Raw genomic sequence first — 110,755 nt, 5'->3', positions numbered from 1 at the left:
CAAGGCCAGCGTGCCGCGCGCGTTCGACCTGCGTGGCGTGCGCCTGGTGCTGGATTGCGCACACGGCGCCACCTACCAGATCGCACCGCTGCTGTTCCGCGAACTGGGGGCCGAGGTGATCGGCATCGGTGCCGAGCCCAACGGCGTCAACATCAACGCCGGTGTGGGTTCCACCCATATCGACAACCTGGCGGCCAAAGTCCGCGAGACCCGTGCCGATCTCGGCATCGCGTTCGATGGTGATGGCGACCGTGTGCTGATGGCCGACGACCAGGGCAACCCGGTCGACGGTGACGACCTGCTGTACATCCTGGCCCGCGCCTGGAAGGACGAAGGCCGCCTGCGCGGCCCGGTGGTCGGCACGCTGATGAGCAACTACGGCGTGGAGAAAGCTTTCGCCGATCTGCAGATACCGTTCGTGCGCAGCAACGTTGGTGACCGCTACGTGCACCAGGCATTGGTCGAAGGCGGCGGTGTACTCGGTGCTGAAGCGTCGGGCCATCTGCTGTGCCTGGACCGGGCCACCACCGGTGATGGCATCGTCAGCGCTCTGCAGGTGCTGGTCGCGCTGCGCAACAGTGGGCAGACCCTGCGCCAGGCGCTGAAGGGCCTGGTGCGGGTGCCGCAGAAGACCGTCAACGTGCGTCTGGGCAATGTCTCGGCCAAGGCCACGGTGCAGTCTGAAAGCGTGCAGTCCGCGCTGGCTGTGGCGCAGCAGGCCGTAGCCGGCCGTGGCCGCGCGTTCCTGCGGCCGTCCGGTACCGAGCCGGTGGTTCGGGTCACCGTGGAAGCCGATGACGCCACGCTGATGCAGCAGACGCTGGACCGCTTGTCCGCTGCGGTGCGTGAAGCCGCCAGCTGAGGCGACTGCGCATCCGTACAAAGAAAGCGCCCCGGAATTCCGGGGCGTTTTCTTTTGCGGCGGCCCGGGAGGATGGCGTGCTCAGGGCCCCGGCACCATCTTCTTCTGGCGTGCCTTGAACCCATTGAACAGCGGCGCGATCAGCGGGTTGTAACTCAGGCGGATGCGCTTGCGCAGCCAGTTGGCCGGGCGGTTGCGGATCGCGAAACGATAGATGCGTTCCGGGTCGCCACCGATCACGTTGCGGCCGAACGGGTGGGTAGTGTGCAGGTAGCGGAAGCCCTGCTCGCGCGCCACTTCGATGTGATCCTGGTCGAAATCACCGTACGGCCAGCACAAGGTATCGGACACGTCGCCAAGCTTGTCCTGCAGGACTTCGCGCGAGATCGCCAGATCCCGGCTCAGGCCCGCGCGGCGCTGCGCACGGTCCAGATCGTCACGGCGCAGCCAGCGGGTGTGGGTATGGGTGTGGCAATGCACTTCGAAGGTGCCGGCGGCGATGGCCGCACGTGCTTCGCTCCAGCGCATCATCACATCGTCACTGCGGTCCTGCTCGTAGATCGCCGCTTCGCAGCCGCGATGGTCCGGCGTCGAAGGTAGCGTCGCTCCGGCAATGCCGGCATGCGGACGTTCCGGGCCTTCGCCCATCCAGCCGGTGACCACGAACACCACGGCATGCATGCCGTACTTCTGCAGGATCGGATGGGCATACACCCAGTTGTCCAGGTAGCCATCGTCGAAGGTGATGACGATCGACTTGCGCGGCACCGGCTTGCCGGCCAGGAAGCCGGCGTACTGGTCCAGCGTCAGTGAGGTCCAGCCATTGCCTGCCAGCCACGCGATCTGGCTTTCGAAGTTTTCCGGCGACACGGTGATCATGCCCGGCGAAGGGCTGACATGGTGGTGCATCAGCACCGGAACGGTTCGCGCATCAGCCATGTCCCAGCTCCTTCAGCCACTGGTGGTAGTAGTGTTCGGTGGCTTCACCGTGGCCGTCCGGCGTGAAGCGGTGCGCGCCGTGCATCCAGTCCCAGCCAGCGCGGCCCATCTGCCGCCGCCGTTCCGGGTCGTCCACCAGCAGGCGCAAGGCACCTGTCAGGGCGGCATTGTCTCCCAAACGGGTGAGGATCGCATTGCTGCCATCGACCACCATCTCCGGCACGCCACCCACCCGCGTGGCTACGATCGGTACGCCCACATAAGCCGCTTCCAGGAACACGGTGCCGGCCGCTTCCTTGTGCGAGGCCAGCGCGAAGATGTCGAAGCCGGCCATCAGCCGGCAGGCTCCATCGCGGTAGCCGAGCAGGTGCACCTGGCGCTGCAGGCCGTGCTCGGCGCACATCGCCTGCAGTCGTTCCGTCACGGCCTGGCCATCACCGACGATCACCAGGTGCAGGTCCGGGTTGGCCTTGCACAACGGGATCATCGCCTGCAGCAGGTCGGCATGGCCCTTGGGCTCGCGCAGTACCGCCACGCAGCCGACCACGATGTCCTGTTCGCCGAAACCGAGCTCGGCACGCACCTGCGCGCGCGCGTCCTGCAGGCACTGCCAGGGATCGGCCTTGCGGATCTCGCTCCAGCGCGGCGGAACCGCAATCGGCGGCACGATGCCGATGCGCTCGGCCGGAATGCCACGGTCGGCCAGCAGCTGCTTGACGAAACTGCTGACGGTCAAAACCCGGTGCGGAAGCCCGGTATAGGTCAGCAGCGAATTGACCGGGCTCATCAGGTGGCGCGAGCGCACCACCAGCGGCGTGCCGCCCAGGCGTGCACCGGCGGCGGCGATCAGCGCATCGCGGCGGCTGGTGGTGTTGACCACGTCGTAGCGTTCGCGACGCACCAGTCGCGATACCGACCACACGCCGCGCAGCAGGCGCGCCAGGCCTCCCATGCGCAGCGTATGCACGGTGAAACCGTCGTCGCGTGCCAGTGTGGCCAGGCGCGCATCGGGCTGGCACAGCAACGACACTTCATGGCCACGCGCGCGCATCACCTGCATGTGCCGGAAGATGTAGATCTCCTGCCCGCCCATTCCCTTGGCGGCTTCGGTATGCAGGATGCGCAGCGGACGGTTCATGCAGGATCGGTCCTTGAAGTTCAGCGGTTGCGGAAGCGGGTCAGCGCTTCCCATGCGGAGCGGATGGCGGCGGCGTCCGGCGCCTGCTGCGGCAGCGGACGGTAGTGCCGGTCGAGCGCGGTGGCGTTGCCGAACTTGTCGAACACGTAGATGGCATCGCCATGGCGTACCGCGCGCTGCGACCAGCTCTCCACCACCAGCGCACGTTCGCTGGTGGTGGGCGCGGCCAGCAGGTCCTGGCCAGTACTGAAGTCGCTCAGGGCGTTCTCGCAGCCCAGTGCGTGGCGCATCAACGTCGGCACCCAGTCCTCATGCGAACTGGTGCGCATCTCATGGCCGCTGGCCTGGCCTGGCCAGTGCAGCACGAACGGCACCTGCAGCTGGTAGTCGGAGAAGTTGCCGTTGTGGCCCCAGTAGTTCAGCTTGAGGTCGTTGAACTCTTCGGCATGGTCACCGGTGACCAGCACGATGGTGTTCTCGGCCAGGCCTTGTGCGCGAAGGTCGTCCAGCAGCGAGCCGACCAGGCTGTCGGCGTAGTGCACGGCGGTGCGGTAGCGGTTGAGCTCCGGCGTCGGGTCGTGGTCCGGGCCGAAGGACAGGAAGTCGATCTCCTTGGCCATCGGCGTGGCCACCGGCGGGTAGCTGGCGGGCAGGTGGTAGCCGGCGTGGGTGGAGTCGAGGAACACGAAGCCGAACCACGGGTGCTGCGCGGCCTGGCTGGTGCGGATGTCGTTCTGCAGCGCGGTGACGATGGCTGCGTCACGCTTGTCGGGTGTCAGGGCGGAGGGGCCCTGGTGCAGCTGGTCGCGTACGTCGGCGAAGGCGGTGCGGTCGAACTCCGGGCTGTACAGCGGCGCGCTGCCGTACAGGTGCAGGTCGTAGCCCTGCTGGCCCAGCACCTGGAACAGCTGCGAGCCGCGCTGTTCGTCCAGCATGCTCTGCCAGTAGCCGCCGGGCAGGCCGTAGAGCAGGCCGAACAGGCCGTAGCGGGTGGCATTGCCGGTGCTGAAATGCTGGTCGTACACGCGCGAAACCTGTGCCAGTGCCGTCGTATTGGGCATCAGCTGCGGCGTCATGGCGTCCTGGCGCAGCGACTCCAGCACCACCATCAGCACATTTGGCCGATGTGGGTTCTGGCAGCGCAGGGGCTGCAGCGGATACAGCAGCTGCGCATGGCGCGGGTCAGGCAGGCCAGCCTGCTGTTCGCTGACAACGCCCAGTTTGCGCATGAAGCTCTTGGCGGTGATCGGCTGCGCCCAGGGAAGGTAGTTCCACTGCGCGATGACGTCGCGGTCGCCGCGGGCATCGTAGTAGGCGGTGGCGACCTGGCCCCCCCCATCAGCAGAGCGACCACCGCCCAGGCCTGCAGGACCCGGCGGCGGCGGGGCAGGGCGGGCAACAGCTTCCAGCATGCCCAGGCCAGCAGGCCTTCGGCGGCGAAGATGGCGGCGACCAGCAGTCCGGCCTGCAGCCAGGTTTTCCAGGACAACGCGACCTGGTCCTGCAGCGCGCCGCCGAACACCATGTTCACCACCATGGCATTGAGGTGGAACCGATACAGAGTGAAAACCTTCGCATCAACCAGCAGCAGGCACAGCCACAGGCCCTGCAGCAGCACGGCGCTGATGCTCAGCGTGCGCGCGCTGCGCGGCCACAGGCCCAGCAGCAGCGGCAGCAGGCCTGCGAGGGCACCAAAGGCGAGCAGATGCCCCGGCAGAGCGACGGACAGGTAAACCAGGCCGATTGCGCCACCGGGGTTGTCGGCCAGCGGTACGTTGCCGAGCGTGATCGCCATCGCCAGCAGCGCGTTGCCGGCCACGAACAGCGACCACCAGGCCAATCGGCGCCAGTGACGTGCCGGGCCGGAGGGCAGGGAGGTGTTGGCAGAAGGAGCAGCAGGGCGCATGAAGGACGGAGGCGGCAGGTGGAGCAGGGGCGGGAGTCCCGGTTGTGACGGAATCGTTAATCCGCGCGCGGGTTGCGCATTGTATCGGTTTGTTTCTTCGTATCGAGTGGCGTCCCCCGGGCGATCTGTCACAATGTTCAGGTGGGCCATGAATGCGCTGGCCCTTCCAGACCCAACGACAAGCCAGGAACCGCTGTGAGCCAGATCCCCACCCTCGACATCACCCGTTTCGACAGCGACCGCGAGGCCTTCGTGGCCGAGCTGGGCGCGGCCTACCGCCAATGGGGATTCGCGGGCATCCGCAACCACGGCATCCCGCAGGCCGACATCGACGCGGCCTACGATGCCTTCAAGGCCTTCTTCGCCCTGCCGGAGGAGGTCAAGCGCAAGTACCACGTGGCCGGCAGCGGCGGCGCCCGCGGCTACACCCCGTTCGGCGTGGAGACCGCCAAGGGCTCCAAGCATTTCGACCTGAAGGAGTTCTGGCACATCGGTCGCGAGATCGCCGACGACTCCAAGTACCGTGACGTGATGGCGCCGAACCTGTGGCCGACCGAGGTCGAGGGCTTCCGCGAGCGGGGTTACGGCCTGTACCAGGCGCTGGACAACCTGGGGTCGCGCGTACTGTCGGCGCTGGCCCTGCACATCGGCCTGCCGGAAGACTTCTTCGCCGACAAGACCAACTTCGGCAACTCGATCCTGCGCCCGATCCACTACCCGCCGATCACCACCGACGACATCCCGAACGTGCGCGCCGGCGCGCATGGCGACATCAACTTCATCACCCTGCTGGTCGGCGCCAGCGCCGCGGGCCTGGAAGTGCAGTCGCACGAGGGCGAGTGGGTGCCGTTCACCTCGGACGCGGACACCATCGTGGTCAACATCGGCGACATGCTGCAGCGCCTGACCAACCACGTGTATCCGTCGACCATCCACCGCGTGGTCAACCCCCCGGGCGAGCTGGCGCGCCAGCCGCGCTACTCGGTGCCGTTCTTCCTGCACCCGAACCCGGACTATCTGATCGACGTGCTGCCGTCCTGCATCACCCCGGAGAACCCGAGCCGGTACCCGGAGGCGATCACCGCCCATGGCTTCCTCGAGGAACGCCTGCGCGAGATCAAGCTGAAGTAATGAGAAGTGAGGCCGCCGAAAGGCGGCCTTTTTCTTTAGCAGGGCTGCGCCCCGCACCCGCGGTAGTGCCGGCCGCTGGCCGGCAAGTCCAAAGCCAAAGCGGCTCTGGGCTTCTGCTGGTTGGGCGGGGCGGTGTGGGTTGGCAGGACACGCCGTAAACCCGTCCCTGGGGGCTCGATGGCGCCATCCATGGCGCCAACGGTCCTGCCAACCCACACCGCCCCACCCCCGACAGTTTCCCGGTGACGGTGGGTAAATCGCGATTCCCGGTAGGTGTCGACCTTGGTCGACACGGTAGATCCACGCCATGCGTGGATGAGATCTGTCAGATCGAAGTGGGGTAGGGGTACCTGGAATGTCGCTTTTGCTTTTGCTCTTCTTATTTCTTTCCGTGGCGGGCGGAACCGCCGGAATGTGTCAGAGGCCGGGTGGGTGGGGATGGCGGGGGGGGGGGCTGATCTGGCCCCCGCCACGAGGGGCTGCGCCGTTGGCTGAAAATCCATGTAACCGCTTACACGGAAACGGATTTTTGCCGTAACGGGTATCATGACCGGCTGACTTCACACAGGAGCCACCCGCTCATGCGCCGCAAGATCGTCGCCGGAAACTGGAAGCTGCATGGCAGCCGTCAATTCGCCAATGAACTGCTGGGGCAGGTCGCCGCCGGGCTGCCGCTGGAGGGGGTGGACGTGGTGATCCTGCCGCCGCTGCCGTACCTGGGGGAGCTGGTCGAGGACTTCGGCGAGACCGGCCTGGCCTTTGGCGCGCAGGACGTGAGCAGCAACGAGAAGGGCGCCTACACCGGCGAGGTCTGCGCCGCCATGCTGGTCGAGGTCGGCGCCCGCTATGGCCTGGTCGGCCATTCCGAGCGCCGCCAGTACCACCACGAAAGCAGCGAGCTGGTCGCACGCAAGTTCGCCGCCGCCCAGCACGCCGGCCTGGTGCCGGTGCTGTGCGTGGGCGAGACCCTGGAGCAGCGCGAGGCCGGGCAGACCGAAGCGGTCATCGCCGGCCAGCTGGCGCCGGTGCTGGAGCTGGTCGGCGCGGCCGGTTTCGCCAAGGCCGTGGTCGCCTACGAGCCGGTCTGGGCCATCGGTACCGGCCGTACCGCTACCAAGGAGCAGGCGCAGCAGGTGCACGCGTTCATCCGTGGCGAAGTCGCGCGTATCGATGCTAGAATCGCTGATTCACTGCCCATTGTTTACGGCGGTAGCGTGAAGCCCGACAATGCCGGGGAACTGTTCGCGCAGCCGGATGTCGATGGTGGGCTGGTCGGCGGCGCCTCCCTGGTAGCCGCGGACTTCCTGGCCATCGCACGGGCGGCGGCCGCGAACTAATCCTAGAAGTTTTGTCCGAGGGCGGTTTCCAATGCTGATGTTGATCCTCAATGTCGTCTACGTGCTGGTCGCTGTGGCCATGATCGCGCTGATCCTGATGCAGCGTGGCTCGGGTGCGGCGGCGGGTTCGGGCTTTGGTGCCGGTGCCTCGGGTACGGTGTTCGGTGCGCGCGGCGCCTCGAACTTCCTGTCCAAGTCGACCAAGTGGCTGGCTGTCGTGTTCTTCGGTATCAGCCTCTTCATGGCCTGGTATGCCGGTCATGGCAGCCGCCCGGCGGCCGACCAGGATCTGGGCCTGATGTCCGCCCCGGCGGCAGTCGCTCCGGCGGCTCCGGCGGGCGAACTGCCGGCCGTTCCGAAGGCCGATGCGGTCCCGGCCGCCCCGGTTCCGGCCGCGAATGTGCCGGCTCAGGCGGAATCTTCGGTTTCTGGTGAAGAAAAGCCTTCGGAAGGCTCCCAGAAAGACTGAAGCCGGTTACAATACGCGGCGCATCGGGAAGATAGTCTGATGTGATCGTTTGCCCAGGTGGCGGAATTGGTAGACGCACTACCTTGAGGTGGTAGCGACGCAAGTCGTAGGGGTTCGAGTCCCCTCTTGGGCACCATTTGTAAGTAAAGCGGGTTCGTCTGGCGCGCAAGGCGCCAGGCAGATTCCCGTCCACTCCCCCATGCCAAAGCGCCTGCAGGCGCGGCGGCAGAGGCAAGAGAGAATCGCTGTGCTGGCCGAATATTTGCCGTCTCTGCTGTTTCTGATCGTTGCCACCGGTATCGGCATTACGCTGATGCTGGTTGGTCGATTCCTCGGTCCCCGCCGCCCCGATCTGGAAAAGCTGTCGCCGTACGAGTGCGGCTTCGAGGCCTTCGAAGACGCGCGCATGAAGTTCGACGTGCGCTACTACCTGATCGCGATCCAGTTCATCGTCTTCGACCTGGAAATCATCTTCATCGTGCCGTGGACCCAGGTCTTCATGGAGCTGGGTGCCCGTTCGCTCATCACCATGGGCCTGTTCGTCGGCATGCTGTTCCTCGGTTTCATTTACGTCTGGAAGAAGGGAGCGCTGGAATGGGAGTGATTCAGACTCTCGATGGCCTCATGAACAACCCCACGCCGGAAGGCCGGGTTGATGACATCCTGCGGCCGGAAGGCGACAACCCGCTGCTGGAAAAGGGCTTCGTCACCACCAGCGTCGATGCACTGCTGAACTGGGCGCGCACCGGCTCGATGTGGCCGATGACCTTCGGTCTGGCCTGCTGCGCGGTCGAGATGATGCATGCCGGCGCCGCGCGCCTGGACCTTGACCGCTACGGCGTGGTGTTCCGCCCGTCGCCGCGTCAGTCCGACGTGATGATCGTGGCCGGTACCCTGGTCAACAAGATGGCCCCGGCGCTGCGCAAGGTCTACGACCAGATGCCGGACCCGAAGTGGGTCATCTCGATGGGTAGCTGCGCCAATGGTGGCGGCTATTACCACTACTCCTATTCTGTGGTGCGCGGCTGTGATCGCGTGGTGCCGGTGGACGTCTACGTCCCGGGCTGCCCGCCGACCGCCGAGGCGCTGGTGTACGGGATCCTGCAGCTGCAGAAGAAGATCTGGCGTACACAGACCATCGCCCGCTGACCCCTTCACCTGACAAGAGCGCGCCAAGCCCCCATGGCAGAGCAAGCATCCTTCATCGACCGACTCTCCGCACGTTTCGCAGGTGCGAAGGTCATCGTGGTCGAACCCCGCGGCGAAGTGACGCTGGAAGTGCCTGCCGCCGAGTGGCACGCCACCGCCCTGGCGCTGCGTGACGAGTTTGGTTTCGAGCAGGCCGTGGATCTCTGCGGCGTCGACTACCTCGGTTATGGCTCCGACGAATGGGACACCGCCGACGTGTCCTCGCAGGGCTTCAGCCGTGGCGTCGAAGGCAAGGCCCAGGGCCGTTTCGCGTGGGGCGAGTTCCCCACCGAGGAAAACGGCGCCGACGGTGCCCGCCCGCAGCACATGCCGACCCAGCGTTTCGCCGTGGTCGCCCAGCTGCGTTCGTACCAGCACAACCTGATGATGCACCTGCGCTGCTTCGCCCCTGACGAAGCGCTGCCGGTGGTGTCCTCGCTGACCGGCATCTGGCCGGGCCTGAACTGGTTCGAGCGCGAAGCGTTCGACCTGTACGGCGTGATCTTCGAAGGCCACCCGGACCTGCGCCGGATCCTGACCGACTACGGTTTCGTCGGCCATCCGTTCCGCAAGGACTTCCCGCTGATCGGCAATGTCGAAGTCCGCTACGACGAAGAAAAGAAGCGCGTGATCTACGAACCGGTCACCTCGGTGGAGCCGCGTGTCGGCGTGCCGCGCGTGATCCGCGACGACGCCCGTCTGCAGACCGCAGAAGGTGAGCGCGCGCAGGAGGCAGTGAAGTGAGCCACGTACACCAGGCCGGCGAAGCCTTCGCCAGCAACGCCGCCGAAAGCCGGCAGGAAATCCGCAACTACACCATGAACTTCGGCCCGCAGCATCCGGCCGCGCACGGTGTGCTGCGCCTGATCCTGGAAATGGACGGCGAAACCATCATGCGCGCCGACCCGCACGTGGGTCTGCTGCACCGTGGTACCGAAAAGCTGGCCGAGTCCAAGCCGTTCAACCAGTCGATCGGCTACATGGATCGCCTGGATTACGTGTCGATGATGTGCAACGAGCACGCCTACGTGCGCGCGATCGAGACCCTGATGGGCATCGAAGCGCCGGAGCGTGCGCAGTACATCCGCACCATGTACGACGAAATCACCCGCATCCTCAACCACCTGATGTGGCTGGGCTCCAACGCGCTCGACCTGGGTGCGATGGCGGTGATGCTGTATGCCTTCCGCGAGCGCGAAGAGCTGATGGACTGCTATGAAGCGGTCTCCGGCGCGCGCATGCACGCGGCGTACTACCGTCCGGGCGGTGTCTACCGCGACCTGCCGGACCACATGCCGAAGTACAAGGAATCGCGCTGGCACAAGGGCAAGGCGCTGAAGCAGCTCAATGCTTCGCGCGAAGGCTCGCTGCTGGACTTCCTGGAGAACTTCACCGTCGAGTTCCCCAAGCGCATCGACGAATACGAAACCCTGCTGACCGACAACCGTATCTGGAAGCAGCGTACCGTCGGCATCGGCGTGGTCACTCCGGAACTGGCCCACCAGTGGGGCATGACCGGCGTGATGCTGCGCGGTTCGGGCATCGCCTGGGACCTGCGCAAGAAGCGTCCGTACGCCAAGTACGATGCCGTCGATTTCGACATCCCGCTGGGCAAGGAAGGCGACTGCTACGACCGCTACCTGGTCCGCGTTGCCGAAATGCGCGAGTCCAACCGCATCATCAAGCAGTGCGTGGCGTGGCTGAAGGCCAACCCCGGCCCGGTCATGGTCAAGAACTTCAAGGTCGCTCCGCCCAGGCGCGAGGACATGAAGGACGACATGGAAGCGCTGATCCACCACTTCAAGCTGTTCAGCGAGGGCTACTGCGTGCCGGCCGGCGAGACCTACTCGGCGGTGGAAGCCCCGAAGGGCGAATTCGGCTGCTACCTGGTCTCCGATGGCGCCAACAAGCCGTTCCGCGTGCACCTGCGTGCGCCGGGCTTCGCCCACCTGTCCTCGATCGATTCGGTCGTGCGCGGCCACATGCTGGCCGACGTGGTGGCGATGATCGGTACCTACGACCTGGTGTTCGGCGAGGTTGACCGGTAATGCCGTCCGCCACGCCAACGCCCGCTGCAGGCAGCCGGCGCAAGCCGGCGCCGCAGTTTCTGGAATTTCACGTTATGCATTTCGCTGAGGTCGGCCGATGAAGGCGACAGGTAATTTCGAGGCGGCGCGCGACGTCGACCCGATGGTGGTGCTGAGCGACAAGACCCGCGCTCACATCGATCACTGGCTGTCCAAGTTCCCGCCGGACCGCAAGCGCTCTGCAGTGCTGCAGGGCCTGCATGCGGCCCAGGAGCAGAACGAGGGCTGGCTGACCGACGAACTGATCGCCGGCGTGGCCAAGTACCTCGACCTGCCGCCGGTGTGGGCCTACGAGGTCGCCAGCTTCTACTCGATGTTCGAGACCGAGAAGGTGGGCCGCAACAACGTGGCCATCTGCACCAACATCAGCTGCTGGCTCAATGGCGCCGAGGACATCGTCCGCCATTGCGAGAAGAAGCTGGGCATCAAGCACGGTGAATCGACCCCGGACGGCCGCGTCTACCTCAAGCGCGAGGAAGAGTGCCTGGCCGGCTGCGGTGGCGCGCCGATGATGGTCATCAACGGTCACTACCATGAGCGTCTGACCCTGGAAAAGGTCGACGAGCTGCTGGACGGGCTGGAGTAAGGGCATGGCACATCACCACGAATCCAAGGGTCCGGTCGGCCCCGCGCCGCTGCCGCACCAGGTGGTCTACACCACCCTGCATTACGACACCCCGTGGTCGTACGAAAGCTACCTGAAGACCGGTGGCTACGCCGCCCTGCGCAAGATCCTCGAAGAGAAGATCCCGCCGGAGCAGGTCATCGAGATGGTCAAGGCCTCGGGCCTGCGCGGCCGCGGTGGCGCTGGCTTCCCGACCGGCCTGAAGTGGTCCTTCATGCCCAAGGGCAACATGCAGAAGTACATCCTCTGCAACTCGGACGAATCCGAGCCGGGCACCTGCAAGGACCGCGACATCCTGCGCTACAACCCGCATTCGGTGGTGGAAGGCATGGCGATCGCCTGCTACGCCACCGGTTCGACCGTGGGTTACAACTACCTGCGCGGTGAGTTCCACCACGAGCCGTTCGAGCACTTCGAACAGGCCCTGGCCGACGCCTATGCAAATGGCTGGCTGGGCAAGAACGTGATGGGCTCGGGCGTGGACATCGACATCTACGGTGCACTGGGCGCCGGCGCGTACATCTGCGGCGAAGAAACCGCGCTGATGGAATCGCTGGAAGGCAAGAAGGGCCAGCCGCGCTACAAGCCGCCGTTCCCGGCCAACTTCGGCCTGTACGGCAAGCCGTCGACGATCAACAACACCGAAACCTACGGTTCGGTGCCGGCGATCATCCGCAACGGTCCGGAGTGGTTCAAGGGCCTGAGCCTGACCGCCAACGGCGGTCCGAAGTGCTTCTCGGTGTCCGGCTGCGTGCAGAACGGCGGCAACTTTGAAGTGCCGCTCGGCACCAAGTTCCACGACCTGCTGGAAATGGCCGGTGGCCTGCGTCCGGGCCGCACCCTCAAGGGCGCGATCCCGGGCGGCGTGTCGATGCCGGTGCTGACCGCGGCCGAGCTGAAGGATCTGCCGATGGACTACGACACCATCCGTGCGCTGGGCTCCGGCCTGGGTTCGGGTGCGATCGTGGTGCTCGACGACAGCGTCTGCTGCGTCAAGTTCGCCTGCCGCATCAGCCAGTTCTTCCACAAGGAATCGTGCGGCCAGTGCACCCCGTGCCGTGAAGGCACCGGCTGGATGCACCGCGTGCTGGAGCGCATCGTCGCCGGCAAGGCCACGATGGAAGACCTGCACCAGCTGAAGGCGGTGGCCGGCCAGATCGAAGGCCACACCATCTGTGCGTTCGGTGAAGCGGCTGCATGGCCCATCCAGGGCTTCCTGCGCCAGTTCTGGGACGAATTCGAGTACTACATCGTCAACGGTCATTCGATGGTTGACGGCAAGAAGGTGGAGGCAGCCGCCGCATGAGCGCGCAACCCGTAAACCCGAACGTGCCACCGGACCACGTGACCATCGAAATCGATGGCAAGTCGCTGGTCGTGCCCAAGGGTTCGATGATCATCCAGGCGGCCGACAAGGCCGGCATTTCGATTCCGCGCTTCTGCTACCACGAGAAGCTGCCGATCGCCGCCAACTGCCGCATGTGCCTGGTGGACGTGGAGAAGTCGCCGAAGCCGGCGCCGGCCTGCGCCACCCCGGTGATGGACGGCATGAAGGTCGCCACCCGCAGCGAAAAGGCACTGAAGTTCCAGCGCTCGGTGATGGAGTTCCTGCTCATCAACCACCCGCTGGACTGCCCGATCTGCGATCAGGGCGGCGAGTGCGAGCTGCAGGACGTGTCGCTGGGCTATGGCCGTTCGGTCAGCCGCTTCAACGAGCGCAAGCGCGTGGTGCCGGACGAGGACATGGGCCCGCTGGTCGCCACCGAGATGACCCGCTGCATCCAGTGCACCCGCTGCGTCCGCTTCACCGCCGACGTTGCCGGTACCTATGAACTGGGTGGCATGTACCGCGGTGAGAACCTGCAGATCGGTACCTTCGACGGCAAGCCGCTGACCACCGAGCTGTCCGGCAACGTCGTCGACGTCTGCCCGGTCGGCGCGCTGACCAACAAGGTGTTCCAGTTCCGCGCCCGCCCGTGGGAACTGACCGCGCGCGAATCGCTGGGCTACCACGACGCGATGGGGTCGAACCTGTTCCTGCACGTGCGTCGCGGCGAAGTGCTGCGCACCGTGCCGCGCGACAACGAAGCCGTGAACGAGTGCTGGCTGTCCGACCGTGACCGCTACTCGCACCAGGGCCTGTACAGCGAAGACCGTGCGGTCAAGCCGCTGCGCAAGGTCAATGGCGAGTGGAAGGAAGTGAGCTGGGCCGAAGGCCTGGCCGCGGCCGCCGAGATCCTCAAGGCCAACCAGGGCGACAACCTGGGCGTGCTGGTGCACCCGTCCACCTCGAACGAGGAAGGCGCGCTGCTGGCCCGCCTGGCCAAGGGCCTGGGCTCGAGCAACATCGACCACCGCATCAACAACCGCGATTTCTCCGACGCCGCAACCGCCGAAGTGTTCGGCCTGCCGCTCGCCGAGATCGAAGGCGCCGACCGCATCGTCGTTCTGGGCAGCAACATCCGCCACGAACTGCCGCTGCTACACGCCCGCCTGCGCAAGGCGCAGACCACCAACGGCGCGAAGATCCACGTCGTCAACCCGGTGGACTTCGACTTCGCCTTCAGCATCGCCGGCAAGCAGATCGTCGCGCCGTCGAAGTTCGTCGACGCGCTGGCCAACGCCGAGCTGCGTTCGGCAGTGCAGGGCGGCAACAACACCGTGCTGATCGTCGGTGGCATCGCCGAAAACCACCCGCAGGCTGCCGCGATCCGCGCCGCCGCGCGTGACTTCGCCGCTGCGACCGGTGCCAAGCTGTGCCGCATCCCGCAGGGTGCCAACGCCGTTGGCCTGACCCGCGCAGGCGTGCTGCCGGCCGGCAAGGACGTCGCCGCAATGCTGGCGCAGCCGCGCCAGGCCTACGTGGTGTACGGCCTGGAGCCGGGTCTGGACTTCGCCGACGCTCCCGCCGCGCGCAAGGCGCTGGTCGGCGCCAAGGTGGTGGCCTTCAGCCAGTTCGCCTGCGTCTCCACCCGCGACGTTGCCGACGTGATCCTGCCGATCGGTGCGCTGCCGGAAATCGACGCCACCCTGACCAACCTCGATGGTCGCGAGCAGTCGGCGCGTGCCGGCGGCAAGCTGCCGGGCGAGGCCCGTGAGGGCTGGCGTGTGCTGCGCGCCCTGGGCGGTGAGCTGGCGGTAGCCGGTTTCGACTTCACCGACCTGGCCGGCCTGCGCGCCAGCCTGGCCCCGGTGTCGGTCGCCGTTGCCGCCTCGGCACAGCCGGTGGTTGCCGGCGAAGGCCTGGAAGTGGCTTCGACCGCCGCGATCTACCGCACCGATGCGGTGGTCCGTCGCGCCCCGGCGCTGCAGTCGCATCCGCTCAACAACGCCCCGCGCATCGTGCTGAACGCTGAAGATGCCGCTCGCCTGCAGCTGCAGGAAGGGCAGATGGCCAAGGTCGGCACCGATGCCGGCAAGGCCACCCTGCCGGTGGTGATCGACGCCCGCGTCGCTGCGGGTTCGGTCTGGATTGAATCGGGCCACGGCGCGACCGCGCCGCTGGGTGCCGCTCGCGTAACGGTGGTGGCTGCATGAACGAATTGCTGTTGAACGCGGTCGATCCGCTGCACCAGTGGCTGCTTGGCCTTGGTGACATCGGCGCGCTGATCTGGATCATCCTGAAGATCCTGGTGATCACCGTTCCGGTGATCATCTCGGTGGCCTTCTACGTGGTCTGGGAACGCAAGCTGATCGGCTGGATGCACGTCCGCCACGGCCCGATGTACGTGGGCATGGGCATCTTCCAGGCCTTCGCCGACGTCTTCAAGCTGCTGTTCAAGGAAGTGGTCCAGCCGAGCAGCGCCAACAAGGCGATCTACCTGCTGGCCCCGCTGATCACCCTGGCTCCGGCCTTCGCGGCCTGGTCGGTGGTCCCCTTCGATTCGCAGATCGTGCTGTCCAACGCCAACGCCGGCCTGCTGTACCTGCTGGCGATGACCTCGCTGGGCATCTACGGCATCATCCTGGCCGGTTGGGCATCCAACTCGAAGTATGCGTTCCTGGGTGCGATGCGCGCCTCGGCGCAGATGATCAGCTACGAAATCGCCATGGGCTTCGCCCTGGTCGGCGTGATGATCGCGTCGGGCAGCCTGAACCTGAGCAACATCGTGATGGCGCAGGCCGGCAATTCCGGTTTCTTCGACTGGTTCCTGCTGCCGCTGTTCCCGCTGTTCGTCATCTACTGGGTGTCGGGCGTTGCCGAAACCAACCGCGCGCCGTTCGACGTGGTGGAAGGTGAATCGGAAATCGTCGCTGGCCACATGGTCGAGTACTCGGGCGGTGCGTTCGCGCTGTTCTTCCTGGCCGAATACGCCAACATGATCCTGATCAGCTTCCTGATCTCGATCTTCTTCCTCGGCGGCTGGCTGAGCCCCATCCAGGGCTGGGTCAACTTCGGCGACGTCTCGCCGCTGGTCGACTGGATCTGGAAGGGCGGTGCACCGTGGCTGTTCGTCAAGGTGTTCTTCTTCGCCAGTGCCTACATCTGGTTCCGTGCCAGCTTCCCGCGCTTCCGCTATGACCAGATCATGCGCCTGGGCTGGAAGGTCTTCATCCCGCTGGCCATTCTGTGGATCGCGGTTACCGCCGTCATGGTGTTCTTCGGCGTGATTCAAAAGGGCGTCTAAGTGATGAACAGGATTACCCATTACTTCAAGAGCCTGCTGCTGCTCGAACTGCTGGGCGGCCTTTGGCTGACGCTGAAGTACAGCTTCAAGCCCAAGTACACGATGATGTACCCGATGGAGAAGTTCCCGCAGTCGCCGCGCTTCCGTGGCCTGCACGCCCTGCGCCGTTACCCCAACGGTGAAGAGCGCTGCATCGCCTGCAAGCTGTGCGAAGCGGTGTGCCCTGCATTGGCCATCACCATCGACTCGGCCAAGCGCGAAGACGGCACCCGCCGTACCACGCGCTATGACATCGATCTGTTCAAGTGCATCTTCTGCGGCTTCTGCGAAGAAAGCTGCCCGGTGGACTCGATCGTCGAAACCCACATCCTCGAGTATCACTTCGAGAATCGTGGCGAAAACATCGTTACCAAGCCGCAGCTGCTGGCCCTGGGCGACCGTCTCGAGTCCGAGATCGCCGAGCGTCGCGCCGCCGATGCCGCTTACCGCTGAGGTCGAGAGATGGATTGGGTAAATATCGCTTTCTGGGTGTTCGCCATCGCGGCAACGGTTTCGGCCGGTGCGGTGATCAGCGTGCGCAACCCGGTTCACGCCGTGCTCTGCCTGGTGCTGACCTTCTTCTCCATTGCCTGCGTGTGGCTGCTGGTCGGCGCCGAGTTCCTCGGCGTGGCGCTGGTGCTGGTCTACGTCGGCGCGGTGATGGTGCTGTTCCTGTTCGTGGTTATGATGCTCGACATCGACCCCACCAAGCTGCGTGAGGGCTGGGTCCGCTACCTGCCGGTCGGTCTCATTGTTGCCGTGGCGATGCTGGTGCAGATGCTGATCCTGATCGGCGTGAAGGGCAGGGCGGTCAACCCGTTCCCGGCCGACAACGCCGCCGCGGTCGCTGCCGACAGCTCCAACGTCACCTGGCTGGCGCGTACGCTGTTCACCGAGTACCTGCTGCCGTTCGAGTTCGCCGCCGTCATCCTGACCGTGGCCGTGGTTGCCGCCGTGATGCTGACCCTGCGCCGCCGTACCGGCGTGAAGAGCCAGAACCCGGGTGAGCAGACCATGGTCAAGGCCGGCCAGCGCCTGCGCATGGTCAAGATGGGCGCCGAAGCGCCGGTCGTGCACAGCAACAGCAAGCCGGCCGCCGGCGAGGAGACCCAGCCGTGATTACCCTTGGCCACATCCTTGCGCTGGGCGCGGTGCTGTTCGCCATCAGCCTGGCCGGCATCTTCCTCAACCGGAAGAACGTCATCGTCCTGCTGATGTCGATCGAACTGATGCTGCTGTCGGTGAACATCAACTTCGTCGGCTTCTCGCGTCAGCTGGGCGATCCGTCCGGCCAGCTGTTCGTGTTCTTCATCCTGACCGTCGCCGCCGCGGAAGCCGCCATCGGCCTGGCGATCCTGGTGACCCTGTTCCGTACCCGCCGCACGATCAATGTCGGCGAAGTCGATTCGTTGAAGGGCTGATCCACAGATGGAAATCACTCTCTCCAAGAGTCTGTTGATCGCAGTGGTGCTTGCACCGCTGTTCGGCAGCATCATCGCCGGCCTGTTCGGTCGCCAGGTCAAGCGCTTCGGCGCGCAGACCATCACCATCCTCGGCGTCGCGGTTGCCTGCGGCCTGTCGATGTACACGCTCTACCAGTTGCTGTGGGGCGGTGCGCAGCCGTTCAACCAGAACATCTACACGTTCTTCGAAGTCGGCCAGTACTCGGCCCACGTCGGTTTCATGGTCGACAAGCTGACCGCGATGATGATGGTGGTGGTGACCTTCGTGTCGCTGCTGGTCCACATCTACACGATCGGCTACATGCAGGACGATCCGGGCTACCAGCGGTTCTTCAGTTACATCTCGCTGTTCACCTTCTCGATGCTCACCCTGGTGATGAGCAACAACTTCCTGCAGCTGTTCTTCGGCTGGGAAGCGGTGGGCCTGGTGTCGTACCTGCTGATCGGCTTCTGGTTCAAGCGCCCGACTGCGATCTTCGCCAACATGAAGGCGTTCCTGGTCAATCGCGTTGGTGACTTCGGCTTCCTGCTCGGTATCGCCGGCGTGCTGTGGGTGTTCGGCACCCTGGACTATTCGCAGGTGTTCTCGCAGGCCGGCATGCTGGCTGACCCGCGCGCCCAGCTGCAGATCTGGGACGGCACGATCCTGGGCATGCAGCTGCTGAACGAGCCGGTGATCTGGTCGATCGCCACCGTCATCTGCATCTGCCTGTTCATCGGCGCCATGGGCAAGTCGGCCCAGGTCCCGCTGCACGTGTGGCTGCCGGACTCGATGGAAGGCCCGACCCCGATCTCGGCACTGATCCACGCCGCGACGATGGTGACCGCCGGTATCTTCATGGTCACCCGCATGTCGCCGCTGTTCGAGCTGTCGCAGACGGCGCTGAACTTCGTGCTGTTCATCGGTGCCACCACCGCGTTCTTCACCGGCCTGATCGGCATCGTGCAGAACGACATCAAGCGCGTCGTCGCGTACTCCACGCTGTCGCAGCTGGGCTACATGACCGTCGCCCTGGGCGTGTCGGCCTACTCGGCCGCCGTGTTCCACCTGATGACCCACGCCTTCTTCAAGGCCCTGCTGTTCCTGGGCGCCGGCTCGGTCATCATCGCGATGCACCACGAGCAGGACATGCGCAAGATGGGCGGCCTGCGCAAGTACATGCCGATCACCTTCGTCACCATGTGGATCGGTACCCTGGCCCTGGTCGGTACGCCGTTCTTCTCCGGCTTCTACTCGAAGGACACCATCATCGAGGCGGCCGAGATCCACGCCCACATGCAGAACAGCTGGGTGGCCACCTATGGCTACTGGGCAGTGCTGGGTGGCGTGCTGGTGACCAGCTTCTACAGCTTCCGCCTGCTGTTCCTGACCTTCCATGGCAAGGAACGCTTCCGCGACGCGCATCATGACGATCATGGCCATGGCCATGATGATCACCACGCTGCCGACGCCCACCATGCTGATGCCCACCACGGCGATGCCCATGACGACCACGGCCATGGCCACGGTCCGCATGAGCCGCACGAAACCCCGTGGGTGGTGACCCTGCCGCTGATCCTGCTGGCCATCCCGTCGATCGCCATCGGTTTCTTCAGCATCGGTCCGATGCTGCACGGCACCGACTGGGCCGGCCACCATGCGCACGACGCAATCAAGGGCCAGGTCAACACGTTCTTCACCGGCATCGTCGATTTCTACGATCCGGCCAAGAACACCGTCGCGTTCCTGGGTGAAGAGTTCCATGGCCCGGTCGCGTTCGCGCTGCACGGCATGATGCTGCCGCCGTTCTGGCTGACCCTGGCGGGCTTCCTGCTGGCTGCACTGTTCTACCTGTGGAAGCCGGACCTGTCGGGCAAGGCGCGCAAGACCTTCGCTCCGCTGGTGTCGGTGCTGGAAAACAAGTACGGCTTCGACAAGCTGTGGATCGATGGCTTTGCCGGTGGCAGCGTCAAGCTGGGCAAGGTCGCACGCTGGATCGACAGCAACATCGTCGACGGCGTGGTCAATCTTTCGGCACGTGTTGTGGACGTCGCAGCCGGCGTGCTGCGTCGTACCCAATCCGGTTTCCTCTATCACTACGCCTTCGCGATGATCATCGGCCTGATTGCCCTTCTGGGCGTGCTGATGCATTACCTGCGTTGATGACCTGTACGGAATAAGAAGACGTGTCGAACTGGCCTCTACTCAGTGTCCTCATCTGGCTGCCGATCATCGGTGGTGCCCTGATCCTTGCGATCCGTGATGCGCAGACCGCCCGCTGGGCGTCGCTGGGCGTAGCGGTGCTGACGTTCGTGGCGAGCCTCTCGCTGCTGAGCGGCTACAACGCGGGCATCGACGGTCTGCAGTTCGTCGAGACCCATGCCTGGATCCCGGCGTACAAGATCGGCTACAACCTGGGCGTGGACGGCATCGCCGTGGCGCTGATCCTGCTGACTACCCTGGTCAGCGTGCTTGCCCTGATCGGCGCCTGGAGCGCCATCGACAAGCGCGTCAACCAGTACGTGGCCGCCTTCCTGATCCTGGAAGGCGTCACCGTCGGCATCTTCGCCGCGACGGACGCGATGCTGTTCTACGTGTTCTTCGAGGCGATGCTGATCCCGATGTTCCTGATCATCGGTGTCTGGGGTGGCCCGCGCCGCATCTACGCAGCATTGAAGTTCTTCCTGTACACCTTCCTCGGCTCGGTGCTGATGCTGGTGGCGCTGATCTACCTGTACATGAAGGGCGGCAGCTTCCAGCTGGCCGACCTGTACGCGCTGCCGCTGTCGGCCAAGGAACAGACCTGGATCTTCTTTGCCTTCCTGATCGCCTTCGCGGTCAAGGTGCCGATGTTCCCGGTCCACACCTGGCTGCCGGACGCCCACGTGGAAGCGCCGACCGCCGGTTCGGTGATCCTGGCCGCCATCGCCCTGAAGATCGGTGGCTACGGCTTCCTGCGCTTCAACCTGCCGATCGTCCCGGACGCGTCGCAGGAATGGGCGTGGCTGGTGATCGCGCTGTCGCTGATCGCGGTGATCTACGTCGGCCTCGTCGCCCTGGTGCAGGACGACATGAAGAAGCTGATCGCCTATTCGTCGATCGCGCACATGGGCTTCGTCACCCTGGGCACCTTCATCGCGTTGTGGCTGGTGCGTGAAGCCGGCAACGCCGATGCCGCCCGCCTGGGCCTGCAGGGCGCCATGGTGCAGATGATCTCGCACGGCTTCGTGTCCGGCGCAATGTTCTCCAGCGTTGGCGTGCTGTACGACCGCATGCACAGCCGCCGCATCGCCGATTACGGCGGCGTGGTCAACGTGATGCCCTGGTTTGCGACCTTCGCCATGCTGTTCTTCATGGCCAATGCAGGCCTGCCGGGCACCAGCGGTTTCGTCGGCGAGTTCATGGTCATCCTCGCGGCCTTCCAGCGTAATCCGTGGATCGCGCTGGGCGCGGCCACCACCCTGATCATCGGCGCCGCCTACACCCTGTGGCTGTACAAGCGCATCTTCTTCGGCGAAGTGGCCAACAGCCACGTTGCCGAACTGAAGGACATCAACGGCCGCGAATGGCTGGTGCTGGGCGTGTTCGCCATCGGCGTGCTGGCCTTGGGCATCTACCCCAAGCCGCTGACCGACCTGATGGAGCCCTCGATCGCGAAGCTGGCGATGCAGATCGCATCCAGCAAGCTGCTGTAATTCCAGGATTTGATGATGACCACCTCGCCGCTGCTGCCATTGACCGCCGCTGACCTGCCACCGCTCGCTCCCGAGCTGGTGCTGATCGGCAGCGCCTTCGCCCTGATGATCCTCGACCTGTTCGTCAGCAACCGGAACAAGATCGTCACCCACCTGTTCTCGCTCGCTGCGCTGGCCGTGGTGCTGTTCATGCTGGCCACCGGCGTGGGCGGGCAGGGGGAGGTCTTCCATGGCATGTTCGTGCGCGATACCGCCGCGGACGTGATGAAGACCGGGATCGTGCTGCTCAGCGGCCTGACCCTGGTCTACGGCTGGCGCTACCTGCGCGACCGCAACCTGTTCCAGGGCGAGATCCCGGTGCTGATCCTGTTCGGCACCGCCGGCATGATGATCCTGGTCTCGGCGGGCAGCCTGCTGATGGTCTACCTGGGCCTGGAACTGCTGGCGCTGTGCTCCTACGCGCTGGTTGCCAGCAACCGTGAGAACGGCCTGGCCTCGGAAGCGGCGATGAAGTACATCGTGCTGGGTTCGCTGGCTTCTGGCCTGCTGCTGTACGGCATGTCGCTGATCTACGGCGCCACCGGCAGCCTGCACCTGGACGTCATCCGTGACGCCATCCCGCACTCGGAAGAGCGCGTGCTGCTGATCACCGGTGCGGTGTTCATGATCGCCGGCGTCGCCTTCAAGCTGGGCGCCGCACCGTTCCACATGTGGCTGCCGGACGTGTACCAGGGTGCCCCGGCACCGATCGCACTGTTCATCAGCTCGGCGCCGAAGCTGGCCGCCTTTGGCATGGCCTACCGCCTGCTGGAAATGGGCGTGGGTCCGCTGTCGACTGAACTGCAGCTGCTGATCGCTGGCCTGGCCGCGGTCTCGCTGGTCATCGGCAACCTGATGGCCATCGCGCAGAGCAACCTCAAGCGCATGCTGGCGTTCTCCACCGTCTCGCACATCGGCTTCCTGCTGATGGGCATCGCCGGTGGTGGCGCGCAGGGCTACGCCGCCGCGCTGTTCTACGCACTGGCCTACGCCATCATGTCCACCGCCGCCTTCGGCGCGATCATCGCGCTGTCGCGTGCCGGTTTCGAAGCCGAGAACATCGAGGACTTCAAGGGCCTCAATGCCCGCAACCCGTGGATGGCCGGCCTGGTGCTGTGCATCATGGCGTCGCTGGCCGGCATTCCGCCGTTCCTGGGCTTCTGGACCAAGCTGGCGGTGCTGGGCGCGGCCGTCAACGGGGGCCTGCTGTGGCTGGCCATCCTCGGCGTGCTGTGTGCCGTGGTCGGCTGCTTCTACTACCTGCGCGTCATCAAGGTCATGTACTTCGATGAGCCGGTGGGCGAGGCCATGCCGCGCAGCAACGACCGCGTGCTGGGCCTGGTGCTGGGCGTGAACGCGCTGGCGCTGCTGGCGCTGGGCCTGGCCTGGAACCCGATCATGGTCTGGTGCCAGCAGGCATTTGCGCATCTTGCATAAAAGTTGACACAAAGCTGCGCGATTCGTGTAATATGCGCAGCCTGAGTTGTCACTGCAGCGGTTCAGCCAGAACATCGTTGCGGTAGCCCTCCTCGAAAAGAGAGTAGGGCAGCAGTTCAAACACTTCCGGTGCGGGGTGGAGCAGTCTGGCAGCTCGTCGGGCTCATAACCCGAAGGTCGCAGGTTCAAATCCTGCCCCCGCTACCAACTTCAGATCGGCGCCAACCGGTTTGATGAATGAGGGAAAGCTTGCATTTTTTGGAGCCAAAGCTCATAATTCCGCTTCTGATGCGGGGTGGAGCAGTCTGGCAGCTCGTCGGGCTCATAACCCGAAGGTCGCAGGTTCAAATCCTGCCCCCGCTACCAAGTAAAGAGATCGCCTTCGAAGTCCTGCTTCGAAGGCGTTTTTCTTTGGGTGGCTGCGTCGTTTCTGCGTGATCGGGGTCAGATCCCTTTTCCGCGGGAAAGGGAGCTGACCCCAGGTCCGCACCTTGCACCAGCGCGGTGCAGCCGCTATCATCAGCGGCCTAGCAGTACCCCTGAAGGCGGCCTCCCGGCGGGAGTCCGGACCCGGAAGGAGGGCCGCAACCGGCAGGCACTGCAGGTTGCAACCGGAATCCAGTCACCGGAGTCTTTCCGGAAAAGGGGCCCAGCGGGCCCTTTGTCGTTTCCGGGGCGTCATGTTTTCACGCCGGCCAAGGCCGGCACCCAACCAAGAGATCAAGGCAGGCTGTGAGCGACAAGGCAACCGACATCGCGAATCTGCTCGCCCCGACCGTTGTGTCGCTGGGCCTGGAGCTGCTGGGCGTTGAGTATCTGCCGGCCCCCGGCGGTGCGACCCTGCGCCTTTACATCGACGTGCCGCTGGCTGAACAGCCCGAGCGCATCATCAATGTCGACGACTGCGAGCGGGTCAGCCGCGAAGTGTCGGCGCAGCTGGACGTCGAAGACCCGATCAGCGGCAATTACACGCTGGAAGTGTCCTCGCCGGGCGTGGATCGCCCGCTGTTCAACCTGGAGCAGTTCGCTCGCCACCAGGGTGAATCGGCCAAGGTCACGCTGAAGCTGCCGCAGGACAACCGTCGTCGCCTGCAGGGCCGTATCGAGGCAACCGACGAGGCCGCAGGCACCATCACCTTCATCGTCGACAAGACCGAAGTGGTGGTGTCGGCCGACAACATCGACAAGGCACGGATCATGCCCGACTGGGTGGCGCTGGGGCTGGCCCCGAGCAAGCCGACCGGTCCGGCGCCGAAGCGTCCGAAGCCGAACACGAATTCTTCTTCCAACGAGCCGGCGGCAAAGAAGCCGCGCGCGGAGTGAGCCAATGAGCAAGGAACTGTTGCTGGTAGTCGACGCGGTCGCCAACGAGAAGGGCGTGCCGCGTGAAGTGATCTTCGATGCCATCGAGGCCGCCCTGGCCTCGGCAGCGAAGAAGCGCTATCCCGACGAGGAAGTGCTGACCCGCGTGGTCATCGACCACAAGGATGGCAGCTACGAAACCTTCCGCCGCTGGGAAGTGGTGGCCGACGACGTGGTCATGGAATCGCCGGACCGCCAGATCCGCCTGATGGACGCCGTCGACGAAGCCGAAGGCGTGGACGTCGGCGACTACATCGAAGAGCAGATCGAGAACCCGGACTTCGGCCGCATCGCCGCCCAGGCCGCCAAGCAGGTCATCGTCCAGCGCGTGCGCGAAGCCGAGCGCCAGCAGGTCGTGGATGCGTGGAAGGATCGCGTCGGCGAACTGATCACCGGTGTGGTCAAGCGCGCCGAGCGCGGCAACATCTATGTCGACCTCGGTGGCAATGCCGAAGGCTTCATTCCGAAGGACAAGGGCATTCCGCGCGACGTGCTGCGCGCCGGTGACCGCGTGCGCGGCTACCTGGCCGAAGTCCGTTCGGAACCCCGTGGCCCGCAGCTGTTCATCAGCCGCGCCGCCCCGGAATTCATGATCGAGCTGTTCAAGCTGGAAGTGCCGGAAGTCGGCCAGGGCCTGGTGGAAATCAAGGCCTGCGCCCGTGATCCGGGCGACCGCGCCAAGATCGCCGTGCTCGCCCACGACCAGCGCACCGATCCGATCGGTGCCTGCATCGGCATGCGCGGTTCGCGCGTGCAGGCCGTGTCCAACGAGCTCAATGGCGAGCGCGTGGACATCGTGCTGTGGAACGACAACCCGGCCAACTTCGTCATCAACGCGATGGCGCCGGCCGAAGTGCAGTCGATCATCGTCGATGAAGACAAGCACTCGATGGACCTGGCCGTTGCCGAAGACCGCCTGGCCCAGGCGATCGGCAAGGGCGGCCAGAACGTGCGCCTGGCCAGCCGCCTGACCGGCTGGCAGCTCAACGTGATGACCCAGGACCAGGTCACCGCCAAGTCGGAGGCCGAGCAGGCTTCGGCCCGCCAGCTGTTCATGGACAAGCTGGAAGTGGACGAGGAAATCGCCGGCATCCTGGTCAGCGAAGGCTTCGGCACCGTCGAGGAAATCGCGTATGTCCCGGTCGGCGAACTGCTGGCCGTGGAAGGTTTCGACGAAGACATCGTCGAAGAGCTGCGCGCTCGTGCCCGCGATGCGCTGCTCAATGAGGCCCTGGCAGTCGAAGAAGGCCTTGAAGACGGCCAGCCGGCGCAGGACCTGCTGTCCCTGAAGGGCATGGACGAAGCCACCGCATATGCGCTGGCCGGCCACGGCGTGCGTACCAGCGAGGACCTGTCCGACCTGGCCGCCGACGAGGTCATGGACTTCGGCATCGAAGGACTGGATCAGGCGCGCGCCGCTGCGCTGATCCTGGCCGCCCGTGCCGAAGAGATCGCCCGACTGGAACGCGGCGAATGAGCCGGCAATGAACAGGGCCCTGAGCCGCTCAGGGCGTAGAATCCGCGCCGCCTCCAGATGCGGGGGGGCGCCCACAAGATCATAGGATCCGAATGTCGCAGCAAACCACCATCCGCAAGCTTGCCGAACTGGTCAACACGCCGGTCGAAAAACTGCTGGAACAGCTGGCCGGTGCCGGCATGAAGTTCAGCGGTCCCGACCAGGTCGTGACCAGCACCGAGAAGGTGAAGCTCCTGGGCTTCCTTCGTCGTTCGCACGGCAAGCCCGAGCAGGCCCCGGAAGAGAGCGATCAGTCTGCAAAGAAGATCACGCTCAACCGCCGGAAGCAGCAGGAAGTGACGGTCAATTCCGGTCGCAGCAAGACGACCGTGAATGTCGAGGTGCGCCAGAAGCGCACCTACGTCAAGGATGGTGCGCGCGCCATGACGCCGGACGAAGAGCGCGCCGACATCCTGCGCAAGCTGGAAGAGTCGCGCGCCCGCAACCTCGCCGAACAGCAGGCCCTGGCCGAGAAGGATCGTCTGCGCGACGAAGCCATCGTCCGTGCCCGTGAGGAAGAGATTGCGGCCAAGGAACGCGCAGAGGCCGAGAAGAAGGCTGCCGAGGAAGCTGCGGCCGCCGCCAAGGCTGCCGAGGCACTGGCTGCCACCAAGCCCAAGCGCGCTCCGATCGATGAAACCGCGCCGCGTCCGCCGCGCACGCCGGCCGCCGCTCCGGCTGCGCCGCGCAGTGCGCCGCCGCCGCCGCGCAACGACGACCGCAACAACCGCAGCGCGCCGCGCAACGAGCGTGGCCCGGGCGACCGTTTCGCCGGCCAGATGCACCTGTCGGCTGCCGACCGTGCGCGTCGTGGCAACAGCAACAACAGCAACACCCGTGGTCGGCCGGGTGGCCGTAACCAGGCCGGTGGCCGTCGCGACATGTCGCGCGGTGGCAACAATGCCGGCCCGCACGCCTTCGAGCGTCCGACCGCGCCGGTGGTGCGTGAAGTGGCGATCGGCGACACGATCACCGTGGCCGACCTGGCGCAGAAGCTCGCGCTGAAGGGCGGCGAGGTGGTCAAGGCGCTGTTCAAGATGGGCGTGATGGCCACCATCACCCAGTCCATCGACCACGACACCGCCGCGCTGGTGACCGAAGAACTCGGCCACAAGGCGATCCGTGCCAACGACAACGACGCCGAAGACGCACTGCTGGCCTCGACCGGTGAAAACCAGGGCGAAGCCACCCAGCGTCCGCCGGTGGTCACCATCATGGGCCACGTCGATCACGGCAAGACCTCGCTGCTGGATTACATCCGCCGCACCAAGGTCGCCACCGGCGAAGCCGGCGGCATCACCCAGCACATCGGTGCCTACCACGTGGATACGCCGAAGGGCGTGATCAGCTTCCTGGATACCCCGGGCCATGCTGCCTTCACCTCGATGCGTGCCCGCGGCGCCAAGCTGACCGATATCGTGGTGCTGGTCGTGGCCGCCGATGACGGCGTCATGCCGCAGACCAAGGAAGCGATCCAGCACGCCCGTTCGGCGGGTGTGCCGCTGATCGTGGCGATCAACAAGATCGACAAGTCCGACGCCGACCCGATGCGGGTCAAGAACGAACTGCTGTCCGAGCAGGTCGTGGCCGAAGATTTCGGTGGTGACACCCAGATGGTGGAGATCTCGGCCAAGACCGGCCTGGGCATCGACGATCTGCTGGACGCCATCTCGATCCAGGCCGAACTGCTGGAACTGAAGGCCGTCGACGAAGGCCGCGCCTCGGGCGTGGTGATCGAATCGTCGCTGGACAAGGGCCGCGGCCCGGTCGCTACCGTGCTGGTGCAGCAGGGCCGCCTGAAGAAGGGCGACTACCTGGTGTGCGGCATCCAGTACGGCCGCGTGCGTGCGCTGTTCGACGAAACCGGCAAGCAGCCGGAATTCGCCGGCCCTTCCATCCCGGTGCAGGTCCTGGGTCTGTCCGGCGTGCCGGAAGCCGGTGACGACTTCGTGGTGGTCGAGGACGAGCGTCTGGCCAAGGACGTTGCCCAGCAACGTGAGACCAAGCGCCGTGAATCGCGCCTGGTCGCCACCGCCGGCAGCCGCATGGAAGACATCATGGCGACCCTGGGCAAGGGCGAAGGCCAGCAGGTCCTCAACCTGGTCATCAAGGCCGACGTGCAGGGTTCGGTGCAGGCCCTCAGCCAGGCGCTGGTGGCGCTGTCCAACGAAGACATCCGCATCAACGTGATCCACTCCGGCGTGGGCGGCATCACCGAATCGGACGCCAACTCGGCGGCCGCTTCGAAGGCCACCGTCATCGGCTTCAACGTGCGTGCGGACGCTTCGGCCCGTCGCATCATCGAATCCAACGGCGTCGATCTGCGTTACTTCTCGATCATCTATGACGTGATCGATCAGGTGAAACAGGTGGCTTCCGGTCTGCTGGGCGTGGAGATCCGCGAAGAGATCATCGGTATCGCCGAGGTCCGCGACGTCTTCCGCAGCTCCAAGCTGGGCGCCGTGGCCGGCTCGATGGTCATCGAGGGCGTGGTCAAGCGCAACAAGCCGATCCGCGTGCTGCGCGACAGCGTGGTGATCTTCGAGGGCGAGCTGGAATCGCTGCGTCGCTTCAAGGAGAACGTCGAGGAAGTCCGCAACGGTACCGAGTGCGGTATCGCGGTGAAGGCCTACAACGACGTCAAGCCGGGTGACCAGATCGAGTGCTTCGAGCGTATCGAAGTGCCGCGCACCCTGTAATTGCTGCAACGGACCAGCCCTCACGGGCCGGTCCACCCCCTGGTGGGGCCCGATCAAGGTCGGGCCGCTCCTCCTGGTAGGACCCGACCTTGGTCGGGTCACATTTGAATCGAGAGCCCGACCGCGTGCCCAAGACTTTCCATCGAACCGACCGTGTCTCCGCCCAGCTGCGCCGTGAACTCGGCACCCTGGTGCACAACGCTGTGCGCGAGCACGGGTTGCCCTCGGTGAGCGTGTCCGACGTGGAAATCACCCGCGACATGGCCCATGCCAAGGTGTTCGTCACCGCGCTGATGCCGGAACGTTCGGCCGAAGCCGTGGCCGGCCTGAAGGAGCTGGGCTACCGCCTGCGCATGGACCTGGCACGCGCGATGAAGCTGCGCCACGTGCCGGAGCTGCATTTCCACTACGACGACTCGGTCGACCGTGGTGAGCACATCGACAACATCCTGCGCGATCTGCCTGATACGTTGGCCGCCGAGAAGCGTCGCGAGAGCGACGAAGAATAACCGCGCGACGCCGGGCATGCCCGGCGTCGTTGCATTCCGGCTGCGCGATGTCTGATGCAGACCGCGCTGCAGCAGTCGAGCATGGCTCGACTCTACAAAATCCTGTCATGACCCGAATTCAGTTCCGCCGCCTGGATGGCATCCTGCTGCTCGACAAGTCGACCGGCATGAGCTCCAACGCCGCCCTGCAGGTGGCCCGTCGCCTGTTCCGTGCCGAAAAGGGTGGCCATACCGGCAGCCTTGACCCGCTGGCCACCGGCCTGCTTCCGCTGTGCTTCGGCGAGGCAACCAAGATCGCCGGCCTGCTGCTCGGCTCGGGCAAGGCCTACGACGCCGAGATCGTGCTGGGCCAGACCACCGATACCGACGATGCCGAAGGCCAGGTGCTGCTGCAGCGCCCGGTGCCGGCCATCAGTGCCGAAGCGCTGCAGGCCGCACTGGCGGCGCTGACCGGCAACATCCGCCAGCGTGCCCCGATCTATTCGGCGCTGAAGCAGGGCGGTGAGCCGCTGTATGTGAAGGCCCGCCGCGGCGATGTCATCGAAGCGCCCGAACGCGAGGTGCAGGTACATGCCATCGAGGTGCTGGAGCAGCAGCCGGAACGGTTGCGGCTGCGCGTCACCTGCGGCTCCGGCACCTACATCCGCAGCCTGGCCCGCGACCTGGGCGAGGCGCTGGGCTGTGGTGCCCACATCAGCGCACTGCGTCGGCTCTGGGTCGAGCCGTTCCGTGAGCCGGTGATGGTCACCCTGGACCAGCTGCGGGCGATGGTCGAGGCGGGTGACGAGGCGGGCATGGACGCGCTGCTGCTGCCGCTGGCGGCCGGCCTGGCCGAGTACCCGCGGGTCGACCTGGATGCCGACCAGGCCCACCGCTTCTGCGTCGGCCAGCGCCAGCGCGATCTGTCCTGGCCGCGTGGCCTGGTGGCGGTGTTTGGTCCGGACGACGCTGTCCAGGGCCTGGGCCAGGTCGACGAAAGCGGCCTGCTGGCCCCGCAGCGTCGTTTCAACCTCTGACCGGGCCCGGGCGGTTCAGCCCCGGTCCTTGTCCCGGAAGCCCCCGACCGTTACAATTTCGCGGCCGTTTTCCGGCAGCCTGCCTGGCGCAGGTTTCATCCTCGTAGTCCACGGCGAGCCTGGCGGTGCGCGAAGCGCGTTCCTGCCGGCCACGCATCACAGAGAAAATGAAATGTCGATCGACACCCAGAAGGTCATTGAAGACAACAAGCGCAGCTCGGCTGACACCGGCTCCCCGGAAGTCCAGGTTGCGCTGCTGACCGCCCGCATCGAACTGCTGACCGGCCACTTCAAGACCCACAAGAAGGATCACCACAGCCGCCGCGGCCTGCTGCAGATGGTCAACCGCCGTCGCAGCCTGCTCGACTACCTGAAGAAGAAGGACGTCGAGCGCTACAAGGCCCTGATCGAGAAGCTTGGCCTGCGTCGCTAAGCAACGAATCCCCCGCGGCGCAGCGATGCGCCGCGGTTTTGTTTTGTAGTACCGCAATCCCCGATTCGGGCCGGAACGATCCGGCCACCCGCTGGCGGCAAGGGTCGCCGACGGTCCAAATTCGCAGACAGCATCCCCAAGGACACCCTCCGTGGCAAAAATCACCAAAACCTTCCAGTACGGCAAGCACACCGTCACGCTTGAGACCGGCGAAGTCGCCCGTCAGGCCAGCGGCGCCGTCATCGTCAAGATGGACGACACCGTACTGCTGGTCACCGCCGTCGCCGCCAAGAGCGCGCGCGAAGGCCAGGACTTCTTCCCGCTGACCGTCGATTATCAGGAAAAGTTCTACGCCGGCGGCCGTATCCCGGGTGGTTTCTTCAAGCGTGAAGGCCGTGCGACCGAGAAGGAAACCCTGATCTCGCGTCTGATCGACCGTCCGATCCGTCCGCTGTTCCCGGAAGACTACAAGAACGAAGTGCAGATCATCGCCACGGTCATGTCGTTGAACCCGGACGTGGACGGCGACATCCCGGCCCTGATCGGTGCCTCCGCTGCCCTGGCCCTGGCCGGTACCCCGTTCATGGGTCCGATCGGCGCTGCCAAGGTCGGTTACAAGAACGGCGAGTACATCCTGAACCCGACCGTCAGCGAACTGGCTGACTCGCAGCTGGAACTGGTCGTCGCCGGTACCTCCAACGCCGTGCTGATGGTTGAATCCGAAGCCGCGCTGCTGTCCGAAGAAGTGATGCTGGGCGCCGTGACCTTCGGTCACCGCGAAATGCAGAAGGTCATCAACGCGATCAACGAGCTGACCGTCGAAGCCGGCACCAAGCCGTCGACCTGGGAAGCCCCGGCCAAGAACGACGCGCTGATCTCCGCCCTGAAGGAAGCCATCGGCCCGCGCCTGGGCGAAGCCTTCCAGGTGCGTGACAAGCTGCAGCGCCGCGACGCCATCTCGGCAATCAAGAAGGACGTGTTCGAAACCCTGGCTGGCCGCGTGGCCGCCGAAGGCTGGAACCCGGCCGAGCTGTCGAAGGAATTCGGCGAGCTGGAATACCGCACCATGCGTGACTCGGTGCTGGACACCAAGGTCCGTATCGACGGCCGTGCGCTGGACACCGTCCGCCCGATCGCCGTGAAGACCGGCGTGCTGCCGCGTACCCACGGTTCCTCGCTGTTCACCCGTGGCGAAACCCAGGCCATCGTGACCATCACCCTGGGCACCGCCCGTGACGGCCAGGTCATCGACGCCGTTGCCGGTGAGTACAAGGAAAACTTCCTGTTCCACTACAACTTCCCCCCGTTCTCGGTGGGTGAGTGCGGCCGCATGATGGGCCCGAAGCGCCGCGAAATCGGCCACGGTCGCCTGGCCAAGCGCGGCGTGCTGGCTGTCATGCCGTCGCTGGAAGCCTTCCCGTACACCATCCGCGTCGTCTCGGAAATCACCGAGTCGAACGGTTCCTCGTCGATGGCATCGGTCTGCGGTTCGTCGCTGGCCCTGATGGACGCCGGCGTGCCGGTGAAGGCGCCGGTTGCCGGTATCGCCATGGGTCTGGTCAAGGAAGGCGAGCGTTTCGTCGTCCTGTCCGACATCCTGGGTGACGAAGATCACCTGGGCGACATGGACTTCAAGGTGGCCGGTACCGCTGAGGGCATCTCCGCCCTGCAGATGGACATCAAGATCGAAGGCATCACCGAAGAGATCATGAAGCAGGCCCTGCAGCAGGCCAAGGCTGGCCGTCTGCACATCCTGGGCGAAATGGCCCACGGCCTGACCGCTCCGCGTGAAGAGCTGTCGGACTACGCGCCGCGCCTGCTGACCATCAAGATCCACCCGGACAAGATCCGCGAAGTGATCGGCAAGGGTGGCTCGACCATCCAGGCCATCACCAAGGAAACCGGCACCCAGATCGACATCCAGGACGACGGCACCATCGTCATCGCTTCGGTCAATGCCATCGCTGCCCAGGCCGCCAAGGCCCGCATCGAGCAGATCACCTCGGACGTCGAGCCGGGCCGCATCTACGAAGGCAAGGTCGCCAAGATCATGGACTTCGGTGCGTTCGTCACGATCCTGCCGGGCAAGGACGGTCTGGTCCACGTGTCGCAGATCTCCAGCGATCGCGTCGAGAAGGTCGGCGACGTGCTGAAGGAAGGCGATGTGGTCAAGGTCAAGGTGCTGGAAGTCGACAAGCAGGGCCGTATCCGCCTGTCGATGAAGGCCGTTGAAGAAGGCGAAGCCGCCAGCGCCGAATAATCGACCTCCGGTCGATTACGGTAGGTGTCAACCTTGGTTGACACGCTCCTGGAATCGCTGAAATGAAAAAGCGGGCTTCGGCCCGCTTTTTCTTTGCCTGGAATCCTGTGGATGAGGACCGTTGGTCCTTGCACTTACGCGTCTTCTTCGTCCTCCCCCAGCCACCAGACCTGGCCTGGCTCCGGGTCGCTCATCGGGTGCTCGCGCTGTTCGATGGCCTCCAGCACCCGGCCGGGGGCTGCAGCGACCCACACCGCCATGAGCTTTTCCACCGCAGCCCGGCCCTGTGCGGCCACGCCGAGGTCACGTTCGCGTCTCCATTGGTCTTCATCTGGCGCCTCATCACCATGCTGGTGCGGCGTGCCGTAGCTGCAGCGGCGGCACAGCCGGCGCACGGTAGCCGTCCAGTCCTCGACCATGCCGATGCCGGGCAGGGTGATTGCCTCCAGCGCAGCGATGTCATCGGCCGAATCGCACTGCACGAACACGGTGAAGGTCGCCATGTCCGATGCCTGCAGGCGCTGCATCGCGTTGAACACCGGCACCTGGCGCTCGCCGTAGGTGCGATGGCCGGTTGATGCGCCGTCGTGCAGCACGATGTCGCCGAAGCGGAAGCCGCTTTCGGGCAGCGGTACGTTGTCGATGCGTGCACGCACCGGATCAATGCGGCTCATGTACACCACCTCGGCGTCGGACCATGGCGCCAGGCGCACGCAGGCCACGCCGAAGTGGCCCTCGATCGGGCCCTCGCCTTCGGGCAGGGTGATGCCACAGCGGGCCCACTGGCGCCGTGCTTCGGCCCAGTTGCCCATGCCGGTGGCCGCGATGCCGGCATTCCAGGCGGTGGCGACATCGAATTCCCCACGCAGCTGCTCCGATTGCAGGTTGTCCTGCAGTGAGGCAGCCCAGTCGCGCAGGTACTTGTGCGCCAATCCGCGCATGTAATGCAGGTACGGCACTTCGGGGGCGAGTGCGATCAGCTCGCCGAACAGCGCCACCGCCTGCTGCAGGTCGCCCTCTCGGAAGGCGGCGTAGGCGCGTGCCTCCAGGGCCTGGCATTCGTCGAGGGTTTCGTCGTCCAGCAGGTCGCCGTCGTCGAGGTTGTCGTGGTCGGTGCTCATGTCCATGCGCGGTTGAAGGTCCGCGGCTACCTTAGCCGATGCGCGAGCCCGCGAACGCAGCGTCGGCGTGTGTCCTGCTGCAGTGCATGAGGGTCGTTGCATGACTGGTGCGTTGTCGTCATCCGGCGGGATGCACTTGTCCACTGGACGACATGCCACGACAACCGTCCCACAGCCCCATCCGTTTGCTAACGTGGCTGCGCCTTCGAACCGGGAGATCCCATGTTCCGCCAGACTGTGGTTGCCCTTGCCGTGCTGATTGCCGGTGCTTTGCCCATAGCCGTGCATGCGGCACCCGCGCAGCCGCCGATCTTCGGTGCCTACTACCCCGGTGGTTCGGCCGAGCGCTACCCGGTGTCGAGCATTCCGGCCGAGCGCCTCACCCACCTGTTCTACGCGTTCTCCACCATCGAGGACGGGCGCTGCACGATCGGTGCGGAAGCGCCGAAGAATTTCGCGGCGCTGGCCGAGCTGAAGAAGGCGCACCCGCATCTGCGCACGTTGATTTCGATCGGTGGCTGGGGCGCAGGTGGATTCTCCGATGCAGCGCTGACCGAGGGCAGCCGCAAGCGCCTGGTCGACTCATGCATGGCGCTGTTCTTCGATCGTCATGCTGGCAGTTTCGATGGCGTGGACATCGACTGGGAGTTCCCGGTCAGTGGCGGACCGAAGGAGCTGGCACACCGCCCGCAGGACCGCGCCAATCTGACCCGGCTCGCGCAGGCGTTCCGCGTGGCCCTTGATGCGCATGGCCGCAAGGCGGGGCAGCCGATGCTGTTGACCGCCGCACTGGCCGCCGGTCGCCTGCAGACCGATGGCCCCTATGATCCAGCCGCAAGCTATGACCTGCCGGCGCTGGCCAAGGTGTTCGATTTCATCAACCTGATGAGCTACGACATGGGCACCGGCTTCTCGGCGGTGTCGACGTTCAATGCGCCCCTGCATGAAGTGCCGACCGATCCGCTGGCGCCGGAACTGCGGCGCTGGAACAACGTTGCCGGCGCGGTGCAGTACTACCGCGAGCGCGGGGTGCCAGCCCACAAGCTGGTGCTGGGTGTGCCGTTCTACGGGCGCGGCTTCAAGGTCACCGGCGATGCGCCGGATGGGCTGTACCAGTCCTACAGTGCACCGGCCGATGCCGGCGACTGGCGCGTGATCAAGGCGCGCTATCTCGACCAGCCGGGCTGGACGAAGCACTGGCAACCACAGGCGCAGAGCCCGTGGCTGTACAACGCCGAGCAGAAGGTTTTCATCAGCTATGAAGACCCGCGCTCGATCGGCCTGCGTGCGCAGTTCGCCCGCGAGCAGGGCCTGGCCGGCGTCTTCATGTGGGAGCTGACCGGCGACGACGAACAGGCCAGCCTGCTCAACGCCATGCTGGGCCCCTGGCAGAAGGCGCGCATCGGCGATTGAGCTGCATCAGGCGATGTCCGGCGCAACGCCGCAACGCCATCGGCCCGACCCCGCACAGCATGTCCATGCCCGTAGCGCTATGCTGCGGGTATGATCCATCTCGAACGCCTGGACCATCTGGTCCTCACCGTCGCCGACATCGACCGCAGCTGTGATTTCTATCAGCGCGTGCTCGGCATGCAGGTCGTGCGCTTCGGCGCCGGTCGTACCGCGCTGCAGTTCGGCCAGCAGAAGATCAACCTGCATCCGGCCAGCGCCCCGCTGCAACCGCATGCGCTGCGGCCCATGCCGGGCAGCGCCGATCTGTGCCTGGTCACGCGCACGGCGACGACCGATGTGCTGGCTCACCTGCAGGCGCAGTCCGTTGCAGTGGAGGAGGGGCCGGTCGCACGTACCGGCGCGCTGGGGCCGATCGAATCGGTGTACTTCCGCGACCCGGATGGCAACCTGATCGAAGTGAGTCGTTACCCCGGCGAGGCATGATCCTGCTTGGGTAGCGTCGAACTTGCTCGACGGAGCTTGGCGCGAGATCAACAGCTGTCGAGCATGCTCGACGCTACAGGGGGCGTTGCGCGTAACGGTCGGTAGCGCCGGGCCATGCCCGGCGACGGCTCAGTTGGCCCAGACGCTGTTGGGGTCGCCATTGCGGGCGCGGCGTTGGCTGGCCACAGCCAGGCGGGCGAAGCCGAAGGCCATGGCCAGCGCGATGGCATCGACCCAGAACAGCGGCCAGTGGCCACGCGCGGCCGCACGCCACAGCCAGTCACCATTGAGCGCGCCATGCAGGATCGGCACCAGCGCGGTGCTGATCGCCGCCGCCCACAGCAGTTCGCGTGCCGCCTGCGCCGGGCGTCGCAGCGCGGCCCACAGCGCACAGGCCGCCCAGCTGCCGAAGCAGGCCCAGCGGATGCCGTGGTCGACCGCGGACGGTGCCAGCCGCTCCAGCACCAGTGCGGTGACGAACGCCACCGAAATCGCAACGCACAGCCCGATGCAGACGCCGACCGTGGCCCGTGCCATGTTCACCCCGGCACGCGGTTGCTGCGGCTGGCGACGCTTGCGCCGCGATTCGATCCACAACAGGTTGCCGGAGTAGAACAGGAAGGCACCGCCAAGGCCGAGCAGGAAGTACAGCCAGACCACCACGCCGTTGCCGAACTCGCCGAAGTGCAGCGCGTAGGCGGCGCTGAGCGTGGCGTGGTTGGCGTCGCGCTGGCCGGGCAGCTGCGAGGCCAGGACGTTGCCGGTGGCCACGTCCAGTGCCACCGCGCCGAGCGGGCCGAGCGTGCCGGTGGATTCGCCGGTGATCTCGATGGTGGCGTTGGCATCGCCGGCGTTGGCCAGCTTCAGGTAGGCCGGTTCGAAATTGGCCACGCCCTGTGCGCGGGCCACTTCAAGCGCGCGTGCATGCAGCAGGCGCAGGCTGCCAGGCGGTGCCGGGATGCCGCTGGCGTCGCGCACGGGCGCGGTGTCCATTGCGGTCGGTACCGCCTGCAGGGCCTTGCCGTCGTAGATCAGCGGGTTGAGCAGGGCCATCTGCACGAACACCAGGCAGAGCAGGGCGCCAGTGACCGCGAACATCAGGTGGAAGGGCAGGCTGAGCACGCCGATCACGTTGTGCGCGTCCTGCCACAGTTGTTTCAGGTTGCGGCCCGGACGCAGCGCGAACAGATCACCGAACAGCTTCGGCAGGTGGATCACCAGGCCGCTGAGCAGGGCCATGCCATACAGCAGGCTGACGATGCCCATCACGTAGATGCCGGCCACCGGCAGGCCGAGGCTGTAATGCAGCTCGTTGACCAGTTCGGCCAGCCCGGTCTGTGGCGGCGTGGTGCTGCCGGCGATCTGTCCCGGCCAGGCGTAGCGCCAGCTGCCGTCATCGGCCTGCCAGTAGGCCAGTGGCTGCGGGTGTTCGGTGCCGGGGAAGGTCATGCCGACGTGGCGGCGCGCTTCCGGATGCGCGGCAAGCACGTCTTCCAGCAGGTACTGCGCGTCGTCCAGGCCGGCGGGGAGTGCGGTGGCTGCACCGGGCGTCTGCCACAGCGGCAGGTCGTGGTGGAACAGGGTCAGCGCACCCGCGTAGAAGGCCACGAACAGGCCGAAGCCGGCAACCAGGCCGACCCAGGTGTGCAGGGTGGTGAACGTGCGCAGCGTCTGCGAACTGAACTTCATGGGAAAGGTCTCATTGCACCGCGCCGGTCAGGCGCAGCAGCCCGAGCACGGCAAAGCCGGCGGCGGCGCTGCCGGCCAGCACCAGCCAGGCGCGCAGCGCGCTGCGGAAACTGAACGCCCACAGGGCGGCCAGCATCCACAGCGGGATGAAGGCGATGAGGGTCGGCACCAGCGCCCGTTGCCACGGGCCGGGCGGCAGCCACGCCAGCAGGCCGGTGACGGCGGCGGCGAGGAGGAAGCCGGCGATGATGCCGGCAAGGGCACGCGGCCACATCAGGGCGACTCCGTACCGGGGCGGTGCCAGGCCGCCAGCGCCGGCAGCAGCATGGCGGCCAGCATCCAGGTGCACAGCATCGCCACCAGGCCGGCGGCAAAACCGAGCTCGGCCATCCACAGCCACAGCGCGGCGGCAGCGGCGACCAGGCCGATCTGGCGGCCAAGGCGGCCGGCACGGCGCAGGCGCGGCCAGCGGCAGTGCGGCGAGGCGGCATAGAACGCCAGCGCCGAGAACATCGCCGCCAGCATGCCCAGGCTGCAGAAGCCGAGCGTGGAAAGGCCGACGGTGATCATCGCGGGCGGCCAGCGTGGCAGCGGGCCGGCGAACGCGGGGCACGGGCGGGGCCGGCGGGAGCCGGTCGGAGCGGGTGGCGCATCACGGGGTCCTGGGGGAAAGCGGGCAGGCTGGCACAGGGCGGCCTGCGCCGACATGGTAATCATTGCAATTTCACGCCGCCAGCGAGACCCATTCAGCGGACCGTACGGTAGCCCTTGGGCTTTCCGCCGGGCTGGTTTAAGATCATCGCAGAACCCTGACTGGAACAAGGTGGCCCGCGCCCAGCGCCGGCCGAGCGTGCGACATGAGCACTACCACCGCCCACTGTTGACCTGCCCCCGAAGGCCCTGTGTTCCAGGCGCCCTCGTGGCGCTTTTTTATTGCCCGGGCGCCGCCCCGGGAACGCTTTCCAGCCCGCCCCGCGGGCCCCGCACGAAGCCACTGCGATGATCAACATTACTCTTCCCGACGGCAGCCGCCGCGAATTCGAAAACCCCGTCAGCGTCATGGAGGTCGCCCAGTCGATCGGCGCCGGCCTGGCCAAGGCCACCATCGCCGGTGCCGTGGATGGCGTGCTGGTCGATGCCAGCGACGTCATCGACCACGATGCCAGCCTGCGCATCATCACCGCCAAGGACGAGGAGGGCGTGGAGATCATCCGCCACTCCTGCGCCCACCTGGTCGGCCACGCCGTCAAGCAGCTGTACCCGGACGTGAAGATGGTGATCGGCCCAGTGATCGCCGAGGGCTTCTACTACGACATCTACTCCGAGCGCCCGTTCACCCCGGACGACATGGCCGCGATCGAGAAGCGCATGGGTGAACTGATCGCCCAGGACTACGACGTGATCAAGAAGGTGACGCCGCGCGCCGAAGTGATCGAGATCTTCAAGGCCCGTGGCGAGGACTACAAGCTGCGCCTGATCGAGGACATGTCCGACGACATCCAGGCGATGGGCATGTATTACCACCAGGAATACGTGGACATGTGCCGCGGCCCGCACGTGCCGAACACGCGCTTCCTGAAGGCCTTCAAGCTGACCCGCATCTCCGGTGCCTACTGGCGCGGTGACGCGCAGAACGAGCAGCTGCAGCGCATCTACGGCACCGCCTGGGCCGACAAGAAGCAGCTCGAGGCGTACATCAAGCGCATCGAAGAAGCCGAGATGCGCGACCACCGCCGCATCGGCAAGCAGCAGGACCTGTTCCACCTGCAGGAAGAAGCGCCGGGCCTGGTGTTCTGGCACCCGAAGGGCTGGGCACTGTGGCAGGTGGTCGAGCAGTACATGCGCAAGGTGTACCGCAAGACCGGCTACGGCGAAGTGCGCTGCCCGCAGATCCTGGACGTGAGCCTGTGGCAGAAATCCGGCCACTGGGACAACTACCAGGACGCGATGTTCTTCACCGAATCGGAGAAGCGCACCTACGCGCTCAAGCCGATGAACTGCCCGGGCCACGTGCAGGTGTTCAACCAGGGCCTGCACAGCTACCGCGACCTGCCGATCCGCTATGGTGAGTTCGGTGCCTGCCACCGCAACGAGCCGTCCGGCGCGCTGCACGGCATCCTGCGCGTGCGTGGTTTCACCCAGGACGACGGCCACGTGTTCTGCACCGAAAACCAGGTCGAGGCGGAAGTGACCGCGTTCCACCAGCAGGCGCTGGCGGTCTACCAGCACTTCGGCTTCGATGAGATCCAGGTCAAGATCGCGCTGCGTCCGGAATCGCGCCTGGGCGATGACGCCACCTGGGACAAGGCCGAGGGCGCGCTGCGCTCGGCACTGTCCAGCAACGGGGTGGAGTGGCAGGAGCTGCCGGGCGAGGGCGCCTTCTACGGCCCGAAGATCGAGTACCACCTGAAGGACGCGATCGGCCGTACCTGGCAGCTGGGCACCATGCAGGTCGACTTCATGATGCCGGGCCGCCTGGGCGCCGAGTACGTGGACGAGAACAGCCAGAAGAAGCACCCGGTCATGCTGCATCGCGCCATCGTGGGCTCGATGGAGCGCTTCCTGGGCATCCTGATCGAGCACCATGCCGGCCAGTTCCCGACCTGGCTGGCGCCGACCCAGGTGGTGGTGGCCAACATCACCGACGCTCAGGCCGAGTACGTCTCGGGCGTGACCAAAACCCTTGCGGAGCAAGGCTTCCGCGTCAGCTCGGATTTGCGTAACGAGAAGATCGGCTATAAAATCCGCGAGCATACGTTGCAGCGCGTGCCCTACCTGCTGGTCATTGGTGACCGCGAGAAGGAAAATGGGGCTGTGGCGGTGCGTACGCGTTCTGGCGAAGACCTGGGCAGCATGAGCCTGCAGGCCTTCATCGAGCGGCTCCAGGCCGAGGGCGCGTAAGCAAAGGTCCGGTCCGGGGGCACAGGCACCCGGACCGGTTCGATACCCTTGGGAGAACGTAATATCAGCACCCCTGACAACAAACAGAACCGCAAGAATCAGGAAATCCGTGTGCCGCGCGTCCGCGTGATCGGCAGTGACGGAGAAATGATCGGCGTGTTGTCGCGCGACGAAGCGCTGTCCATGGCCGAAGATGAAGGCCTGGACCTGGTCGAAATCCAGCCGCAGGCCGATCCGCCGGTCTGCAAGATCATGGACTTCGGCAAGTTCAAGTTCGAAGCGCAGAAGAAGGCCAGCGAGGCCAAGAAGAAGACCAAGCAGGTCGAGATCAAGGAAGTGAAGTTCCGTCCGGTCACGGACGAGGGCGACTACCAGATCAAGCTGCGCAAGATGCGCGGGTTCCTCGAGGATGGTGACAAGATCAAGGTCAACATCCGTTTCCGTGGCCGTGAAATGAGCCACCAGGAACTGGGCCGCGAAATGGCCAACCGGATCGAGACCGATCTGGGCGAGGACATCGTCATTGAATCCCGTCCGCGCCTGGAAGGGCGTCAGATGGTCATGATGATCGCGCCGAAGAAGAAGACCTGAGGCCTGACGGGCCGCCTTCCGGGGCGCCTGGCTGAATGGTTCAGGGTAGAGGGACGCCATGGGCGTCCCTTTGCTTTTGCAGGACGCCGGTGAATTGCCGGCGAAAGGGTTGCAGGGGCTGGTGGCAGGGCGGTTTTGCCTGTATCATGCCCGGCTCGACCCACCCAGGACGGGTCGTACGCCGATCATGGCAGGACGGAAAGAGCGGCCCAGGCCGCCGCCAGATCAGTCAGAAACCAGGGTCATATCCCATCAAGGACATTGCAATGCCCAAGATCAAGACCAACCGGGCAGCGGCCAAGCGTTTCCGCAAGACCGCCTCGGGCAAGTACAAGTGCGGCCACGCCAACCGTAGCCACATCCTCACGAAGAAAGCGACCAAGCGTAAGCGTAATCTGCGTCAGACGGGCCATGTCCGTGCAGAAGACGCAGGCCGTCTGGACCGCATGCTCCCTTACCTCTGAGGAACTGAAAAATGGCACGAGTTAAGCGTGGCGTACAGGCGCGTCGCCGCCACAAGAAGATTCTGGATCTCGCCAAGGGCTATTACAACGCCCGTCGCAAGGTCTTCCGCGTCGCCAAGCAGGCGGTCATCAAGGCACAGCAGTACGCCTACATCGGCCGTAAGCAGAAGAAACGCAACTTCCGTTCGCTGTGGATCACCCGTATCAATGCGGCTGCCCGCATCAACGGCCTGAGCTACAGCCGCTTCATGAACGGTCTGCTGAAGGCCGGCATCACCCTGGATCGCAAGGTCCTGGCTGACATCGCCGTGCACGACGCAGCCGGCTTTACCGCGCTGGCCGAAAAGGCCAAGGGCGCGCTGGCGGCATAAGTCCTTCCCGATGCCGTAACCGTTCACTCGGAACGGTGTCAGGTCAAGGCAATGCATGGGGAAGGGCGCAAGTCCTTCCCCATTCTTTTTTGGGTCCCGGTGAGGCCATGACGGCAGCGCGGGGACGGCGGTGGCGACAGGGGTCGGCCCTTCGCGCATCGCGATGGCAGATCGACTGGAGTTCCGGCCCCCCATGAGCGACATCCAATCCCTCACCACCCAGGCGCTGGCCGATGTGGCCGCCGCACAGAGCCCCGACGTGCTGGAACAGCTGCGCGTGGCCCTGCTTGGCAAGAGTGGCAGCATCACCTCGCAGCTCAAGCAGCTCGGTGCCCTGCCGGCCGACGAGCGCAAGTCCGCCGGTGAAGCGATCAACCAGGCCCGCGACACGCTGACCCGCGCGCTGGGCGAGCGCAAGGCGCTGCTGGAAGACGCGGCACTGGACGCGCGCCTGGCTGCCGAAGCCATCGACATCACCCTGCCGGGCCGCAATGGCGACCGCGCCGGCCTGCATCCGATCACCCGCACCCTGGAGCGCATCACCGGCATCTTCGGCCGGCTGGGCTACGAGCTCTCTGAAGGGCCGGAGATCGAGGACGACTGGCACAACTTCGAGGCGCTGAACTTCCCGCCGCACCATCCGGCGCGCGCCATGCACGACACCTTCTATTTCGGCGACGGCCGCCTGCTGCGCACGCATACCTCCGGTGTGCAGGTGCGCTACATGGGCGACCACGCGCCGCCGCTGCGCATGATCGCCGCCGGCAAGGTGTACCGCAGCGACAGCGACCAGACCCATTCGCCGATGTTCCACCAGGTGGAAGGCCTGCTGGTGGACGAGCATTCGACCTTCGCCGACCTGAAGGGCACGCTGGCCGAGTTCGTGCGCGCCTTCTTCGAGCGCGACTTCGAGATGCGCTTCCGCCCCAGCTATTTCCCGTTCGTTGAACCGGGCGCGGAAGTGGACATCGCCTGGCAGCAGCCCGATGGCAGCACCCGCTGGCTGGAAGTGCTCGGCTGCGGCATGGTCCATCCGAACGTGCTGCGAAACGTCGGCATCGATCCGGAGCGCTACACCGGCTTTGCCTTCGGCATGGGCGTGGAGCGCTTTGCGATGTTGCGTTACGGCGTCAACGATCTGCGCGCGTTCTTCGAGAACGACGTGCGCTTCCTCAAGCAGTTCGCGTAAGCGCCGGTCCGTAGAGTCGAGCTTGCTCGACTGCTTCTAAATTCGCAGGCCCAGGCGCATGCGCCGGGCCCACCAGGGTGACACCATGAAATTCTCCGAAAACTGGCTGCGCAGCCACGTCCCGACCCGCGCTTCGCGCGATGAACTGAGTGCGGTGCTGACCGCCATCGGCCTGGAAGTGGAAGACGTGACCGCGCTGGGCGAAGGCCTCGAGCACGTGGTCGTGGCGCGCATCGTCGACGCCGTACGCCATCCGGAAGCCGACCGCCTGCAGGTGTGCAGGGTCGATGCCGGGCAGGGCGAGCTGCTGCAGATCGTGTGCGGCGCACCGAACGCACGTCCGGGCCTGGTTGCGCCGCTGGCGATGGTCGGCGCGCAGATTGGCGAGCTGAAGATCAAGCCGGCCAAGCTGCGCGGTGTCGAGTCCAACGGCATGCTGTGCTCGGCCAGGAGAGCTGGGCCTGGACAACGATGCCTCCGGCCTGCTGGAGCTGCCGGATGACGCACCGGTCGGCCAGGCTCTGGTCGAGTACCTGGGCCTGCCGGACGCCAGCATCGAGATCAAGCTGACCCCGAACCGCGCCGACTGCTTCAGCCTGCGCGGTATCGCCTACGACGTCGCCGCGGCCACCCGCAGCGACGTGCTGGATTTCACCGCCGAGGCGATTCCCGCCATCGGCAGCCGTGAGCTGGCCATCCAGCTCGACGCCGGCGCCGAAGCACCGCGTTACCTGGGCCGCGTCATCGAAGGTGTCAACGCCGCCGCCAAGACCCCGCTGTGGATGGCCGAGCGCCTGCGCCGCAGTGGCGTGCGCCCGGTCTCGCTGCTGGTCGACATCACCCAGTACGTGATGCTCGAGCTCGGCCAGCCGATGCATGCCTACGACCTGGGCACCCTGCAGGGCAGCATCGCCGTGCGCCGTTCGCGTGCCGGCGAGAGCCTGAAGCTGCTGGATGGCCGCGATGCCGCGCTGGACGACAGCTTCCTGGTGGTCACCGACGCCGATCGCGCGGTCGGCCTGGCCGGCCTGATGGGTGGCTTCGACACCCGCGTCACCGACGTCACCACTGCCGTGTTCCTGGAAGCCGCGCACTTCGCCCCGGCATCGATCATGGGCCGTGGCCGCAAGCTGGGCCTGCACACCGATGCCGGCCACCGTTTCGAGCGTGGTGTCGATCCGGCACTGCCGCGTACCGCGATCGAGTACGCCACCCGCCTGGTGCTGGACCTGGCCGGCGGTACCCCGGCGCCGGTCACCGAGGCCGTGCGTGAGGCCGATCTGCCGCAGCCGGCAACCATCGTGCTGCGCCGCGCCCGCATCACCCGCGTGCTCGGCATCACCATCGACGATGCGGAAGTCGAGCGCATCCTGCGCGCGCTGGGCATGGACGTGGTTGCCACCGCCAACGGCTGGCAGGTCACGGCGCCGAGCCGCCGCTTCGACATCGCCATCGAAGAAGACCTGATCGAAGAGCTGGCGCGCATCCACGGTTACGAGCAGATCCCGACCACGCTGCCGGGCGGCGCCTCGCGCGTGGCGATGCCGAGCGAGACCCAGCTGGACGCACTGAGCGTGCGCCGCCAGCTGATCGCCCGTGACCAGCAGGAAACCGTCAATTTCGCTTTCGTCGACGATGCGCTGCTGAGCCAGTGGCAGCTGCGCGACGGCCTGGTACCGCTGGCCAACCCGCTGTCGGCGGAACTGGCGGTGATGCGCCCGTCGCTGCTGCCAGGCCTGGTCGCCACGTTGGGCCGCAACGCCGCCCGCCAGATCGGCCGCGTGCGCCTGTTCGAGTTGGGCCGCGTGTTCGCCCAGCAGGCCGGCGACGCGTCGCTCGGCGAAAGCCGGCCGGCGCCGCTGGAGACCCCGCGCGTGGCCGCTGCGGTCTGTGGCGATGCACAGGCACTGCAGTGGGGCCTGCCGGCCCGCAAGGTCGATTTCCATGACCTGAAGGGCGATCTGGAATCGCTGGCCGCTGCCAGTGGTGCGGTACTGGAGTTCCGCCCGTCGGCCCGCCCCTACGGCCACCCGGCCCGTTCAGCCGAGGTGTTCCGTGATGGCGTGGCGATCGGCTGGATCGGCCAGGTTCATCCGCGCCTGGCCAAGGCAATGGACATCGAAGCCGACGTCTATGCCTTCGAGCTGGACCTGGAGCCGCTGACCGCCCGCCGCCTGCCGCGTGCCGGCGAATTGTCGCGCTTCCCGGCAGTGCGTCGCGACCTGGCATTCCTGGTGCCTGAACAGGTGGCCTGGGCCGACCTCGCGGCCACCGTCCGCCAGGCCGCCGGTCCGCTGCTGCGCGACCTGAACCTGTTCGACCGCTACGTCGGCCAGGGCGTCGAGCCGGGATTCAAGAGTCTCGCTATGGGCTTGATTTTGCAGGACAAGTCGCGCACTCTGACGGACCGCGACGTGGATGCGGTGGTGGCCGAGGCGGTCACTGCCATCGAGCGTGAACATCACGCCCGGATCCGCGGCTGAGCGGGCAGCACTCGGGGGTAGCAGGCAATGGCATTGACCAAGGCGGAGATGGCGGAAAAGCTGTTCGACGAAGTCGGTCTGAACAAGCGGGAAGCCAAGGAATTCGTCGACGCGTTTTTCGATGTGCTGCGTGAAGCATTGGAACAGGGACGTCAGGTGAAGCTGTCGGGCTTCGGTAATTTCGATCTGCGGCGCAAGAACCAGCGCCCGGGTCGCAACCCCAAGACCGGCGAGGAAATTCCGATTTCCGCCCGTACGGTGGTCACCTTCCGTCCGGGCCAGAAGCTCAAGGAGAGGGTGGAAGCTTATGCTGGATCCGGGCAGTAACCGCGAACTACCGCCGATCCCGGCCAAGCGCTACTTCACAATTGGTGAGGTCAGCGAGCTGTGCGACGTCAAGCCGCACGTCCTGCGCTACTGGGAAACCGAGTTTCCCAGCCTTGAGCCGGCCAAGCGCCGAGGCAACCGCCGCTACTACCAGCGCCATGACGTGCTGATGGTGCGGCAGATCCGCAGCCTGCTGTACGAACAGGGCTACACCATCGGTGGTGCACGCCTGCGTCTGGATGGTCCCGATGCCCGCGAGGAATCGGCGCTGAGCAACCAGATCATCAAGCAGGTGCGCATGGAGCTGGAAGAAGTGCTGCAGTTGTTGCGCCGCTGATCCCATTTCCATCGTAATCCGCTATACTTCACGGCCCGCCGCACTGGCGGGCACATCGCAGCATCAGTCGGGGCGTAGCGCAGCCTGGTAGCGCATCTGCCTGGGGGGCAGAGGGTCGTCGGTTCGAATCCGGCCGTCCCGACCACTGTGATGAATCAAGAAGCCTGCGCAGCAATGCGTGGGCTTTTTTCTTATCAAACCCTATCCCCGCCTATCCAAGGTGATCAGAGTTCTTGAGTACCCTTCATAAGGGGATGATCACGTCATAAGGGGATGATCACGGTGGCAGACCCGTGCGCTACACTTTTTGGACTTGAGAAGTCGCAATCTGTGAGATAGATGAGTGTTCTCATCAACCATAGCAGGACAATGGACATGAAACTGCGCAAGTTGAAGGATGGCTTCGAGGCCCTCAGGCGGCAAGCTCGTCCGTGGATACGGTCGCGAAGGATGGAGATTTCGGTGCTGGTTGTTTGTTCATTTATGGTGCTCCTTGCCCCGCTGTATGCACTCGGCAACCCTTCTGTAAACAAGTCGTGGGTGACCGTTTATGAGGCACCGAAAGCCGGTGGCACATCCGTCTCGTCACCGCCTGGCCAAGTCGAGAAGCCCTCAAGTGATGAGGCCTTTGGAAGGCATCTGGATACGGTGACCGGTCTTTACAGTACTGTCATCACGGTGCTTACCGTAATGCTGGCGGCAGTAGTGTCCCTAGCCTTCTTCACCGTTAGGGCGGGTAGTCGAGCGGAAATGGATAAGGCACTTAGAGATGTTGTTGAATCGCAGGATTTTAAGAATTTCCTCCAGACGAAGATTCAAGCCGGCGTCGCGACCGGCATCGAGAACGAACTCGGGAACGTCCAAGATCTGGTCGATGAGTTAAGAAGAATGTATGAGGCATTGGACGACGTTGCAGTGCTAAGCGAAAGCGAGAATTCAGATGGCGATAGTAAAGCTTAGAACTCCCATTGGCCCGCCCGCCGCAAAAGGTTCTCCACAAGGGGCTATAGAGTCGCTCGCCACTCTCCAGGCCGAGATGGCCAATCGAGGTATGGGCTCCGCTCCGTGTCGCGTCGATGATGTGGCGCAAATGCTCGGCATCAAAGTTGTGCATGAGCAAATGGATGACGAAGTTTCCGGCTTTCTTGAAAAAAGGGGCGACATTTGGGTTGCAGGCGTGAATTCGTACCATCATCGGGTGCGTCAACGCTTCACCATCGCTCATGAAATTGCGCATTACATCCTGCATAGAAGGGAACAGAATCAGTTCCGTGACTACACCTTTGCTCGGCGCAACGACGATCGCTCAGACATGGAGCGTGAGGCTGACCAGTTCGCCGCCCAACTACTGATGCCGGAGGACGAGGTGCGGGCTGCAGTTGACAAAGGGTTGAGAAACCTTAACGATCTAGCTCGTCACTTCGATGTGTCCACCTTGGCGATGCGCTATCGGCTGGATAATTTGGGCTACCGGATGGGTTAGAAATGAACGAAGTTGCAGGGAAGCGATACGTGCCGATTCTTCGCTCGCGAGATGCTGAAATTCGCGCTTATGCTGAGCTCTCTGGCTCAGTAAAAGATGCTCTGCTTCCCGTCGTCGAGTACACAAAATCGCGCCGGACGAAGAAGAATACAGAGGGCTCTGTGAGCGTCTGCGTGTCTAAAATTGAGGAGCATCTTGCCGGGCGCTCCTACATTGCTGACGTTACTACGATGGATAGCCTCAGTAACGCAGAAACGGCCATGTTGCTGGATGCCGACAACGGATTTCGCAATTGGCGAGCATTTGTGCTTTCGTCGCTTAATTCAGCCTGCATACCGACTGTCCACCTCACCGATCCGTTCGATGAAAGAAGCGTGTTGGTGCAGTGCAAGGCGTTTCTAAATCGCTCAACGCATATTGCATTCCGTATCCCTGTGGATTATGACTCTACTTCCCGACTTGTTGATGTTCTCAAGAGAGAACTCGGCGGATTGGAGCAAGTGATTCTCATCTGCGATGGTGGCTATGTAAGCAAGTCCACTTACGCAGCGGCTCTGGCTGACAGCAAGCAAACCCTAGTGGCCGCTGGCGCTGGTTTTGCGTTGCGAGCTGTAGCCTGCAGTAGTTTTCCGAAGAGTGTTGTGCTTCCCGACTATGGTGGTGATGAGTATGGGAAGTTTGAACTGCTCGAGGTGAAACTCTCAGAGGATGTGAGGGCTGAACATGGTCTCGGTGACGTGGTTCATGGTGACTATGCTCTCGTTCATCCAGAAGACTTCAAGGGGATCGTGACCAGTTGGGTGCCCCGCGTAGATGTTCCCTTGGATCAGACACTTTTCTATCATCGTTACCGCCGTCCGAACGGGGGGTATGATCTCGCTGCAGATAAGGCATTCCACGACCCAGACTACGTTGCTCTCGACTGCTGGGGGCATGAGAACATTAAAAGTGCTGCTGGCGGCGCAGTTCAAGGCAGATCTCCTGCTCACTGGATATCTGTTCGCATCAACTTCCATCTTTCTCGACAGTCAAATCGGATCGAGCTAGCGTATCTTCTTAGGTAGTCGGAGAGTTTCGACGTCATCCAGCGTCAGACGCTCACCTCGCTCCGAGTTGAAGATTGCGAACTTCTGGTTCGCTCGGTTGTAGATGGACGTGATTGCACTGTGTGACAATTGCGCCGTCGTCAGAAGATTGACCGCAGATTGGCGGAGCATTTGGATATTGCTCGGGCCCCTGCGCGCGCCTAACATCTGGCGTAATTCGTCAGCTCTGAGCCACTGAATTGCTCCTGTCTTAGACAGGCGCTGCCGTTTGGCTGAGAGCCGACGGCGGCTGATCGTAGTTTCGCCTAAGTCGATCAGTCCAATCCTTTCCGGCATAATATCCTTAATCGTGGGCATTAAATTGGGTGCTGCCGCGACATAGACCTCGAGAAATCCCTCTACGTAGTCTTCGACCTGTCTGGAGAGCTTTGCTAGGTTGTCCCTAGGCCCTTTCACCTCGATGGCAACCAGGCGATTAGGTCCGACGATTGCGATATCGGCTTTTCTGCTCACATCCTTGTAAGGTAGTTCGAGAGCAATTATCTCGTCTTGCTGCAATTGGGGCAGCAGCCATCGAATTAATCTCAGTGTTTCATCTGCGGCGTAGTTCATAGGTCGCAATTCAGCTCCAAGTCCAGAATTTTCGCGCCCAGGAAGGTAGTCTATCGCCATCGTTAGGCATGCGCTCGCTCCCAAGCTCGTTCTCGGCTTAGCCTGAGGGGGGGGGGGCTCAGTCCATGGCACGTCTGCCTGTCCTGGTTCACTGCTTTCCTGGACAGCTGCTCTGCGCTTGCCAAGCGATAGATGAGTTCCGGAGCGCCCTCGTCCAGCCCATGCAGGATGCCGCTGCCCACGAAGCCGTGGGCAGTGAGCAGGTGCTGCATGCCGATGTTGGAGGCATTGGTCGAGGTGAACAGTTTGCGCCGGCCGTGCAGTGCGATGGCCTGGCGCAGCAGTGCGGTACCGATGCCCTGGCCGCGCTGTGCGTGCGCCACCATCAGCATTTCGACGAAGGCTTCGCCGAAGAAGTGGTGATGAATGACCAGGTAGCCGACGGCCCTGCCGTTCTGCTCGGCAACCTGCACGCCGCCGCGTGCCAGCCAGTCGCCGATCTGCAGGGCCCGGCCTGGATCGTTGGCCGCCACGCTGTCGAGCGCAATCAAGGCATCGGCGTCCTGGATGCTGCCGTCACGCAGGTGTGCGGAGTGGGAAGTCCGGCTCATCGCGGGCGCAGCTGCAGCAACAAGCCGCCGCCCGACACAAAGCAGGCGAGCAGGACGGCGATCGACAGCGGCAGGTGGAATTCATCGCGACCGAACAGGGCAAACGCCAGATGGATCAGCGCCGTGCCAATACCGAGTGCGCCACAAACCAGCGCATGGTCGCGCGCCGACGATGTGCCCAGCAGGGTCTGGCGATACCCCCAAAGCACGAAGCCGATCGCAAGCAGGTTGAACAGCAGGAAGCCCCGGATGCCACCGGGCACATGGAACATGGCCCATTCCTGCCAGAACGCAGCGTCGATCTGATGCAGGATCAACGCCAACAGCGTCGCCAGATACCATCGTTCCATGTCGCGCTCCCTGCCATGTACAGGCCATAGTCTATCGGCTCTGTCCCGCACGCATGCCTACCCGCCGCAGCCAGCGCGTGCTCGGCAGTCAATACACGCGGAACTCGGCCCGGCAGCCGTCGCTGACCCACACGCCGCGGCGGTCCCAGCCCCAGTTGCGGTCCTCGATGCAGGCCGTCACCGACTTCTGCTTGACCAGGCGCACCTCGTGGCGCACACGGATACGGCATTCCTTGTCCTTCTTTTCGTAGGACTCGCAGACCAGGCGCTCGCCATCATCGTCACGGTCCCTGCCGCGGCCCGGCCAGCGTCCGCGCCCATAGCCGTCGGCGACGAACTCGGCGCGGCAACCGTCGGTCACCCACAACGTGCGGCGGCTCTGGCCCCAGTTCTGGTTCTCCACGCACCGGGTCACCGACAGTTGCCTGGCCAGGCGCATGGGGCCCTCGATCGGGCATTGCGCGGTCTTGTTGAACTGCGATTCGCAGCGCAGCGCCGGAATGTGATCGGTGTCGTAGTCCTGTGCGGCTACGGTGGTGGCGGCCAGCAGCAGGGCAAGGGAGGTGCCGGTGATCGTCAGCAGCAGGCGATGGGACATGTGCAGGCTCGGTGGGGATGGGGCGGCAAGAATGGCCCAGTCCGGGGCTGCCGGAACGCTTCGTTCCGAAGATGGCTCAGTGGCGGTTTAGTAGTACGCGCGGGCCCATGCAGAGGCTTACATCCCGTATCATCGCTGCACATCCGATCGCATCGGTTTACACCCTCTTACATGTCTCCCACGCCGGTCGGCACAGCCTGTGGCTGTTGTCACTGGCATGCGGCCGGCGCGTGGAGGAGGATGCGCGGACCACGACGACCACAGGGGGTTGCGTTGATCAGCAGTACCGTCATTCATCGCTCGGCCGACGCAGGCGGCGCCGAGGTGCGGGTCCTGGACACTACGTTCAAGGGCAAGCATGTGTTCATTGCCTGGGGCCTGCGCGGGCCGGAACTGACCCGCAGCGCGGACCCGGCTGCCACCGTGGCCGCACGCAAGGCGCTGCACGCGGTTGCCGGCCACAGCGAGGGGCCGCGCAGCCCGGAAGTGTTCATCGCCAACCAGTCGGCGGTGGCGATCACGGTCTATCGCCTGCTTACCGAGGCGCGCTCCGGCGATGCCATCTTCTTCCTGTGCGATTCACAGGCGGTGGTCGATTGGCTCATCACCGCGCTGGAAGTGCAGGGCGCGGACTGATCCCGCGCTCCGGCGCGCATGGATTCACGCCAGCGCCGCGTCCACCGCAGCCCGTGCGTGCAGTGCAGTGGTATCGAACAGCGGCACGGCGCTGTCCTCCGGCCCTACCAGCAGCATGATCTCGGTACAGCCCAGGATGATGGCTTCGGCACCGCGCGCCACCAGTCTCGCGATCACGCCGGCGTAGACCTGTCGTGAGTGCTCGCTGACCACACCGGCGATCAGTTCCTGGTAGATGATGTCGTGCACGCTGCGACGATCATCGCCTTCGGGAACCAGCACCTCCAATCCGAAGCGATCCTGCAGCCGGCCGCGGTAGAAGTCCTGTTCCATGGTGAAGGCGGTACCGAGCAGGCCCACCTTGCGTGCGCCTGCCTGCACGATGGCCTGGGCGGTGGGGTCGGCGATATGCAGCAGCGGCAGTGGGCAGACCGCCTCGATGCGGTCGGCCAGCTTGTGCATGGTGTTGGTGCAGATCAACAGCAGATCGGCGCCACCGGCCTGCAGGCGCCGTGCAGCGTCGGCCATATGGTCGCCCAGCGCATTCCAGTCGCCGTCATGCTGCAGCTGCTTGATGCCGGCGAAATCCACCGACCACAGCAGCAGCTGCGCCGAATGTGCGCCACCGAGGCGCTGCCGCACGTCCTCGTTGATGAGCCGGTAATACTGCGCCGAGCTTTCCCAGCTCATGCCGCCGATCAGGCCAAGGGTCTTCATGCACAGCTCCATGCCGGGGAGCCGTCATTGCAGCACAGCCGATGCGGGAGTTGCACTAAACATTAGTGATTGCTAATGTGTTGGTCATGATCGAGAACGCCCTCTTCAAAGCGCTGGCCGACCCCACCCGCCGCCACATCTTCGAAAAGCTGGCCGAGGGCGGGCAGCATGCCAGCGCGCTGCGCGAGGGCATGGCGATCAGCCAGTCTGCGATGTCCCAGCACCTGGCGGTGCTGCGCGATGCCGGGCTGGTGAGCGAACAGCGCCAAGGCCGTTTCGTCCACTACGAGGTCGATCCGCGCGGGCTGGCGCACATCGGCAACTGGCTGCAGCGCTACCGGGCCTACTGGCCCGCGCGGATGGATGACTTGCAGGATCTGCTGAAGGAGATGGACTGATGGACGATGTTCTGAACGAAGCGGCTCCCGCGTTGGTGATGGAGCAGTGGCTGCCAGCGCCACCGGAACGGGTCTGGCGCGCACTGTTCGATCCGGCGCTGCGTGAGCGCTGGTTGCCTGCGGCCGATCTTGCCGATCCGCAGCCTTGCCTGTGCGAGGAGGGGCGGGAACTGGGGTTCCGCCTGCGCGATGCGCAGCCCCCGCATCTGCACAGCCTGGTGTGTTTCCGGCTGCGCGCGGATGACGGCGGGGGGACGGTGCTGACCATCGTGCATCGGCTCACCGACCTGCGCGCGCTGCTGCCGTTGGCCGCCAACGACGATCATCGCACCATGATGCGCGCGGCCTGAGCCGGCGCCTGGATCGAACGCTACAGGGAGCAGGCACATGCGGGACAGAATGCAGCTGATACCAATGGTCGTGGAACGCAGCGAGCGCGGTGAGCGCTCCCATGACATCTACTCGCGGCTCCTGCGCGAGCGCATCATCTTTCTCAACGGTGAAGTCGATGACACTGTGTCGGCGCTGGTCTGCGCGCAGCTGCTGTTCCTGGAATCGGAAAACCCGGAGAAGCCGATCCATCTGTACATCAACTCGCCGGGTGGAGTGATCTCCAGCGGCCTGGCGATGTACGACACCATGCAATACATCTCGGCCCCGGTGCATACGCTGTGCATGGGCACCGCGCGGTCGATGGGTTCGTTCCTGCTGATGGCCGGCGAGCCCGGTCACCGTGCGGCGTTGGCCAATGCCAGCCTGCATGTGCATCAGCCGCTGGGCGGGGTGCAGGGCCAGGCGTCGGACATCTTCATCCATGCCGAGGAAATGCAGCGCACCAAGCAGCGCATCACCCGGCTGTATGCGCAGCATTGCGGACGCAGTGTCGAGGAGGTCGAGCAGACCCTGGACCGCGATCGTTTCATGAGTGCCGAGCAGGCATGCGAATGGGGCTTGATCGATCAGGTACTGGTACGGCGCGACGCGCTCGCGGCCTGAGCCTGCCTCTGTAACCACCGCATCCATGCTGCGCTGTGTGTGCCGCGCCAGGCCGGCGCACTCTATGCTGGTGGGATCTTCTGAAGTGGATGTCCGATATGGCCCTGCATACCTGGTGGTGGTTCCTCGCCACGGTGTTCGTTCTGTGTGGTACGCCGGGGCCGAACATGCTGCATATCCTCGGTCGCAGCGTCGGGCTCGGCTTTCGCGGTAGCGTGCCGGCGATGGCTGGCTGCCTGCTGGCGATGCTGCTGGTGCTGGCGGCCTCCGCAGCAGGCCTGAGTGCGCTGCTGCATTCCTCGCCGATGCTGTTTGAGGTGCTGCGCTATCTGGGCGTGGCCTATCTGGCCTGGCTGGGCCTGAAGGCATGGCGTGACAGTTGCCGGCCGGCACCACCGGTGACGGTCGATGCCGCGTTGCCGGTTGCGGCGTCGCTGGGCGCGTGGAAGGTGTTCCGTGGTGGCCTTCTGGTGGGCCTGAGCAATCCCAAGCTGCTGCTGTTCGCTGCGGCGTTCCTGCCGCAGTTCGTCGACCCGTCGCGTGGCCAGGCGCTGCAGTACAGCGTGCTGGTCGCCACCTTCGCCGGCTGCGAACTGTTCTGGTACGTGATGTATGCCGCCGGTGGCCATGGCCTGCGCCGATGGTTGGCCAAACCCTTCGCGCGGCGCTGGTTCGAGCGGCTGGTGGGCAGCGTTTTCCTGGCCTTTGCAGTGGCCCTGCTGCGTTTCCGCCCGCGCTGATTCACGCCGCGCACGCGGCCTGTTCACGACTGCCGCATCGGCTACGGCCTAGCCTGATCATCCAGTACGCAGTCCCCACGGGGAAAGGTTTGACATGATCAAGTGGGCCATCATCTTCGCCATCATCGGCGTCATTGCGGGCGTGCTCGGCTTCGGCGGCATTGCCGGCGCCGCGGTCGGCATCGCCAAGTTCCTGTTCTGGGCCGGCATCATCATCGCCGTGGTGCTGTTCCTGCTCGGCATGACCGTAGCGAAGAAGGTCAGCTAGCGTTGATCGCGCAGCAGCGTACTCAGTGTGCGCTGCTGCGCGAGAACAGATTGATCACCAGTACGCCAGCACAGATCAGGCCGATGCCGATCAACGCCGGTGCATCCAGGCGCTGCTTGAACACCACCAGCCCGATCAACGAGATCAGCACGATGCCGACGCCGGACCAGATGGCGTAGGCAATGCCGGTCGGTATCGATTTCATGGTCACCGACAGCAGGTAGAAGCACAGTCCATAGCCGACCAGCGCGCCCAGTGTCGGCGCCAGCCGGCTCATGCCGTCGGATGCCTTCAGCAGCGACGTGGCAATTACTTCCAGCACGATGGCAGCGGCAAGGTAGAGATAGGGATTCATTGAGCGCTCCTGCTCACTGCGGGTCGCATAGTTTCAGGGCCTGTTCGGCCATCGCCAATGCGTTGGCGCGTTCTTCCTCGTCCAGCGGACGCCCATAGGCCGTGGCCCAGTAGCCATCGGCAGCGCAGCGCGCCGCATACAGTCGCGGATCGTTGGCTTCGCCGGCGAACTCGGCCAGCATCGCACGCTTCCAGGTACGCCAATGCGCGAGCAGGGCTGGTTCCATCAGGTTGCCCAGGGTCAGGCCGATGTCGTTGTCCTGTTCCTGCTGCAGCAGATGCTCGAAATTGGCCTGCACATAGGCGCGGCTGAAACGGCCATGCCCTTCGGGGTTTTCCTGCAGCAGGGCACGCACCCGCGCTTCGAATTCGCCGATGAGCGCTCCGATGGCTTCATCCACCAGTGCCTGCTTGCTGCTGAAATGATGGAACAGCGCACCCTTGCTGACACCGGCGGCCTGTGCGACGTCCTGCACGGTCAGCGCGGCCAGGCCATTACGGCCGATCACTTCAATGGTGGCCTGCAGCAGTGACTGGCGCACGCTGTCGGGCGCCTTGCGGCGCGAACGGGAGGGGGATGCGGACATGGCGGGAAGAAACCGACTGGACGGTACGATTGTAACGCAGGCCCGTGGTGTCACCGCGCTGCCGGCCAGGGCCGGCAGCGGAACCGTCATGCGTCGATGCGGGCGAAACGCGGCTGCGGTCCGTGTTCGCCCGGTACCTGTTCGACGAACATGGCATACGGGCGCACCCACAGGCCGCCTTCGCCATAGAGCGCGCGATACAGCACCAGTGGCTCCAGCGTCTCGCTGCTGCGGACGATATCGAGCACTTCGTACTCGCCGCCCTTGAAGTGGCGGTAGCGACCCGGGGCCAGGGTGGGTAGCGGGCTCAGCTCAGCCATGGGGTGCGAGCCTCACTTGCGTGCCGGGCTGGTCGGCTTCGCGCAGTAGGCATCGATGGCCTCGGCGGTATTGGCCAGGCCCTGTGCCTGTGCCAGTTCCCACGGGCGTTCGCAACGCTGGTTGTGCTCGCACCACTGGTAGCCGGCCGAACCAATGCATCCGTGGGCATCGCGATCGCCGCCCACCTTCGGTACCGCAGACGAGGTGGGCGCCGCATCGGCACGTGCGGCGGCGTCGTGCTGGTTGGCGCACGCGGTCAGCACCAGCAGGACTGGAATCAGAAGAAGCGCTTTCATCGGGCGGGCTCCGTGCCTAAAGCGACAGTGTCTGTCGCAAATAGCCCTCCAGCAAGCGCTCAGTGCATGGCGGCGCGGATCAGCTCTTCAATCAGCACCAGATAGCTGGCCACGAAATAGAACTTCAGCAGCGTCCAGCGCTGCTGCGAGAAGAAGGTGCGCATGTGGAAGGGGCCCCTGTTGGTGACGGTAGTGTGAAGCTCCGTCAACTCCGTGACAAGGGTCACGGAACGCCTTCACTAAACAGCCTCAGGGATGTGAGGGTTGGGAAGCGCCCGACCGAATCCTGAGGCATTTTCGTACAAATCTGATGGGCCATCTCCGACGCGATCGATAGCCTGAGGGTGTACTGGCACGTGGCCCTGCCGCCTGTCACCGCCTCTTTCCTTCCGCAGGAGCTTCTCATGGTCTTTACTGTCCAATGCACTGCCCGGCACTGGTCCGTGTTGCATCCGAAGGCGGGTGACGCCACCCGTTACGCCCGCGGTGCCGATGCCTTCGACGCGGCCGCTGCGCTGGCCCTCGAGCACCATCGTCGCACCGGCCAGCGCAGCACGGTCCGGGTCGAGGCGCTCGGCAGCACCGTGGATGCGCTCCATATCGGGGAGTGACGCCACCGGCCGAGGCGCAGTCAGCCACGGTTGAGTTGTTTGAATGGGGAAAAAACCGCCGTGGTGCGACCCCCTGTGCGCCGCGCCACGAATCCCGGATGCTTGCGCCATCGTATTCATCCGGAGATTCCGATGGGCAAGGCACTCACCTGGCGCACCCTGGCCTGCACGCTGCTGCCGATGCTGGCGGCCGCAGGCGGCGCGCAGGCGCAGAGCTATGGCTACGGTTATGACGATGATCGCTATGGCGGTCGTGATGGCGGCGGCATCGTCCGCTGCGAATCGATCAAGAACCGCAGCAATGAATGCCGTCTGGAAGGCCGTGCCCGGATGATCCGCCAGTTGTCCGGTTCGCCGTGCGTGGAAGGCGAGACCTGGGGGCAATCGCGCTACGGTGTGTGGGTCACCCAGGGCTGCCGTGCCGAGTTCGTTGGCGAGTACCGCCGTGGCGGTGGCTGGGGTGGTGGCCATGGCAACGGCTGGGGCAACGGTGGCAATGGCTGGGGCGGGGGTGAGGTGATCACCTGCCATTCCAACGGCCACCGCCAGGAGTACTGTGATGCCCGCATCCGTCGTGGTGTGCGCCTGGTGCGTCAGGATTCACGCAGCGCCTGCATCGAGGGCCAGACCTGGGGCTGGAACCGTCGTGGCATCTGGGTCAGCGACGGCTGCCGGGCGCAGTTCCAGGTGAATTGAGCTCGCCCATCGAAAATCAGAATAATCTGATACAGCTCACATTTTGAACGTCGTATCTTCTGTGATCAGGGCACCCTGCGTGCCCCTGATCCGTCGCGATGAAGTCTGCCGAAACCGGCACGCCCGTCCCGCCACCGTCGATACGCTGCCTCAAGGAGTGAGCTGCATGTTGATCCGCCTGCAATGCGAGCAACGCCAATGGCGCGTGCTGCACCCGGACCGGCCGGAACCGATCGAGTTCCGCGATGGTGCCCGGGCCTACGATTTCGCTGAAACCCTTGCACGCCTCCACTTCGTCGACACCGGGCAGCGCGCTGCGGTGCGGGTGGAGGCCAGCGGTGCGTTCGTGGAAGCGGTCAGCTACGGCTGAGGGTTGGGGTTTCCGGCCAGATCATCGTTCCGGAGCCCGCTAGCCACGCACGGCGTGGATCTACTTTGCATCTGTCTCCACGCATGGCGTGGATCGACCCCTGTTCCGCAGTAGATCCACGCCATGCGTGGATCTACTGGTGGTGACCGGCCTCAGCCTGCCGCGCTGAGCGGCGGGGTCCCGGCAGCCAGCTGCGGCCAGCGCTTGAGCACCGCCGCGCGGATGCCCGCCGCATCGATACCGGCTTCGGCCAGCAGGTCCTCACGGCTGGCGTGGTGCTGGTAACTGTCGGGCAGGCCCAGGTGCAGGATCGGGCGCAATACGCCTTCGGCGTTGAGCAGTTCGCCGACGCCGGAGCCGGCGCCGCCGGCCACCACGTTGTCTTCGATTGTGACCAGGCCCTCGTGCTGGGCGGCCACGGCCAGCACCAGCTCGCGGTCCAGCGGCTTGATGAAGCGCATGTTGACCACGCTCAGGCCCAGTTCGCGCCCGACCTGTTCGGCGGCGGCCACGGTGCTGCCAAAGGCCAGCAGTGCCACGCGGCTGCCCTGCAGGCGCAGCTCGCCCTTGCCGATCGGCAGGGTCGACAGGTCGGTGCCGGCGGCAACGCCGGTGCCGGTGCCGCGCGGATAGCGCACGGCGGCCGGGCCCGGGTGCTGCAGGCCAGTGCTGAGCATCTGCCGGCACTCGGCTTCATTGGACGGAGCCATCACCACCAGGTTCGGCACGCAGCGCAGGAAACTCAGGTCGAGGTTGCCGGCATGGGTCGCGCCGTCCGGGCCGACCACGCCGGCGCGGTCGATCGCGAACAGCACGTCCAGGTCCTGGATGGCCACGTCATGCACCAGCTGGTCGTACGCGCGCTGCAGGAAGGTCGAGTAGATCGCCACCACCGGCTTGCCGCCCTGGGTGGCCATGCCGGCGGCGAGGGTGACCGCGTGCTGCTCGGCAATTGCCACGTCGAAATAGCGTTGCGGATATTCCTTGCTGAAACGCACCAGGCCGGAGCCTTCGCGCATCGCCGGGGTGATGCCGTACAGGCGTGGCTCGGCAGCGGCGGCATCGCACAGCCAGTCGCTGAACACATCGGTGTAGGTCGGCTTCTTGGCACCGGCCTTGGCCACCAGGCCCTTGTCCGGATCGAACGGGCCGACGGCGTGGTAACCGATCTGGTCGCCTTCGGCCGGCTCGTAGCCCTTGCCCTTGGTGGTCATCACGTGCAGCAGCTTCGGGCCCTTGGAGGCGCGCAGCGTCTTCAGCGTGGACAGCAGGGCCGGCATGTCGTGGCCGTCGATCGGACCGGTGTAGTGGAAGCCCATTTCCTCGAACATCGTGGACGGCACGAACATGCCCTTCCAGTGTTCTTCCCAGCGCTTCACGAAGCGCGCCGGGTTGTTCTTCTTGTCGCCGAGGATCTTCTTGCCGCCTTCGCGCAGCGCATTGAGCGTGCGGCTGCCGGTGGCGCGGCCGAGCATCTTGGTCAGACCGCCGACCGCCTCGGAGATCGACATGTTGTTGTCGTTGAGGATCACCAGCAGGTTCGGCTCGGGCTCCATGCCACCGGCGTGCATCAGCGCTTCGAACGCCATGCCGGCGGTCATTGCGCCATCACCGATCACTGCAACGACCTGGCGGTTGTCGCCTTCGGACTGGCGGGCGATGGCCATGCCGAGTGCGGCCGAGATCGAGGTCGAGGAGTGGCCGACGCCGAAGGTGTCGTACTCGCTCTCTTCGCGCTTCGGGAACGGCGCGACGCCGTCCTTCTGCTTGACGGTGTGGATCTCGTCGCGGCGACCGGTCAGGATCTTGTGCGGGTAGGTCTGGTGACCGACGTCCCAGACCAGCTGGTCCTGCGGAGTCTGGTACAGGTAGTGCAGCGCCACGGTGAGTTCGATCACGCCCAGGCCGGCGGCGAAGTGGCCGCCGCTCTTGCCCACCGACTCGATGAGGTAGGCGCGCAGTTCGTCGGCGACCGCCCTCAATTCGGATTCGTCGAACGTGCGCAGGTCATCCGGTGTCTGGATGCGCGCGAGGCGGGGATAGCGGGCAGAGTCGATCATCATGTTCGCACTTGTTCTGAACGCCCATTTTCGCCCTCAAACGGGGGTGGGGCAAGCAAACGCCGCCGCCCGTGACAGGACGGTGAGGGTTGCATTTTCAGCGATTCAGGTGCTCAGTTTTGACCGCTTGGGCAATTGCGCCTTCAGGAAGGCCATCTGGTCGGCCAGGATGTTGCGGTTGGACAGGATCAGATGCTCGATCCAGCTGGGCCGGTAAGGCACCGCCAGCAACGGCATTCCGGCCTGCTGCGGGGTGCGGTCGCTCTTGCGCGAGTTGCAGTGGAAGCAGGCGGTGACCACGTTTTCCCAGCAGTCCAGGCCACCCTTGGACAGCGGCATGACGTGGTCGCGGGTGAGCGTGGGGCGGTTGAACTGCTGGCCGCAGTACATGCACAGGTGTGCGTCGCGGGCGAACAGGGCCGGGTTGGTCAGGTTCGGCGTGGGGTCGATCGCGCGGGAGCGGGCGTGGCCGCGGGCGGCGATGATCGGGTGCAGGTCCATGCCGCTCTGCAGGCCGCTGAAGCGGTTGGTACCGCCGTGGATGTGCAGGCAGGGATCGCCGAGTGTCCAGGCGACGGCTTCGCGGGCGTAGAGGCACGCCGCATCCTGCCAGGTGATCCAGTCCAGTACGCGTCCGTGGGCATCAAGCGAGAGCAGCCGGACCGAACCGGGGCGATGCAGCGTCGTGGCGTTGGGCGATGCTTCGGCGCCCGGAGCAGAAAACGGAGCTCCGGCTTCGATCAGACCCAAGCGTGTAGTGTCTGTCTCCATCGGGAGAACAGCTTATACCTGAATGTTGACGATTTGTGTATCGCCTGTCGGCGATACGCAAATCGTCAACATTCAGGTCCACGCATTCCTCCTATCCCCCGCACCTGTCGGCGCGCCCCCTTTAGCAACCCAGCCCGCCGTTGGCGCGCTGGGTTGCCCGCGCATTCTTCCTAATCCCCGCGCCTGTCGGCGCGCCCCCTTTAACAAAAGGGGGCTTTTCTCCAGATGGATTTCGGTGGTTTCCATCCACGCATGGCGTGGATCTACGGTGTCGACCAAGGTCGACACCTACCAGCAGCAGAAATCTGTCGAGGGCGGGGTGGGTCCGGTTGCGGGGGCGTGAGCCGCATGGATGCGGCGACCGAGCTTACATGGACGTACTTGCAGCGTCCCCCGCAATTGGACCCACCTCGCCACCCAGCAGGAAGCCCGCTCTTGCCGTTGCTGTTGCTGTTGCGGTTGCCGGCCAGCGGCCGGCACTACCGCGGGTGCCGGGCGCCGCCCGGCTCAGGCGCCGAAGCGCTCGTCGTCCATCGCCATCAGCGGGGCGGCGCCGGCCTGGATCGCGGCGGCGTGGGCGAGGGTGCGCGGCAGCACGCGGGCGAAGTAGAACCGTGCGGTCTCGCGCTTGCCCTGAGCGAAAGCGGCGCCGTGCGCGCTGGCATCGGCGGCGGCCACGCTGCGGGCCCACCAGTAAGCCAGCACCACGTAACCCGAATAGAACAGGTAGTCGTAGCTGGCCGCGCCGAGTTCGTCCGGATTGGAAGCCGAACGCTGCAGCACATCCATGGTCAGCTTGCCCCATTCGGCGGCCTTGGCGCGCAGCGGGCCGATGAACTCGGCCAGCGCTTCGTTGCCCTCGTTGGCCTTGGCGAACGCCTCGATCTCTGCCAGCATCAGCTTCAGGCCGGCGCCCTGGCTGGACGCGGTCTTGCGGCCGATCAGGTCCAGCGCCTGGATGCCGGTGGTGCCTTCATACAGCGTGGTGATGCGCGCATCGCGGGCCAGCTGCTCCATGCCGTGTTCGCGGATGTAGCCGTGGCCACCGAAGCACTGCAGGGCGTTGTAGGTGTTCTCGATGCCCCATTCGGTCTGGCAGGCCTTGGAGATCGGGGTCAGGAAGCTCACCAGGGTGTCGGCGCGCTCACGCTCGGCGGCATCGTCGGCGTGGTGGGCGACGTCGATCAGGGTGGCCGCGTGCAGTGCCAGCAGACGGCTGCCTTCGACCAGTGACTTCACCGTCAGCAGCATACGGCGCACATCCGGATGGACCAGGATCGGGTCGGCCGGCTTGTCCGGGAACTTTGCGCCGCTCAGGGCGCGCGACTGCAGGCGCTCACGGCTGTACTTCAGTGCGTTCTGGTAGGCGCGCTCGGACAGGCCGATGCCCTGCAGGCCGACGCCCAGGCGCGCGGTGTTCATCATGGTGAACATGGCCTGCAGGCCCTTGTGCGGCTGGCCGACCAGGTAGCCCTGCGCACCATCGAAGTTCATCACGCAGGTGACCGACCCCTTGATGCCCATCTTGTGCTCGATCGAGCCGCAGCGCAGTGCGTTGCGCTCGCCGACGTTGCCTTCGCGGTCGACCTTGAACTTCGGGGTGACGAACAGCGAGATGCCCTTGGCACCCGGAGGGGCGTCGGGCAGCTTGGCCAGCACCAGGTGCACGATGTTGCCGGTCAGGTCGTGCTCGCCGGCAGTGATGAAGATCTTGGTGCCGGTGATCGAGTAGCTGCCATCGGCATTCGGCTCGGCCTTGGTCTTGAGCAGGCCCAGGTCGGTGCCGCAGTGCGGCTCGGTCAGGCACATGGTGCCGGTCCAACGGCCCTCGATCAGCGGCTTCAGGAAGGCCTCGTGCTGCCAGGCCTCGCCGTGCTGCTTCAGCGCTTCGATGGCGCCGTGCGAGAGCAGCGGGAAGTTGCCCCACGCCAGGTTGGCGGCGTTGATCATCTCGTTGAGCGGCACGCCCAGGGTGTGCGGCAGGCCCTGGCCGCCCAGCTCCGGCGACGCGGTCAGGCCGGTCCAGCCGCCATCGACGAACTGGTCGTAGGCCTGCTTGAAGCCGGGCGGGGTGGTCACTTCACCGGTGGCCTGGTCGAGCACGCAGCCGATCTCGTCGCCGACGCTGTTGAGCGGGGCCAGCACGGTGGCGCTGAAGCGGCCGGCTTCTTCCAGCACGGCATCGACCACGTCGGCGGTGGCGTCGGTGAAGCCCAGGCGGGCGAACAGGGGTTCGACCTTGAGCACATCGTGCAGGGCGAAACGGAGGTCGGAAAGCGGGGCGGTGTAGCTGCTCATCGGTACGTCTCGATTTGATCAGGGACAGGGGGAGCGGCGCCGGGCGCCGCGGCGGAAAGCGGGAGTCAGCGCAGCACGCCCGGCAGGCCCGGGGCCTGGTTGAGGGTGCTGCGGCTGCTGATGTCGAAGCTGCGCTGCTTCTTTTCCTGCGGCGTTGCTGCCACCGTTCCCTTCAGGCCATAGGCCAGGGTGCGGTTGCTGGCCAGCGCATCGGCCACCACCAGGCGTGCGGCCGAGCTGGGCACCAGATCGACCTGGATGACGTCGGCCGAGGTGCCGCCGATGGAAATGCCCGGCTTGGCCTGCAGGGTGCCGGCGTCGCTGTCGCCGACGGTCAGCGCCAGCGCGACGTCATCGAAGGTCATGGGCATGGAGCTGTAGTTCTGCAGGCGCAGGGCCACGGTCCAGTTGCCGTCGGCGCGCACGGTCAGCTGCTGCAGGCTGGCTGCCGGTTCCGAAACACGCTTGACGATGCCGTTGTTGCAGGCAACAAGGGCGAGGGTGCACAGGACGATCAAGGCGATACGGAAGCGGTGGAGCATGGGCGCAGGTCCTCTGGAGGGGTGCGTTGGATAAGCATACTACGGCGTATGGTCGTTTGGATCGCCTGTGGCGACCCGTCGCAGAGGGTAGCGCGTGAAGATGGCGGTCGGGCGTGCGCGGCGCCGGATGGCGCGCGCGTGGTGCGCCGGATACGACGCGGTTCAGTCGGCGGGCGTATCGCGAATCGGAGCCATCAGGCGCAGTGGGCCGAGGTCGTAGCCCATCGTCTCGGCTTTCTCTTTCAACTGTTCGAACCGGGTGCGATCCATTTCCGGCAGGCGCGAGAGGATCCACAGGTACTTACGGTCCGGCTCACCGACCAATGCCCACTGATAGTCCGGGTCCAGTGCCAGGACCCAGTAGTCGGCCCAGACCAGCGGCACCCAGCTCAGCCAGTCCGGCACGAAGCGCACCTGCAACTGGCCGGGATGGCCGGCAACCGGGCGTGCAACGCCTTCAGCAACCACGCGTTCTCCGTCGCCGTTGCGGCAGGCATTGGTGACACTGATGCGGCCATCGCGGCGCAGCCCGTAGTTGGCGGTGATCTCGCCGACGCACTGCTTCTGGAACGACACCGGAAGATGCGCGATCTCGTGCCACTGGCCTGCGTAGCGGTCGATGTCCAGCGTGTCGACTGCGCGCACCGGTTCGGCGGCGATCACCGGGGAGGCGGCCAGCAGCAGGCAGGCAAGCAGGGCGGGGCGCAGAGGCATCGGCAGGCTCCAGGCAGGAGTCTGGAGCTTAGGCGAGCGGCCACGGGCGCGTGTAAAGGTTCCATGCGCCGGCACCATTGCCGTCGTCGGTTGGGGCTACTGCTCGAACGGGCGTTGACTGCGCTCGTCGCCGTCAAAGGTAAGTGTCCGCGTATGCAACGTGCCGCAGCCCATATCCCATTTGAAGGTGTCCAGCCCTCCGCCGCCAGTTCCCTTGGAATGCAGGCGTACTGCGCCGCGGGTCAGATTGTCGGTCAGCAGCAGTTGCGCGGAGCCGTCGGCGTCCACACGGAGTCCGGCCCGGTCCCGCCACCGGTCCTCGCCCTGTCCCTTCGGGGCGTCCAGAGCAAGAGCGACGCTGTTGTCCTCGAACGTGCTCAGGCCGCCTCGCTCGGCGCCGGAAGCGTCGAAAATCAGGATGCCGGCAGCGCGGCTTCGTCGCCCTTCTTCTACGCTGTCCTGGCCAATCTCCACCCTTACCACGCCGTGCTCGTCGAGTACCTGCAGCTGCCGCGTGCTCAAATGATCGACGTGTAATGGGGCATTGCGCTGCGAAAGCAGCCAGGCCGTGACTGCGGCCAAGCCAAGCAACAATACGGACAGCCCGGCAACCAGCCATTGCAGGCGTCGCAGCGATTGCTGTAGTTGGGACAGGGAAGGGGTGTCATCCATGTCATCAGTGCTCCATGCAGTGAACCAAGGACGGTACTACAGAGACGGCAGGCACGGTCGCGCAAAAAAAAGACCTGCATTTCTGCAGGTCTCTGAAGATGGTGGCCGAAGACGGAATCGAACCGCCGACACGGGGATTTTCAATCCCCTGCTCTACCAACTGAGCTACTCGGCCAAATTGTGTGGCAACCGTGATCAAACCCGGTTTCCGGAAAAAAAAGACCCGCATTTCTGCAGGCCTTCGAAAGTGGTGGCCGAAGACGGAATCGAACCGCCGACACGGGGATTTTCAATCCCCTGCTCTACCAACTGAGCTACTCGGCCACATGTTTCGTTGCAGCGAGGTCGCTGCCAAGGACGCGTATATTACGGAGGTCGGCTGCCTTCGGCAAGCGTTTTGCCAAGATTTCTTCACATTGCCGTCTGCGCGCTCGCAAGTGCTTGATCCTCCGTTCTGGGGCGGGGCGTGGCCAGTCGATCATCGTCTGCGATGGAAATCAGCAGGTCGCCGCAAGCGCCAATGCTGCAAGGGCAAGGGCCGTGCCGGACCCGCGCCGGTCCGGGCAATGGAACGCTGTTTTCGTGGCCACCATCGGGGATCGCTGCGGCGTAGTGTCGGCACTCCTTTCTCCTGATGCTGGCAACAGCAGAGACCTGGCCATGTCCGATTCCTCGACCACCTCCCGCATCGTGCTTGCGTCGCGTCCGCAGGGGGCGCCAAGTGCAGCCAACTTCCGCCTGGAACAGGTTGCGTTGCCGTCATTGGCCGATGGCGAGGTGCTGCTGCGCAACCGCTACCTGTCGCTGGACCCGTACATGCGTGGGCGCATGGACGAGGGCCCCTCGTATGCCGCGCCGGTGGCGGTGGGCGCGGTGATGGAAGGGCAGACCGTGGCCGAGGTGCTGCAGTCCAACGCCGAGGGCGTAGCCGCAGGTGAGCTGGTGCTGGCGCCGGGTGGCTGGCAGACCCACGCGGTGCTGCCGGCCAGGGCACTGGGGCGCCGCCTGGACCCGGCCGGACTGCCGCTGAGTACCGCGCTGGGCGTGTATGGCATGCCCGGCTTCACCGCCTATTCCAGCCTGCATGAAATCGCCCGTTTGAAGCCGGGCGAGACGCTGGTCGTGGCTGCCGCGACCGGGCCGGTGGGCGCGACCGTGGCCCAGCTGGCCAAGCTGCAGGGCGCGCGCGTGGTCGCCATCGCCGGCGGCGAAGCCAAGCGTGCCTATCTGCAGACGCTGGGCGTGGACGTGGCGCTGGATCATCGCGCCGCTGATTTCGCCGCGCAGCTGCGTGCGGCGGTGCCCAGGGGTATCGACGTGTATTTCGAGAACGTAGGCGGGCACGTGCTGGATGCAGTGCTGCCGCTGCTCAACGACTTCGCCCGCATTCCGGTGTGCGGCACCATCGCCACCTACAACGAGCGGGGCGTCGAGCAGCCCGGCCCGGACCGGTTGCCCGCACTGTTCAGCCAGATCCTGCGCCAGCGCCTGACCGTGCGTGGTTTCATCGTGCACGACTTCAACCACCTGTGGCCGGAGTTCGAACGCGAGATGCCGCAGTGGCTGCGCGACGGCCGCATCCAGTACCGCGAGGATGTGGTGGAAGGGCTGGAGAATGCACCGGAGGCGTTCTTCGGGCTGTTGCAGGGGCGCAACTTCGGCAAACTGGTGGTGAAGCTGGATTGAGCGTTCGCCGGGATTCGCCGGGCATGGCCCGGCGCTACCGCGCGGTGTGCCGACCAAGGTCGGCAGCTACCGGGTTGCATCAGCCGTTGGCTGCCTTTTCCCGGCGCAGCAGTTCGCGCTTGCGCGCTACGCCCCAGGCATAGCCGGACAGGTCGCCATCGCGGCGCACCACGCGGTGGCAGGGCACGGCCACCGCCAACGGATTGCTTGCGCATGCGCGTGCGACGGCACGGCTTGAGCGCGGCGCGCCGATACGCGCGGCGATATCCGCATACGAGGCAGTCTGCCCGCGCGGAATCTGCTGCAGTGCCTGCCACACCCGTTGCTGGAACGCGGTGCCACGGATATCCAGCGGCAACGTGGCGCCTCGCGAAGGATCCTCGACCAGGCCTACGACCTGTGCCACCAGTTGCTCGTAGCCCTGGTCGGCGCCGACCAGTTCGGCTTGGCGGAAGCGTTGCTGCAACGACTGCAGCAGGGTCTCCGGATCGTCGCCGAGCAGGATCGCGACCACGCCGGTCCCGCTGCTGGCCACCAGCACGCTGCCCAGTGAGCTTTCGGCAAGCGCGAAGTGGATGACTTCGCCGCGCCCCCCTGCGCGCCATTGCTTGGGCGTCATGCCCAGCAACTTCGGTGCGTTCTCGTAGAAGCGTCCACTGGAACCGAAGCCAGCATCGTGGAAGGCGTCGGTGATGCGTTCCTGTTGTTCCAGCCCGGTGCGCAGGCGGTCGGCGCGGAGCGCGGCGGCGTACTGCTTGGGGGTCAGCCCGGTGGACTGCTTGAACAGGCGATGCAGGCGCGTCGGGCTGCAGCCAGCAATATCGGCCAGTTCCTGCAGCGAGGGTTCGTCGAGGCTGGTCTGCAGGTGGCGGCAGACCCGTTCGATGCGGTCATCGAGGGCGGTGGTGGCGGTACTGTCCATGGCCGGATTCTGGCACGTGCCGGTGCTGCGGAAACTCCGTTTCCTGCACTCACCTGTGAGGCCCGGAAACGGAGTGTTGGCGGGCCGAAGGCACGGCATCGTGGCGGCCACTTCACAACCGGTACCACGACCATGCGCCTGAACAACAAGATCGCTCTCATCACCGGTGCCAGCGCCGGTATCGGCCGCGCCAGCGCGCTGCGCTTCGCCGCCGAAGGAGCAAAGCTGGTGCTCAACGCACGGCGGCCGGAGCCGCTGCAGGCGCTGGCCAAGCAGATTCGCGCTGCCGGTGGCGAAGCCGTGGTGCATGCCGCCGACGTGGCCAACCCGGGCACGGCGCAGGCGCTGGTCGATCTGGCCCAGCAGTCATTCGGCGGCCTGGACATCGCGCTCAACAATGCCGGCATGCTCGGCCCGGGCGTGCCGGCGGCGGAGTTTCCGGTGGATGCCTGGCGCGAGGTGATGGCCACCAATCTCGACGCCGCGTTCCATGCGGCACGCGCGCAGCTGCCGGCACTGCTGGCGCGCGGCGGCGGCTCGCTGGTGTTCGTCGGTACCTTCGTCGGCCACACCGTGGGATTCCCGGGCATGGCGGCCTATGCGTCAAGCAAGGCCGGGCTGATCGGCCTGAGCCAGGTGATCGCTGCCGAGTACGGTGCGCGCGGCGTGCGCAGCAACGTACTGCTGCCCGGTGGCACCGATACGGAGATGGGCCGGCAGGCCGCACCGACCGGCGATGCCCGCGACTTCGTGCGCTCGCTGCACGCACTCAAGCGCCTCGCCGAGCCGGAGGAGATCGCCAATGCGGCGCTGTTCCTGGCCAGCGATGAGAGCAGTTTCGTTACGGGCACCGCGATGCGCGTGGAGGGTGGGGTGTCGATCACCCGTACCTGAGCGCGGTCACGTGCGTGGTGAGTAGCGAATGCCGCTGCTGGCCATGAAGCCTTTCGGATCGAAACGGGCCCAGGCTTCGCCCCAGTTGAACCGGGCGCAGCCGCCGGTCAGTTTTCGCCCCAATGCCGTGGCCAAGGTGCGGCGCATGAACGCGACTTCGGCATCGATCGCTGCCTGGGTTGGCCAGCCGTCTTCCAGTGTTGCACCGGGTAGATCGACGCCCATCGTCACCATGTCGAGCTGTTGCCCGTGGAAGCACAGGCTGATGCCAGCGGGCGCACCGCCCAGGCTGAGCCGGTGCAGGCTGAGCCAGTGATAGCCGGTGCCGACATCACGCTCCCCACTTGCCAAGGCGGTAAAGGCGATGCGCGCTTCATCCAGTGAGAGCGTGGGGCAGATCAAGGCCGGCAGATTGCCGAGCTGGATGCTGCCGTCGGTCGCATCGAGGCGCATCGGCACGGCGTGTGCTGCGTGCTGGACAGAAGAGGGCATGGCATACCGGTGGGCGTGGTGCCTCGGATTCTGGCTGCACGGGGGCCGCAGCGGCAAGCCAGTGCCTGCACATGACGTTGGCACAGGACTGACCTGTGGCTTACCCGGCAACCTCTAGCGTGATGGGCAACGTTGGCGTTCCGCCGGCGAGGGAGATTTCAATGAACGAGCGAGGCAAGGATCAGGACCCGAAGCAGGGCATCCAGGAAAGCCGCCAGGACAGGAAGCAGGACGACGTGGCCAAGCAGCGGCCGGGGCAGCGCGATCAACAGGTGCGCGATACGCACTCGCGCAGCCCGCAGCGCAAGGACGGCGGCGAGGAGCCGGCCTGAGCCGCGGGCGCTGAAAAGAAAAAACCCGCAGATCACGGAGATCTACGGGTTCTTCTGAATAGTGGTGGAGCCAAGGAGGATCGAACTCCTGACCTCGTCATTGCGAACGACGCGCTCTCCCAGCTGAGCTATGGCCCCACGGCAGACTTTCAGTGTAGCGCCGCCTGCCGGGCTTGCCAAGCGCCGGGCCGGGACGGCGGCAGGCGTGGATCTGCCGCCGTCCCCAGCCGGTTCAGGCCAGCGCCTGGCGCAGCAGATCGCCCGCGCGCTGTACCGCCATGCCGCTGGAAACAGCCACGTCCTGCAGGTGGATGCAGGCGTGGATCATCCCCGGCAGCCGCTCCAGCGTGCAGTCGACACCCGCAGCCTGCAGGCGGTGCGCGTACTGCTCGGCCTCGTCGCGCAGCGGGTCGTGCTCGCAGCTGAGCACGGAGGCTGGCGCCAGCCCCTGCAGGTTGCTTGCGTGGGCGGGCGAGGCCAGTGCCGGCGGTGGATCCAGATCCATCCCACCCAGATAGGCCTGCCAGCAGCGCTGCATCAGTTCGGCGCTGAGGTAGTAGCCGCTGGCGTACTCACGGTAGGAGTCGCTGCCCATGCCGGCATCCAGCGCGGGGTACAGCAGCAGCTGATGGCGCGGCTGCGGCAGGCCGAGAACACGCAGCAGCAGGCAGCAGGCGGCAGCGAGATTGCCACCGGCACTGTCGCCCCCGATCGCCAGTCGTTGCAGGTCCAGGCCCAGGCCTGCGGCGTTGATCTGCAGCCACTGCCAGGCGTCAGCGACATCATGCAGCGGCACCGGGAACGGATGCTCCGGGGCCAGGCGGTAGCCGACCGCCACCACGACGCAGCCGCTGGCATTGGCCAGCGCGCGGCAGGGGCCGTCATAGACCGCCAGCGAACACTGGAACCAACCGCCGCCGTGGGCGAACAGCAGAGCCGGTACCGGTCCGTCGGGAAGCCCTTCCGGCGTGTAGAAACGCAGCTCCAGCGCATGCCCGTCGCGCGCGATTACCGTGTGTTCGATCACATGCGCAACCGGCTGTGGTGCTCCCTGCAACTGTGGCAGCGCGTTCTCGCTGATCGCCCGCAGTTCGCGCAGGTCTTCCGGCAGCGCATGGGCGGCGACGGCGTCGACGAACTGCTGCAGCGCCGGTTCAAGCAGCATGGCGTGCCTCCTGCAGGAACGGCAGCAGCTGTGCAAGGAACGCCTGCGGCGCTTCTTCCATGATGAAGTGGCCGCAGCCCGGCACGATGCTGCCGCGCACATCATCGGCATGCGGTTGCAGGGTCAGCATCGGCGCATCGCCGGTGGCGTGTTCGGCGCCGATCGCCAGCACCGGCATCGGCAAACGGTGCTGCGCACGCAGCTTGTTCTGGCGGATCGTTTCCGGAATCGCGCGGTACCAGGCGAAGCCCGCCCTCAGGGCGCCAGGGCGGCTGTAGGCGGCAATATAGGTATCGGCGGCCACCGCATCGCGCCGGTACGACCAGCGGTCGAACATGAATTCCAGGTAGGCGCGCTCGCGCCCCGTAATCAATGCTTCCGGCAGGTCGGCCACCTGGTTGAACATGAAGTGCCAGAGGAAGATGTTGTCAGCCGGTGCGGCGAAGATGCCCGGTTCCGGCGCCAGGCCGGGAATCACCGCTTCGGTGACCGCCAGCTGGCGCACGGCCTGCGGCTGATCGCTGGCCAGCGCATAGGCGATCCACATGCCGATGTCATGCCCGACCACCTGGTAACGGTCGTGGCCCAGCGCCCGCATCGTCTGGTGCAGGACGGCGGCGGCACTGCCAGTGTCATAGCCGTGGATGGGGCGGTCGGACTCGCCGATGCCGGGCGGATCAACCGCGATCGCTTCGAAACCGGCCTCGGCCAGCGCGTGCAGCACGTGGCGCCAGGCGTACCAGGTCTGCGGCCAACCGGGAATCAGCAGCACGGGTTCACCGTGACCCGCGGATACGCAATGCACGCGCTGGCCATCGATGCGCAGGTAGTGGTGGCGCAGGGCGTCGTCGCCGGCAGCGCCAGCGGAAAGGGAAGTGGTCATGAGGGAGTGCTCCGTTGGGGCTCAGGCGATGCCGAGCATGTGCTGCATCTGTGTGGTGCTGATCGGTGCACCGGCAAAGTCGTCGAAGATCTTGTCGGTGACCGGAATGATGTGGTCGCGGATGAACGCGGCACCTTCGCGCGCGCCGGCTTCCTGGTCCTTCAGGCAGCACTCCCATTCCAGCGTTGCCCAGCCCTGGTAGTCGTACTGGGCCAGCTTGGAGAAGATCGACTTGAAGTCGACCTGGCCGTCGCCCAGCGAGCGGAAGCGGCCGGCGCGCTCGGTCCAGTCGGCATACCCGCCATAGATGCCCTGGCGCCCGCTCGGGCGGAACTCCGCATCCTTGACGTGGAACATGCGGATCAGCGGGTGGTAGATGTCCAGGTACTCCAGGTAGTCCAGCTGCTGCAGCACGAAGTGGCTGGGATCGAACAGGATGCGGCAGCGCGGGTGCTGGTCGACGCGTTCGAAGAAGCGCTCGAAGCTGGTGCCGTCATGCAGGTCTTCGCTGGGATGGATCTCGTAGCAGAGGTTGATGCCGTTGTCCTCGCAGGCATCGAGGATCGGCCGCCAGCGTCGTGCCAGTTCGTCGAACGCCGCGTCGATCAGGCCCGGCGGGCGCTGCGGGAACGGGAACAGATACGGCCAGGCGAACGAGCCGGAGAAGGTGCCCATGTCCTGCAGGCCGAGACGGCGTGACGCGCGGGCGGCCAGGTGCAGCTGCTGCTGCGCCCATTCGCTGCGGGCCTTCGGGTTGCCGCGCAGTGCTTCGGGGGCGAAGCCATCGCAGAGCTCGTCGTAGGCCGGATGCACGGCCACCAGCTGGCCGAGGATGTGGGTGGTCAGTTCGCTGACCTGCAGGCCGTGCTCGGCCAGGGTGCCGCGGAGGTCGTCGCAGTAGTCCTGGCTGTCGGCAGCCGTGGCTAGGTCGAACAGGCGTCCATCCCACGCGGGAATCTGCAGCGCCTTGAAGCCGTGGCCGGCGGCCCACGCGGCAATGCTGGCGAGGCTGTTGAACGGGGCCTGGTCGCCGGCGAACTGCGCCAGGTGCAGGCTGGGGCCCTTGAGGGTCTGCATGTGTTGCTCCAATTGTTTGTCGCTCAACAAAGAATAGGCGCGACCCTCGCGGTGGTCAACACCCGCGTTACACTGCGCGCCTCACTGGAGCAGGCAGGCAGATGGCAGGGCGACCGCGCGAATTCGACAGGGACCAGGCGTTGCGCAAGGCGATGCTGCTGTTCTGGCAGCACGGCTATGAAGGCACGTCGATGTCGGCACTGGTGGAAGCACTGGGCATCGCCTCTGCACGCATCTATGCCGCGTTCGGCAGCAAGGAGCAGTTGTTCCGCGAAGCCGTTGCGCTGTACGAGGAAGGCGAGGGCGGCTTCGCGCCGCGCGCGCTGGAGCAGGCCACGCTGCGCGAGGCGATCGGGTCCATGCTGCGTGACGCCGTGTTGACCTACACCCGGCGCGGGCGGCCACACGGTTGCCTGGTGGTGTCCTCGGCCAGCAGCGTGTCGCCCGATGGCGAGGGCGTACGGGACTGGCTGGCCAGCCATCGTCGCCAGCGTACGGCGGCGATCATTGCGCGGCTGCAGCAGGCGCAGGCCGAAGGGCAGCTGGCCGGCGATGTGGCGGTGCAGGCACTGGGCGATCACTTCGCCACGGTGCTGCACGGCATTTCGGTGCAGGCCCGTGACGGCATCAGCCGCGAGCGGCTGCTGGCGATGGTCGATGTGGCGTTGACCCCGCTGCCCTGAGTCAAGCCTTCGGGGCGTGCCGAATGCCCGGTGACTGTGCCGAAACCGCTTGTTTCGCCGGGTTTGGGTGCTGCGCAACGAAATCGTAACAATTTGGGGGATAATGGCGGCTTGCGCAGTTATCCTCCTTTTTGCCGCCCGGCTCGCGCAGGCCGCACGGACGCCTCCTCAGAGCATTTCATGCCCTCCCATTCCGATTCCCGCCGCCTGTCGGGTATGTCGTCTTCCTTCGTTTCCTTCCGCCGCCATCCGCTGGCCCTGGCCTGTGCCGGCCTGGCCCTGGTCGGCAGCTTCGGCGCCGCCGCACAGGACAGCGCGCCGACCCCGACCGGCCTGGACACGATTACCGTGACCGCCGAACACCGTGAGCAGAACCTGCAGGAAGTGCCGGTCTCGGTGGGCGTGGTGCAGGGCGAGCGCATGCGCGACTTCACCGCCGGCGGCGACGACACCCTGCTGGCGCTGTCCGGCCGCGTGCCGAGCCTGTATGCGGAAACCACCACCGGTCGCATCTTCCCGCGCTTCTACATCCGTGGCCTGGGCAACATCGACTTCTACCTCGGTGCCTCGCAGCCGGTGTCGATCATCCAGGACGACGTGGTGCTGGAACACGTGGTGCTGAAGTCCAACCCGGTCTATGACGTGGACCAGGTGGAAGTGCTGCGCGGCCCGCAGGGCTCGCTGTTCGGCCGCAACACCACCGCCGGCATCATCAAGTTCGACACCCTGAAGCCGACCCAGGACTACACCGGCCGCGTCAGCGCCAGCTACGCGTCCTACAACAGCGTGTCGATCGACGGCGGCTTCGGTGGCCCGATCAACGACATCGCCTCGTTCCGTGTGTCGGCCCTGTACCAGCACCGCGACGATTACGTCGACAACACCTACAAGGGTCCGAGCGCCGACGGCACGGTCAGCCCGAAGAAGAACGCCATGGGCGGCTTCGATGACCGCAACGTGCGCGCCCAGCTGCTGCTGACCCCGAGCGACCAGTTCTCGATCCTGGCCTCGGCCCACGCCCGTGATTACGAAGGCACCTCAACCCTGTTCCTGCGCGGTGCGCTGACCAAGGGCTCGAACAAGACCGACGTGCCGCGCGACAAGGTCGCCTACGACGAAGCCGGCAACAACCCGCAGGCGTACAAGACCTATGGCGGTTCGGTGAAGGCGCGTTATGACTTCGGCGCGATCGACTTCACTTCGATCACCGCCTACGAAACCACCTCCGGTTACAGCCGTGGCGACACCGACGGCGGCGCCGCGGTGAACTTCCCGGTCAACGGCGTGCCGAACGGTTACGGCCAGTCGATGGGCCGCATCCGTGACCTGGACCAGTGGACCCAGGAATTCCGCCTGGCCAGCCATGACGACAGCGCCCTGCAGTGGCAGGCCGGTGCGTTCTACTTCAACGGCAGCGACACCACCGACTTCTACCAGCGCGCGTGGTTCCTGCAGGGCGCGGCCCGCAACCCGAACAACTGGGTGCGCCTGCGCAACAAGAATACCTCGTGGGCCGGTTTCGGCCAGATCAGCTACGCCTTCACCGACAAGTTCACCGTCACTGCCGGCCTGCGCCAGACCAAGGACGAGAAGCACACCCGCCTGCTGAAGACGGCTGACACTGCCGCTGGCGTGGTCACCTACAAGGGCCGCACCGACGTCAAGATGTCCGACACCACCCCGAGCTGGGATCTGAGCGCGATGTATCAGATCACGCCGGACGTGAGCGTCTACGCCAAGGTCGCACGCGGCTTCCGCGGCCCGACCATCCAGGGCCGTTCGGCGGTGTTCAATGCCGACTTCACCACCGCTGATTCCGAGACCATCCTGTCCTGGGAAGCGGGCGTGAAGAGCAGCCTGTGGGACAACCGCCTGCGCCTGAACGCCACCGCGTTCACCTACACCGTCAACGACATCCAGCTCAACGGCAACGATTCGGACGGCAACGGCGTGCTGTTCAACGCCGACAAGGCCAAGGCCTACGGTTTCGAAGCGGACATGGAGCTGCGTCCGATCCCGAACCTGACCCTGAGCGCCGGCCTGAGCCTGCTGCACAGCGAGATCAAGGACAAGCGCGTGTACGCGCAGGTCTGCGGCCTCAATGGCCAGGTGGTGTGCACCGTCGGCGACCCGACCATCAAGGTCGGTGCCAACACCTTCGCGCAGATCGACGGCAACCCGCTGCCGAACGCGCCGAAGTACAACGTCAACCTGGCGGCCCGCTACGACTTCCCGGTGAGCGACGCCGGCACCATGTTCGTCTCCACCGACTGGAACAAGCAGGGTTACACCAGCTTCGTGCTGTACGACAGCAAGGAGTTCAACTCCAAGGGTGACTTCGAGGGTGGCCTGAAGATCGGCTACTCGGGCAACTACGGTGCCTACGAAGTGGCGCTGTTCGCGCGCAACATCACCAACGAGAAGAACCTCAAGGGTGTGATCGAGAACTACATGGCCGCGGTCTACAACGAGCCGCGTACCGTCGGTGTCTCGCTGAACATGAACTGGTAATGCGCTGTCGCGATGGCGGGCCAGCCTGCCATCGCACTGCCTGAATCAAGAGGGCGGCCCGGTGATCCGGGCCGCCCTTTTCGTTGCGTCAGACCGCAGTGAGGTCGCTGTCCTGGCTGCGCTGGCCGAAGGTCAGGGCCCAGGTGGCGCTGTCCACCTGCTGGCGGTCCTGTTCCTGCTGCTTGCGTGCGCGGCTGGCACCGAACCAGCGGCCCTCGCCGTTGATCAGCGGCGCCATGCGCACCACGTCCACATACTCCGGATCGATCTCGCTGGCGCGCTGCAGCCAGGTCAGCGCCAGGAACGCATTGGCCGGGACGCCGTTGCCGAAGTGGTAGACGTCGGCCAGGTAGCCGGCCGCCCACAGTTTGTCGTCGTCCTCACCGCGCCACCACAGCGGAATCAAGGCGCGTTCGACCGCTTCGCGCTTGTGCGCGTCGGCCTGGCCATCGAATGCCAGGCAGGCCAGGTTGCGGCAGGTCGGGCCCCACACGCGCTCACCGGCGTCGGCTTCGCGCAGGCAGCGCAGGTACAGCTCGCGCGCACGCGCTTCATTATCCGCGCCGCCTGCAGCGACGAGGCGCACGGCCAGGTTGTAGGTGGCGATCAGGTCGCCGCCTTCGACGGCACGCTCCTGCCAGTACAGGGCTTTCTGGGCATCGACGAAGTCCGGCTGGTCGCGGCCGCCCAACCGGCCTTTGTACAGGTCGCACAGCGCGGCCATCGCACCGGCGTCGCCGTCGTCGGCCATGCGCTGCAACAGCGACAGGCCTGCGGCCTGCGAGACATCGCAGAACAGATTGGAAGCGAAGGTGACCGTGGACGTCTTCTGCTGCGCCGCCAGTTTCAGGGCGCGCTGCAGCAGGGGGTGCGCACGTGCCGGATCGGCTGCCTGGCCGAGCAGCCCATGCTCGATGGCGGTTGCGGCCCAGAGCAGGCCGAGCGCGGAATCACCTTCGCGCGCGGCGTAGTCCACCACCTGCGCGAACAGCGCTTCGGCGCCGTCAACATGGGCGAACCAGGTGCAGGCTTCCAGGCTGCTGAAACCTCCGTGCAGGACCATGTCTCGATCCAGCACCCAGGCCTGCTGCAGGTCCTCAAGCACGGCCTGCATGCATCCGGCATCCCATTGCACCTGGTCTTCGATCTCCTCGATGCGCCCGAGATGAAAGCGGAGTGCAGCACGCTGGGTCAGGACTTCAGCACGCACGTAGCCCTCCAGGTGCCAGTCAAGGATCTGTGCATACGCGCGCTCATGCACGGCTACCGCTTCGGCATCCCCGCGGCGCGGCAGGTCTCCCATCCAGTCCTGTTCCTTGCACCAGCGCAACGCATTGCGCTGTGCCAGCTCCAGGCCACGACACCAGCCGCCATCGATGAAATCCTCCATCGCTTCGTGACTGCCGCCCCAGCGCGGGTACAGGTAGTAGAGGGTGTCTTCCAGCGTGCCCAGGTCGTCCGGTCGCTGCTCCAGCACCAGGCGCATCCAGTACGCGAGAGGCGCATCGAAATCGTCCTCGCTGCGATCGCGCAGCAACGTGGGCAGCGTATCCGGCAGCGTCTGCAACGGGGCACCGAAGCGCGAAAGCAGCTGCAATGCCTGCGGCCAGGCTTGCGGATAGTGCTCGGCCAAGGCGGCTTCATCGGATTCGGGCGATTGCCCCGCCTGCAGTGCGCGCAGCCAGTTTGGCTCGCGCAGGTAGCTGGTGATGCGCTTGATGCCATCCAGCGCCAACGCCGGGCGCTGCGACAGCGCGATCGCCTGCAGGTAGGCATGCACGGCGTGGTCGCGTGCCTGCTGTGCGGCCAGCCACTGGCTGTCTTCCACCAGTGCGGCCACATCGGCGCTGCGCAGGGCGCCAGCGGCCGACTCCCAGCAGGCACCCAGGCGCAGGTGTGCGTAATAGCTGTGGGGAGCGGCGGCAACCCATCGTTGCGCCTGCTGCAGGCGCTCATCCAGGGGCAGCGCCGTGTCCTGCAGGTTGCGCAGGCGCCAGCGGATGCCGGGCAGCGGCCGGGTGCCGTTCAGCCAGGCCTGTTCGTGTGGGGCAAGCAGCGCCTCAAGTGCTGCATGGTCGTGTTCCTGCAGCGCGGTGCGCGCCTGCGCGCGCCAGGCCAGGTCGTCCATGGAAAGGCCGTCTTTTACAAGTCCATTTGTCATCTGATGCAATCCAACAATAGCGGGGACGCTATTGGACAGGCCCGCGCCCGCGTCGGCAAGCATGGCAGATGCTCATGTTTGCGGCGCCGGCGCCGGCGCCGGGTTGCCCGGCGCCGGTTGATCTCAGTGTGCGGGCAGCAGCGCCTGCAACCGCGATTCCAGTTCCTGCTGGCGCCAGCCGGCCAGTGCTGCCGGCCATTGGCGGCGTTCCAGATAGCTTTCCAGATGCTTGCGGGAGGCCAGCACGCCATCCGGCAGGCCCAACTCGCGGCTGCGCTCGGCCACCGCGTCTTGAAGCTTCTTCACCGCCTGCTTGTTGCTGTCGTTGGCGGGTAGCGCCAGCGGTGCCCCGGCCTCATCGGCCAGCGGTGTGGACAGCGCCTGCCAGACCGCGCCGGCCAGCTTGCGCGGTGCCTTCGGGAACTGCTCGAACAGCTTGCCCAGCGCAGCCTCGTCGGCCGGTGGCGTGCGCGCCAGGGTGGCGGCCAGTTCGTTGTCCAGGATCCAGCTTCGCGGGCGGTCGCTGTTGCGTGCCTGCACATCACGCCAGCGCAGCAGGCGCAGCAGGCGGTGCTGTGCGGCCGCGTCGAGGAACTGCGCCGAGCGCATCGCCAGATGCGGCCAGCGGTCTTCGTCATTGGCGACGCTGGCCAGCAGGCGCTCGCCATCGTCGTGCAGCCACTGCTGGCGGCCGAGTGCCTGCAGCTTGGCATCAATGGCGTCATGCAGCGCGAACAGGTGCTCGACGTCGTCGGCGGCATACTGCAGCTGCGACTCCGAAAGCGGGCGGCGCATCCAGTCCGAACGGGTTTCGCCCTTGGCCAGGGCGACGCCGGTGATTTCCGCCACCAGCTTCTGGTAGCCCATGCCGCCGCCGATGCCGGCCAGCGCAGCACCGATCTGGGTGTCGAACAGCGGCCGTGGCAGCACGCCGCACGCCCACTTGAAGGCGACCAGGTCTTCGCTGGCGCTGTGCATCACCTTGGTGATGGATTCATCGGCCAGCCACGGCGCCAGCGCCTCGGTCATGCCGGGAATCAGCGGGTCGATCAGCAGGATGTCCTGCCCGATCGCCATCTGCACCAGGGCCAGCTGCGGCCAGAAGGTGCGCTCACGGATGAATTCGGTATCCAGGCCGATGCGGGTCGGGCGCTGCTGGAAGTACGCATCCAGCTCGGCGGGGGTGGTGATCCAGGTTGCCACGGGTCAGGGCCTACTACTCGGGTTTGCTCAGGCAGGGGAGAATAGCCTAACGTCGGTGCGCGTCCGTGCCGAAGGAGGCTCTGCTTGCGTTTTTCGTTGTCGCCCGTGCTGTGCACCGCCCTGGCCTTGGCCCTGGCCGGCTGCACGCCGTCGCCCCCCACGGCAACGGACCGGAGTGCCGGGGAACAGGCGCGCCCGTCCGCGGACGCAGACAGCGACGAGCGCCCGCAGGCCGGGCAGGGCAGCGTGACCATCGCCGGTGAGGATGCCGCCGAGGATGTACAGCAGTGGACGCCGCCGCGGGTGGACCGCCAGGGCCGCAGCCTGGCCCAGTTGCGCCGCGCCGCCGAGCAGGCGTTCGCCGAAGGACGGCTCTATGAGGATGCCGATGCCGCCATCCCGCTGTGGCTGGCGGTACAGGAAGAGGATCCGGATGACCGCCAGGCTCGCCAAGGCCTGCAGCGCGCCCGCCAGCGCCTGCAGCAGCAGGCGGATGCGTTGCTGGTGCGGCCGCTGAAGCAGCGCGAGGCGCTGGCTGAGGCCAGCCGCCAGGCGCTGGTGTTGCTGACGCTGGCGCCAAAGGACGAAAAGGTGCGTGCGCTGCAGGGACGGGTGGAGCTTGCCCAGCGTGTGGTGGCCTATAACCGCGCCGGCGAAGAGGACCTGCGCTCGGACCGGATCGGTGAAGACGGGGATGGGGCCATCGGCAACTTCCGTGAGGCACTGGCACTGGATGAGGACAACAGCCGCGCACGGCAAGGACTGGCCGCGGCCGAAAGTGGACTGATCCGCCGCGCCGAAGACGCGGCACGCACGCGTGATTTCGCCAGCGCCGGCACCTGGCTGGCCGAAGCGAGCAAGGTGCGCGACTCGTCGCCCACCATCGCCGACGCGTTCGAGCGCATCGAGCAGATCCGTGCGGCGGCATTGCTGCAGCTGCGCGATGACGGCCTGCGCGACCTGTCCACGCCGCAGGGCCTGAAGCCGGCGCGCGAGAAACTGGCCGAGGCCCTGCGCATCGCCCTGCCGGGAGACGCGGTGGTGGCCCAGCTGCGTGAGCGTATCGACCTGGCCACCCACTACGGCAGCTTCCGCCCTGGACAGGTGTTCAGCGACGCCATGCGCGATGGCGGACGCGGGCCGCAGATGGTGGTGGTGCCGCATGGCGGTTTCCAGATGGGCGCCGGCGATGCCGAGCCGGGCTCGAGCGATGCCGAGCGACCATCGCACTATGTGCGCTTTGATCGAGGCTTTGCGATGGCGATCACCGAGGTCACGGTCAGCGATTTCCAGCGCTACGTGAAGGCGACCAATGCGCGCCCACGGGCGACGCGGCGCGGCCATTCGGTGGTCTATGACGAACGCAGCGGCAACTTCATCCGCCGCAGCGGCGTGGACTGGCGCTCGGATTACGACGGTGGCCGCGCGATGGCCAATTCGCCGGTGATGCACGTCAGCATCCGCGATGCCGAAAACTATGCGGCATGGTTGTCCGAGCAGACCGGGCGCAGCTACCGGTTGCCCAGTGAAGCAGAGTTCGAGTACGCGCTGCGCGGTGGCAGCAGTGGTCGCTACCCCTGGGGCGATGCCGGCACGCCGCCGCCGGGCAGCGGCAATTTCACCGGCAGCAAGGACGTGTCGCCGTCCGGGCGGCATTGGCACAACGCCTTCATCGGCTATGGCGATGGCTGGTGGGGGCCGGCACCGGTAGGGAGTTTCCAGGCCAATGCCTTCGGCCTGCACGACATGGGCGGCAATCTCAGCGAATGGGTGGCCGATTGCTGGCATGCCAGCTACCGGCGCGCGCCCTCCGATGGCGCCGCCTGGTTCAACCCGGGCTGCCGCGCACGGGTGATCCGGGGCGGCAACTGGGCCAATGCGCCGGAGCAGACCCGTGCCGCCTGGCGGCAATCCCAGGACTCGGATACCACCAACGCGCGCATCGGCTTCCGCCTGGTACGCGGCATCTGATCGGCGGCCGGCTTCACCCGTTGCTGGCATCGGCGCACTAAGATTGCGCCGTGCCCGCCGGCCGGCGGGGCCTGCTGGAAGCCGACCCGATGCGCAATGATCCCTTCTCCCGCTCGCCGCAAGGCCCGCAACGGCGCGGCCTGTTCGGCAACATCCGCTGGTGGGTGCTGTTGCTGGCCGCCGGCTATGCGGTCTTCTACTGGTTTTCCAACCGCACGGTGGATCCGTATACCGGCGAGAAGGTGATGATCGACAGCAGCCTGGATGCGCGGCAGGAGACCGCTTTGGGGCTGCAGGCCTACCAGCAGATCCTGTCGCAGGAACGGCCGATGGATCCCAATGCGCCGATCGCGCGCGATGTGCGTGACATCGCCCAGCGGCTGATTACCAAGGTCGATGTGGTGGAGACCGCGCTGGCCCAGGAGCACGGCGTGCAGCCGGCGCATTTCGCGCGGGATTTCCAGTGGGAAGTGAATGTGATCCCGTCCGAGCAGGCCAATGCGTTCTGCCTCCCGGGCGGCAAGATGGCGGTCTACACCGGGCTGGTGCCGGTGGCGCGCACCCGTGATGCGATGGCGGTGGTGATGGGCCATGAGATTGCCCATGCGCTGCTGCGCCACGGTGCACAGCGGATGGCCCAGCAGAAGCTGACCCAGATCGGGCAGGTGGCCGGCGCCGCCAGCGGCATGGATGCGCAGCAGCAACAGATGATGATGTCGGCGATGGGTTATGGGTATCTGCTGCCGTATGCGCGCAGCCACGAGACGCAGGCCGATGAAGTGGGGCTGATGCTGGCCGCGGCAGCGTGCTTCGATCCACGCGAGGCGGTGCCGCTGTGGCAGCGCATGAGCCAGGCCAGCGGTGGCCAGGCGCCGCCGGAATTCTCCTCGACCCATCCCAACCCGGGTACCCGCATCCAGAACCTGCAGGCGCTGATGCCGAAGGCACTCGAGTACCGGCAGAAGTTCTGCGAGCAGGCAAAGTAGGGGGTTGTTCGGCAGGGCTGCGCCCTGCACCTGCTACAAGCCAGAGCAACAGCAACAGCAACAGCAACAGCAACAGCGTGCATTCCGTGGGATGGCGGGGTGGGTCCGGTTGCGGGAGACGCCGTAAACCCGTCCATGGGGGCTTGGCCGCGGCATCCATGCCGCGGACACTCCCGCAACCGGACCCGCCCCGCCTTCGACAGATTCTCGCGACCTGCAGTAGATCCACGCCATGCGTGGATGCTCTTCGATCTCGATTCGAAATATTCGATTCCGATGGAGATTCATCCACGCATGCGTGGATCTACCGTGTTGACCAAGGTCGACAACTACCAACAGCCACCGGAATCTGTCAGAGGCGGGGCGGTGTGGTTGTGCAGGACCGTTGGCGCCATGGATGGCGCCATCGAGCCCCCATGGATGGGTTTACGGCGTGTCCTGCACAGCCACACCGCCCCGCCATCCCACGGAGTACAAGCTTTGGCTGTTGCTTCGGCTGTTGCTGTTGCTTGAACGCTTCTGCAGGTGCAGGGCGCAGCCCTGCCGAACACCCCTTTACTTGACCTGCACCTCGATCACGCCGTCGCCAACACGGGCCTGCAGGGCGTCACCAGGCTGCACCTGGTCGACGTGCCGCACCAGGGCACCATCATCGCTGCGGGTCAGGATGCTGTAGCCACGTGCCACAGTCGCCAGCGGGCTGACCGCTTCCAGCGAACGCGCCAGCCCGCGCAGGCGCAGTGCATCGCGTTCCAGCAGACGCTGCATCGCAATCTGCGGGCGCCCGCGCAGGGCAGCCAGACGGCGCTGCATCGCATCGAGCTGGCGCTGCGGATGGTGCCCGCGTAGCACCGCCGCCGCATGGCGCAGGCGCGCGGCACGGCGTTCCTGCTGCTGGTTGAAGGCGGCATGCAGGCGCCGACCCAGATCCAGTTGGCGGCGGCGCAGCAGGTCCAGCCGCGCCTGCGGGCTCTGTGCGTTCAGGCGCAGCAGGGCACGATCGGCGCGCTGCATCGCCTGCTGCATTGCATGCCGTTGCAGCTGCACCATGCGCGCCGCCGTGCGGCGCAGGCGCAGGGCCAGTTCGCGCTGGTCGGGTACCAGCAGCTCGGCCGCCACCGACGGCGTCGGTGCGCGCAGGTCGGCGGCAAAATCGCTGAGGCTGAAGTCGGTTTCGTGTCCCACCGCCGACACCACCGGGGTGCGGCTGGCGGCGATCGCTCGGGCAAGGGCTTCATCGTTGAAGGCCCACAGGTCTTCCAGCGAGCCGCCGCCGCGGGTCAGCAGGATCACGTCGTAGCGGCCACTGGCGTCGGCGGCCTGCAGCAGGCGGGTGATCTGCGCGGCGGCACTGCTGCCCTGGACCAGGGTCGGCAGCAGGTCCACTTCCAGCAGTGGGAAGCGGCGGCCGAGCACGCTCAGCACGTCGCGTACGGCGGCACCGGTGGGCGAGGTGATCACTGCCAGGCGCTGCACGTGCGCCGGCAGCGGCCGCTTGCGTGCGGGGTCGAACAGGCCCTCGGCCTCCAGGCGTGCCTTCAGCTCCTCGAAGGCGCGGCGCAGTGCGCCTTCGCCGGCTTCCTCCATGTGGTCCAGCACCATCTGGTACTCGCCACGGGCGTCGTACAGGGTCACCTTGCCGCGCACCAGCACGCGCATGCCTTCGCGCGGCACGAACTTCAGGTACTGCGCCTTCATCCGGAACATTGCCGCGCGCAGCTGCGCACGCGCGTCCTTCAGGGTGAAATACAGATGCCCGGAGGCAGGACGCGCCACGCTGCCCAGTTCGGCCTCGACCCAGATCGCCGGGAAGCTGCCTTCCAGCAGGTCGCGCGCCAGGGTGTTGAGCTGGCTGGGGGTGAAGATGTCGTTGTTGCGTGGCTGCATGGGAACGGCGTGCTGCGGGCGGAACGGGGGCTCAGGATCGCACGTCAGCGCACCGTGTGCTGGCCCAGCGCCCACTGCACGTGTTCACGCACCAGCGGCGAGGGATCATCGACGCGGGTATGCAACGCGGCCAACGCTTCGGCCGAGGACGGTGCATTGCCCAGTGCCACGGCGATGTTGCGCAGCCAGCGTTCATGGCCGCTGCGCCGGATCGGGCTGCCTTCGGTACGGCGCAGGAATTCAGCTTCGTCCCAGGCAAACAGCTGGTCCAGACGGGCAGTGTCGAGGTTGTTGCGCGCGCGGAAATCGGCTTCGTCGGTACGCTTGGCGAACTTGTTCCAGGGGCAGACCAGCTGGCAGTCGTCACAGCCGTAGATGCGGTTGCCGATCAACGGCCGCATGTCTTCGGGGATGGCACCGTCGTGCTCGATGGTCAGGTAGGAAATACAGCGCCGCGCGTCCAGCCGCTGCGGGCCGGTGATAGCCTGGGTCGGGCAGACATCGATGCAGCGCGTGCAGGTGCCGCAGTGTGCCGTGGCCGGTGCATCGATCGGCAGCGGGATATCGATGTAGATCTCGCCGATGAAGAACCAGGAGCCGCCATGGCGGTCGATCAGGCAGGTGTGCTTGCCGATCCAGCCCAGGCCGGCATTGCGCGCCAGTGCGCGTTCCAGCACGGGCGCCGAATCGACGAACACGCGGTAGCCCAGCGGTGCCACTTCATCGTTGATCTGCGTGGCCAGCTTCTGCAGGCGGTTGCGCATCAGCTTGTGGTAGTCGCGGCCCAAAGCGTAACGGGCCACGTAGGCGCGGCCCGGGTCGGCCAGGGTTGCCCAGGCTTCGGTGTCGTCCTTGTGGCTGTAGTCCATGCCTACCGAGATCACCCGCACGGTGCCGGGCAGCAGTTCGGCCGGGCGCGCGCGCAGGGTGCCGTGGCGCGCCATCCAGTCCATCGTGCCGTACAGGCCCTGGCCCAGCCAGTCGGCCAGGTGCGCTTCATCCTCGCCCAGCTCGATGCCGGCGATGCCACAGCGCTGGAAGCCATGCGCACGGGCGAGTTCGCGGATGCGCTGTACGGCCTGGGCCGGATCGACAGGGGCGGGGACGGGGGACATGTGCACCAGTATAAAATCCCCGCATGGCCAACCTTGCCGATCTGTTCGATTCCGCTGCCGCGCGTGCGCTTGATGCGCAGGCCTCGGCGCTGGCCGCCGAGGGCGGTTGGGGCCTGATGGCACAGGCCGGCCAGGCCGCCTGGCAGTGCCTGCTGCAGCATTGGCCGCAGGCGCAGCGGATCGGCGTGGTGGTTGGTGCGGGCAACAACGGCGGCGACGGCCATGTGCTGGCTCGCCATGCGCTGCAGGCCGGACGTGAGGTGACGGTGATCGCCTTGCCGGGGAAGCCACCGTCAACCGCGCTGGCACAGCGTGCAGCATCGGAATTCACATACGACGGCGGCACCCTCACCTATTTCGACGGCGCGCTTCCCGAGGCCGATATCTGGGTCGATGCCCTGTTCGGGCTGGGCTTCGATCGCGTGCCGGAGGGCGTGGCGCAGACGCTGATTGCCGCGCTCAACGCGCAGGCGGCACCGGTTCTGGCGCTGGACGTCCCCAGTGGCGTGGATGCCGACCGCGGCGCCGTACCGGGCGAGGCGGTGAGGGCGGCGCTGACCGTGCAGTTCATCGTGCCGCATCGCGGGCTGTACACCGGCGATGCGCTGGACCATTGCGGGCGGAAGGCGCTGGCGCCGCTGCAGCTACCCACGGCCGCATGGCAGGGCGTGTCACCCGCTGCGCAGCTCTGGACGCAGGTGCGCCTGCCAGCCCTGCTGCCGCCGCGCCGCACCAATACCCACAAGGGCGAATCCGGGCACGTGCTGTGCGTCGGCGGCAACCATGGCAGCGGCGGCGCCATCGCCATGGCGGCTGAAGCGGCGTTGCGCGCGGGTGCTGGATTGCTGAGCCTGGGCACCCGCCGCGACCACGTTGGCCCGTTGCTGGCGCGGCTGCCCGAAGCCATGACCCATGCACTGGAAGATGGTGACGCGCTGCCGGCACTGCTGGACAAGGCCAGGGTGGTGGCGATCGGCCCCGGTCTGGGCCAGGACGAATGGGCGCGCGCACTGTTTGCGCGGGTGCTGGCCAGCGCCAGGCCACTGGTGGTCGATGCCGATGCACTGAACCTGCTGGCGCAGGACCCGCGCGCGCTGCCCGACGCCATCCTTACACCACACCCGGGCGAGGCCGCGCGCCTGCTGGGTTGCAGCACGTCTGACATCCAGGCCGATCGCTTCACCTGCGCACAGGCACTGGCCGAGCGCTTCCACGCCGTGGTGGTGCTGAAGGGCGCCGGCAGCATCGTCGCAGCGCCGGGGCAGCGGCCACGACTGATCGCGGCTGGCAATCCCGGCATGGCCGTGGGTGGCATGGGAGACCTGCTGACAGGCATCATCGCCAGCCTGCGTGGGCAAGGCCTGGCCGCCTTCGATGCCGCCGCCGCTGGTGCGCTGCTGCATGCGCTTGCCGGCGACGTCGCTGCCGCCGACGGCGGGCGCGGCCTGCTTCCAACTGATCTGCTGTCGCCGCTGCGGCGACTGGCCAACCCGGAACTTTCCCGATGATCGATTTCTTCCTTGCCGACAGCGATGCCACTGAACTGCTCGGGCAGTGGCTGGCCGCCACCCGACCGCCGCAGGCGCTGGTCGAACTGCGCGGCGACCTGGGCGCCGGCAAATCCACCACCGCCCGCGCACTGCTGCGCGCACTGGGCGTGCAGGGGGCGATCCGCAGCCCGACCTACACCCTGGTCGAGCGCTATCCGCTGGCCAGCGGTGGCGAGGCCTGGCATCTGGATCTGTACCGGATCGGCCAGGCCGGCGAGCTCGATTTTCTCGGGCTGGACGAGGGCAGCGCGGTGTTGTGGCTGGTGGAATGGCCGGAACGCGGCGCTGGCGCGCTGCCGCCGACCGACCTGGTGGTGGCGCTGGAGATCGAGGGGCAGGGGCGTCGCGTCCGTCTCACTGGAGCCAGCGACGTCGGACATGAATGGCTGGAACGGCTCCCCCAAGGGGGCGACTTGCAGGCCATTTCTGTCGGCTGACGAGAACAAACACCGGCAGGTTACGGATTATTAAGGAAAAAGGTGTTGCATTCCGTTCAGCGCGGTGATTGAATCCTGAGCCATGCGCCCGGGGAACCGTCTCATTGCCATCTGTGCCGCCGTCGGACTGAGTCTGGCGAGCGTCAGTGCGTGGGCCGGTGAGGTCCGTCAGGTCCTGCTGAATACCGGCGCCACCGGCACCCGTGCCGAGATCTCGCTGGTCGGCAGCGGCGGTTACAAGACCTTGTCGCTGGCCGGACCGAACCGCCTGGTGGTCGATTTCCCGGACTCCAGCGCCATACGCAACCTGAAGATGCCGGCTGCACAGGGCGTGGTCACGGCCGTGCGCACTGGACAGCCGGTGCCGGGTACCTTCCGTGTCGTTTTCGACCTCGCTGAATCCGTGGCGCCGTTCCGCCCACAGATGCAGCGCGAAGGCAATGAATCCAAGCTGGTGATCGAATGGCCGGGCGATGGCCCGGCCGTGGCCGCCAGCCGCCCGCCAGCGACGCCGGCGGTGCAGCCGCAGGCACCGGTCAACACGCCCGCACCGACGCCGGCCGAGAGCGCGCAGTCGCGCAACGACGCCGCGCGCGCCACCGCGCTGTTGACCGCGCAGGTACAGCAGCAGGCCAGCGCCGCGGCTGCCACACCGGCCACTCCGACCCCGGCCCCGTCCACTGCACCGGCCCAGGTCGCGGCAGCGGGCACGGCTGCCAGCAGCACGCCGTCCGCATCGCCGGCTGCGATCCTTGCCGGCCAGCGTACCGCCGCCGTGGTAACCACGCCGCCGGCCACAGCGCCTGCACCGGTTCCAACCACGGTGGTGCCACCGCGTCCGGCCATGCCCAGCGATGCCTCGCGCATCCGCATGCAGGCTGGCATGCGCCACCTGGTGGTGGCCATCGATCCGGGCCACGGCGGCCAGGACCCCGGTGCGATCGGCCCGACCGGCAAGCGCGAGAAGGATGTGACCCTGGCCGTAGCGCGTGAGCTGGCCCGCCAGGTCAACGCGACGCCGGGCCTGAAGGCCTACTTGACCCGCGACAGCGACGTGTTCATTCCGCTGCCGATGCGCGCGCAGAAGGCGCGTGCGAACAAGGCCGACATCTTCATTTCGATCCATGCCGACGCGGCGGAAAACCGTTCGGCCACGGGCTCGTCGGTGTACGTGCTGTCGACCAAGGGAGCCTCTTCGCAGCGCGCCCGCTGGCTGGCGGACAAGGAAAACGCGGCCGACCTGGTCGGTGGCGTGCGCCTGCAGCAGACCGAAGGCACGCTCGCCAACGTGCTGCTGGATCTGGCCCAGAGCGGCTACATGAAGGCGTCCGAGGACGCGGCCGGCCATGTGCTGGGCGGCCTGAAGCGGATCGGCAACAACCACAAGCCGAACATCGAGCGCGCCAACTTCGCGGTGCTGCGTACTTCGGACATGCCGGCGATGCTGGTGGAAACCGCGTTCATCTCCAATCCGGATGAAGAGCGCCGCCTGATCGACCCGGCCTACCAGCGCAAGATCGCCGGTGCGGTGCTGGACGGCGTGCACACGTTCTTCAGCCGTCAGCCGCCGCCGGGCACGTTGTATGCCGCCCGGGCCCAGGCCGAGATCGACGCCGCCGGCACCATGGCCGGCGGCAGCAAGTAACCCGCCGAAGGCGGGTTACTGCTTTCTGTAGAGTCGAGCGGCGCTCGACTGGGCCTTCCCGGTAGCCCGTCAGTCGAGCATGGCTCGACTCTACCCTCGGCCGCTCCGTTATCATCCCCGCATGACGTCTGCTACCCATCCGCGCCCGATCCGGCCGTTGCCGGAGATCCTCATCAACCAGATCGCCGCTGGCGAAGTGGTCGAACGTCCCGCGTCGGTGGTCAAGGAGCTGGTCGAGAACGCGATCGATGCCGGCGCCAGCCGCGTTGATATCGATCTTGAGGAGGGCGGTGTCCGCCTGATCCGCATCCGCGACAACGGCAGTGGCATCGCGCCGGAACAGCTGCCGCTGGCGGTATCGCGCCACGCCACCAGCAAGATCGCCGATCTGGACGATCTTGAATCGGTGGCCACGCTAGGTTTCCGGGGTGAAGCGCTGCCATCGATCGCCTCGGTCAGCCGCTTCACCCTGTCCTCGCGTCGTGCACATGACGAACACGGTTCGGCGCTGCAGATCGAAGGCGGCAAGATCGGCGAAGTGACGCCGCGCGCGCATGCGCCGGGCACCACGGTGGAAGTGCGCGAGCTGTTCTACAACGTACCGGCGCGGCGCAAGTTCCTGCGCGCCGAGCGCACCGAGCTGGGCCATATCGAAGAATGGCTGCGTTCGCTGGCGCTGGCGCGGCCGGATGTCGAACTGCGCGTCTCGCACAACGGCAAGGCCTCGCGTCGCTACAAGCCGGGCGATCTGTATTCCGATGCGCGATTGGCCGAAACGCTGGGCGAGGATTTCGCCAACCAGGCCGTTCGCGTCGACCACAGCGGTGCCGGCCTGCGCCTGCACGGCTGGATTGCGCAGCCGCATTATTCGCGCGCCAGCGCCGACCAGCAGTACCTGTACGTCAACGGCCGCTCGGTGCGCGACCGCAGCGTCGCCCATGCGGTGAAGATGGCCTATGGCGACGTGCTGTATCACGGCCGCCAACCGGCCTACGTGCTGTTCCTGGAGCTTGACCCGACCCGCGTCGACGTCAACGTGCACCCGGCCAAGCACGAGGTGCGCTTCCGCGACTCGCGGCTGGTGCATGATTTTGTCTACCGCACGCTGAAGGATGCGCTGGCCGATACCCGCGCCGGCATGTCGGTGCAGGACATCGGCGCCGGCTCCGCGCATCCGGTAGATGCAGGCGCGGCACCGATGGTCTCCAGTGCGGGTGCCTCCGGTTTCGGTCTGGTACGCGGTGCCGCACCGGGTGCCGGTTCGAGTGGTGGCGGTGGTGGATTCTCGGGTTGGCGCCCGCAGCAACCGCTGGGATTGCAGGTGGCCGATGCACCGGCGGCCTATGCCGCGCTGTATGCCGCACCGGCCGGCGCCGAACGCGGTGCTGCGCTGCCGCCGATGCCGACCGAGAACGGGCTGCCGGTCACCAGTGCCGACGCTGGCGTGCCACCGCTGGGCTACGCGATCGCGCAGCTGCATGGCATCTACATCCTGGCCGAGAACGCCGAAGGCCTGATCGTGGTCGACATGCACGCGGCACACGAACGCATCGGTTACGAGCGGCTGAAGAACGCGCACGATGGCATCGGCCTGCAGTCGCAACCGTTGCTGGTGCCGATCACGCTGGCGGTGGGCGAGCGCGAAGCCGACACCGCCGAGAATGAAAGTGAAACCCTGGCCGCACTGGGCTTCGAAGTGACCCGTGCCGGTCCCGGTGCGCTGCACGTGCGCAGTATTCCGGCGCTTCTGGCGCATGCCGAACCGGAAGGCCTGCTGCGCGACGTGCTGACCGACCTGCGCGAACACGGCCAGAGCCGGCGCGTGGCCAGTGCACGTGACGAACTGCTGTCGACCATGGCCTGCCATGGGGCGGTGCGCGCCAACCGGCGCCTGACCGTGCCGGAAATGAACGCGCTGCTGCGCGACATGGAAATCACCGAGCGGTCCGGCCAGTGCAACCACGGCCGACCGACCTGGGCCCGTTTTTCGCTGGCGGAGATCGACCGCTGGTTCCTGCGCGGACGTTGAGGGGAGCATCGATGCGTTATCGGGGAATGGGCGGCCTGCTGGCCGCTTTGGTGTTGGCCGCCTGCAGCCCGGCAACGCCGCCGGCACCGGCCTCGGCCGCGGAGGATCCGTCCTATGCCGCCGAGCAGCAGCAGTGGCGGGTGGCACGCTATCAGGACCTGACCCGGCCCGATGGCTGGACCGCGCTGGTCGGCCTGCACTGGCTGCAGAACAAATCCCACTTCGTCGGCAGCGGCGCGACCAATGGCATCCGCCTGGCGGTTGGGCCGGACAAGCTGGGCCTGCTGCGCCGTGAAGGCAGCCAATGGTGGTTTACGCCCGAAGCCGGTGTGGATGTCAGCCATGATGGCCAGCCGGTGCGCGGCCGCATCCGCATCGACACCGACAAGGATGCGCAGCCGACGCTGCTGGCTTTCGATGGCGGCAAAGGCCAGCTCAGCATCATCCGCCGCGGTCCGCGCGATGCGCTGCGGGTCAAGCACGCCGATGCGCCGGCACGTCGCGATTTCGGTGGGCTGGAGTACTGGCCGGGCGGCCCGGACTGGCAGGTGCAGGCGCGCTTCATCGCGCACCCGCCGGGCAAGACCCTGCCCATCGTCGACATCACCGGCCTGACCACCGAAATGCCCAATGCCGGCGCGGTCGAGTTCCAGCGCGATGGCCGCAGCTGGCGGCTGGAGGCGATCGGTGCGCCGGGGCAGCCGCTGTTCCTGATCTTTGCCGATCGCACCAGTGGCCGTGGCAGCTATCCGGCCGGTCGCTATCTGGATACCGATGCCCCCGCTGCCGATGGCACCGTGCGCATCGATTTCAACCATGCCTACAACCCACCGTGTGCGTTCACCGCTTACGCGACCTGCCCGTTGGCGCCACCGGAAAACCGGTTGGACCTGCGTGTGGAAGCGGGCGAGAAGGCGTACCACCTGCCTGAAGGAGAAGGCTGATATGCCGATCAGATCCCTGTTGCGTGCCACCGTTCTGTTGGCGGCCTGTGCGCTGGCACCGCTGGTTGCAGCGCGTACCGTGCAAGCCGATACCACTGGCGCAGCGGCGGCCAAGCCGCCGGTGCCGTTGCTGTGGAAAGTGACCGGTCCGGGCGATTCGCGCCTCTACCTGCTCGGTTCCTTCCACCTGCTGAAGCCGCAGGATTACCCGTTGTCGCCCGATGTTGAACAGGCGTTCGAGGCCTCGCAGCGGGTCGTGTTCGAACTGTCGCCGGAAGACATGCAGTCGCCACAGTTGGCCAGCCGCATGGTGCAGGCGGCGGTGCGCACCGATGGCAGCGAGCTCAAGCGCGATCTCGATGCCGCGACCTGGCAGAAGCTGCAGGTGTTCGCCACCGAAAACAAGCTGCCGCTGGCGCAGATGCAGGGGATGAAGCCGTGGTTTGTCGGCCTGAGCATTTCGGTCGGGCAGATGCAGAAGCTGGGCCTGGACCCGGCACTGGGCCTGGACCGTCACTTCATGGAGCGTGCGCAGAAGACCGGGCGCAAGACTGCGGGACTGGAAGACATCGACACCCAGATCGGCATGCTCGACGGAATGACGCTGCAGGAACAGCGGCAGATGCTGGCCGAAGCGCTGGACCAGGCCGGCAAGGCCGACGAGCAGGCACGCCAGCTGCACGACGCCTGGCGCCGCGGTGACGAGCGCGTGCTGTGGACCCGGATGGCGGCGGAAATGCGCCAGCAGTATCCGCAGCTGTATCAGCGCATCAATACCGGCCGCAATGACGCCTGGGTGCCGAAGCTGCTGCCGTACCTGCAGGCAGGGCAGGGCGGTACGCTGGTGGTGGTGGGCACGCTGCACCTGCTGGGCAACGACGGCGTGGTCGAGAAGCTGAAGGCGAAGGGTTACAAGGTCGAGCGCGTATGCACGGGGTGCAAGGCGAAACGCTGACGTATCGTTGTCGCGATGCCAAACAAAACGGCGCGCCAGGGGCGCGCCGTTTTCGCATCAGCCGTTGCAGCAGCTCAGCGGCGGGTCTTGCCGCCGGTGCCGGTGCCCGGTTCGTTCGGCTTGTTGCCGGTACCTGCGCCGGTTCCCGTTCCGGTGCCGCCCGGACGCGGGCCACCGAAGCCGGTGCCCATGTTGCGCTGGAATTCCTGCCACAGCTCCAGGTTGCGCTCGGTCAGCTGGTTCATCATCGCCCACGGGGTCTGGCCCAGCAGGTTGCCCATCTGCTGGCGGAACTGCTGCTGCTGGTCGAGGAAGACCTGCATGCTGCGCTCCAGGTAGTTGCCCATGAAGCCCTGCAGGGAATCGCCGTAGAAGCGGATCAGCTGGCTCAGCAGCTGGGTGGACAGCATCGGTTCGCCGTCCTGTTCCTGGTCGGCGATGATCTGCAGCAGGACCGATCGCGTGAGGTCGTCGCCGCTCTTGGCGTCGCGGACTTCGAAGTCTTCACCGTCCAGGATCAGCTGGCGCACGTCCTCGATGGTGATGTAGCTGGAGATCTCGGTGTCGTAGAGACGGCGGTTCGGATACTTCTTGATGATGCGGGTCGCAGCCATGAAGCGGTACTCGTCACAGTAGACGCGCAGCATGGCGCAGTGCAGCAGCCGTTGCAACCGCCTCAGCCCCCGCCAGGCTTGGCTTTCGGCGGCGATCATGTTGCGCAACAAGGGTTTGCGTGCTGCGCAGCATGACTCTTGGCAGGGGCCGGCGGCGTTCGCCGCGATGGCCCGCTGCGCGGCTTACCAACCCATATGGTGGCCGCCGTTGATGTCCAGGTTGCTACCGGTGATCCACGAGGCTTCATCGGCGACCAGGAACGAGACGCCGTAGGCGATTTCCTCCGGCTTGCCCAGGCGTCCGGTGGGGATGTCGGCGATGATCTTGGCACGCACCTCCTCCGGCACCGCCATCACCATGTCGGTAGCGACGTAGCCGGGCGAAATGGTGTTGACGGTGATGCCAAAACCGGCGTTCTCGCGGGCCAGCGAGATGGTGAAGCCGTGCATGCCGGCCTTGGCCGCCGCGTAGTTGGCCTGACCGTACTGGCCCTTCAGGCCGTTGATCGAGCTGATCTGGATGACCCGGCCCCAGCCGCGGCGGCGCATGCCCTCGATGACCGGACGGGTGGCGTTGAACACCGAATTGAGATTGGTGTTGATCACATCGTGCCACTGGTCCGCGCGCATGCGGTGGAAGGTGGTGTCGCGGGTGATGCCGGCGTTGTTGACCAGGATCTCGACCGGACCCAGTTCGGCCTCGACCGCGCGCACCAGCGCTTCGGCGCTGTCCGGATCGGAGACATCGCCCGGGAAGATCGACACGCTGTAGCCGCGTTCGGTCATCGCCTGCTGCCAGGCGCGGGCCTTGGCCTCGTCGCGGTAGTTGGTGGCGACCCGGTGGCCCTGGTCGGCCAGGCGTTGGCAGATGGCGGTACCGATGCCGCCGGTTCCGCCGGTGACCAGTGCGACGCGAGATGTCATGGAGTGCTGTCCGGGTATCAGGTGGGGGAAGGGTGATTCTGCAACATCGGCGCGGAAAGTGCGCCGGCCGGCAACAGGATGTCGCTACGCGGCAACCGCGCCGGGTCGAAGGCCCGCCGAGCGGTGGCCAGCAGCGCGTCCAGATCGTGTGCCTGCGCCAGCGCCTCAGGGGCTTGGCCGAGCAGCTGCCAGAGCTGGCGCAGCACCGGCAGCGGGCGTTCGCTATCCACCGGCAGCGCCGCCAGTGACTTGGACAGCTTGTGGCCCGGCGTATCCAGCAGCAGCGGCAGGTGCCAGTAGCGCGGCACCGCCAGACCCAGCGCCTGCTGCAGCAGGATCTGCCGTGCGGTGGAGTCGAGCAGGTCGGCACCGCGCACCACTTCGGTCACCCCCTGCGCGGCGTCATCGATCACCACCGCCAGCTGGTAGGCCCAGCAGCCATCGGCGCGGCGCAGCACGAAGTCGCCGACCTCGGCATGCACGTCCTGCTGCTGCGGGCCGCGCAGGCCATCGTCGAAGTGCACAAGGCTGCCGGGCGGCACGCGGAAGCGGACGGCCGGGTCCGGTCGTGGTTGCCGGGCGACGCAGCGGTGATGGATGCCGCCGCTGGCGGCAAGGTCGCTGCGGCTGCAGTGGCAGACAAAGGCCTGGTCGCTGGCGAGCAGTTCATCCAGCGCGGCCTGGTAGGCCTCGCCGCGCGTGCTCTGCCAGAGTACCGGGCCATCGTGGACCAGGCCGAACGCGGCCAGCGCCTGCAGCTGTGATTCCGCTGCACGGGGCACGGTGCGCGGCGGGTCGACGTCTTCGATGCGCAGCCGCCACAGGCCGCCGTGATGGCGGGCGAGCAGCCAGCTGCCGAAGGCGGCGAGCAGGGATCCGGGGTGGAGCAGGCCGGTCGGCGAAGGGGCGAAGCGGCCGCAGGGAATGGGGGAGGTCATGCTGGCTGAATCGTCGGTCAGGTTGGCGCTTGAATTCAAGCTGACCGCACCGCAAATTGATCGATATCGACCCCTTCCGAGCCGGAATTTCCCATGTTCACCCGTATTGCCCTCTTCCTGGCCACGAACTTTGCCGTGCTGATCCTGGCCAGCATCGTGATGTCGCTGTTGGGAACCGACCCCAGCAAGATGAGCGGCCTGCTGATCATGGCCGGCATCTTCGGTTTCGGTGGCTCCTTCATCTCGCTGCTGCTGTCCAAGTGGATGGCCAAGCGCTCCACCGGTGCGGTGGTGATCACCGAGCCGCGCAACCAGACCGAGCGCTGGCTGCTGGCTACCGTCGAGCGCCAGGCCAAGGCGGCCGGCATCGGCATGCCCGAAGTGGCCGTGTATGAAGGTCCGGAGATCAATGCCTTCGCCACCGGTGCCAACCGCAACAATGCGCTGGTCGCGGTGTCCACCGGCCTGCTGCACAACATGAGCGAAGACGAGGCCGAAGCGGTGCTGGGCCACGAGATCGCCCACGTCGCCAACGGTGACATGATCACCATGGCCCTGCTGCAGGGCGTGTTGAACACGTTCGTCATCGTACTGGCCCGCGTGGTCGGCGGCATCATCGACAGCGCACTGTCGGGCAACCGCGAAGGCGGCGGCCGCGGCTTCGCCTACTACATCATCGTGTTCGTGCTGGAGATGGTGTTCGGCCTGTTCGCCACCATGATCTCGATGTGGTTCTCGCGCCATCGCGAGTTCCGCGCCGACGCAGGCGGTGCCTCGCTGGCCGGCCGCCAGAAGATGATCGCCGCGCTGGAGCGCCTGCAGCTCAACCACGGCCAGAGCACGCTGCCGACGCAGATCGCGGCGTTCGGTATTGCCGGTTCGACCGCGAAGAAGCTGTTCATGAGCCACCCGCCGCTGGAAGAGCGCATCGCCGCGCTGCGGGCGTCGACGGTGGCGTAAGCCTCCGTACTTCCACGGTAGCGCAGGAACGCCTGGCCTCGCGCCGGGCGTTTTTGTTTGTGCGCGCACGCATGGGTGGTGCCGGGATCATTTCCGCGACCGCGGAGGGGTGTCACTTTCTTTGCTCGTGCAAAGAAAGTAACCAAAGAAACACGCCGCCGGGGCGCGATCCGATGCTGCGCATCGGTTCCCTGCGCTTCTCGGCGAATCAGGGGGCGGCGCCGAACTCGCTTCGCTCAAACATCGGCGCCTCTTCGCCCCTGATTCCCCTGCGATGCTCGGCTCGCTCAAGGCGGACTCAAGGTCAAATGCCACAGCTGCACCCGGTAGATGCACGCCATGCATGGATGCTGTTGCCCTTGCCCTTGCCCTTGCCCTTGATCTTGACCTTCCAGTCCGCCTTCAAGCGAGCCGAGCACCGCAGGTCCGGCGAGGGCGAAGAGGTGCGGGTGTCTGAGCGCAGCGAGTTCCCGCACCGTCCCTCGACGGACCGAGGAGCGCAGGGCACCGGCGTGCGAAGCACGTCGGCTCTCGGCCGGCGGAGCGTTTCTTTGGTTACTTTCTTGATGGCGCACATCCGTGTGCGCCACCCTACGGGCCGGCTACGCCGTTCCACGCTGCTCCTGCAGCGCGGTGCACGCGCAAAGAAAGTGACACCCCTCCGCGGTCGCGGAAACGAATCTCCGTGCGCACAAACGAAAACGGCACCCTCGCAGGTGCCGTTTCAGTGAGCCGCGTTGCCGGGACGCTTAGAACTTGGCGTCGAACTCGGCGGCGTAACCGGTGTTGACCAGCACCTTCTGCAGCGACTCGGCCACCTTCAGGTTGCCGGCCACGATCTGGTGGGTCTCCGGGCCACGGTTGTCCATGCGGCCCAGGGTCGCGCCCTTGAAGTCGCAGACCTTGCCACCGGCCTCGCGGACCAGCAGCAGGCCGGCAGCGATGTCCCACGCCTTCACGCCGGCTTCGAAGTAGGCGTCGGCGCGGCCGCAGGCCACGTAGGCCAGGTCCAGCGCGGCCGAGCCGGTGCGGCGGATGTCCTCGCCGTGCACCAGCAGGGCGTCGACCGCCTTCAGCTGGGCGCTGGCGCGGTTGCGCTCACGCGGCGCGAAGCCGGTGTGGATCATGGTGCCTTCCAGATCCTTGCGTTCGGCCACGCGGATGCGGCGGTCGTTCAGCACGGCGCCGGCGCCACGGCTGGCGGTGAACAGTTCATTGCGCAGCGGGTCGAAGATGACCGCATCGGTCGGCTCGCCATTCTCGACCAGGGCGATCGACACGCAGTAGTGCGGCACGCCGCGCAGGTAGTTGCTGGTGCCGTCCAGCGGGTCGATGACCCACATGTGGCGACGCTCGCCCTGCACGCCGCCTTCCTCGCCGAATACACCGTATTCGGGGTAGGCGCGCTTGAGTTCCTTGACGATGACCTTTTCCGCGTCCGCATCCACTTCGCTGGCGTAGTCCATCCGGCCCTTCTGCACCACGTTCAGTGCCTCGAGCTTGTTGATGTTGCGCAACAGGACGTTGCCGGCGAGGCGGGCGGCCTTGACCATGACGGTTACGGCGGGTTTCTGCATGGCGTGGGCTCCCGGAAAGGCAGAAGAGATGGACTGGCGGGGGAAAAGAGCGGGTCCGGCGCAGTGGCCGGCCGCACAGTTTACCATTGGTCATCGTCCAGCTCGACCTTTTCCCTGTTCATGTCCCAGTTTCCTGCCGCCACCCGCCTCCGATTCGTCCTGGTCGGTACCCAGCACCCCGGCAACATGGGCGCCGCCGCCCGCGCCCTGAAGACCATGGGCCTGGCCCGCCTGGTGCTGGTTGCCCCCGAAAAGCCGCTGGACGAGGAGGCCTTCCGCCGCTCGGCCGGTGCCGAAGACGTGCTGGGGGATGCCCCGGTGGTGGCCACCCTGGCCGAGGCGGTGGCCGATTGCCGCCTGGTACTGGGCTGCACCGCCCGTGCACGTCGCGTCCAGCTGGAGGAGTACCTGCCCGCCGATGCCGCTGCCCGCGCGGTGGCCAAGGCCGGCGAGGGCGCCGAGGTGGCGCTGGTGTTCGGCCGTGAGCGCACCGGCCTGACCAACGAGGAACTGCAGCTCTGCCATGCAGCGGTGCACATCCCGTCCGACCCGGAGTTCAGCTCGCTCAACCTGGCTGCCGCCGTGCAGGTGCTGGCCTATGAAACGCGCATGCAGCTGCTGGGCGCGCAGCCGGCCACCGATGCCGAGCCCGGCTTCCGCGAACAGGCGGCCAGCCACGAGCAGATGGAGAGCTTCTTCGCCCAGCTTGGCGACACGCTGGACGAGATCGATTTCCACAAGGGCCGCGCCCCGGAATCGGCGATGCGCAAGCTGCGCCGCCTGTTCCTGCGCAGTGAGCCGAGCGAGCAGGAAGTGCGCCTGCTGCGCGGCATCCTCGCCGACACCCAGCGCATGGCGCGACTGGCCCAGGCAGGCGGCAAGGACAGCTGACGACGTTCTCATTTTTTCGGGTAGTCTGTCTGGATACCCAGGGGGGATGAAGCCTGTGTCGGGTCTGCGAAAGGCAATGCAGGGGGGACTGCTGAGCCTGGCCATGGTCCTGCTGGCCGGGACGGTGCGTGCAGCACCGGACCCGGTGCTGGTGCTGGGCCGGATCAGCGATGATCCCAAGGCCCATTACGAGCAGCTGCAACCATTGCTGGACTACGTGGTGGCGCGCATGCAGGACGTTGGCATCAAGGAGGGGAGGATCCTGATGGCACGCGACCCGCAGCAGATGGCCAGCTATCTGCGGCGGGGCAGGGTCGACTGGGTCACGGAAACCTCCGGTACGGCGGTGGCGCTGGGCCAGCGCAGTGGCGCCCGTCCACTGCTGCTGACCGAGCGCAACGGCGTGCGGGATTACCAGACGGTGTTCTTCGTGCGCCGCGACAGCCCGATCCAGCGCGTGCAGGATCTGCGGGGCCATCGCCTGGCCCTGCAGAACACGGCGTCCACCAGTGCCTATCTGGTGCCGGTGATGACGTTGCTGCAGGAGGGCCTGTCGCCCCAGATCCTGGCCGGTGCATGGGACATGCCGGGCCGGGACAGTGTGGGTTACGTATTTGCACGCAGCGAGCTGAACATCGCGACGTTCGTGCACAAGGGGGTGGTTGACGTGGGGGCGGTGAGCAGCGTGGACTGGAACGACGAGCGGCGGATGCCGGCAGCGTTCCGGCGCGACTTCCGCGAGCTGCTGCGCACCGAGCCCTACCCGCGTGCGGTGGAGATGGTCCGCGCCGACCTTGATCCACGCGTGCGCGATCGCCTGCAGGAAGTACTGCTGCAGGCGGCCAGCGACCCGCAGGCACAGGGGGCGCTGCATCGGTTTTTTGGCACTTCCGGGTTCCACCGCGTCGATGCGCATGCGCAGCAGCGGTTGGATGAATTGAAACAAGGATTGACGCGCGTGCGGATGGAAGTGGAATGAAGTGGCTTGGCTCGGGGATGCAGGCCCGGTTCCTGCTCGCGATGGGCGGGGCGATGGTCGTGGTGATCGCGATCCTTGCGGTGTTGTTGGGGCGGCAGGCCGCGATGCAGGGCGAGGTGCGCAACCTCAGCGGCGGCGTCATCCATGAATTGTTCGACCGCAGCGTGCGCAGCCGCGGCGAGGCGATGGCGCGTGAGCTGTCCGACGCGCTGGCCAACCCGTTGTACTACCGTGACCTGGACCAGGTGGGCGTACTGGTGCGCAGTACCGCGCGCCAGCCCGTGGTGCGCTATGTAATGGTGTTCGATGAACGCGGCCGGCTGGTACACGATGGCTCGGTCGAGGTGTCTGGATTCGGTCAGCCGATGGCCGATCCACTGGCACCCAAGGCCGCGGCCGCGCAGATGCTGGTCGTGCAGGAATCGCCGAAGGTGCTCGACAACGCCATGCCGATCATGATCGGCAACCAGCGCATTGGCGGCGTCCGGGTCGGCATGGCGCTGGATGAGGTGCAGCAGCGCGAGCAGGCGGCCAACGCCACCCTGGGCGAGCGCCTGCAGCAGGTTGGCAGCCGTCACCTGGGCTGGCTGCTGCTGATGCTGGGCCTGCTGGTGGTGATCGGCGTGGTGGTGATCCTGTACGTGCAGCGCACCCTGGTCGCGCCGATCCGTGATCTTGCCGTCGCCGCCCGCCGCATCGAGGCCGGTGACTACCAGACACCCCTGGCCGAGAACACCCGCGACGACGAGGTCGGCGAACTGGTCCGCGGTTTCGCCCGGATGCGCGATGCGATCGCACGCCATGACCGCGAAGTGCGGCGCATGGCCTATACCGACGCGCTGACCGGGCTGACCAACCGGCTGGCATTCCGCGAGGCGCTTGATCATCGGTTGATGGCGGCCCGTGCCGCCAATCACCGGCTGGGCCTTCTGTTCGCCGATATCGACGATTTCAAGCGGGTCAATGACACCCTTGGCCACGAGGCCGGCGATGAGGCATTGCTGCAGTTCGCCCAGCGTATCGGCCGCGCGGTCACCGAGGCCGGGGGCGATGAAGCCCTGCTGGCCCGCTTCGGCGGCGACGAGTTCGTGATCCTGGTCGGAGATGGCGACGTGGCGGCCAATGCGCGGCTGCTGGCCGAAGTGCTGGTGCGCGAGCTGGGCAAGCCGCTGGTGGTGCAGGGCAGGGAACTGTTCCTGGGCACCTCGATCGGCGTGACCCTGTTCCCCGACGATGCTGCCGATGCGACCACGCTGCTGAAAAACGGCGACATCGCCATGTACCAGGCGAAGATGGCCGGCAAGAACTGCTATCGCTATTACAGCCGGGCGATGGACCATGCGGTCGAGCGTCGCGTGCATATGGAACAGGAGCTGCGCGGCGCCTGGGAGCGCGGTGAGCTGCGCCTGGCCTACCAGCCGATCTTCCGCATGCGCGACCGCCGCATGGTCGGTGTTGAAGTACTGCTGCGCTGGCAGCATCCGACCCTGGGCACGATCCCGCCCTCGGTGTTCATCGAGGTGGCCGAGCAGAGTGGCCTGATCGAGATCATCGGCCCGAAGGTGCTGCGTGCGGCCTGCATGGAAGCCTCGCAGTGGCCGCGCGGGGCAGCGGGCGATGATCTGTTCGTGTCGGTCAACGTGTCACCGCGGCAGCTGCGTGGCGGCGAACTGCCGGCACTGGTCGCGCAGTGCCTGCATGAGTCCGGGCTGCCGGCGTCGCGCCTGCACCTGGAGCTGACCGAAACCGCCGTGATCGGCGACGAGATGGTTGCCGCGCAGCTGCTGGACAAGCTGCACCGCACCGGCGTGAAGGTGTGGCTGGACGATTTCGGTACGGGCTTCTCCGGGCTCAGTCATCTGCGCCAGGTGCCCGTGGACGGCGTGAAGATCGACAAGAGCTTCGTTGCCGACATGCAGCGCGATCCCGACGACCTTGCGCTGACCACGGCGATCATCGCCATGGCCCACGCGCTGGGCATCACCGTGGTGGCCGAGGGCATCGAGCAGCAGGCACAGTTCGAGCTGCTGGCGCAGCGCGGCTGCGATCTTGGCCAGGGCTACTGGCTGAGCCACCCGGTGACCGCCACCGAAGTGGTGCGGATGATCGAATCGGGCGTCTGACCCCAAAAAAGGGGACGGAGGGAATTAAGTCGCAAATGCATAAGCGACTTAATTCCCTCCGTCCCCTTTTTGTTACAGCGGGCGCTTGCTTGGGTCGCCGGGCAGTTCGCGCACCAGCTTGGGGATCAGGTAGCCGGACAGGCGTGCGGTCAGGCCGGCAATCAGCGCCTTGGCCTGGGTGTCGTCCACTTCGAAGTGGGCCACGCCCTCGACCCGGTCCAGCTGGTGCAGGTAATAGGGCAGCACGCCAGCAGCAAAGCTGCGCTCGCTCAGGTCCTGCAGGGCCTGCACGCTGTCGTTGACCCCGCGCAGCAACACCGCCTGGTTCAGCAGCTGGGCGCCGGTACCGCGCAGGCGGGCCATCGCTGCGTCCACGCTGGCGTCGAATTCATTGGCGTGATTGGCGTGGACCACGATCGCCAGCGGCCAGGGCAGGCTGCCCAGCCAGGAGACCAGTTCATCGTCCACGCGCTCCGGCAGCACGATCGGCAGTCGGGTATGGATGCGCAGGCGGCGGATGTGCGGTATCTGGCGCAGGGCGTCGGTCAGTTCCACCAGCTTGTGCGTGGCCAGCGACAGCGGGTCACCGCCGGACAGGATCACCTCGTCGATGTCCGGGTCGGCGGCGATGGCGGCTACGGCCTCCTGCCATCCCCCCTTGGCGGCGTTCTCCGCGCCATAGTCGAAGTGGCGGCGGAAACAGTAGCGGCAGTTGATCGCGCAGCTGCCGGTGGCGACCAGCAGGGCGCGGCCACGGTACTTCTGGATGACGCCGGTGGCCTTCTTGGCGGCGCCATCGCCCACCGCATCGAAGCTGAACCCGGGCGCCGGGTGCATTTCCTCGTCGATCGGCAGCACCTGGCGCAGCAGCGGGTCGGCCGCATCGCCGGGGCGCATGCGGGCCACGAAGCCCTCCGGCACGCGCAGCGCGAACTGGGCCATGGCCGCCTCCGAGACACCCAGCGCGGCCGGGTCCAGCTGCAGCCGGGCCAGCAGGGCGTGCGGGTCGCGCAGCGCCTGGCGCCAGAGCTGCTGCCAGCGCGCGGGCGCACCTGGCGACTGGTGCCGTGGGAAGGCGGAAAGCTGCATGGAGAGGGGGCCTGCGGTTATCATGGGGGCAGAAAAACAGTCGCCCACCGGCATCCGGTGGGCTTTCCATTCTAACGGCTCGCCGCACCCGCGGCGTTTTTGCCACTCAGGAGTTTACGCATGGCCAGCTACGGCATGAACGACGTCAAGAACGGGATGAAGATCCTGGTCAACAACCAACCGGCCGTCATCATCGACACCGAATACGTCAAGCCGGGCAAGGGCCAGGCCTTCACCCGCGTGAAGTACCGCCTGATCAAGGACGGCCGTACCCAGGAAGTCACCATGAAGTCGACCGACTCGCTGGATGCAGCCGACGTCGTCGATACCGACATGAACTTCATGTACAGCGACGGCGAGTACTGGCACTTCATGGACCCGGAATCCTTCGAGCAGGTCCAGGCCACCAAGGCCGGCATGGGCGGCGCCGAGAAGTGGCTGAAGGGCGAAGAGTCCTGCGTGGTCACCCTGTGGAACGGTGAGCCGATCTTCGTGCAGCCGCCGAACTTCGTTGAACTGAAGATCACCGAAACCGATCCGGGCGTCCGTGGCGACACCTCGGGCGGCGGCGGCAAGCCGGCAACCCTGGAAACCGGCGCCGTGGTCCGCGTGCCGCTGTTCGTGAACCAGGAAGAAGTGATCCGCGTCGACACCCGTTCGGGCGAATACTCCGCACGCGTCAAGTAATCCGGCGCAGCCGGATCAGGGTAGTGCCGGCCGCTGGCCGGGTACGCGCCATCGCATTCGCGCTGGCGCTCCCATGATCTGCTTCGGCAGATCATGGGCCCCGCTTCACGAGTCTCCAGACCCCGCCGCTTCGCGGCAGCCCCTGACTCAGGGGCGTGTCCCCCAGAAGTTTCTCGCCCCACAGCCAGTGAGCCCGCATGAGCGATAGCCCGCACCTCCCCGAAGCCTGCGACCTGCTCATCGAAGCCGGTTACGTCGTTCCGATCGAGCCGCACGCGGTGGTGCTGGAAGACCATGCCGTTGCCGTGCGTGGCAGTGAAATCGTGGCCATCCTGCCGCGTGCCGAGGCGCGCGCGCGGTTCCGCGCCACCCAGGTGGTGAGCCGCCCCGAGGCTGCCCTGATGCCGGGCCTGGTCAATGCGCACACGCACAACCCGATGACGCTGCTGCGCGGCGTCGCCGACGACCTGCCGCTGATGACCTGGCTGCAGCAGCACATCTGGCCGGTGGAAGCGGCGGTGATCGGCCCCGAATTCGTTGCCGACGGCACCACCCTGGCCATCGCCGAGATGCTGCGCGGCGGTACCACCTGTGCCAACGAGAACTACTTCTTCGGCGACGTGCAGGCCGCGGTCTACAAGAAGCACGGTTTCCGCGCGCTGGTGGGTGCGGTCATCATCGATTTCCCCACCGCCTGGGCCAAGACCGATGACGAATACTTCGCCAAGGCCGGTGAACTGCACGACCAGTGGCGCACCGATCCGCTGATCGGCACCGCGTTCGCGCCGCATGCGCCCTACACGGTCAACGATGCCAACTTCGAGCGGGTGCGGATGCTGTCCGACCAGCTCGACATGCAGGTGCACCTGCACACCCACGAGACCGCGCAGGAGATCAACGATTCGATCAAGCTGCACGGCCAGCGCCCGCTGGCGCGGCTGGATCGGCTCGGCCTGGTCAACGACCGCCTGATCGCGGTGCACATGACCCAGCTGACCGATGCGGAAATCCACCTGTGCGCCGAACGTGGCGTCAGCGTGGTGCACTGCCCGGAATCGAACCTGAAGCTGGCCTCCGGTTTCTGCCCGGCCTGCGCCCTGCAGCGCGCCGGCGTGAACCTGGCCATCGGCACCGATGGCTGCGCCAGCAACAACGACCTGGACATGTTCAGCGAGAACCGCACCGCGGCGATCCTGGCCAAGGCCGTGGCCGACGATGCGACCGCGCTCGATGCGGCGACCACGCTGCGCGCCTCCACCCTGGGTGGCGCCCGCGCACTGGGCTTCGGCGACCGCATCGGTTCCATCGAAGTCGGCAAGCAGGCCGATCTGGTCTGCGTCGACCTGTCCGCGCTGGAAACCCAGCCGCTGCACAACGTGCTGTCGCAGCTGGTGTACGCCACCGGCCGCCAGCAGGTCAGCGACGTCTGGATTGCCGGCAAGCCGAAGCTGGTGCAGCGCGAGCTGGTCGGCATGGACCTGCCGGGCATCATCGCCAACGCGCGCCAGTGGCGCGAGCGCATCCGTCATATCCGCGCCTGAACCCCGGCGCCGCAAGGACCCCTCATGACTGCCCCCCACGCTTCCTCCAATTTCGATCAGGCCGAGCTGGACAAGTTCGCCGCGCTGGCCAACCGCTGGTGGGACGCTGACGGCCCGCAGAAGCCGCTGCATGCGCTGAACCCGGTGCGCCTGCAGTACGTGGCCGATCGCGTGCCGCTGCGCGGTGCGCGCGTGCTCGACATCGGTTGTGGTGGCGGCCTGTTGAGTGAAGCGCTGGCCCAGGCCGGTGCTGACGTCACCGCCATCGACCTGGCCCCGGAACTGGTCAAGGTCGCGCGCCTGCATGCGCTGGAAAGCGGCGCCAAGGTCGATTACCGGGTGCAGGCTGCCGAAGATCTGGCCGCCGAGCAGCCGGGCAGCTTCGATGTGGTCACCTGCATGGAAATGCTCGAGCACGTGCCCGACCCGGGCGCGATCATCGAGGCCTGCAAGCGCCTGCTGAAGCCGGGCGGCCACCTGTTCCTGTCGACCATCAACCGCACCGCCGCCGCCTTCGCGGTGGCGATCGTCGGCGCCGAGTACGTGGCGCGGCTGCTGCCCAAGGGCACGCACCACTACCAGGAATTCATCAAGCCGGCCGAGCTGGCGCGCTGGCTGCGCGAGGCCGACATGCAGCTGGTGGATGTCAGCGGCATGGCCTACGAGCCGTGGCGCAACCAGGCCCGCCTGAGCAGCCGTACCGACATCAACTACCTGGCCTACGCGGTCAAGCCGGCATGACCGCGGCCCGCTTCCCGCGCGCGGTGCTGTTCGATCTGGACGGCACCCTGCTGGACAGCGCGCCGGACTTCGTCGCCACCTGCGACGCGATGCTGGCCGAGCGTGGACGCGCACCCATCGATCCGGCCGCGCTGCGCCCGGTGGTGTCGAAGGGCTCGCGGGCGATGGTCTCGGCTGCGTTCCCGGAACTGGACGTAGCCGCACGTGACGCGCTGATCCCGGAATTCCTGCATCGCTACGAAGCATTGATCGGCCAGCACGCGGTGCTGTTCGATGGCGTGGCCGGCATGCTCGCCGCGTTGGACGATGCCGGTACGGTGTGGGGCATTGTCACCAACAAGCCTGAATACCTGGCGCGCTTGATCCTGCCGCAGCACGGCTGGCAGCAGCGCTGTGCGGTACTGGTCGGTGGTGACAGCCTGGCCGAACGCAAGCCGCATCCGCTGCCGCTGCTGCACGCCGCGCAGGCCATCGGCGTCGCCGCCGAAGACTGCGTGTACGTGGGCGACGACGAGCGCGACATCATCGCGGCACGTGCCGCCGCCATGCCGTCGGTGGCGGCGCTGTGGGGCTACCGCCTGCACAGCGACGATCCGCTGGCCTGGCAGGCCGACGTGCTGGTCGAGAACGCCGAACTTCTGCAACTGGCCAGTCTCTGGCCGACCCGGCCGGCAGCCCCGGCCCAGCCGTAAGGAATCACGTAGTGAGCAGTACCGCGCTGGACAGTTTCCTCGACAAGTGGCGCAGCCGTTGGCCGGAGTGGTCGGTGGCCGCCCCGTTCGTGGCCGAATCGCAACGCGAGCTTGCGGTGGCGTGGTTCGCGCTGCTGCAGGAATTCGACGACATGCTCAACACCAGCGGCGACCCGTTGCCGGCCGACGCCAAGCTGGCGTGGTGGGGCGAGGAGCTGCGCAGCTGGGCCGCGCATCGTTCGCGCCACCCGCTGGGCCGCCTGCTGGAGCCGGTGCGTGCGCCGTGGGCGCAACTGGCCGAAGCGCTGCCCGATCTGGTTGAAGCGCGTACCGTCGCGCTGGATGCAGCCGGTGCCGAGCGTGCGCTGGCCCATTACGCTGAAGCCGTGGCCGCGGTGGAGGCAGCCCTGTTCGCGGACAAGCCGCGCACTGGCGCCGGTCGTGCGGTGCAGCTGCAGACCCTGGCCCAGCGCCTGCAGGATGCCGGCGTAGCCGGTGTGCCGCGCAGCCTGCTGGACGGTGATGCCAGCACGGCCGCACAGCGCTGGGCGCAGCATCTGTTGAAGGGCTGGGGCAGCCGCGTGCCCGGCCCGCGCCCGCGCCGCGTGTGGTCCAGCCTGGCGCGTGCACGCCTTGCCGCGCAGGCGGCAGGCAAGCCGATCGAAGCCACGCCGGTACGCACCCTGCTGCGTGTGTGGTGGGCTGCGCGCGGCTGATCGATTGCCGTGGTAGTGCCGGCCGCTGGCCGACAGCCAGGGCGATGCAGGATTCATGGGGTTGCCGGCCAGCGGCCGGCGCTACCCTTCCAGGGCGCCTCAGAACGTCCTGACCTCGTTCATTGCTTCGCGCAGTACGTCGCGCTGCAGCGGCGTAGTGCCCGGTGCGCGCGCCGCTTCCACGGCATCGACGATGCCCATCCACGCCATGTAGATCTGCTCGCGCTCTTCGGTTTCGATGAAGCCGCTGCGGCGGTCCAGTGCGTTGAAGCCTTCGGTGTAGTTGCGGCCGATCTGCGCCAGCGCTGCGGTCAGTTCTGCAGCAGCGCGGTCATCGGTGGCCAGCTTCAATGCATCCGTACAGGCTTTGCGATACAGCGTGGTTGCCTTCTTCGCCTGCGCAGTGCTGATGTGCGTGCTTCCCTCCCAGTCGCGGAAGGGGTTGTCGAGATTTGCGGCCAGCCATTCGGGCTTGCGCAGCTGGCCCACATCCAGATCCAGGCCTTTTGCCACCTCGCCCTTGTAGGCCTTCCTGATGGCGGTGCCAAGATCGGCCGGTAAGCTGTGCAGCCACAGCCGGCACAAGCGCGGCCAGCATTCCGGTGCCGGAAACACCGAACCAGCAGGCGGAAAGAGATCGCTGCCGCTGAGGGTGTACAGCTGCTGCAGATCGCCGAGGCACTGCAGCTGATGCAGCAGGCAGGGGGCGCCGTTGATCGCGAGCGATTGCAGTTGCGGGAACTGCTGGGCAATGCGTGCGGCGTCGAGTTCACGTACTTCCCGCAGCTGCAGTTCACCGAGCTGCGTCAGGCCCAGGCCTGGCAGCAGCGGATCGGTACTGATGAGGGTCAGCCAGCGGCCCTCGTCCTCGGCGTGGATGATCAGCGCGGGATCGATGCTGCCGATCAGCGTCAGGCGATCCAGCTGCGGGTTGAGGTGGAGCGAGCGCAGGCCGGTGACATCGATGGTCATCTGCAGGAGCCGGGTTTCTCGCACATCGACGTCGGTCTGCTGCAGGCCACTGATCTGCAAGGTATGGATCAACGGCCGTGTACGCAGCCACGGCAGCAGGCCCAGCACCGGTGTGCTGATCTCCAGCTGCGTGAGCAGCGGCAGGGCATCGAATACAGCCAGTGACGGCGCACGGTTCAGGGTCGCGCTGTCCAGTTGGCGGGTACAGCGACGCACCGGAAAGGCATCGCTTTCCAGTACCACGCTCTGGTCTTGCGGCGCGGACATCGCGGCGTGGAAGGCGCGCACGGCATCGGTATCCAGCGCATCCCACTTGCGTTGCCCGACCCATTCGGCGCCATCCGGCCAGCTGCCGTAAGCCTTCGGATGATCGGCGATCAGCGGCTCGCGCCAGCCCACCTGCTGGAAATCGCGCGGGACGCGCTTGCCTACCCAGCGGTGCAGGATCGCGGGCGCCGCACGGAACGGGCTGAAGCGGGCAGGTTGCATGGCTGCAACGGCGGCGGCATCCGGCAGGGCACTGCCCACCCAGTCCAGTGCAAGGACGGCGAAGCTGCCGTCCTCCGTATTCTGGTGGGTGAGCTGGTAGGCCACGTAGGCGCCCAGGCGTGCGTTGTGGACGACGTGGATATCACCCGCAGCGGGCATGCAACGTTCCTTGTTTCCATGCGTCGAAACATCACGGTAGCGCCGGCCGCCGGCCGGCATCCAGATTCGCCGCGAAGATCATGGGGTTGCCGGCCAGCGGCCGGCACGACCGTTATTTGCGTTCCAGCACCAGCAGCGGATCGATACGGGTATCGAACCAGTTCATGCCCCAGTGCAGGTGCGGGCCGGTGGCACGACCGGTGGCGCCGACCGCAGCGATCACCTGGCCCTGTTCCACACGGTCGCCAACTTTTACGTCGATGCGCGACAGGTGCAGGAAGTTGGAGCTGACACCGAAACCGTGGTCGAGCAGCAGCGTGCCGCCGGTCAGGTACAGGTCGGGGCCGGCGAAGGTGACGATGCCGGCCGCCGGCGCTTTCACCGGCGTGCCGGTCGGTACCGCGATGTCCATGCCGGAATGACCTGCGCCGGGCTGTCCGTTGTACACGCGTGCGTTGCCGAAGCGGCCGCTGATGCGGCCCTGCACCGGCCAGATGAAGGTCTGGGTGAAGTCGGTGCGATCGTCATCGCGGGCGCGGGCGGCGGTCACCTGTGCTTGTTCGCGCTTGATCCGCTCGGCAATCGCCGGCGGCGGGTTGACCGTCTTCGGCGGCACGCCGTTGACCCGCTCGGTGGGCCAGTCGCGCGGGGTCACCGCAATGGTCGCGGTCTCGCTGCCACCATCAGGGCGCTGCACCTGCACGCGCAGCGGACCCTTCTCGTCGCGGCCGATGCCGAACACCACGCTGCCATAGCCGCTCACCCGCAGTTGGCGGCCGGCGTACTGCACGCGGCTGCCGGCGGGTACCTTGCCGATCACCAGTGCGCCCTGCGATGCGCTGGCCGGGAACACCACGCGGCTGTCGATCAGGCTGCCGATGCCGTCCTGTGCCTGCGCCGACGGTGCGGTGAACAGGGGCGCGGCCAGCAGCAGCGCCCCGATCAGAAGTGCGGAGCGCATCAGCGGTCGTAGGTCATGCGCTGGCCGGCCGGCTCGCCCACCAGTTTGCTGCCGTCCCACACCAGTTGGCCATTGACCCAGGTGGAGGCCACGCGCGAGCGGAAGGTCGTGCCTTCAAACGGCGACCAGCCGCACTTGGACAGCACGTCCTCGCGCTTGACCGTGAACGGCACGTCCTCGACCAGCACCAGGTCGGCGAAGTAACCCTCGCGCAGGAAGCCACGTTCTTCCACGTCGAACAGCTGTGCCGGCGCATGCGCGAACTTCTGCACCACCTGCTCGCGGGTCAGCTTGCCTTCGTGCACGCGTTCCAGCGCGGCCACCAGCGCGTACTGCACCAGCGGCAGGCCCGACGGCGCCTGTGCGTAGGGCTTCTGCTTCTCTTCCCAGGTGTGCGGCGCGTGGTCGGTGGCCAGGACGTCCAGCACGTCATCGGCCAGCGCGGCGGTGATCGCCTCGCGGTCGGACACTTCCTTGATCGCCGGGTTGCACTTGATCAGGTTGCCCTTGGTCGCATAGTCCGGACGCGCGAAGTGCAGGAAGTGCACGCAGGTTTCGGCGGTGATCTGCTTGCGGCTGCCGTCGGCGCGGATCAGCGGACCCTTCTCGAACAGCGCCAGCTCATCGGCGGTGGAGATGTGCAGCACATGCAGGCGGGTGCCGTGCTTGCGCGCCAGCGACATCGCCAGGCGGGTCGACTTGATGCAGGCCTCGCGCGAGCGGATGTCCGGATGCATGTCCGGGGTCAGCGCATCGCCGTATTTCTCCTGGAAGGCCTTCAGGTTGGCGTCGATCATCGGCGTGTCTTCGCAGTGCGTGATGATCGGCGTCGGGCATTCGCGGAAGATCGCGTCCAGCGTTTCCGGATTGTCCACCAGCATGTTGCCGGTGGAGGCGCCCATGAACACCTTCACGCCCGGGGCCTTCTTCGGGTCCAGCGCACGGATGGCGTCCAGGTTGTCATTGCTGGCGCCGTGGTAGAAGCCATAGTTGGCCCAGGCGCGACCGCGCGCCAGTTCGTACTTCGCTTCGAGGATGGTCGAATCCAGCGTCGGCGGGTTGGTGTTGGGCATGTCCATGAAGCTGGTCAGGCCACCGGCCACGGCCGCCGCCGATTCGCTGGCGATGTCGCCCTTGTGGGTCAGGCCCGGTTCGCGGAAGTGCACCTGGTCGTCGATCATGCCCGGAAGCAACCAGCGTCCGGCTGCGTCCACCACCTGCTCGCCGTCGCGCGGCGCCAGCCCGTTGCCGATCTGCGCGATGCGGCCGTTCTCGATGCGCAGGTCGCCGTCGAAGGTGC

At 66.1% G+C, this 110,755-nt stretch carries 105 protein-coding genes, 7 tRNA genes and 3 pseudogenes (2 of these 115 cut by a window edge); 73 read left to right on the top strand and 42 right to left on the bottom strand.

Going from position 1 to position 110,755, the window contains the following annotated elements:
* Nucleotides 1-862 carry the 3' portion of a phosphoglucosamine mutase gene (gene glmM, locus ACZK3J_RS16130; protein WP_414578582.1) on the top strand. It extends 500 nt beyond the left edge of the window, so only the last 862 of its 1,362 coding nucleotides appear in the window; its start codon lies beyond the left edge, outside the window; the stop codon is at nt 860-862.
* Between the two features lie 81 nt (nt 863-943).
* On the opposite strand, the gene ACZK3J_RS16125 is transcribed toward glmM, so the two are convergent.
* The 3 genes and pseudogenes from ACZK3J_RS16125 to ACZK3J_RS16115 all read right to left on the bottom strand — a co-directional run bounded on the left by ACZK3J_RS16125 (nt 944) and on the right by ACZK3J_RS16115 (nt 4,845).
* Entirely contained in the window at nt 944-1,801 is an 858-nt protein-coding gene (locus ACZK3J_RS16125) for a polysaccharide deacetylase family protein (RefSeq protein ID WP_032128254.1), read from the bottom strand.
* Nucleotides 1,794-2,939 carry a glycosyltransferase family 4 protein gene (locus ACZK3J_RS16120; RefSeq protein WP_032128255.1) on the bottom strand — a complete coding sequence of 382 codons (1,146 nt, stop codon included), beginning with the start codon at nt 2,937-2,939 and terminating at the stop codon, nt 1,794-1,796. Before ACZK3J_RS16120 ends, ACZK3J_RS16125 begins: the two co-directional genes overlap by 8 nt.
* Before the next feature lie 20 nt (nt 2,940-2,959).
* A pseudogene (locus ACZK3J_RS16115) lies at nt 2,960-4,845 on the bottom strand (DUF3413 domain-containing protein).
* Nucleotides 4,846-5,040: 195 nt separating this feature from the next.
* Here ACZK3J_RS16115 and ACZK3J_RS16110 point away from each other — a divergent pair.
* The 27 genes from ACZK3J_RS16110 (at nt 5,041) to pnp (ending at nt 32,758) form a co-directional block, all read left to right on the top strand.
* Nucleotides 5,041-5,976 (top strand): isopenicillin N synthase family dioxygenase, encoded by a 936-nt coding sequence (locus tag ACZK3J_RS16110; RefSeq protein ID WP_032128257.1) that lies wholly within the window; start codon nt 5,041-5,043, stop codon nt 5,974-5,976.
* 581 nt (nt 5,977-6,557) lie between these two features.
* Nucleotides 6,558-7,313, top strand: a complete 756-nt coding sequence (gene tpiA / locus ACZK3J_RS16105) for a triose-phosphate isomerase (protein WP_032128643.1) — start codon at nt 6,558-6,560, stop codon at nt 7,311-7,313.
* Between the two features lie 31 nt (nt 7,314-7,344).
* The gene (secG, locus tag ACZK3J_RS16100; protein WP_010486424.1) at nt 7,345-7,782 is read left to right on the top strand and encodes a preprotein translocase subunit SecG; all 438 of its coding nucleotides are present in this window, start codon (nt 7,345-7,347) and stop codon (nt 7,780-7,782) included.
* A 51-nt stretch (nt 7,783-7,833) separates the two neighbouring features.
* A tRNA-Leu gene (locus ACZK3J_RS16095) sits at nt 7,834-7,918 on the top strand.
* 111 nt (nt 7,919-8,029) lie between these two features.
* Entirely contained in the window at nt 8,030-8,386 is a 357-nt protein-coding gene (locus ACZK3J_RS16090; RefSeq protein ID WP_008265012.1) for an NADH-quinone oxidoreductase subunit A, read from the top strand.
* Entirely contained in the window at nt 8,377-8,931 is a 555-nt protein-coding gene (locus tag ACZK3J_RS16085; RefSeq protein WP_005410463.1) for a NuoB/complex I 20 kDa subunit family protein, read from the top strand. Before ACZK3J_RS16090 ends, ACZK3J_RS16085 begins: the two co-directional genes overlap by 10 nt.
* 33 nt (nt 8,932-8,964) lie before the next feature.
* Nucleotides 8,965-9,714 (top strand): NADH-quinone oxidoreductase subunit C, encoded by a 750-nt coding sequence (locus tag ACZK3J_RS16080; protein ID WP_005410462.1) that lies wholly within the window; start codon nt 8,965-8,967, stop codon nt 9,712-9,714.
* Entirely contained in the window at nt 9,711-11,018 is a 1,308-nt protein-coding gene (locus ACZK3J_RS16075) for an NADH-quinone oxidoreductase subunit D (protein ID WP_005417935.1), read from the top strand. The genes ACZK3J_RS16080 and ACZK3J_RS16075 overlap by 4 nt, the downstream gene beginning before the upstream one ends.
* 97 nt (nt 11,019-11,115) lie before the next feature.
* On the top strand, nt 11,116-11,643 hold the full coding sequence (gene nuoE / locus ACZK3J_RS16070) for an NADH-quinone oxidoreductase subunit NuoE (RefSeq protein ID WP_006381132.1): 528 nt from the start codon (nt 11,116-11,118) through the stop codon (nt 11,641-11,643).
* Nucleotides 11,644-11,647: 4 nt separating this feature from the next.
* The gene (gene nuoF, locus ACZK3J_RS16065; protein ID WP_005410459.1) at nt 11,648-12,988 is read left to right on the top strand and encodes an NADH-quinone oxidoreductase subunit NuoF; all 1,341 of its coding nucleotides are present in this window, start codon (nt 11,648-11,650) and stop codon (nt 12,986-12,988) included.
* Nucleotides 12,985-15,219: an NADH-quinone oxidoreductase subunit NuoG gene (nuoG, locus tag ACZK3J_RS16060; protein WP_006381130.1), complete on the top strand. Its 2,235-nt coding sequence runs from the start codon at nt 12,985-12,987 to the stop codon at nt 15,217-15,219. Before nuoF ends, nuoG begins: the two co-directional genes overlap by 4 nt.
* Complete coding sequence (gene nuoH, locus ACZK3J_RS16055) at nt 15,216-16,310, top strand: NADH-quinone oxidoreductase subunit NuoH (RefSeq protein ID WP_006381129.1); 1,095 nt, start codon at nt 15,216-15,218, stop codon at nt 16,308-16,310. Before nuoG ends, nuoH begins: the two co-directional genes overlap by 4 nt.
* 3 nt (nt 16,311-16,313) lie before the next feature.
* Nucleotides 16,314-16,802: an NADH-quinone oxidoreductase subunit NuoI gene (gene nuoI, locus ACZK3J_RS16050; protein ID WP_006381128.1), complete on the top strand. Its 489-nt coding sequence runs from the start codon at nt 16,314-16,316 to the stop codon at nt 16,800-16,802.
* Between the two features lie 9 nt (nt 16,803-16,811).
* Nucleotides 16,812-17,468, top strand: coding sequence for an NADH-quinone oxidoreductase subunit J (locus tag ACZK3J_RS16045; RefSeq protein WP_032128645.1), 657 nt, complete (start codon nt 16,812-16,814; stop codon nt 17,466-17,468).
* Nucleotides 17,465-17,770, top strand: coding sequence for an NADH-quinone oxidoreductase subunit NuoK (nuoK, locus tag ACZK3J_RS16040; RefSeq protein ID WP_005417921.1), 306 nt, complete (start codon nt 17,465-17,467; stop codon nt 17,768-17,770). Before ACZK3J_RS16045 ends, nuoK begins: the two co-directional genes overlap by 4 nt.
* Before the next feature lie 7 nt (nt 17,771-17,777).
* Nucleotides 17,778-19,955, top strand: coding sequence for an NADH-quinone oxidoreductase subunit L (gene nuoL, locus ACZK3J_RS16035; RefSeq protein ID WP_134951222.1), 2,178 nt, complete (start codon nt 17,778-17,780; stop codon nt 19,953-19,955).
* Nucleotides 19,956-19,978: 23 nt separating this feature from the next.
* On the top strand, nt 19,979-21,487 hold the full coding sequence (locus tag ACZK3J_RS16030) for an NADH-quinone oxidoreductase subunit M (RefSeq protein ID WP_024958700.1): 1,509 nt from the start codon (nt 19,979-19,981) through the stop codon (nt 21,485-21,487).
* Between the two features lie 15 nt (nt 21,488-21,502).
* Complete coding sequence (gene nuoN / locus ACZK3J_RS16025) at nt 21,503-22,963, top strand: NADH-quinone oxidoreductase subunit NuoN (RefSeq protein WP_005410451.1); 1,461 nt, start codon at nt 21,503-21,505, stop codon at nt 22,961-22,963.
* A 130-nt stretch (nt 22,964-23,093) separates the two neighbouring features.
* Nucleotides 23,094-23,170 (top strand) — tRNA-Met (locus ACZK3J_RS16020).
* A gap of 82 nt (nt 23,171-23,252) precedes the next feature.
* Nucleotides 23,253-23,329, top strand: a tRNA-Met gene (locus tag ACZK3J_RS16015).
* 366 nt (nt 23,330-23,695) lie between these two features.
* Complete coding sequence (gene rimP / locus ACZK3J_RS16010; RefSeq protein ID WP_005410450.1) at nt 23,696-24,286, top strand: ribosome maturation factor RimP; 591 nt, start codon at nt 23,696-23,698, stop codon at nt 24,284-24,286.
* Between the two features lie 4 nt (nt 24,287-24,290).
* Nucleotides 24,291-25,802 (top strand): transcription termination factor NusA, encoded by a 1,512-nt coding sequence (nusA, locus tag ACZK3J_RS16005; protein WP_005410449.1) that lies wholly within the window; start codon nt 24,291-24,293, stop codon nt 25,800-25,802.
* A 92-nt stretch (nt 25,803-25,894) separates the two neighbouring features.
* Nucleotides 25,895-28,540 carry a translation initiation factor IF-2 gene (gene infB / locus ACZK3J_RS16000; protein ID WP_478476063.1) on the top strand — a complete coding sequence of 882 codons (2,646 nt, stop codon included), beginning with the start codon at nt 25,895-25,897 and terminating at the stop codon, nt 28,538-28,540.
* Nucleotides 28,541-28,665: 125 nt separating this feature from the next.
* Nucleotides 28,666-29,049, top strand: coding sequence for a 30S ribosome-binding factor RbfA (gene rbfA / locus ACZK3J_RS15995; RefSeq protein WP_005410447.1), 384 nt, complete (start codon nt 28,666-28,668; stop codon nt 29,047-29,049).
* Between the two features lie 107 nt (nt 29,050-29,156).
* Nucleotides 29,157-30,065, top strand: coding sequence for a tRNA pseudouridine(55) synthase TruB (gene truB / locus ACZK3J_RS15990; protein ID WP_478476062.1), 909 nt, complete (start codon nt 29,157-29,159; stop codon nt 30,063-30,065).
* Between the two features lie 172 nt (nt 30,066-30,237).
* Nucleotides 30,238-30,498: a 30S ribosomal protein S15 gene (gene rpsO / locus ACZK3J_RS15985; RefSeq protein WP_005410445.1), complete on the top strand. Its 261-nt coding sequence runs from the start codon at nt 30,238-30,240 to the stop codon at nt 30,496-30,498.
* 151 nt (nt 30,499-30,649) lie between these two features.
* Nucleotides 30,650-32,758, top strand: a complete 2,109-nt coding sequence (pnp, locus tag ACZK3J_RS15980) for a polyribonucleotide nucleotidyltransferase (protein WP_134951918.1) — start codon at nt 30,650-30,652, stop codon at nt 32,756-32,758.
* A 134-nt stretch (nt 32,759-32,892) separates the two neighbouring features.
* On the opposite strand, the gene ACZK3J_RS15975 is transcribed toward pnp, so the two are convergent.
* Nucleotides 32,893-33,879: a tetratricopeptide repeat protein gene (locus ACZK3J_RS15975; RefSeq protein ID WP_223224731.1), complete on the bottom strand. Its 987-nt coding sequence runs from the start codon at nt 33,877-33,879 to the stop codon at nt 32,893-32,895.
* 222 nt (nt 33,880-34,101) lie between these two features.
* Here ACZK3J_RS15975 and ACZK3J_RS15970 point away from each other — a divergent pair, with 222 nt between their 5' ends.
* Nucleotides 34,102-35,292, top strand: a complete 1,191-nt coding sequence (locus tag ACZK3J_RS15970) for a glycoside hydrolase family 18 protein (protein ID WP_149909457.1) — start codon at nt 34,102-34,104, stop codon at nt 35,290-35,292.
* 90 nt (nt 35,293-35,382) lie between these two features.
* Complete coding sequence (locus ACZK3J_RS15965; RefSeq protein ID WP_049401221.1) at nt 35,383-35,775, top strand: VOC family protein; 393 nt, start codon at nt 35,383-35,385, stop codon at nt 35,773-35,775.
* Between the two features lie 129 nt (nt 35,776-35,904).
* Here the strand turns inward: ACZK3J_RS15965 and ACZK3J_RS15960 are convergent, their stop codons facing one another.
* From ACZK3J_RS15960 to ACZK3J_RS15950, 3 genes are read right to left on the bottom strand one after another with little or no spacing between them, the layout of a single operon-like run.
* The gene (locus ACZK3J_RS15960; protein ID WP_149909456.1) at nt 35,905-37,464 is read right to left on the bottom strand and encodes a PepSY-associated TM helix domain-containing protein; all 1,560 of its coding nucleotides are present in this window, start codon (nt 37,462-37,464) and stop codon (nt 35,905-35,907) included.
* Nucleotides 37,465-37,474: 10 nt separating this feature from the next.
* Nucleotides 37,475-37,738: a membrane protein gene (locus ACZK3J_RS15955; RefSeq protein ID WP_032128657.1), complete on the bottom strand. Its 264-nt coding sequence runs from the start codon at nt 37,736-37,738 to the stop codon at nt 37,475-37,477.
* On the bottom strand, nt 37,738-38,034 hold the full coding sequence (locus ACZK3J_RS15950) for a hypothetical protein (protein ID WP_005410439.1): 297 nt from the start codon (nt 38,032-38,034) through the stop codon (nt 37,738-37,740). Before ACZK3J_RS15950 ends, ACZK3J_RS15955 begins: the two co-directional genes overlap by 1 nt.
* Before the next feature lie 429 nt (nt 38,035-38,463).
* Here ACZK3J_RS15950 and thrS point away from each other — a divergent pair, with 429 nt between their 5' ends.
* The 12 genes and pseudogenes from thrS to ACZK3J_RS15890 all read left to right on the top strand — a co-directional run bounded on the left by thrS (nt 38,464) and on the right by ACZK3J_RS15890 (nt 48,674).
* On the top strand, nt 38,464-40,365 hold the full coding sequence (thrS, locus tag ACZK3J_RS15945; RefSeq protein ID WP_049401217.1) for a threonine--tRNA ligase: 1,902 nt from the start codon (nt 38,464-38,466) through the stop codon (nt 40,363-40,365).
* Nucleotides 40,366-40,413: 48 nt separating this feature from the next.
* Nucleotides 40,414-40,956 carry a translation initiation factor IF-3 gene (gene infC, locus ACZK3J_RS15940; RefSeq protein WP_005410437.1) on the top strand — a complete coding sequence of 181 codons (543 nt, stop codon included), beginning with the start codon at nt 40,414-40,416 and terminating at the stop codon, nt 40,954-40,956.
* Nucleotides 40,957-41,222: 266 nt separating this feature from the next.
* Complete coding sequence (rpmI, locus tag ACZK3J_RS15935) at nt 41,223-41,420, top strand: 50S ribosomal protein L35 (RefSeq protein ID WP_005410436.1); 198 nt, start codon at nt 41,223-41,225, stop codon at nt 41,418-41,420.
* An 11-nt stretch (nt 41,421-41,431) separates the two neighbouring features.
* Complete coding sequence (gene rplT / locus ACZK3J_RS15930) at nt 41,432-41,791, top strand: 50S ribosomal protein L20 (protein WP_006380762.1); 360 nt, start codon at nt 41,432-41,434, stop codon at nt 41,789-41,791.
* A gap of 193 nt (nt 41,792-41,984) precedes the next feature.
* Entirely contained in the window at nt 41,985-42,980 is a 996-nt protein-coding gene (locus tag ACZK3J_RS15925) for a phenylalanine--tRNA ligase subunit alpha (RefSeq protein WP_110712975.1), read from the top strand.
* Nucleotides 42,981-43,065: 85 nt separating this feature from the next.
* Nucleotides 43,066-45,463, top strand: a pseudogene (gene pheT / locus ACZK3J_RS15920) (phenylalanine--tRNA ligase subunit beta).
* Nucleotides 45,464-45,490: 27 nt separating this feature from the next.
* Complete coding sequence (locus ACZK3J_RS15915; protein WP_005410432.1) at nt 45,491-45,790, top strand: integration host factor subunit alpha; 300 nt, start codon at nt 45,491-45,493, stop codon at nt 45,788-45,790.
* Nucleotides 45,771-46,127 (top strand): MerR family transcriptional regulator, encoded by a 357-nt coding sequence (locus ACZK3J_RS15910; RefSeq protein ID WP_005410431.1) that lies wholly within the window; start codon nt 45,771-45,773, stop codon nt 46,125-46,127. The genes ACZK3J_RS15915 and ACZK3J_RS15910 overlap by 20 nt, the downstream gene beginning before the upstream one ends.
* A 68-nt stretch (nt 46,128-46,195) precedes the next feature.
* Nucleotides 46,196-46,272 (top strand) — tRNA-Pro (locus tag ACZK3J_RS15905).
* A 230-nt stretch (nt 46,273-46,502) separates the two neighbouring features.
* On the top strand, nt 46,503-47,087 hold the full coding sequence (locus ACZK3J_RS15900; RefSeq protein ID WP_414578017.1) for a hypothetical protein: 585 nt from the start codon (nt 46,503-46,505) through the stop codon (nt 47,085-47,087).
* Nucleotides 47,068-47,610: an ImmA/IrrE family metallo-endopeptidase gene (locus ACZK3J_RS15895; RefSeq protein WP_182266460.1), complete on the top strand. Its 543-nt coding sequence runs from the start codon at nt 47,068-47,070 to the stop codon at nt 47,608-47,610. The genes ACZK3J_RS15900 and ACZK3J_RS15895 overlap by 20 nt, the downstream gene beginning before the upstream one ends.
* 2 nt (nt 47,611-47,612) lie before the next feature.
* Nucleotides 47,613-48,674 carry a beta family protein gene (locus ACZK3J_RS15890; RefSeq protein WP_414578015.1) on the top strand — a complete coding sequence of 354 codons (1,062 nt, stop codon included), beginning with the start codon at nt 47,613-47,615 and terminating at the stop codon, nt 48,672-48,674.
* On the opposite strand, the gene ACZK3J_RS15885 is transcribed toward ACZK3J_RS15890, so the two are convergent.
* The 4 genes and pseudogenes from ACZK3J_RS15885 to ACZK3J_RS15870 form a co-directional block, all read right to left on the bottom strand.
* Nucleotides 48,654-49,268, bottom strand: a complete 615-nt coding sequence (locus ACZK3J_RS15885; RefSeq protein WP_414578013.1) for a sce7726 family protein — start codon at nt 49,266-49,268, stop codon at nt 48,654-48,656. The two genes, ACZK3J_RS15890 and ACZK3J_RS15885, sit on opposite strands and share 21 nt — an antisense overlap.
* A 179-nt stretch (nt 49,269-49,447) precedes the next feature.
* A pseudogene (locus ACZK3J_RS15880) lies at nt 49,448-49,879 on the bottom strand (N-acetyltransferase family protein); the annotation flags it as partial.
* Nucleotides 49,876-50,229, bottom strand: a complete 354-nt coding sequence (locus tag ACZK3J_RS15875) for a DUF6713 family protein (protein WP_414578011.1) — start codon at nt 50,227-50,229, stop codon at nt 49,876-49,878. The gene ACZK3J_RS15875 and the pseudogene ACZK3J_RS15880, both read right to left, overlap by 4 nt.
* A gap of 88 nt (nt 50,230-50,317) precedes the next feature.
* Entirely contained in the window at nt 50,318-50,827 is a 510-nt protein-coding gene (locus tag ACZK3J_RS15870) for a DUF3011 domain-containing protein (RefSeq protein WP_049462116.1), read from the bottom strand.
* 240 nt (nt 50,828-51,067) lie between these two features.
* On the opposite strand from ACZK3J_RS15870, the gene ACZK3J_RS15865 reads away from it, so the two are divergent.
* Entirely contained in the window at nt 51,068-51,463 is a 396-nt protein-coding gene (locus ACZK3J_RS15865) for a hypothetical protein (RefSeq protein WP_100435043.1), read from the top strand.
* A gap of 24 nt (nt 51,464-51,487) precedes the next feature.
* On the opposite strand, the gene ACZK3J_RS15860 is transcribed toward ACZK3J_RS15865, so the two are convergent.
* Nucleotides 51,488-52,180: an aspartate/glutamate racemase family protein gene (locus ACZK3J_RS15860; protein WP_414578009.1), complete on the bottom strand. Its 693-nt coding sequence runs from the start codon at nt 52,178-52,180 to the stop codon at nt 51,488-51,490.
* A gap of 86 nt (nt 52,181-52,266) precedes the next feature.
* Between ACZK3J_RS15860 and ACZK3J_RS15855 the strand changes: the two genes are divergently transcribed.
* From ACZK3J_RS15855 to ACZK3J_RS15835, 5 genes are all read left to right on the top strand, one after another.
* Nucleotides 52,267-52,578: an ArsR/SmtB family transcription factor gene (locus tag ACZK3J_RS15855; protein WP_478476061.1), complete on the top strand. Its 312-nt coding sequence runs from the start codon at nt 52,267-52,269 to the stop codon at nt 52,576-52,578.
* Nucleotides 52,578-52,928: an SRPBCC family protein gene (locus ACZK3J_RS15850; RefSeq protein ID WP_253144737.1), complete on the top strand. Its 351-nt coding sequence runs from the start codon at nt 52,578-52,580 to the stop codon at nt 52,926-52,928. Before ACZK3J_RS15855 ends, ACZK3J_RS15850 begins: the two co-directional genes overlap by 1 nt.
* 37 nt (nt 52,929-52,965) lie before the next feature.
* Complete coding sequence (locus ACZK3J_RS15845; protein ID WP_032128666.1) at nt 52,966-53,574, top strand: ATP-dependent Clp protease proteolytic subunit; 609 nt, start codon at nt 52,966-52,968, stop codon at nt 53,572-53,574.
* 98 nt (nt 53,575-53,672) lie between these two features.
* Nucleotides 53,673-54,314 carry a LysE family translocator gene (locus tag ACZK3J_RS15840; RefSeq protein ID WP_032128667.1) on the top strand — a complete coding sequence of 214 codons (642 nt, stop codon included), beginning with the start codon at nt 53,673-53,675 and terminating at the stop codon, nt 54,312-54,314.
* 94 nt (nt 54,315-54,408) lie between these two features.
* The gene (locus tag ACZK3J_RS15835; protein ID WP_006380555.1) at nt 54,409-54,582 is read left to right on the top strand and encodes a DUF1328 domain-containing protein; all 174 of its coding nucleotides are present in this window, start codon (nt 54,409-54,411) and stop codon (nt 54,580-54,582) included.
* A 22-nt stretch (nt 54,583-54,604) separates the two neighbouring features.
* On the opposite strand, the gene ACZK3J_RS15830 is transcribed toward ACZK3J_RS15835, so the two are convergent.
* The 4 genes from ACZK3J_RS15830 to ACZK3J_RS15815 form a co-directional block, all read right to left on the bottom strand.
* Nucleotides 54,605-54,937, bottom strand: coding sequence for an SMR family transporter (locus ACZK3J_RS15830; RefSeq protein WP_049462119.1), 333 nt, complete (start codon nt 54,935-54,937; stop codon nt 54,605-54,607).
* Between the two features lie 13 nt (nt 54,938-54,950).
* Nucleotides 54,951-55,523 carry a TetR/AcrR family transcriptional regulator gene (locus tag ACZK3J_RS15825; RefSeq protein ID WP_049401207.1) on the bottom strand — a complete coding sequence of 191 codons (573 nt, stop codon included), beginning with the start codon at nt 55,521-55,523 and terminating at the stop codon, nt 54,951-54,953.
* Nucleotides 55,524-55,609: 86 nt separating this feature from the next.
* Nucleotides 55,610-55,843, bottom strand: coding sequence for a DUF1653 domain-containing protein (locus ACZK3J_RS15820; protein WP_049423874.1), 234 nt, complete (start codon nt 55,841-55,843; stop codon nt 55,610-55,612).
* Between the two features lie 12 nt (nt 55,844-55,855).
* Nucleotides 55,856-56,140, bottom strand: a complete 285-nt coding sequence (locus tag ACZK3J_RS15815; protein WP_414578005.1) for a hypothetical protein — start codon at nt 56,138-56,140, stop codon at nt 55,856-55,858.
* 404 nt (nt 56,141-56,544) lie between these two features.
* Between ACZK3J_RS15815 and ACZK3J_RS15810 the strand changes: the two genes are divergently transcribed.
* The 3 genes from ACZK3J_RS15810 (at nt 56,545) to ACZK3J_RS15800 (ending at nt 57,817) form a co-directional block, all read left to right on the top strand.
* The gene (locus ACZK3J_RS15810; protein ID WP_049423877.1) at nt 56,545-56,751 is read left to right on the top strand and encodes a hypothetical protein; all 207 of its coding nucleotides are present in this window, start codon (nt 56,545-56,547) and stop codon (nt 56,749-56,751) included.
* Between the two features lie 132 nt (nt 56,752-56,883).
* The gene (locus ACZK3J_RS15805; RefSeq protein WP_049401711.1) at nt 56,884-57,447 is read left to right on the top strand and encodes a DUF3011 domain-containing protein; all 564 of its coding nucleotides are present in this window, start codon (nt 56,884-56,886) and stop codon (nt 57,445-57,447) included.
* A 166-nt stretch (nt 57,448-57,613) separates the two neighbouring features.
* Nucleotides 57,614-57,817: a hypothetical protein gene (locus tag ACZK3J_RS15800; protein WP_005417823.1), complete on the top strand. Its 204-nt coding sequence runs from the start codon at nt 57,614-57,616 to the stop codon at nt 57,815-57,817.
* A 152-nt stretch (nt 57,818-57,969) separates the two neighbouring features.
* Here the strand turns inward: ACZK3J_RS15800 and dxs are convergent, their stop codons facing one another.
* The 8 genes from dxs to ACZK3J_RS15760 form a co-directional block, all read right to left on the bottom strand.
* Nucleotides 57,970-59,877 carry a 1-deoxy-D-xylulose-5-phosphate synthase gene (dxs, locus tag ACZK3J_RS15795; protein WP_049462121.1) on the bottom strand — a complete coding sequence of 636 codons (1,908 nt, stop codon included), beginning with the start codon at nt 59,875-59,877 and terminating at the stop codon, nt 57,970-57,972.
* A gap of 105 nt (nt 59,878-59,982) precedes the next feature.
* Nucleotides 59,983-60,648 carry an HNH endonuclease gene (locus ACZK3J_RS15790; protein WP_019336875.1) on the bottom strand — a complete coding sequence of 222 codons (666 nt, stop codon included), beginning with the start codon at nt 60,646-60,648 and terminating at the stop codon, nt 59,983-59,985.
* 507 nt (nt 60,649-61,155) lie between these two features.
* Entirely contained in the window at nt 61,156-62,946 is a 1,791-nt protein-coding gene (locus ACZK3J_RS15785; protein WP_414578623.1) for an acyl-CoA dehydrogenase C-terminal domain-containing protein, read from the bottom strand.
* Between the two features lie 65 nt (nt 62,947-63,011).
* Complete coding sequence (locus tag ACZK3J_RS15780) at nt 63,012-63,488, bottom strand: LEA/WHy family protein (protein ID WP_049401709.1); 477 nt, start codon at nt 63,486-63,488, stop codon at nt 63,012-63,014.
* A 162-nt stretch (nt 63,489-63,650) separates the two neighbouring features.
* Complete coding sequence (locus tag ACZK3J_RS15775; RefSeq protein ID WP_329914080.1) at nt 63,651-64,202, bottom strand: lipocalin family protein; 552 nt, start codon at nt 64,200-64,202, stop codon at nt 63,651-63,653.
* Nucleotides 64,203-64,298: 96 nt separating this feature from the next.
* The gene (locus tag ACZK3J_RS15770) at nt 64,299-64,874 is read right to left on the bottom strand and encodes a hypothetical protein (RefSeq protein WP_478476060.1); all 576 of its coding nucleotides are present in this window, start codon (nt 64,872-64,874) and stop codon (nt 64,299-64,301) included.
* Between the two features lie 99 nt (nt 64,875-64,973).
* Nucleotides 64,974-65,049 (bottom strand) — tRNA-Phe (locus ACZK3J_RS15765).
* 73 nt (nt 65,050-65,122) lie between these two features.
* Nucleotides 65,123-65,198 (bottom strand) — tRNA-Phe (locus ACZK3J_RS15760).
* A gap of 336 nt (nt 65,199-65,534) precedes the next feature.
* Here ACZK3J_RS15760 and ACZK3J_RS15755 point away from each other — a divergent pair.
* A complete protein-coding gene (locus ACZK3J_RS15755; protein ID WP_049461856.1) occupies nt 65,535-66,560 on the top strand; it encodes an NADP-dependent oxidoreductase in 1,026 nt (341 codons plus the stop codon).
* 79 nt (nt 66,561-66,639) lie between these two features.
* Here ACZK3J_RS15755 and ACZK3J_RS15750 read toward each other — a convergent pair whose 3' ends face one another.
* Complete coding sequence (locus tag ACZK3J_RS15750) at nt 66,640-67,482, bottom strand: bifunctional transcriptional activator/DNA repair enzyme AdaA (protein WP_134951936.1); 843 nt, start codon at nt 67,480-67,482, stop codon at nt 66,640-66,642.
* A 132-nt stretch (nt 67,483-67,614) separates the two neighbouring features.
* On the opposite strand from ACZK3J_RS15750, the gene ACZK3J_RS15745 reads away from it, so the two are divergent.
* Nucleotides 67,615-68,376, top strand: a complete 762-nt coding sequence (locus ACZK3J_RS15745) for an SDR family oxidoreductase (protein ID WP_478476059.1) — start codon at nt 67,615-67,617, stop codon at nt 68,374-68,376.
* A gap of 6 nt (nt 68,377-68,382) precedes the next feature.
* On the opposite strand, the gene ACZK3J_RS15740 is transcribed toward ACZK3J_RS15745, so the two are convergent.
* Complete coding sequence (locus tag ACZK3J_RS15740) at nt 68,383-68,868, bottom strand: hypothetical protein (RefSeq protein ID WP_134951937.1); 486 nt, start codon at nt 68,866-68,868, stop codon at nt 68,383-68,385.
* A 161-nt stretch (nt 68,869-69,029) separates the two neighbouring features.
* On the opposite strand from ACZK3J_RS15740, the gene ACZK3J_RS15735 reads away from it, so the two are divergent.
* Nucleotides 69,030-69,200 carry a hypothetical protein gene (locus ACZK3J_RS15735; protein ID WP_165929940.1) on the top strand — a complete coding sequence of 57 codons (171 nt, stop codon included), beginning with the start codon at nt 69,030-69,032 and terminating at the stop codon, nt 69,198-69,200.
* 62 nt (nt 69,201-69,262) lie between these two features.
* Here the strand turns inward: ACZK3J_RS15735 and ACZK3J_RS15730 are convergent.
* The 4 genes from ACZK3J_RS15730 to ACZK3J_RS15715 form a co-directional block, all read right to left on the bottom strand.
* Nucleotides 69,263-69,338 (bottom strand) — tRNA-Ala (locus tag ACZK3J_RS15730).
* Between the two features lie 94 nt (nt 69,339-69,432).
* Nucleotides 69,433-70,365 carry an alpha/beta hydrolase gene (locus tag ACZK3J_RS15725; protein ID WP_049461859.1) on the bottom strand — a complete coding sequence of 311 codons (933 nt, stop codon included), beginning with the start codon at nt 70,363-70,365 and terminating at the stop codon, nt 69,433-69,435.
* The gene (locus tag ACZK3J_RS15720) at nt 70,355-71,248 is read right to left on the bottom strand and encodes an alpha/beta fold hydrolase (protein WP_049461860.1); all 894 of its coding nucleotides are present in this window, start codon (nt 71,246-71,248) and stop codon (nt 70,355-70,357) included. The genes ACZK3J_RS15725 and ACZK3J_RS15720 overlap by 11 nt, the downstream gene beginning before the upstream one ends.
* A 21-nt stretch (nt 71,249-71,269) precedes the next feature.
* Entirely contained in the window at nt 71,270-72,325 is a 1,056-nt protein-coding gene (locus ACZK3J_RS15715) for a sugar phosphate isomerase/epimerase family protein (protein ID WP_049461861.1), read from the bottom strand.
* Between the two features lie 101 nt (nt 72,326-72,426).
* On the opposite strand from ACZK3J_RS15715, the gene ACZK3J_RS15710 reads away from it, so the two are divergent.
* Both ACZK3J_RS15710 and ACZK3J_RS15705 read left to right on the top strand, forming a co-directional pair.
* Nucleotides 72,427-73,008: a TetR/AcrR family transcriptional regulator gene (locus tag ACZK3J_RS15710; protein WP_049461862.1), complete on the top strand. Its 582-nt coding sequence runs from the start codon at nt 72,427-72,429 to the stop codon at nt 73,006-73,008.
* A gap of 180 nt (nt 73,009-73,188) precedes the next feature.
* Nucleotides 73,189-75,519, top strand: coding sequence for a TonB-dependent receptor (locus tag ACZK3J_RS15705; RefSeq protein WP_032130294.1), 2,331 nt, complete (start codon nt 73,189-73,191; stop codon nt 75,517-75,519).
* An 88-nt stretch (nt 75,520-75,607) separates the two neighbouring features.
* Here ACZK3J_RS15705 and ACZK3J_RS15700 read toward each other — a convergent pair whose 3' ends face one another.
* Both ACZK3J_RS15700 and rnd read right to left on the bottom strand, forming a co-directional pair.
* Nucleotides 75,608-77,647, bottom strand: a complete 2,040-nt coding sequence (locus ACZK3J_RS15700) for a DUF4034 domain-containing protein (RefSeq protein WP_238380422.1) — start codon at nt 77,645-77,647, stop codon at nt 75,608-75,610.
* A 156-nt stretch (nt 77,648-77,803) separates the two neighbouring features.
* Nucleotides 77,804-78,883 carry a ribonuclease D gene (rnd, locus tag ACZK3J_RS15695; RefSeq protein ID WP_049461864.1) on the bottom strand — a complete coding sequence of 360 codons (1,080 nt, stop codon included), beginning with the start codon at nt 78,881-78,883 and terminating at the stop codon, nt 77,804-77,806.
* An 84-nt stretch (nt 78,884-78,967) separates the two neighbouring features.
* Here rnd and ACZK3J_RS15690 point away from each other — a divergent pair, with 84 nt between their 5' ends.
* Entirely contained in the window at nt 78,968-80,854 is a 1,887-nt protein-coding gene (locus ACZK3J_RS15690; RefSeq protein ID WP_049423890.1) for a formylglycine-generating enzyme family protein, read from the top strand.
* Between the two features lie 89 nt (nt 80,855-80,943).
* Nucleotides 80,944-81,840: a M48 family metallopeptidase gene (locus tag ACZK3J_RS15685; protein WP_414578518.1), complete on the top strand. Its 897-nt coding sequence runs from the start codon at nt 80,944-80,946 to the stop codon at nt 81,838-81,840.
* Between the two features lie 555 nt (nt 81,841-82,395).
* Here ACZK3J_RS15685 and xseA read toward each other — a convergent pair.
* Together xseA and queG are read right to left on the bottom strand one after the other, a co-directional pair.
* Nucleotides 82,396-83,727: an exodeoxyribonuclease VII large subunit gene (gene xseA / locus ACZK3J_RS15680; RefSeq protein ID WP_414578181.1), complete on the bottom strand. Its 1,332-nt coding sequence runs from the start codon at nt 83,725-83,727 to the stop codon at nt 82,396-82,398.
* Between the two features lie 44 nt (nt 83,728-83,771).
* Entirely contained in the window at nt 83,772-84,842 is a 1,071-nt protein-coding gene (queG, locus tag ACZK3J_RS15675) for a tRNA epoxyqueuosine(34) reductase QueG (RefSeq protein ID WP_126927479.1), read from the bottom strand.
* Between the two features lie 23 nt (nt 84,843-84,865).
* Here queG and ACZK3J_RS15670 point away from each other — a divergent pair, with 23 nt between their 5' ends.
* From ACZK3J_RS15670 to ACZK3J_RS15645, 6 genes are all read left to right on the top strand, one after another.
* A complete protein-coding gene (locus ACZK3J_RS15670; protein WP_414578179.1) occupies nt 84,866-86,350 on the top strand; it encodes an NAD(P)H-hydrate dehydratase in 1,485 nt (494 codons plus the stop codon).
* A complete protein-coding gene (tsaE, locus tag ACZK3J_RS15665; RefSeq protein ID WP_032130506.1) occupies nt 86,347-86,829 on the top strand; it encodes a tRNA (adenosine(37)-N6)-threonylcarbamoyltransferase complex ATPase subunit type 1 TsaE in 483 nt (160 codons plus the stop codon). Before ACZK3J_RS15670 ends, tsaE begins: the two co-directional genes overlap by 4 nt.
* Nucleotides 86,830-86,911: 82 nt before the next feature.
* Entirely contained in the window at nt 86,912-88,474 is a 1,563-nt protein-coding gene (locus ACZK3J_RS15660; RefSeq protein ID WP_032130507.1) for an N-acetylmuramoyl-L-alanine amidase, read from the top strand.
* A 121-nt stretch (nt 88,475-88,595) separates the two neighbouring features.
* Entirely contained in the window at nt 88,596-90,503 is a 1,908-nt protein-coding gene (gene mutL / locus ACZK3J_RS15655) for a DNA mismatch repair endonuclease MutL (RefSeq protein ID WP_032130257.1), read from the top strand.
* Between the two features lie 11 nt (nt 90,504-90,514).
* On the top strand, nt 90,515-91,447 hold the full coding sequence (locus ACZK3J_RS15650) for a DUF1684 domain-containing protein (protein WP_049401240.1): 933 nt from the start codon (nt 90,515-90,517) through the stop codon (nt 91,445-91,447).
* A 1-nt stretch (nt 91,448) separates the two neighbouring features.
* On the top strand, nt 91,449-92,402 hold the full coding sequence (locus ACZK3J_RS15645) for a TraB/GumN family protein (protein WP_107431260.1): 954 nt from the start codon (nt 91,449-91,451) through the stop codon (nt 92,400-92,402).
* A 74-nt stretch (nt 92,403-92,476) separates the two neighbouring features.
* Here ACZK3J_RS15645 and phaR read toward each other — a convergent pair whose 3' ends face one another.
* The 3 genes from phaR to gluQRS form a co-directional block, all read right to left on the bottom strand.
* A complete protein-coding gene (phaR, locus tag ACZK3J_RS15640; RefSeq protein ID WP_032130258.1) occupies nt 92,477-93,016 on the bottom strand; it encodes a polyhydroxyalkanoate synthesis repressor PhaR in 540 nt (179 codons plus the stop codon).
* A 183-nt stretch (nt 93,017-93,199) separates the two neighbouring features.
* On the bottom strand, nt 93,200-93,940 hold the full coding sequence (gene phbB, locus ACZK3J_RS15635; RefSeq protein WP_478476058.1) for an acetoacetyl-CoA reductase: 741 nt from the start codon (nt 93,938-93,940) through the stop codon (nt 93,200-93,202).
* 17 nt (nt 93,941-93,957) lie between these two features.
* The gene (gluQRS, locus tag ACZK3J_RS15630; RefSeq protein ID WP_478476057.1) at nt 93,958-94,878 is read right to left on the bottom strand and encodes a tRNA glutamyl-Q(34) synthetase GluQRS; all 921 of its coding nucleotides are present in this window, start codon (nt 94,876-94,878) and stop codon (nt 93,958-93,960) included.
* A 93-nt stretch (nt 94,879-94,971) separates the two neighbouring features.
* Between gluQRS and htpX the strand changes: the two genes are divergently transcribed.
* Entirely contained in the window at nt 94,972-95,838 is an 867-nt protein-coding gene (gene htpX / locus ACZK3J_RS15625; protein WP_049457138.1) for a protease HtpX, read from the top strand.
* A 749-nt stretch (nt 95,839-96,587) separates the two neighbouring features.
* On the opposite strand, the gene ACZK3J_RS15620 is transcribed toward htpX, so the two are convergent.
* The gene (locus ACZK3J_RS15620) at nt 96,588-97,415 is read right to left on the bottom strand and encodes an inositol monophosphatase family protein (protein WP_049401244.1); all 828 of its coding nucleotides are present in this window, start codon (nt 97,413-97,415) and stop codon (nt 96,588-96,590) included.
* Nucleotides 97,416-97,535: 120 nt separating this feature from the next.
* Between ACZK3J_RS15620 and ACZK3J_RS15615 the strand changes: the two genes are divergently transcribed.
* The 3 genes from ACZK3J_RS15615 (at nt 97,536) to ACZK3J_RS15605 (ending at nt 101,408) form a co-directional block, all read left to right on the top strand.
* Nucleotides 97,536-98,306, top strand: a complete 771-nt coding sequence (locus ACZK3J_RS15615; protein ID WP_049423915.1) for an RNA methyltransferase — start codon at nt 97,536-97,538, stop codon at nt 98,304-98,306.
* 76 nt (nt 98,307-98,382) lie between these two features.
* Nucleotides 98,383-99,285 (top strand): phosphate/phosphite/phosphonate ABC transporter substrate-binding protein, encoded by a 903-nt coding sequence (locus ACZK3J_RS15610; protein ID WP_223224712.1) that lies wholly within the window; start codon nt 98,383-98,385, stop codon nt 99,283-99,285.
* Nucleotides 99,282-101,408: a putative bifunctional diguanylate cyclase/phosphodiesterase gene (locus tag ACZK3J_RS15605; RefSeq protein WP_478476056.1), complete on the top strand. Its 2,127-nt coding sequence runs from the start codon at nt 99,282-99,284 to the stop codon at nt 101,406-101,408. The genes ACZK3J_RS15610 and ACZK3J_RS15605 overlap by 4 nt, the downstream gene beginning before the upstream one ends.
* Nucleotides 101,409-101,480: 72 nt before the next feature.
* Here ACZK3J_RS15605 and epmB read toward each other — a convergent pair whose 3' ends face one another.
* The gene (epmB, locus tag ACZK3J_RS15600) at nt 101,481-102,521 is read right to left on the bottom strand and encodes an EF-P beta-lysylation protein EpmB (RefSeq protein ID WP_478476055.1); all 1,041 of its coding nucleotides are present in this window, start codon (nt 102,519-102,521) and stop codon (nt 101,481-101,483) included.
* 96 nt (nt 102,522-102,617) lie between these two features.
* Between epmB and efp the strand changes: the two genes are divergently transcribed.
* From efp to ACZK3J_RS15575, 5 genes are all read left to right on the top strand, one after another.
* Nucleotides 102,618-103,184, top strand: coding sequence for an elongation factor P (efp, locus tag ACZK3J_RS15595; protein ID WP_014037874.1), 567 nt, complete (start codon nt 102,618-102,620; stop codon nt 103,182-103,184).
* 197 nt (nt 103,185-103,381) lie between these two features.
* Nucleotides 103,382-104,725 carry a TRZ/ATZ family hydrolase gene (locus ACZK3J_RS15590; protein WP_014037873.1) on the top strand — a complete coding sequence of 448 codons (1,344 nt, stop codon included), beginning with the start codon at nt 103,382-103,384 and terminating at the stop codon, nt 104,723-104,725.
* 24 nt (nt 104,726-104,749) lie between these two features.
* The gene (ubiG, locus tag ACZK3J_RS15585) at nt 104,750-105,466 is read left to right on the top strand and encodes a bifunctional 2-polyprenyl-6-hydroxyphenol methylase/3-demethylubiquinol 3-O-methyltransferase UbiG (RefSeq protein ID WP_049401248.1); all 717 of its coding nucleotides are present in this window, start codon (nt 104,750-104,752) and stop codon (nt 105,464-105,466) included.
* Complete coding sequence (locus ACZK3J_RS15580) at nt 105,463-106,158, top strand: phosphoglycolate phosphatase (protein WP_478476054.1); 696 nt, start codon at nt 105,463-105,465, stop codon at nt 106,156-106,158. Before ubiG ends, ACZK3J_RS15580 begins: the two co-directional genes overlap by 4 nt.
* Nucleotides 106,159-106,169: 11 nt before the next feature.
* A complete protein-coding gene (locus ACZK3J_RS15575; protein WP_049423927.1) occupies nt 106,170-106,874 on the top strand; it encodes a squalene/phytoene synthase family protein in 705 nt (234 codons plus the stop codon).
* 99 nt (nt 106,875-106,973) lie between these two features.
* On the opposite strand, the gene ACZK3J_RS15570 is transcribed toward ACZK3J_RS15575, so the two are convergent.
* From ACZK3J_RS15570 to ACZK3J_RS15560, 3 genes are all read right to left on the bottom strand, one after another.
* Nucleotides 106,974-108,494 (bottom strand): hypothetical protein, encoded by a 1,521-nt coding sequence (locus tag ACZK3J_RS15570; RefSeq protein WP_478476053.1) that lies wholly within the window; start codon nt 108,492-108,494, stop codon nt 106,974-106,976.
* Between the two features lie 112 nt (nt 108,495-108,606).
* Complete coding sequence (locus ACZK3J_RS15565) at nt 108,607-109,455, bottom strand: M23 family metallopeptidase (protein ID WP_049401255.1); 849 nt, start codon at nt 109,453-109,455, stop codon at nt 108,607-108,609.
* A protein-coding gene (locus tag ACZK3J_RS15560) for a dihydroorotase (protein WP_010486624.1) crosses the window boundary here: on the bottom strand, nt 109,455-110,755 show its 3' portion. The gene runs 46 nt beyond the window's last position; only the last 1,301 of its 1,347 coding nucleotides appear in the window; the start codon falls outside the window, past its right edge — the gene reads right to left on this strand; it ends in the stop codon at nt 109,455-109,457. The genes ACZK3J_RS15565 and ACZK3J_RS15560 overlap by 1 nt, the downstream gene beginning before the upstream one ends.

Source organism: Stenotrophomonas sp. 86428_Sma, assembly GCF_056481585.1.
Note: the sequence above shows the minus strand (reverse complement) of the source record. Positions and strands in the feature narration are given on the sequence as shown.

Excerpts from the sequence above, each read along its gene's own strand:
- ACZK3J_RS16125 (WP_032128254.1), bottom strand. The coding sequence starts at position 1,801 with ATGGCTGATGCGCGAACCGTTCCGGTGCTGATGCACCACCATGTCAGC.
- ACZK3J_RS16120 (WP_032128255.1), bottom strand. The coding sequence starts at position 2,939 with ATGAACCGTCCGCTGCGCATCCTGCATACCGAAGCCGCCAAGGGAATG.
- tpiA (WP_032128643.1), top strand. The coding sequence starts at position 6,558 with ATGCGCCGCAAGATCGTCGCCGGAAACTGGAAGCTGCATGGCAGCCGT.
- secG (WP_010486424.1), top strand. The coding sequence starts at position 7,345 with ATGCTGATGTTGATCCTCAATGTCGTCTACGTGCTGGTCGCTGTGGCC.
- ACZK3J_RS16085 (WP_005410463.1), top strand. The coding sequence starts at position 8,377 with ATGGGAGTGATTCAGACTCTCGATGGCCTCATGAACAACCCCACGCCG.
- ACZK3J_RS16080 (WP_005410462.1), top strand. The coding sequence starts at position 8,965 with ATGGCAGAGCAAGCATCCTTCATCGACCGACTCTCCGCACGTTTCGCA.
- nuoE (WP_006381132.1), top strand. The coding sequence starts at position 11,116 with ATGAAGGCGACAGGTAATTTCGAGGCGGCGCGCGACGTCGACCCGATG.
- nuoF (WP_005410459.1), top strand. The coding sequence starts at position 11,648 with ATGGCACATCACCACGAATCCAAGGGTCCGGTCGGCCCCGCGCCGCTG.
- nuoG (WP_006381130.1), top strand. The coding sequence starts at position 12,985 with ATGAGCGCGCAACCCGTAAACCCGAACGTGCCACCGGACCACGTGACC.
- nuoH (WP_006381129.1), top strand. The coding sequence starts at position 15,216 with ATGAACGAATTGCTGTTGAACGCGGTCGATCCGCTGCACCAGTGGCTG.
- nuoI (WP_006381128.1), top strand. The coding sequence starts at position 16,314 with ATGAACAGGATTACCCATTACTTCAAGAGCCTGCTGCTGCTCGAACTG.
- ACZK3J_RS16045 (WP_032128645.1), top strand. The coding sequence starts at position 16,812 with ATGGATTGGGTAAATATCGCTTTCTGGGTGTTCGCCATCGCGGCAACG.
- nuoL (WP_134951222.1), top strand. The coding sequence starts at position 17,778 with ATGGAAATCACTCTCTCCAAGAGTCTGTTGATCGCAGTGGTGCTTGCA.
- nuoN (WP_005410451.1), top strand. The coding sequence starts at position 21,503 with ATGACCACCTCGCCGCTGCTGCCATTGACCGCCGCTGACCTGCCACCG.
- nusA (WP_005410449.1), top strand. The coding sequence starts at position 24,291 with ATGAGCAAGGAACTGTTGCTGGTAGTCGACGCGGTCGCCAACGAGAAG.
- infB (WP_478476063.1), top strand. The coding sequence starts at position 25,895 with ATGTCGCAGCAAACCACCATCCGCAAGCTTGCCGAACTGGTCAACACG.
- truB (WP_478476062.1), top strand. The coding sequence starts at position 29,157 with ATGACCCGAATTCAGTTCCGCCGCCTGGATGGCATCCTGCTGCTCGAC.
- rpsO (WP_005410445.1), top strand. The coding sequence starts at position 30,238 with ATGTCGATCGACACCCAGAAGGTCATTGAAGACAACAAGCGCAGCTCG.
- ACZK3J_RS15975 (WP_223224731.1), bottom strand. The coding sequence starts at position 33,879 with ATGAGCACCGACCACGACAACCTCGACGACGGCGACCTGCTGGACGAC.
- ACZK3J_RS15970 (WP_149909457.1), top strand. The coding sequence starts at position 34,102 with ATGTTCCGCCAGACTGTGGTTGCCCTTGCCGTGCTGATTGCCGGTGCT.
- ACZK3J_RS15965 (WP_049401221.1), top strand. The coding sequence starts at position 35,383 with ATGATCCATCTCGAACGCCTGGACCATCTGGTCCTCACCGTCGCCGAC.
- ACZK3J_RS15960 (WP_149909456.1), bottom strand. The coding sequence starts at position 37,464 with ATGAAGTTCAGTTCGCAGACGCTGCGCACGTTCACCACCCTGCACACC.
- ACZK3J_RS15955 (WP_032128657.1), bottom strand. The coding sequence starts at position 37,738 with ATGTGGCCGCGTGCCCTTGCCGGCATCATCGCCGGCTTCCTCCTCGCC.
- ACZK3J_RS15950 (WP_005410439.1), bottom strand. The coding sequence starts at position 38,034 with ATGATCACCGTCGGCCTTTCCACGCTCGGCTTCTGCAGCCTGGGCATG.
- thrS (WP_049401217.1), top strand. The coding sequence starts at position 38,464 with ATGATCAACATTACTCTTCCCGACGGCAGCCGCCGCGAATTCGAAAAC.
- rpmI (WP_005410436.1), top strand. The coding sequence starts at position 41,223 with ATGCCCAAGATCAAGACCAACCGGGCAGCGGCCAAGCGTTTCCGCAAG.
- rplT (WP_006380762.1), top strand. The coding sequence starts at position 41,432 with ATGGCACGAGTTAAGCGTGGCGTACAGGCGCGTCGCCGCCACAAGAAG.
- ACZK3J_RS15925 (WP_110712975.1), top strand. The coding sequence starts at position 41,985 with ATGAGCGACATCCAATCCCTCACCACCCAGGCGCTGGCCGATGTGGCC.
- ACZK3J_RS15915 (WP_005410432.1), top strand. The coding sequence starts at position 45,491 with ATGGCATTGACCAAGGCGGAGATGGCGGAAAAGCTGTTCGACGAAGTC.
- ACZK3J_RS15910 (WP_005410431.1), top strand. The coding sequence starts at position 45,771 with ATGCTGGATCCGGGCAGTAACCGCGAACTACCGCCGATCCCGGCCAAG.
- ACZK3J_RS15900 (WP_414578017.1), top strand. The coding sequence starts at position 46,503 with ATGAAACTGCGCAAGTTGAAGGATGGCTTCGAGGCCCTCAGGCGGCAA.
- ACZK3J_RS15895 (WP_182266460.1), top strand. The coding sequence starts at position 47,068 with ATGGCGATAGTAAAGCTTAGAACTCCCATTGGCCCGCCCGCCGCAAAA.
- ACZK3J_RS15890 (WP_414578015.1), top strand. The coding sequence starts at position 47,613 with ATGAACGAAGTTGCAGGGAAGCGATACGTGCCGATTCTTCGCTCGCGA.
- ACZK3J_RS15885 (WP_414578013.1), bottom strand. The coding sequence starts at position 49,268 with ATGAACTACGCCGCAGATGAAACACTGAGATTAATTCGATGGCTGCTG.
- ACZK3J_RS15875 (WP_414578011.1), bottom strand. The coding sequence starts at position 50,229 with ATGGAACGATGGTATCTGGCGACGCTGTTGGCGTTGATCCTGCATCAG.
- ACZK3J_RS15870 (WP_049462116.1), bottom strand. The coding sequence starts at position 50,827 with ATGTCCCATCGCCTGCTGCTGACGATCACCGGCACCTCCCTTGCCCTG.
- ACZK3J_RS15865 (WP_100435043.1), top strand. The coding sequence starts at position 51,068 with ATGCGCGGACCACGACGACCACAGGGGGTTGCGTTGATCAGCAGTACC.
- ACZK3J_RS15860 (WP_414578009.1), bottom strand. The coding sequence starts at position 52,180 with ATGAAGACCCTTGGCCTGATCGGCGGCATGAGCTGGGAAAGCTCGGCG.
- ACZK3J_RS15855 (WP_478476061.1), top strand. The coding sequence starts at position 52,267 with ATGATCGAGAACGCCCTCTTCAAAGCGCTGGCCGACCCCACCCGCCGC.
- ACZK3J_RS15850 (WP_253144737.1), top strand. The coding sequence starts at position 52,578 with ATGGACGATGTTCTGAACGAAGCGGCTCCCGCGTTGGTGATGGAGCAG.
- ACZK3J_RS15845 (WP_032128666.1), top strand. The coding sequence starts at position 52,966 with ATGCGGGACAGAATGCAGCTGATACCAATGGTCGTGGAACGCAGCGAG.
- ACZK3J_RS15840 (WP_032128667.1), top strand. The coding sequence starts at position 53,673 with ATGGCCCTGCATACCTGGTGGTGGTTCCTCGCCACGGTGTTCGTTCTG.
- ACZK3J_RS15835 (WP_006380555.1), top strand. The coding sequence starts at position 54,409 with ATGATCAAGTGGGCCATCATCTTCGCCATCATCGGCGTCATTGCGGGC.
- ACZK3J_RS15830 (WP_049462119.1), bottom strand. The coding sequence starts at position 54,937 with ATGAATCCCTATCTCTACCTTGCCGCTGCCATCGTGCTGGAAGTAATT.
- ACZK3J_RS15825 (WP_049401207.1), bottom strand. The coding sequence starts at position 55,523 with ATGTCCGCATCCCCCTCCCGTTCGCGCCGCAAGGCGCCCGACAGCGTG.
- ACZK3J_RS15820 (WP_049423874.1), bottom strand. The coding sequence starts at position 55,843 with ATGGCTGAGCTGAGCCCGCTACCCACCCTGGCCCCGGGTCGCTACCGC.
- ACZK3J_RS15815 (WP_414578005.1), bottom strand. The coding sequence starts at position 56,140 with ATGAAAGCGCTTCTTCTGATTCCAGTCCTGCTGGTGCTGACCGCGTGC.
- ACZK3J_RS15810 (WP_049423877.1), top strand. The coding sequence starts at position 56,545 with ATGGTCTTTACTGTCCAATGCACTGCCCGGCACTGGTCCGTGTTGCAT.
- ACZK3J_RS15805 (WP_049401711.1), top strand. The coding sequence starts at position 56,884 with ATGGGCAAGGCACTCACCTGGCGCACCCTGGCCTGCACGCTGCTGCCG.
- ACZK3J_RS15800 (WP_005417823.1), top strand. The coding sequence starts at position 57,614 with ATGTTGATCCGCCTGCAATGCGAGCAACGCCAATGGCGCGTGCTGCAC.
- dxs (WP_049462121.1), bottom strand. The coding sequence starts at position 59,877 with ATGATCGACTCTGCCCGCTATCCCCGCCTCGCGCGCATCCAGACACCG.
- ACZK3J_RS15790 (WP_019336875.1), bottom strand. The coding sequence starts at position 60,648 with ATGGAGACAGACACTACACGCTTGGGTCTGATCGAAGCCGGAGCTCCG.
- ACZK3J_RS15785 (WP_414578623.1), bottom strand. The coding sequence starts at position 62,946 with ATGAGCAGCTACACCGCCCCGCTTTCCGACCTCCGTTTCGCCCTGCAC.
- ACZK3J_RS15780 (WP_049401709.1), bottom strand. The coding sequence starts at position 63,488 with ATGCTCCACCGCTTCCGTATCGCCTTGATCGTCCTGTGCACCCTCGCC.
- ACZK3J_RS15775 (WP_329914080.1), bottom strand. The coding sequence starts at position 64,202 with ATGCCTCTGCGCCCCGCCCTGCTTGCCTGCCTGCTGCTGGCCGCCTCC.
- ACZK3J_RS15770 (WP_478476060.1), bottom strand. The coding sequence starts at position 64,874 with ATGGATGACACCCCTTCCCTGTCCCAACTACAGCAATCGCTGCGACGC.
- ACZK3J_RS15755 (WP_049461856.1), top strand. The coding sequence starts at position 65,535 with ATGTCCGATTCCTCGACCACCTCCCGCATCGTGCTTGCGTCGCGTCCG.
- ACZK3J_RS15750 (WP_134951936.1), bottom strand. The coding sequence starts at position 67,482 with ATGGACAGTACCGCCACCACCGCCCTCGATGACCGCATCGAACGGGTC.
- ACZK3J_RS15745 (WP_478476059.1), top strand. The coding sequence starts at position 67,615 with ATGCGCCTGAACAACAAGATCGCTCTCATCACCGGTGCCAGCGCCGGT.
- ACZK3J_RS15740 (WP_134951937.1), bottom strand. The coding sequence starts at position 68,868 with ATGCCCTCTTCTGTCCAGCACGCAGCACACGCCGTGCCGATGCGCCTC.
- ACZK3J_RS15735 (WP_165929940.1), top strand. The coding sequence starts at position 69,030 with ATGAACGAGCGAGGCAAGGATCAGGACCCGAAGCAGGGCATCCAGGAA.
- ACZK3J_RS15725 (WP_049461859.1), bottom strand. The coding sequence starts at position 70,365 with ATGCTGCTTGAACCGGCGCTGCAGCAGTTCGTCGACGCCGTCGCCGCC.
- ACZK3J_RS15720 (WP_049461860.1), bottom strand. The coding sequence starts at position 71,248 with ATGACCACTTCCCTTTCCGCTGGCGCTGCCGGCGACGACGCCCTGCGC.
- ACZK3J_RS15715 (WP_049461861.1), bottom strand. The coding sequence starts at position 72,325 with ATGCAGACCCTCAAGGGCCCCAGCCTGCACCTGGCGCAGTTCGCCGGC.
- ACZK3J_RS15710 (WP_049461862.1), top strand. The coding sequence starts at position 72,427 with ATGGCAGGGCGACCGCGCGAATTCGACAGGGACCAGGCGTTGCGCAAG.
- ACZK3J_RS15705 (WP_032130294.1), top strand. The coding sequence starts at position 73,189 with ATGCCCTCCCATTCCGATTCCCGCCGCCTGTCGGGTATGTCGTCTTCC.
- ACZK3J_RS15700 (WP_238380422.1), bottom strand. The coding sequence starts at position 77,647 with ATGGACGACCTGGCCTGGCGCGCGCAGGCGCGCACCGCGCTGCAGGAA.
- ACZK3J_RS15685 (WP_414578518.1), top strand. The coding sequence starts at position 80,944 with ATGCGCAATGATCCCTTCTCCCGCTCGCCGCAAGGCCCGCAACGGCGC.
- xseA (WP_414578181.1), bottom strand. The coding sequence starts at position 83,727 with ATGCAGCCACGCAACAACGACATCTTCACCCCCAGCCAGCTCAACACC.
- queG (WP_126927479.1), bottom strand. The coding sequence starts at position 84,842 with ATGTCCCCCGTCCCCGCCCCTGTCGATCCGGCCCAGGCCGTACAGCGC.
- ACZK3J_RS15670 (WP_414578179.1), top strand. The coding sequence starts at position 84,866 with ATGGCCAACCTTGCCGATCTGTTCGATTCCGCTGCCGCGCGTGCGCTT.
- tsaE (WP_032130506.1), top strand. The coding sequence starts at position 86,347 with ATGATCGATTTCTTCCTTGCCGACAGCGATGCCACTGAACTGCTCGGG.
- ACZK3J_RS15660 (WP_032130507.1), top strand. The coding sequence starts at position 86,912 with ATGCGCCCGGGGAACCGTCTCATTGCCATCTGTGCCGCCGTCGGACTG.
- mutL (WP_032130257.1), top strand. The coding sequence starts at position 88,596 with ATGACGTCTGCTACCCATCCGCGCCCGATCCGGCCGTTGCCGGAGATC.
- ACZK3J_RS15650 (WP_049401240.1), top strand. The coding sequence starts at position 90,515 with ATGCGTTATCGGGGAATGGGCGGCCTGCTGGCCGCTTTGGTGTTGGCC.
- ACZK3J_RS15645 (WP_107431260.1), top strand. The coding sequence starts at position 91,449 with ATGCCGATCAGATCCCTGTTGCGTGCCACCGTTCTGTTGGCGGCCTGT.
- phaR (WP_032130258.1), bottom strand. The coding sequence starts at position 93,016 with ATGGCTGCGACCCGCATCATCAAGAAGTATCCGAACCGCCGTCTCTAC.
- phbB (WP_478476058.1), bottom strand. The coding sequence starts at position 93,940 with ATGACATCTCGCGTCGCACTGGTCACCGGCGGAACCGGCGGCATCGGT.
- gluQRS (WP_478476057.1), bottom strand. The coding sequence starts at position 94,878 with ATGACCTCCCCCATTCCCTGCGGCCGCTTCGCCCCTTCGCCGACCGGC.
- htpX (WP_049457138.1), top strand. The coding sequence starts at position 94,972 with ATGTTCACCCGTATTGCCCTCTTCCTGGCCACGAACTTTGCCGTGCTG.
- ACZK3J_RS15620 (WP_049401244.1), bottom strand. The coding sequence starts at position 97,415 with ATGCAGAAACCCGCCGTAACCGTCATGGTCAAGGCCGCCCGCCTCGCC.
- ACZK3J_RS15615 (WP_049423915.1), top strand. The coding sequence starts at position 97,536 with ATGTCCCAGTTTCCTGCCGCCACCCGCCTCCGATTCGTCCTGGTCGGT.
- ACZK3J_RS15610 (WP_223224712.1), top strand. The coding sequence starts at position 98,383 with ATGCAGGGGGGACTGCTGAGCCTGGCCATGGTCCTGCTGGCCGGGACG.
- ACZK3J_RS15605 (WP_478476056.1), top strand. The coding sequence starts at position 99,282 with ATGAAGTGGCTTGGCTCGGGGATGCAGGCCCGGTTCCTGCTCGCGATG.
- epmB (WP_478476055.1), bottom strand. The coding sequence starts at position 102,521 with ATGATAACCGCAGGCCCCCTCTCCATGCAGCTTTCCGCCTTCCCACGG.
- efp (WP_014037874.1), top strand. The coding sequence starts at position 102,618 with ATGGCCAGCTACGGCATGAACGACGTCAAGAACGGGATGAAGATCCTG.
- ACZK3J_RS15590 (WP_014037873.1), top strand. The coding sequence starts at position 103,382 with ATGAGCGATAGCCCGCACCTCCCCGAAGCCTGCGACCTGCTCATCGAA.
- ubiG (WP_049401248.1), top strand. The coding sequence starts at position 104,750 with ATGACTGCCCCCCACGCTTCCTCCAATTTCGATCAGGCCGAGCTGGAC.
- ACZK3J_RS15580 (WP_478476054.1), top strand. The coding sequence starts at position 105,463 with ATGACCGCGGCCCGCTTCCCGCGCGCGGTGCTGTTCGATCTGGACGGC.
- ACZK3J_RS15570 (WP_478476053.1), bottom strand. The coding sequence starts at position 108,494 with ATGCCCGCTGCGGGTGATATCCACGTCGTCCACAACGCACGCCTGGGC.
- ACZK3J_RS15565 (WP_049401255.1), bottom strand. The coding sequence starts at position 109,455 with ATGCGCTCCGCACTTCTGATCGGGGCGCTGCTGCTGGCCGCGCCCCTG.